The organism is Ideonella sp. BN130291 (genome assembly GCF_036231905.1).
GTDB lineage: Bacteria > Pseudomonadota > Gammaproteobacteria > Burkholderiales > Burkholderiaceae_C > CAMLIZ01.
Window position 1 is genome coordinate 1 of the sequence record NZ_JAZARE010000001.1, and the last position, 111978, is coordinate 111978.

Annotated in this window: 110 protein-coding genes, 1 tRNA gene and 1 pseudogene (1 of these 112 only partly in view); 65 read left to right on the plus strand and 47 right to left on the minus strand. The window is 68.5% G+C overall.

Annotation, left to right across the window (positions count from 1 at the left end; translation table 11 throughout):
- Positions 1 to 168 precede the first annotated feature (168 nt).
- From VPH43_RS00005 to VPH43_RS00030, 6 genes are all read left to right on the plus strand, one after another.
- Positions 169 to 567, plus strand: coding sequence for a hypothetical protein (locus VPH43_RS00005; RefSeq protein WP_328575583.1), 399 nt, complete (start codon positions 169 to 171; stop codon positions 565 to 567).
- A 142-nt stretch (positions 568 to 709) separates the two neighbouring features.
- Positions 710 to 1216, plus strand: a complete 507-nt coding sequence (locus VPH43_RS00010) for an SHOCT domain-containing protein (RefSeq protein ID WP_328575584.1) — start codon at positions 710 to 712, stop codon at positions 1214 to 1216.
- 103 nt (positions 1217 to 1319) lie between these two features.
- On the plus strand, positions 1320 to 1844 hold the full coding sequence (locus VPH43_RS00015; protein WP_328575585.1) for a GNAT family N-acetyltransferase: 525 nt from the start codon (positions 1320 to 1322) through the stop codon (positions 1842 to 1844).
- 366 nt (positions 1845 to 2210) lie between these two features.
- Positions 2211 to 2453, plus strand: coding sequence for a hypothetical protein (locus tag VPH43_RS00020; RefSeq protein WP_328575586.1), 243 nt, complete (start codon positions 2211 to 2213; stop codon positions 2451 to 2453).
- A 550-nt stretch (positions 2454 to 3003) separates the two neighbouring features.
- Complete coding sequence (locus VPH43_RS00025) at positions 3004 to 3612, plus strand: DMP19 family protein (protein ID WP_328575587.1); 609 nt, start codon at positions 3004 to 3006, stop codon at positions 3610 to 3612.
- Between the two features lie 766 nt (positions 3613 to 4378).
- Positions 4379 to 4885, plus strand: coding sequence for a methyltransferase family protein (locus VPH43_RS00030; protein ID WP_328575588.1), 507 nt, complete (start codon positions 4379 to 4381; stop codon positions 4883 to 4885).
- A gap of 165 nt (positions 4886 to 5050) precedes the next feature.
- Here the strand turns inward: VPH43_RS00030 and VPH43_RS00035 are convergent, their stop codons facing one another.
- Positions 5051 to 5383: a hypothetical protein gene (locus tag VPH43_RS00035; protein WP_328575589.1), complete on the minus strand. Its 333-nt coding sequence runs from the start codon at positions 5381 to 5383 to the stop codon at positions 5051 to 5053.
- Between the two features lie 153 nt (positions 5384 to 5536).
- Between VPH43_RS00035 and VPH43_RS00040 the strand changes: the two genes are divergently transcribed.
- The 28 genes and pseudogenes from VPH43_RS00040 to rbsD all read left to right on the plus strand — a co-directional run bounded on the left by VPH43_RS00040 (position 5537) and on the right by rbsD (position 30151).
- Positions 5537 to 6184, plus strand: a complete 648-nt coding sequence (locus VPH43_RS00040) for a hypothetical protein (RefSeq protein WP_328575590.1) — start codon at positions 5537 to 5539, stop codon at positions 6182 to 6184.
- Between the two features lie 2953 nt (positions 6185 to 9137).
- Positions 9138 to 9629, plus strand: coding sequence for a hypothetical protein (locus VPH43_RS00045; RefSeq protein WP_328575591.1), 492 nt, complete (start codon positions 9138 to 9140; stop codon positions 9627 to 9629).
- Between the two features lie 115 nt (positions 9630 to 9744).
- Complete coding sequence (locus VPH43_RS00050; protein WP_328575592.1) at positions 9745 to 10602, plus strand: hypothetical protein; 858 nt, start codon at positions 9745 to 9747, stop codon at positions 10600 to 10602.
- A 130-nt stretch (positions 10603 to 10732) separates the two neighbouring features.
- A complete protein-coding gene (locus tag VPH43_RS00055; RefSeq protein WP_328575593.1) occupies positions 10733 to 11458 on the plus strand; it encodes a hypothetical protein in 726 nt (241 codons plus the stop codon).
- Between the two features lie 102 nt (positions 11459 to 11560).
- Positions 11561 to 12690, plus strand: a pseudogene (locus VPH43_RS00065) (IS110 family transposase).
- A 2014-nt stretch (positions 12691 to 14704) separates the two neighbouring features.
- Positions 14705 to 15049 (plus strand): hypothetical protein, encoded by a 345-nt coding sequence (locus VPH43_RS00070; protein WP_328575596.1) that lies wholly within the window; start codon positions 14705 to 14707, stop codon positions 15047 to 15049.
- Positions 15050 to 15128: 79 nt separating this feature from the next.
- A complete protein-coding gene (locus tag VPH43_RS00075) occupies positions 15129 to 15752 on the plus strand; it encodes a hypothetical protein (protein ID WP_328575597.1) in 624 nt (207 codons plus the stop codon).
- 75 nt (positions 15753 to 15827) lie between these two features.
- Entirely contained in the window at positions 15828 to 16301 is a 474-nt protein-coding gene (locus VPH43_RS00080; RefSeq protein ID WP_328575598.1) for a DUF4259 domain-containing protein, read from the plus strand.
- A gap of 68 nt (positions 16302 to 16369) precedes the next feature.
- On the plus strand, positions 16370 to 16969 hold the full coding sequence (locus VPH43_RS00085; protein ID WP_328575599.1) for a hypothetical protein: 600 nt from the start codon (positions 16370 to 16372) through the stop codon (positions 16967 to 16969).
- A 54-nt stretch (positions 16970 to 17023) separates the two neighbouring features.
- Positions 17024 to 17524: a hypothetical protein gene (locus tag VPH43_RS00090; protein ID WP_328575600.1), complete on the plus strand. Its 501-nt coding sequence runs from the start codon at positions 17024 to 17026 to the stop codon at positions 17522 to 17524.
- A gap of 323 nt (positions 17525 to 17847) precedes the next feature.
- Positions 17848 to 18234 (plus strand): VOC family protein, encoded by a 387-nt coding sequence (locus VPH43_RS00095; protein ID WP_328575601.1) that lies wholly within the window; start codon positions 17848 to 17850, stop codon positions 18232 to 18234.
- Positions 18235 to 18361: 127 nt separating this feature from the next.
- Entirely contained in the window at positions 18362 to 18796 is a 435-nt protein-coding gene (gene yiaA / locus VPH43_RS00100; protein WP_328575602.1) for an inner membrane protein YiaA, read from the plus strand.
- A 68-nt stretch (positions 18797 to 18864) separates the two neighbouring features.
- Positions 18865 to 19083 carry a hypothetical protein gene (locus tag VPH43_RS00105; protein WP_328575603.1) on the plus strand — a complete coding sequence of 73 codons (219 nt, stop codon included), beginning with the start codon at positions 18865 to 18867 and terminating at the stop codon, positions 19081 to 19083.
- A gap of 66 nt (positions 19084 to 19149) precedes the next feature.
- Entirely contained in the window at positions 19150 to 19788 is a 639-nt protein-coding gene (locus VPH43_RS00110) for a LysE family translocator (RefSeq protein WP_328575604.1), read from the plus strand.
- A gap of 11 nt (positions 19789 to 19799) precedes the next feature.
- A complete protein-coding gene (locus tag VPH43_RS00115; protein WP_328575605.1) occupies positions 19800 to 20192 on the plus strand; it encodes a GFA family protein in 393 nt (130 codons plus the stop codon).
- 73 nt (positions 20193 to 20265) lie between these two features.
- Positions 20266 to 20733 (plus strand): membrane protein insertion efficiency factor YidD, encoded by a 468-nt coding sequence (yidD, locus tag VPH43_RS24615; RefSeq protein ID WP_442909173.1) that lies wholly within the window; start codon positions 20266 to 20268, stop codon positions 20731 to 20733.
- Positions 20734 to 20838: 105 nt separating this feature from the next.
- A complete protein-coding gene (locus VPH43_RS00120; protein WP_328575606.1) occupies positions 20839 to 21072 on the plus strand; it encodes a hypothetical protein in 234 nt (77 codons plus the stop codon).
- Positions 21073 to 21129: 57 nt separating this feature from the next.
- Positions 21130 to 21462, plus strand: coding sequence for an antibiotic biosynthesis monooxygenase family protein (locus VPH43_RS00125; protein WP_328575607.1), 333 nt, complete (start codon positions 21130 to 21132; stop codon positions 21460 to 21462).
- A 122-nt stretch (positions 21463 to 21584) separates the two neighbouring features.
- Positions 21585 to 22073 (plus strand): hypothetical protein, encoded by a 489-nt coding sequence (locus tag VPH43_RS00130; RefSeq protein ID WP_328575608.1) that lies wholly within the window; start codon positions 21585 to 21587, stop codon positions 22071 to 22073.
- Between the two features lie 58 nt (positions 22074 to 22131).
- Complete coding sequence (locus VPH43_RS00135; RefSeq protein ID WP_328575609.1) at positions 22132 to 22542, plus strand: DUF4259 domain-containing protein; 411 nt, start codon at positions 22132 to 22134, stop codon at positions 22540 to 22542.
- 200 nt (positions 22543 to 22742) lie between these two features.
- Entirely contained in the window at positions 22743 to 23330 is a 588-nt protein-coding gene (locus tag VPH43_RS00140) for a DUF6151 family protein (protein ID WP_328575610.1), read from the plus strand.
- Positions 23331 to 23426: 96 nt separating this feature from the next.
- Complete coding sequence (locus tag VPH43_RS00145) at positions 23427 to 24113, plus strand: response regulator (protein WP_328575611.1); 687 nt, start codon at positions 23427 to 23429, stop codon at positions 24111 to 24113.
- A gap of 208 nt (positions 24114 to 24321) precedes the next feature.
- Complete coding sequence (locus tag VPH43_RS00150; RefSeq protein WP_328575612.1) at positions 24322 to 25275, plus strand: sugar ABC transporter substrate-binding protein; 954 nt, start codon at positions 24322 to 24324, stop codon at positions 25273 to 25275.
- 21 nt (positions 25276 to 25296) lie between these two features.
- Positions 25297 to 26844, plus strand: a complete 1548-nt coding sequence (locus VPH43_RS00155; RefSeq protein WP_328575613.1) for a sugar ABC transporter ATP-binding protein — start codon at positions 25297 to 25299, stop codon at positions 26842 to 26844.
- The gene (locus VPH43_RS00160) at positions 26828 to 27838 is read left to right on the plus strand and encodes an ABC transporter permease (RefSeq protein WP_328575614.1); all 1011 of its coding nucleotides are present in this window, start codon (positions 26828 to 26830) and stop codon (positions 27836 to 27838) included. The genes VPH43_RS00155 and VPH43_RS00160 overlap by 17 nt, the downstream gene beginning before the upstream one ends.
- Positions 27835 to 28839 (plus strand): LacI family DNA-binding transcriptional regulator, encoded by a 1005-nt coding sequence (locus VPH43_RS00165; RefSeq protein ID WP_328575615.1) that lies wholly within the window; start codon positions 27835 to 27837, stop codon positions 28837 to 28839. The genes VPH43_RS00160 and VPH43_RS00165 overlap by 4 nt, the downstream gene beginning before the upstream one ends.
- Entirely contained in the window at positions 28836 to 29759 is a 924-nt protein-coding gene (gene rbsK, locus VPH43_RS00170) for a ribokinase (protein WP_328575616.1), read from the plus strand. Before VPH43_RS00165 ends, rbsK begins: the two co-directional genes overlap by 4 nt.
- Positions 29756 to 30151 carry a D-ribose pyranase gene (gene rbsD / locus VPH43_RS00175; protein WP_328575617.1) on the plus strand — a complete coding sequence of 132 codons (396 nt, stop codon included), beginning with the start codon at positions 29756 to 29758 and terminating at the stop codon, positions 30149 to 30151. Before rbsK ends, rbsD begins: the two co-directional genes overlap by 4 nt.
- A 17-nt stretch (positions 30152 to 30168) precedes the next feature.
- On the opposite strand, the gene VPH43_RS00180 is transcribed toward rbsD, so the two are convergent.
- Entirely contained in the window at positions 30169 to 30753 is a 585-nt protein-coding gene (locus VPH43_RS00180) for a hypothetical protein (protein WP_328575618.1), read from the minus strand.
- 246 nt (positions 30754 to 30999) lie between these two features.
- On the opposite strand from VPH43_RS00180, the gene VPH43_RS00185 reads away from it, so the two are divergent.
- The 3 genes from VPH43_RS00185 (at position 31000) to VPH43_RS00195 (ending at position 33032) form a co-directional block, all read left to right on the plus strand.
- The gene (locus VPH43_RS00185) at positions 31000 to 31392 is read left to right on the plus strand and encodes a hypothetical protein (protein WP_328575619.1); all 393 of its coding nucleotides are present in this window, start codon (positions 31000 to 31002) and stop codon (positions 31390 to 31392) included.
- Between the two features lie 180 nt (positions 31393 to 31572).
- Positions 31573 to 32130 carry a GAF domain-containing protein gene (locus VPH43_RS00190; RefSeq protein WP_328575620.1) on the plus strand — a complete coding sequence of 186 codons (558 nt, stop codon included), beginning with the start codon at positions 31573 to 31575 and terminating at the stop codon, positions 32128 to 32130.
- A gap of 176 nt (positions 32131 to 32306) precedes the next feature.
- Positions 32307 to 33032, plus strand: coding sequence for an SGNH/GDSL hydrolase family protein (locus VPH43_RS00195; RefSeq protein ID WP_328575621.1), 726 nt, complete (start codon positions 32307 to 32309; stop codon positions 33030 to 33032).
- Between the two features lie 9 nt (positions 33033 to 33041).
- Here the strand turns inward: VPH43_RS00195 and VPH43_RS00200 are convergent, their stop codons facing one another.
- Positions 33042 to 34700 carry a GAF domain-containing sensor histidine kinase gene (locus tag VPH43_RS00200; RefSeq protein WP_328575622.1) on the minus strand — a complete coding sequence of 553 codons (1659 nt, stop codon included), beginning with the start codon at positions 34698 to 34700 and terminating at the stop codon, positions 33042 to 33044.
- A 196-nt stretch (positions 34701 to 34896) separates the two neighbouring features.
- Between VPH43_RS00200 and VPH43_RS00205 the strand changes: the two genes are divergently transcribed.
- The 7 genes from VPH43_RS00205 to VPH43_RS00235 all read left to right on the plus strand — a co-directional run bounded on the left by VPH43_RS00205 (position 34897) and on the right by VPH43_RS00235 (position 38076).
- A complete protein-coding gene (locus tag VPH43_RS00205) occupies positions 34897 to 35649 on the plus strand; it encodes a class I SAM-dependent methyltransferase (protein ID WP_328575623.1) in 753 nt (250 codons plus the stop codon).
- The gene (locus tag VPH43_RS00210) at positions 35646 to 35963 is read left to right on the plus strand and encodes a hypothetical protein (RefSeq protein ID WP_328575624.1); all 318 of its coding nucleotides are present in this window, start codon (positions 35646 to 35648) and stop codon (positions 35961 to 35963) included. Before VPH43_RS00205 ends, VPH43_RS00210 begins: the two co-directional genes overlap by 4 nt.
- Positions 35964 to 36138: 175 nt before the next feature.
- On the plus strand, positions 36139 to 36675 hold the full coding sequence (locus tag VPH43_RS00215; RefSeq protein WP_328575625.1) for a hypothetical protein: 537 nt from the start codon (positions 36139 to 36141) through the stop codon (positions 36673 to 36675).
- 98 nt (positions 36676 to 36773) lie between these two features.
- Positions 36774 to 36932, plus strand: a complete 159-nt coding sequence (locus VPH43_RS00220) for a hypothetical protein (protein ID WP_328575626.1) — start codon at positions 36774 to 36776, stop codon at positions 36930 to 36932.
- Entirely contained in the window at positions 36929 to 37423 is a 495-nt protein-coding gene (locus VPH43_RS00225; protein ID WP_328575627.1) for a DUF2243 domain-containing protein, read from the plus strand. Before VPH43_RS00220 ends, VPH43_RS00225 begins: the two co-directional genes overlap by 4 nt.
- 7 nt (positions 37424 to 37430) lie before the next feature.
- The gene (locus VPH43_RS00230; RefSeq protein ID WP_328575628.1) at positions 37431 to 37901 is read left to right on the plus strand and encodes a hypothetical protein; all 471 of its coding nucleotides are present in this window, start codon (positions 37431 to 37433) and stop codon (positions 37899 to 37901) included.
- A gap of 34 nt (positions 37902 to 37935) precedes the next feature.
- Positions 37936 to 38076 carry a hypothetical protein gene (locus VPH43_RS00235; protein WP_328575629.1) on the plus strand — a complete coding sequence of 47 codons (141 nt, stop codon included), beginning with the start codon at positions 37936 to 37938 and terminating at the stop codon, positions 38074 to 38076.
- A 21-nt stretch (positions 38077 to 38097) separates the two neighbouring features.
- On the opposite strand, the gene VPH43_RS00240 is transcribed toward VPH43_RS00235, so the two are convergent.
- Both VPH43_RS00240 and cphA read right to left on the minus strand, forming a co-directional pair.
- On the minus strand, positions 38098 to 39051 hold the full coding sequence (locus tag VPH43_RS00240) for an isoaspartyl peptidase/L-asparaginase (protein WP_328575630.1): 954 nt from the start codon (positions 39049 to 39051) through the stop codon (positions 38098 to 38100).
- On the minus strand, positions 39048 to 41789 hold the full coding sequence (cphA, locus tag VPH43_RS00245; RefSeq protein WP_328575631.1) for a cyanophycin synthetase: 2742 nt from the start codon (positions 41787 to 41789) through the stop codon (positions 39048 to 39050). Before cphA ends, VPH43_RS00240 begins: the two co-directional genes overlap by 4 nt.
- A gap of 115 nt (positions 41790 to 41904) precedes the next feature.
- Between cphA and VPH43_RS00250 the strand changes: the two genes are divergently transcribed.
- From VPH43_RS00250 to VPH43_RS00265, 4 genes are all read left to right on the plus strand, one after another.
- Positions 41905 to 42789: an MBL fold metallo-hydrolase gene (locus VPH43_RS00250; RefSeq protein ID WP_328575632.1), complete on the plus strand. Its 885-nt coding sequence runs from the start codon at positions 41905 to 41907 to the stop codon at positions 42787 to 42789.
- A gap of 91 nt (positions 42790 to 42880) precedes the next feature.
- Positions 42881 to 44464 carry a hybrid sensor histidine kinase/response regulator gene (locus VPH43_RS00255; protein WP_328575633.1) on the plus strand — a complete coding sequence of 528 codons (1584 nt, stop codon included), beginning with the start codon at positions 42881 to 42883 and terminating at the stop codon, positions 44462 to 44464.
- 63 nt (positions 44465 to 44527) lie between these two features.
- Complete coding sequence (locus tag VPH43_RS00260) at positions 44528 to 46159, plus strand: PAS domain S-box protein (protein ID WP_328575634.1); 1632 nt, start codon at positions 44528 to 44530, stop codon at positions 46157 to 46159.
- A 1-nt stretch (position 46160) separates the two neighbouring features.
- Positions 46161 to 46850, plus strand: coding sequence for a response regulator transcription factor (locus VPH43_RS00265; RefSeq protein ID WP_328575635.1), 690 nt, complete (start codon positions 46161 to 46163; stop codon positions 46848 to 46850).
- Between the two features lie 9 nt (positions 46851 to 46859).
- On the opposite strand, the gene VPH43_RS00270 is transcribed toward VPH43_RS00265, so the two are convergent.
- From VPH43_RS00270 to VPH43_RS00280, 3 genes are all read right to left on the minus strand, one after another.
- Positions 46860 to 48005: a sensor histidine kinase gene (locus tag VPH43_RS00270; protein ID WP_328575636.1), complete on the minus strand. Its 1146-nt coding sequence runs from the start codon at positions 48003 to 48005 to the stop codon at positions 46860 to 46862.
- Positions 48006 to 48085: 80 nt separating this feature from the next.
- Positions 48086 to 49882, minus strand: a complete 1797-nt coding sequence (locus tag VPH43_RS00275) for a hypothetical protein (protein ID WP_328575637.1) — start codon at positions 49880 to 49882, stop codon at positions 48086 to 48088.
- A 139-nt stretch (positions 49883 to 50021) separates the two neighbouring features.
- Positions 50022 to 50711 (minus strand): type 1 glutamine amidotransferase domain-containing protein, encoded by a 690-nt coding sequence (locus VPH43_RS00280; RefSeq protein WP_328575638.1) that lies wholly within the window; start codon positions 50709 to 50711, stop codon positions 50022 to 50024.
- A gap of 114 nt (positions 50712 to 50825) precedes the next feature.
- Between VPH43_RS00280 and VPH43_RS00285 the strand changes: the two genes are divergently transcribed.
- Both VPH43_RS00285 and VPH43_RS00290 read left to right on the plus strand, forming a co-directional pair.
- Entirely contained in the window at positions 50826 to 51761 is a 936-nt protein-coding gene (locus tag VPH43_RS00285; protein ID WP_328575639.1) for a LysR family transcriptional regulator, read from the plus strand.
- A 46-nt stretch (positions 51762 to 51807) separates the two neighbouring features.
- Complete coding sequence (locus tag VPH43_RS00290; RefSeq protein WP_328575640.1) at positions 51808 to 53103, plus strand: MFS transporter; 1296 nt, start codon at positions 51808 to 51810, stop codon at positions 53101 to 53103.
- An 8-nt stretch (positions 53104 to 53111) separates the two neighbouring features.
- Here the strand turns inward: VPH43_RS00290 and gloA2 are convergent, their stop codons facing one another.
- From gloA2 to VPH43_RS00320, 6 genes are all read right to left on the minus strand, one after another.
- Positions 53112 to 53513: an SMU1112c/YaeR family gloxylase I-like metalloprotein gene (gene gloA2 / locus VPH43_RS00295; protein ID WP_328575641.1), complete on the minus strand. Its 402-nt coding sequence runs from the start codon at positions 53511 to 53513 to the stop codon at positions 53112 to 53114.
- 5 nt (positions 53514 to 53518) lie between these two features.
- A complete protein-coding gene (locus VPH43_RS00300) occupies positions 53519 to 53941 on the minus strand; it encodes a hypothetical protein (protein ID WP_328575642.1) in 423 nt (140 codons plus the stop codon).
- Positions 53928 to 54485: a metal-dependent hydrolase gene (locus VPH43_RS00305; RefSeq protein WP_328575643.1), complete on the minus strand. Its 558-nt coding sequence runs from the start codon at positions 54483 to 54485 to the stop codon at positions 53928 to 53930. The genes VPH43_RS00300 and VPH43_RS00305 overlap by 14 nt, the downstream gene beginning before the upstream one ends.
- 6 nt (positions 54486 to 54491) lie before the next feature.
- A complete protein-coding gene (locus VPH43_RS00310) occupies positions 54492 to 54935 on the minus strand; it encodes a TIGR02594 family protein (protein ID WP_328575644.1) in 444 nt (147 codons plus the stop codon).
- Positions 54936 to 54941: 6 nt separating this feature from the next.
- Complete coding sequence (locus VPH43_RS00315; protein WP_328575645.1) at positions 54942 to 55337, minus strand: YciI family protein; 396 nt, start codon at positions 55335 to 55337, stop codon at positions 54942 to 54944.
- 90 nt (positions 55338 to 55427) lie between these two features.
- On the minus strand, positions 55428 to 57530 hold the full coding sequence (locus tag VPH43_RS00320) for an FUSC family protein (protein ID WP_328575646.1): 2103 nt from the start codon (positions 57528 to 57530) through the stop codon (positions 55428 to 55430).
- Between the two features lie 98 nt (positions 57531 to 57628).
- Here VPH43_RS00320 and VPH43_RS00325 point away from each other — a divergent pair, with 98 nt between their 5' ends.
- The 4 genes from VPH43_RS00325 (at position 57629) to VPH43_RS00340 (ending at position 62400) form a co-directional block, all read left to right on the plus strand.
- Entirely contained in the window at positions 57629 to 59086 is a 1458-nt protein-coding gene (locus VPH43_RS00325) for an RNB domain-containing ribonuclease (RefSeq protein WP_328575647.1), read from the plus strand.
- Positions 59087 to 59172: 86 nt separating this feature from the next.
- Positions 59173 to 59442, plus strand: coding sequence for a YkvA family protein (locus tag VPH43_RS00330; RefSeq protein WP_328575648.1), 270 nt, complete (start codon positions 59173 to 59175; stop codon positions 59440 to 59442).
- Between the two features lie 130 nt (positions 59443 to 59572).
- Positions 59573 to 61714, plus strand: a complete 2142-nt coding sequence (locus tag VPH43_RS00335) for a GAF domain-containing hybrid sensor histidine kinase/response regulator (RefSeq protein ID WP_328575649.1) — start codon at positions 59573 to 59575, stop codon at positions 61712 to 61714.
- An 80-nt stretch (positions 61715 to 61794) separates the two neighbouring features.
- A complete protein-coding gene (locus VPH43_RS00340; RefSeq protein ID WP_328575650.1) occupies positions 61795 to 62400 on the plus strand; it encodes an OmpA family protein in 606 nt (201 codons plus the stop codon).
- Here VPH43_RS00340 and VPH43_RS00345 read toward each other — a convergent pair.
- From VPH43_RS00345 to VPH43_RS00360, 4 genes are read right to left on the minus strand one after another with little or no spacing between them, the layout of a single operon-like run.
- A complete protein-coding gene (locus VPH43_RS00345) occupies positions 62391 to 63605 on the minus strand; it encodes a 6-phosphofructokinase (RefSeq protein WP_328575651.1) in 1215 nt (404 codons plus the stop codon). The two genes, VPH43_RS00340 and VPH43_RS00345, sit on opposite strands and share 10 nt — an antisense overlap.
- A gap of 15 nt (positions 63606 to 63620) precedes the next feature.
- Entirely contained in the window at positions 63621 to 64025 is a 405-nt protein-coding gene (locus VPH43_RS00350) for a VOC family protein (protein ID WP_328575652.1), read from the minus strand.
- Positions 64026 to 64077: 52 nt separating this feature from the next.
- On the minus strand, positions 64078 to 64743 hold the full coding sequence (locus VPH43_RS00355) for a glutathione S-transferase family protein (protein WP_328575653.1): 666 nt from the start codon (positions 64741 to 64743) through the stop codon (positions 64078 to 64080).
- A 50-nt stretch (positions 64744 to 64793) separates the two neighbouring features.
- Positions 64794 to 65192 (minus strand): hypothetical protein, encoded by a 399-nt coding sequence (locus VPH43_RS00360; protein ID WP_328575654.1) that lies wholly within the window; start codon positions 65190 to 65192, stop codon positions 64794 to 64796.
- Positions 65193 to 65305: 113 nt separating this feature from the next.
- On the opposite strand from VPH43_RS00360, the gene VPH43_RS00365 reads away from it, so the two are divergent.
- Both VPH43_RS00365 and VPH43_RS00370 read left to right on the plus strand, forming a co-directional pair.
- Positions 65306 to 66139, plus strand: a complete 834-nt coding sequence (locus VPH43_RS00365) for a helix-turn-helix domain-containing protein (RefSeq protein ID WP_328575655.1) — start codon at positions 65306 to 65308, stop codon at positions 66137 to 66139.
- Positions 66140 to 66167: 28 nt separating this feature from the next.
- Positions 66168 to 68390 carry a molybdopterin-dependent oxidoreductase gene (locus tag VPH43_RS00370; RefSeq protein WP_328575656.1) on the plus strand — a complete coding sequence of 741 codons (2223 nt, stop codon included), beginning with the start codon at positions 66168 to 66170 and terminating at the stop codon, positions 68388 to 68390.
- A gap of 15 nt (positions 68391 to 68405) precedes the next feature.
- Here the strand turns inward: VPH43_RS00370 and VPH43_RS00375 are convergent, their stop codons facing one another.
- Together VPH43_RS00375 and VPH43_RS00380 are read right to left on the minus strand one after the other, a co-directional pair.
- A complete protein-coding gene (locus tag VPH43_RS00375) occupies positions 68406 to 69239 on the minus strand; it encodes an alpha/beta fold hydrolase (protein ID WP_328575657.1) in 834 nt (277 codons plus the stop codon).
- A 92-nt stretch (positions 69240 to 69331) separates the two neighbouring features.
- Complete coding sequence (locus tag VPH43_RS00380) at positions 69332 to 70216, minus strand: N-acyl homoserine lactonase family protein (protein WP_328575658.1); 885 nt, start codon at positions 70214 to 70216, stop codon at positions 69332 to 69334.
- A gap of 104 nt (positions 70217 to 70320) precedes the next feature.
- Between VPH43_RS00380 and VPH43_RS00385 the strand changes: the two genes are divergently transcribed.
- A complete protein-coding gene (locus VPH43_RS00385; RefSeq protein WP_328575659.1) occupies positions 70321 to 71211 on the plus strand; it encodes a LysR substrate-binding domain-containing protein in 891 nt (296 codons plus the stop codon).
- Between the two features lie 39 nt (positions 71212 to 71250).
- Here VPH43_RS00385 and VPH43_RS00390 read toward each other — a convergent pair whose 3' ends face one another.
- The 10 genes from VPH43_RS00390 to VPH43_RS00435 all read right to left on the minus strand — a co-directional run bounded on the left by VPH43_RS00390 (position 71251) and on the right by VPH43_RS00435 (position 84265).
- Positions 71251 to 71943: a phospholipase D-like domain-containing protein gene (locus tag VPH43_RS00390; protein ID WP_328575660.1), complete on the minus strand. Its 693-nt coding sequence runs from the start codon at positions 71941 to 71943 to the stop codon at positions 71251 to 71253.
- Entirely contained in the window at positions 71940 to 77135 is a 5196-nt protein-coding gene (locus tag VPH43_RS00395; RefSeq protein ID WP_328575661.1) for a DNA repair ATPase, read from the minus strand. The genes VPH43_RS00390 and VPH43_RS00395 overlap by 4 nt, the downstream gene beginning before the upstream one ends.
- Before the next feature lie 25 nt (positions 77136 to 77160).
- The gene (locus VPH43_RS00400) at positions 77161 to 77709 is read right to left on the minus strand and encodes a zf-TFIIB domain-containing protein (RefSeq protein WP_328575662.1); all 549 of its coding nucleotides are present in this window, start codon (positions 77707 to 77709) and stop codon (positions 77161 to 77163) included.
- Between the two features lie 23 nt (positions 77710 to 77732).
- On the minus strand, positions 77733 to 79868 hold the full coding sequence (locus tag VPH43_RS00405) for a flotillin family protein (protein ID WP_328575663.1): 2136 nt from the start codon (positions 79866 to 79868) through the stop codon (positions 77733 to 77735).
- Positions 79869 to 79931: 63 nt separating this feature from the next.
- Positions 79932 to 80567 carry a ubiquinone biosynthesis protein gene (locus VPH43_RS00410; RefSeq protein WP_328575664.1) on the minus strand — a complete coding sequence of 212 codons (636 nt, stop codon included), beginning with the start codon at positions 80565 to 80567 and terminating at the stop codon, positions 79932 to 79934.
- A gap of 17 nt (positions 80568 to 80584) precedes the next feature.
- Positions 80585 to 80935: a hypothetical protein gene (locus VPH43_RS00415; RefSeq protein ID WP_328575665.1), complete on the minus strand. Its 351-nt coding sequence runs from the start codon at positions 80933 to 80935 to the stop codon at positions 80585 to 80587.
- 2 nt (positions 80936 to 80937) lie between these two features.
- On the minus strand, positions 80938 to 81651 hold the full coding sequence (locus VPH43_RS00420; RefSeq protein WP_328575666.1) for a PspA/IM30 family protein: 714 nt from the start codon (positions 81649 to 81651) through the stop codon (positions 80938 to 80940).
- A gap of 13 nt (positions 81652 to 81664) precedes the next feature.
- On the minus strand, positions 81665 to 82081 hold the full coding sequence (locus VPH43_RS00425) for a YjfI family protein (RefSeq protein ID WP_328575667.1): 417 nt from the start codon (positions 82079 to 82081) through the stop codon (positions 81665 to 81667).
- A 177-nt stretch (positions 82082 to 82258) separates the two neighbouring features.
- Positions 82259 to 82528, minus strand: coding sequence for a GlsB/YeaQ/YmgE family stress response membrane protein (locus VPH43_RS00430; protein WP_328575668.1), 270 nt, complete (start codon positions 82526 to 82528; stop codon positions 82259 to 82261).
- Positions 82529 to 82711: 183 nt separating this feature from the next.
- Positions 82712 to 84265, minus strand: a complete 1554-nt coding sequence (locus tag VPH43_RS00435) for an ATP-dependent DNA ligase (protein ID WP_328575669.1) — start codon at positions 84263 to 84265, stop codon at positions 82712 to 82714.
- A 58-nt stretch (positions 84266 to 84323) separates the two neighbouring features.
- Here VPH43_RS00435 and VPH43_RS00440 point away from each other — a divergent pair, with 58 nt between their 5' ends.
- Both VPH43_RS00440 and VPH43_RS00445 read left to right on the plus strand, forming a co-directional pair.
- A complete protein-coding gene (locus tag VPH43_RS00440) occupies positions 84324 to 85655 on the plus strand; it encodes a hemolysin family protein (RefSeq protein WP_328575670.1) in 1332 nt (443 codons plus the stop codon).
- A 14-nt stretch (positions 85656 to 85669) separates the two neighbouring features.
- Complete coding sequence (locus tag VPH43_RS00445) at positions 85670 to 86746, plus strand: ATP-dependent DNA ligase (protein ID WP_328575671.1); 1077 nt, start codon at positions 85670 to 85672, stop codon at positions 86744 to 86746.
- 3 nt (positions 86747 to 86749) lie between these two features.
- On the opposite strand, the gene ligD is transcribed toward VPH43_RS00445, so the two are convergent.
- Positions 86750 to 87976 carry a non-homologous end-joining DNA ligase gene (ligD, locus tag VPH43_RS00450; protein WP_328575672.1) on the minus strand — a complete coding sequence of 409 codons (1227 nt, stop codon included), beginning with the start codon at positions 87974 to 87976 and terminating at the stop codon, positions 86750 to 86752.
- 201 nt (positions 87977 to 88177) lie between these two features.
- Here ligD and VPH43_RS00455 point away from each other — a divergent pair, with 201 nt between their 5' ends.
- Positions 88178 to 88471: a hypothetical protein gene (locus VPH43_RS00455; protein ID WP_328575673.1), complete on the plus strand. Its 294-nt coding sequence runs from the start codon at positions 88178 to 88180 to the stop codon at positions 88469 to 88471.
- An 81-nt stretch (positions 88472 to 88552) separates the two neighbouring features.
- Here the strand turns inward: VPH43_RS00455 and VPH43_RS00460 are convergent, their stop codons facing one another.
- Positions 88553 to 89311 (minus strand): SDR family oxidoreductase, encoded by a 759-nt coding sequence (locus VPH43_RS00460; protein WP_328575674.1) that lies wholly within the window; start codon positions 89309 to 89311, stop codon positions 88553 to 88555.
- Positions 89312 to 89411: 100 nt separating this feature from the next.
- On the opposite strand from VPH43_RS00460, the gene VPH43_RS00465 reads away from it, so the two are divergent.
- Positions 89412 to 89828, plus strand: a complete 417-nt coding sequence (locus VPH43_RS00465) for a winged helix-turn-helix transcriptional regulator (RefSeq protein WP_328575675.1) — start codon at positions 89412 to 89414, stop codon at positions 89826 to 89828.
- A 53-nt stretch (positions 89829 to 89881) separates the two neighbouring features.
- On the opposite strand, the gene VPH43_RS00470 is transcribed toward VPH43_RS00465, so the two are convergent.
- The 10 genes from VPH43_RS00470 to hemC form a co-directional block, all read right to left on the minus strand.
- Positions 89882 to 90334, minus strand: a complete 453-nt coding sequence (locus VPH43_RS00470; protein ID WP_328575676.1) for an EVE domain-containing protein — start codon at positions 90332 to 90334, stop codon at positions 89882 to 89884.
- Positions 90331 to 90699 (minus strand): VOC family protein, encoded by a 369-nt coding sequence (locus VPH43_RS00475; RefSeq protein ID WP_328575677.1) that lies wholly within the window; start codon positions 90697 to 90699, stop codon positions 90331 to 90333. The genes VPH43_RS00470 and VPH43_RS00475 overlap by 4 nt, the downstream gene beginning before the upstream one ends.
- A 76-nt stretch (positions 90700 to 90775) precedes the next feature.
- Positions 90776 to 91465, minus strand: a complete 690-nt coding sequence (locus tag VPH43_RS00480) for a helix-turn-helix transcriptional regulator (RefSeq protein WP_328575678.1) — start codon at positions 91463 to 91465, stop codon at positions 90776 to 90778.
- A gap of 188 nt (positions 91466 to 91653) precedes the next feature.
- A complete protein-coding gene (locus VPH43_RS00485; RefSeq protein ID WP_328575679.1) occupies positions 91654 to 94059 on the minus strand; it encodes a hybrid sensor histidine kinase/response regulator in 2406 nt (801 codons plus the stop codon).
- A gap of 24 nt (positions 94060 to 94083) precedes the next feature.
- Positions 94084 to 94977, minus strand: a complete 894-nt coding sequence (locus tag VPH43_RS00490) for a substrate-binding domain-containing protein (RefSeq protein WP_328575680.1) — start codon at positions 94975 to 94977, stop codon at positions 94084 to 94086.
- Between the two features lie 392 nt (positions 94978 to 95369).
- Positions 95370 to 95446, minus strand: a tRNA-Arg gene (locus VPH43_RS00495).
- Between the two features lie 50 nt (positions 95447 to 95496).
- A complete protein-coding gene (locus VPH43_RS00500) occupies positions 95497 to 96744 on the minus strand; it encodes a heme biosynthesis HemY N-terminal domain-containing protein (RefSeq protein WP_328575681.1) in 1248 nt (415 codons plus the stop codon).
- 9 nt (positions 96745 to 96753) lie between these two features.
- Positions 96754 to 97911 carry a uroporphyrinogen-III C-methyltransferase gene (locus VPH43_RS00505; protein WP_328575682.1) on the minus strand — a complete coding sequence of 386 codons (1158 nt, stop codon included), beginning with the start codon at positions 97909 to 97911 and terminating at the stop codon, positions 96754 to 96756.
- A 24-nt stretch (positions 97912 to 97935) separates the two neighbouring features.
- Complete coding sequence (locus VPH43_RS00510) at positions 97936 to 98688, minus strand: uroporphyrinogen-III synthase (protein WP_328575683.1); 753 nt, start codon at positions 98686 to 98688, stop codon at positions 97936 to 97938.
- 22 nt (positions 98689 to 98710) lie between these two features.
- The gene (gene hemC / locus VPH43_RS00515) at positions 98711 to 99643 is read right to left on the minus strand and encodes a hydroxymethylbilane synthase (RefSeq protein ID WP_328575684.1); all 933 of its coding nucleotides are present in this window, start codon (positions 99641 to 99643) and stop codon (positions 98711 to 98713) included.
- 6 nt (positions 99644 to 99649) lie between these two features.
- Between hemC and ppc the strand changes: the two genes are divergently transcribed.
- On the plus strand, positions 99650 to 102589 hold the full coding sequence (gene ppc / locus VPH43_RS00520; RefSeq protein ID WP_328575685.1) for a phosphoenolpyruvate carboxylase: 2940 nt from the start codon (positions 99650 to 99652) through the stop codon (positions 102587 to 102589).
- Between the two features lie 90 nt (positions 102590 to 102679).
- Positions 102680 to 103837: a serine hydrolase domain-containing protein gene (locus tag VPH43_RS00525; RefSeq protein ID WP_328575686.1), complete on the plus strand. Its 1158-nt coding sequence runs from the start codon at positions 102680 to 102682 to the stop codon at positions 103835 to 103837.
- A gap of 54 nt (positions 103838 to 103891) precedes the next feature.
- On the opposite strand, the gene VPH43_RS00530 is transcribed toward VPH43_RS00525, so the two are convergent.
- Together VPH43_RS00530 and VPH43_RS00535 are read right to left on the minus strand one after the other, a co-directional pair.
- Positions 103892 to 104677 carry a LytR/AlgR family response regulator transcription factor gene (locus tag VPH43_RS00530; protein ID WP_328575687.1) on the minus strand — a complete coding sequence of 262 codons (786 nt, stop codon included), beginning with the start codon at positions 104675 to 104677 and terminating at the stop codon, positions 103892 to 103894.
- Positions 104674 to 105789, minus strand: coding sequence for a sensor histidine kinase (locus VPH43_RS00535; RefSeq protein WP_328575688.1), 1116 nt, complete (start codon positions 105787 to 105789; stop codon positions 104674 to 104676). Before VPH43_RS00535 ends, VPH43_RS00530 begins: the two co-directional genes overlap by 4 nt.
- 74 nt (positions 105790 to 105863) lie before the next feature.
- Between VPH43_RS00535 and argH the strand changes: the two genes are divergently transcribed.
- Both argH and VPH43_RS00545 read left to right on the plus strand, forming a co-directional pair.
- Positions 105864 to 107279 (plus strand): argininosuccinate lyase, encoded by a 1416-nt coding sequence (gene argH, locus VPH43_RS00540; protein ID WP_328575689.1) that lies wholly within the window; start codon positions 105864 to 105866, stop codon positions 107277 to 107279.
- A 120-nt stretch (positions 107280 to 107399) separates the two neighbouring features.
- Complete coding sequence (locus VPH43_RS00545; protein WP_328575690.1) at positions 107400 to 108053, plus strand: PEP-CTERM sorting domain-containing protein; 654 nt, start codon at positions 107400 to 107402, stop codon at positions 108051 to 108053.
- Between the two features lie 12 nt (positions 108054 to 108065).
- Here the strand turns inward: VPH43_RS00545 and recJ are convergent, their stop codons facing one another.
- The 3 genes from recJ to VPH43_RS00560 all read right to left on the minus strand — a co-directional run.
- Positions 108066 to 109787, minus strand: coding sequence for a single-stranded-DNA-specific exonuclease RecJ (gene recJ / locus VPH43_RS00550; protein ID WP_328575691.1), 1722 nt, complete (start codon positions 109785 to 109787; stop codon positions 108066 to 108068).
- On the minus strand, positions 109787 to 110701 hold the full coding sequence (locus VPH43_RS00555) for a hypothetical protein (protein ID WP_328575692.1): 915 nt from the start codon (positions 110699 to 110701) through the stop codon (positions 109787 to 109789). Before VPH43_RS00555 ends, recJ begins: the two co-directional genes overlap by 1 nt.
- A 340-nt stretch (positions 110702 to 111041) precedes the next feature.
- Positions 111042 to 111978, minus strand: partial view of an isocitrate/isopropylmalate dehydrogenase family protein gene (locus VPH43_RS00560; RefSeq protein ID WP_328575693.1) — the 3' portion only. It continues 95 nt past the right edge of the window; the window shows 937 of its 1032 coding nt (coding positions 96-1032); the start codon falls outside the window, past its right edge — the gene reads right to left on this strand; the stop codon is at positions 111042 to 111044.

A 111978-nucleotide genomic window follows, 5' to 3' on the forward strand; every position in this document is an offset into this window, starting at 1 on the left:
GGAGGGCAGCATTGAGTAGGGCGCGCGTTCTTGCTCCGTGAGGTGTTCCAATGGTGCCTAACCCCTCCATCGAGCGGACATGCCCCGGCAAGCCGGGTCATGCCGCTCATGTCGAACGTTAGGTCCCAAGTGGATACACCGTCTTCCGTCGCCCATGCGTCCCCGATCGTGCCGCAGCGCTATGTGCCGTTCGGTCTTGGCGCCATCGTCATGGCAAGCCTTTTCGGAGGCCCACTTGCGGCTGCGTATCTCGTCATTCGCAACGCAACGGCCCTGGGCCGCGAGCGCACATTTGTCCTGGCAATTGGCTTCTATGTTGGCGCGTCCATTGCTTGGCTCTGGGCGCTCTACAACGTGCCTGGTGACGTCCTTTCGGAATTGGCAGTTCACCTCCCGCAAGTGGTAGTCTGGTGCCTGTTCTCCTACTTGCTATTGCGGCGCTCTCTTTCGGCTCACAAAGCTTCCGGCGGCTCGTTTAGGTCAGCTTGGGTGGGCTTTGTCTTGGGGGTCGCGGTGTCAATCGCTCTGCGCGTGGTCCTGCGCTTTGTCGTGCCAGTCTTCGGCTGAGGCAACATGCGCGTGCGACCTAACCCCTCCATCGAGCGGACATGCCCCGGCAAGCCGGGTCATGCCGCTCATGTCGAACGTTAGGCCCCGCATTCCGTCGCCACCTCGAGCACCGCCAAGATTCCTTGTACTCACACCTACCATGAAGCATCACCTGCCCTTGGCTCTAGCAGTCTGTCTGACGCTGAATGCCTGCGCGACAGCAGACATTGTCCCAATGGGCACGGACGTTTACATGATCTCCCAGACATCCGCTGGCGGTGTCTTCACGAACATGGGAACGCTCAAGGCGGAGGTCATTCAAAGAGCCAACTCGTTTGCAGAATCGAAGGGCAAGGTCGCGGTTCCGGTAGCCGCACGAGAAACCCCTCCCGCCCCTGGTCGCATGCCGAACTACGAGTACCAGTTCCGCCTCGTCGATCGGAATGACCCACGGGCTTCTGGAGGCGGCCTAATAAAGACACCTGACATGGTCATCGAGAACAGAAATCAGGCGCCTGCAGTGATTGTCAATCCGCCTCCCAAGGAAGTTGCCCAACCGAAGGATGTCTACACAGAGCTGCTGAAGCTAGACGACCTGCGGAAGCGCGGGATCATTACGGATGCAGAGTTCGAGGCCCAGAAGCGCAAGTTGCTTCAAGGCCAATGACAGGAGTCGAGGTGTATGTGTGCGGCGTGGCCTAACCCCTCCATCGAGCGGACAGCTGTCGGCAAGCCGCCAGCTGCCGCTCATGTCGAACGTTAGGAGACCAGTGCCACCCGAGAGCATCAAGTTCCGCCAGGCTGTTGGAGCCGATGCCGAGGCGATGTATGCGTTACACAAGGCTTCTGTGTTCCAGTTATGTCGCCACGCGTATTCGGAAATTGAGCTCAATGCTTGGTTCTTCGGGCGCTCGCCAGACATCTATCAATCCGGCCTTTCCAGCGGCGAGATTGAGGTAGCCTGCATCGCCGGGCAAGTAGTCGGCTTTGTTGGCGCAATCCCTGGTGAGGTCACCTTGCTCTTCGTTGATCCCGTGCACTCCGGGCGCGGCTTCGGTCGCGCGTTGTTCGAGCGAGGCCTTTCCAAAGCAAGCCAGGGGTTCGTTGGTCAACTTTTGGTCGTTGCCACACGAAACTCCGCTCCGCTCTATCGGCGGTACGGGTTCCGCCCGGTTGAGCGCGTGGCGCTTGTGCGCGGCGATCCCGCTGTGAACATTGAGGTAATTCGTATGGAGCGTCCGTCCAACGGGTCTCCTAACCCCTCCATCGAGCGGACGTCTTCAAGCTGCGCTTGAAGCCGCCGCTCATGTCGAACGTTAGGCGTCTACGATGACAGACTTCATCTGCTGCCCCAGATGCAAGGCAAAGCTCCGACCGACCGAGCGGAGTGAGAGCTGTCCATATTGCGCGGACCAGCCTGTCGAGTTAGCTGTGGGGAGGTCCACGAGCGAGCTGAGGGCGGCTATTCCACCGAGGAAAGAGCGGCGGGGATGTTCATGCTCCTATTGGTCACGTCTCCCATATGGCTTGTCCTCTTGGCCATCGCTGCAATGGTCTTCATGGCCTGGGCCGGATCTTGGGCCAAGTAGGCAAAGGCAGGCAGATCTGTCGGAAGAGGTGCAAGCGTCAGAATGCCGCTATACCAGCGTCAATTTTCATCTATGCAGGTAGTCGACGCGCTTCTTGAACTCCTGGTCTGGGCGTTCAGTTCACTGTGGGTCTTGGCTGGCCTAGTACTCGGCATGTTCGCGTCGTACTTCGTATGGCAAGCGATGTCTGGAATGGAAGATCGGGCGGTTGTTGCAGCCTTTGTGTTGGTCACGTTCGTGGTTGCAGGGTTCATTGGTGAATGGCTGAACGAAGATCTTCAACGCCGTAAAAGCGGTGGACAGGAGCCGCCATGAGAGAGCGCCCCCACCAGACGCCTAACCCCTCCATCGAGCGGACATGCCCCGGCAAGCCGGGTCATGCCGCTCATGTCGAACGTTAGGCGCCATGGAAACCGACCGTCCTGTCCTCACTAGCAGCCTCGCTGCTCGAGTCGTCGCCGGTGTTTGGTTAGCCTTATGTTCAGCCGTTTTGGCGCTAGCACTCTGGGCATATGCACCTGGCCCGTCCAGCGACATCATGGTCGTCTTCTTGTGGGCAATGCTCGCGCTTACGTTTCCATCAGGACTCTTAGTCTCAGCTCTCGGTGTTGGAGTCGCCCTGGTTGCCGAAGGAAATGCCACCATCAATGAGTTTCCGCATTGGCTAGGAATCGTCGCCTTGTGGCTCTGTTTCTGCAGCGTGGGCTACTTCCAATGGTTCAAGGCGCTGCCGCTGGCTTGGTCCCGGTTTGCGTGCCGGCAGAGGGGCGGAGAGCAATGACGCCTAACCCCTCCATCCAGCGGACATGCCACGGAAGGCTTCGCCTGCCGCTCATGCCGCTCATGTCGAACGTTAGCCGTCGCAATGACCACCCGCCTCCCATGTCGCACGTGCGGTGATCTGATCCACCAAGACACTGCCGCCAAGAACAACGGGCTCTGCATGCCATGCAAAGGCGGATATCGCGCACGCATCGAGGAGAGCAAACGCCAGCGTGAGCTTGAGCGCGCCTACGAGAAGAGCGCCGAACGGCGTCACTGGCTTACGTTGGTCGAACGAGTACACCAGTCGAATGAGGGGTTCCAAGCCCTATCGCCAGACGAGCAGACCTACTTCGCGCTTCGATGCCTCATCGGTGAGGTCTTCAATGGTGGCTTTCATCAGTTCTTCTCGAATCACTCTGGCGCTTACTACGGTGTTGCCGTGAACGGACTCTTCGAACTTGAAGCCATGCGCTCGCACCAGTTGCTGACTCAGGCGAAGGAAGCCCTTTTCGGAGATCAAGCCGTCCCTGTCGACTTCGAGGAACGGAACCAGCTGCTTCGTGTGGTTGAGGAGAACGACATTGCATACTCCCGAATCGGTAAGCAGTTGGACGAGCTGGACAAGCTGTTCTGGGCCGAGCCTGACGAACTTTCGAATCATTGCTCGCGCTTCGCAATCGATCGCGGCCTGTATGCACGCGACGCCTAACCCTTCCATCGAGCGGACGTCCTCCAGCGGGCTTCGCCCGCTTCCGCACGCCGCTCATGTCGAACGTTAGCCACCACTCAGCTGTCATGCGCGTCGCAATCTCTGTCCTTGCACTCATCGGGCTTACGGCCTGTGCTCCCGCGCCTTTCAATAAGTACGGTACCTTCCTCGTTCCGGAACATTCCGAGGCCCTCCGCGCAGCGTCGGTCTGCTGCAACTCACTCCGAGACTTCCCATACCTGAAGCTGCATGCCGGAAGCAAAGCCGAAGCGACGGTCACTCCCAAATCTCCAGCATTTGAGTTTGAAACGGGAAAGAGTTTTTTCGCGGCGTTTGAGTTCGCCGGTCCGCGAGTCAAGTCCCTGTTGGTTCAGGTACACGCGGTGAACGTCGAGTGGAACAACGCAACTGCTCATGCGCTGATACCCGGGCTTCTGTTCCTGGACAGCGAGTTCCGCTCGCTATCGCTAGTGAACCCAGTCCTCCGCTCAAAGGGCTTTCCGTTCCTCGGAACTTGGGGTGAATCTGAAGTTGACGTACCACCAGACGCAAGATTCGTGGTTGTCCTTGACAGTGGGCGCAACGAGAATTTGGCGCTGAGGGATTCCGATCAACGCTCGGGCTATTTGTATGTCCGGCGCGGACCCACGGGGCGTGTGGTTCTCGAGGCCCGTGGTGGCTAACCCCTCCATCGAGCGGACAGCCTACAGCCGGCTTCGCCGTCTGAAGTCTGCCGCTCATGTCGAACGTTATGCCCCTCAGATCCGTGAGCGCGCTTGAGCTGAAGGTCCCGCCGCCGGTGGTAGCGCTGGTGCTCGCGCTGCTCATGTGGGTTGTTGCGGCAGTCACGCCCAATCTCGCGTTGCCTGCCGTCTATCGCGTTGCCGGAGCCCTTGCCCTTTTTGTCGCTGGCTTTGCGGTGCGAGCCATTGCGCAGCTGTCGCTCGTTCGCGCGCGAACCACCATCAATCCCCTTAATCCCTCTGGCTCATCCGCGCTGGTGAGCGGAGGAATCTATCGCTACACCCGAAACCCCATGTACCTGGGTCGCCTCTTGCAGTTGGCAGGGTGGGCGGTCTTTTTGTCCAATGCGTTGGCTGCCTTGCTTGTGCCCGTCTATTGCTTTACATCAATCGCTTCCAGGTTCGGCCTGAGGAGCGTGCGCTGCTGGAGCGCTTTGGCAGTCAGTACGCTGCGTATCAACAGAAGGTTCCGCGGTGGCTGTGAGTGGCATAACCCCTCCATCGAGCGGACGTCTTCAAGCTGCGCTTGAAGCCGCCGCTCATGTCAAACGTTAGCACCCATGAAAGCCGTCGTAGCCCTCGCCCTGGTTCTGTTTGGCGCTGCAAGCGCGGGGGAGGAAGCCCCAATATCGACGTTCACGCGCGCTGATCCGGCTCTTCGCCTTGTCGAGCGCTCAGACTCGTACGCCAGGGGTTCATACGCAGTATGGTCTGGCCGCCTCAGGCTTACTGGGAAGCTGATCATTGAGTTCGATCGGGCGCCGCAGACGGAAGGGGAAACTGACAACGTAGGCGTAGCCTTTTTCGAGCCAGATCGTCAGTCCCGCGAGAGGCTCCCGCATGCCATTGGAAACTACTACCCGCTTCCTGCAACCGTGCTCTGGCTTGGTGGCGCGCCGGAAGAGGTGTTGCAGCCGCTGGTCGGAAAGGCCGAAACGCACCGTGTGCTCTTTGGCAAGGCGCCGCGATTCGAGCTTCCGGTCCAGGTGGTTCTGCGGTCTATGCGCACTGACGTTGAGTGTGATCACCGGAGCTATTCGATCGAAGTCGAATCAATCACGGCGCGCAACGAATCAGTGCTCGCCATTGGAGAGGCGCAGAACATTGGGTGCTAACCCCTCCATCGAGCGGACATGCCCCGGCAAGCCGGGTCATGCCGCTCATGTCGAACGTTAGGTTCCATGAGCCACGCCCGCTTTCCGCTACCTCCGCACTTGTGTGACGCGCATCTCGCGCCGGGATTCTCGGAGTTCAGCGGCGTTGTGCTGGAGGATCTATCCGCTGTGCATCCTGAACAACGGCACTGGCTGTTCAACTATGTTCTGAACCAGCTGACTCACAGCGTTAAGCCGAAGTATCGTGAACTGGCGTTCAACCACTTGAGGAGGGCGCAGGGGGCGCTCGACGCATATCACCAGCTCCGGCGGCTACTTGGCGAGTACGGCGCGCCAGGCAAGCGAGCTCGAAGCTATTTCCCGGCCCTAGATCAAGCCGAAATCTGCGTTTCGTTCGCTGCGCAAGCGTTTGAGCTGTCCAACAAGCTACTACTGCTCTCTGGTGACACACCGGTCTACCAACATGCCTCGGAGCAGGAGCTAACGACCCTCCGCAGCTTCTATATCGCCTGCAAGCACGTCGCGAACATGTTGGATGGCTCACAATTTGAGGCACCCGACACGGTAGTGTTCTGGTTCACCCAAGAAGGCCTCCAGTCTCGCAAGAGAGGGGTTCTCACGTATCAGTCCCTTGCCAATGTGCTTCGTGAGCTTGCCTATGACGCATCCGTTCTTGCCAGCTACATTTCCCCCGTCCCCGAGAGTGGAACCTAACCCCTCCATCGAGCGGACAGCCTTCGGCTGCCGCTCATGTCGAACGTTAGATGCCATGTTCACGAAGCGCGGTGCCATGGCCAGAGCGCAACGGTGCGGTTGTCGGCGAGAGCGCACTAAATCACGTGTTCAGTTCGGCCAAGGTTTGAGAGAGCGCACTTCGTTGCGACATATCGGTTCGGAAGAGGAGCGCTACGGCGAGGTCAGTTCGCCGTTGTCGCACCGAGGCTTTAGCGGCAAGGACAGGCGCGGTATCGTGTCGCCTTCAGTACTTCGGGAGGTTGCTGTGCCGTTGTTCACCAAGCATCTAACCACTCCATCGAGCGGACAGCCTTCGGCTGCCGCTCATGTCGAACGTTAGGCACCAAGCCGCATGAAATCCCAACGCACGATCTCAGCGCTTGTCCAGCGCTCTGGCAAAAGGGCAGTAGCGCGTGGTCTGCGCTCTGGCAGCCTGGCGGTGAGGTGCGTTGAGTCGAGCGCATGTGCTGCGCTGCATTCTTTGTCTGGCAAGGCTGCTGTGGTGCGCGCTTGGCAGCCACACGCGAGAACCAGGTGCACCGCGCAGCGTTCTTCGTGGTCCGGCACGAGCCGGGCGCTTTCTCGTATGCTGCCCTCTTTGTCTGGTCAGGCCGCTGAGCTATGCGTTTGATGGTCTTGTTCGGTGGCGAAGGTATTTGCCCTCTGGTGCGCCAAGGCTCCGCTTCACGCTTTAGCCTGACCAGTCCATCGAGCGGACAGCCTTCGGCTGCCGCTCATGTCCGACGTTAGACGCCTCCGCCTTCGAGCACCGAGCCATGCCGAGGTTGTTCATGTTGGCGTTGCGAGGTCTCGGTCCATGCCCGAGCAAATAGCACTTCACGCAGGGTCTGTTGCGCCTGCTCATCTCCGGTCGGTCGGGCAAGAGTTCGAGGCCAGGCTCGCACGGGCCGTCCGTCCGCTGGCGGCCGGCTCACCACTTGTGCACTGCATTCATCCTCGCGCAGCGTCCCGAGCGGGCAGCAACCTGGCGTTGTCTGGCAAGAAGTCGCGGCTCCCTCGCGTGCTGGCTTGTCTCGCAGTCCGCTGAGGCGGCAAACTCGTCGGCCATGAGGCGCAACGGTTTTGGTCCCGAGCTCATCGACGGTTGGCGCGGTAAGCCACCATCGCTCCATGGTGCTCAACCGCTGCGTCTAACCCCTCCATCGAGCGGACAGCCTTCGGCTGCCGCTCATGTCCGACGTTAGATCTCTCGCATGATGACTCGCCGCGCCATTTTCCTTACCTTCCTTCTTGGGCTAGCTGCGAGGTCCGGCCTTGCCCAGACCCTTGTCGATCTCCCACTGCGTCCGTTCAAAGCGTCCGTCCAGCAGTTGCCTTCAAAGGTGTCAAGCACCCGTTGGTCCATCGGGCCGTTGACACTTCGCTTGCCGGACTCTTGGGAACTACAACCAGACGGTGGCTTCGTTCGTATTAAGTTCCCAGCTGGCAATGCGGCATTGGGCATTTCCAAAGTGACACCTGATGCACGCGCATACGGCTACTCAGTACTCACCGACCCTGATAGAGGGCCGCGCTCTTACCTTGGCCGAGTCAGGGCAGAGGCATCTGTCTGCAGCAGCGAGCCAGTAACTCGAGAGATTGACGCGCTCAGTGAAGTCCGAGTCTTTGCTATGTCATGCCGCGTAGGGCAAGGCTGGAGAGGATCGTTTTTTCTCCAGTACACAATGTACTCACCAAATTTCCTGATCCACATTAGCGCGGGAGGGGAAGGTCAAGGTCTGTCCGTCACCGCTGCATTTGATTCGGCAGTCCGGACTATGGAATGGAACGACGAGATCTAACCCCTCCATCGAGCGGACAGCCTTCGGCTGCCGCTCATGTCGAACGTTAGACGCCAGACCTCTATGACCAGCCCTCGCACAATCGGCGCGTTTTTAGTCGTTCTCTCATTGTTCTCGTCCGCTAGCCGGGCCGCTGATGAGCCTTTCAACGTTGCCTTTCCTGCTGCAGCGGGCGCATTTCGGTTTGTCGAACGGCGGGCGCTTTCGGGAGGTGCGCTGGGCACACAGTACAACTACGTGGTTCCGGGCAGCGCACGGGCGGCTGTATATGTCTATCGTGCTGGGCTGACCTCGATTCCGAGCGACCTCAACTCTCCGGTTGTTCGGAAGCAATTCGACAATCTTATGGAGGCGATGGGCAGAGCTCCTGGATCGCTGCAGCCTCAACCCCTACCTTCTCTCGAGACGGACTTCTCCGGCTGCGGACCACAGTTTTTGCAAGCGCGACACAACGGAAAGAGCGGAAACTTTGGCGTGTTTACCTACACGTACTTGACCGCGGTGGACAACCGCTTCGTCAGGCTTGTTGTCACTCACACGACCTCTGGGAACATAGGTGCGAAAGATGCCGAGTTGTTCATTCGGTCTGTGCGCGCCGCTTTAGGGCGCTGTCGGCAGGGTGCCTGACATGGCGTCTAACCCCTCCATCGAGCGGACATGCCCCGGCAAGCCGGGTCATGCCGCTCATGTCGAACGTTAGGCCCCGAGGTCCACACCCATCATGCTGGCGGTCACCACATCAGACCTTCTACTGCTTCTCGCAGTGGTGATCGGAGTTCCAGTCGCTCTGGTCTCGGCGGTCATACTGAAAGTGGCCCCCAAAGACCCCAGCATAGAGGTAAGAAGAAGAGCCCGGGCAACAGAAGCGGCGGATACTGCTGTTTCTGGATACTTCAGAGGCGAAGAAGGCCAAGTCCACTGTCCCTGTTGTCAGGGTGAAATAGAGATTCGCTTGACAGACCAATTCGCGAGTGAAGGAACTGGCTTTCTGGATACTCAATGTGCCTGCGGGCGCAGCAACGGCCGCTACCGGGTCCCCCAAAGAGTGCGGCCTAACCCCTCCATCGAGGGGGCGTCTTCCGGCAAGCCGGAAGACGCAACTCATGTCGAACGTTAGGCCCCGAAAGCCAATGCCCCACCGCATTCGCAAACAGGTATACGAGCTTGGTGCTTCAGATTTCGAGGAGCATGCGTGCTGGGAGTACGCCTCGGATGAGGAGGGTCGAGAAGACCAAGACGAGTGCACGGTTCGTCCATTTCCCTTAGCTGAGCTTGGGGGCGCAACGCATCAAGCATTCGTCCAGGCGGCGTTCTTCTTCCCCAATGGCAGCGTTCGGTTAGGCATGGTCACGCTCAACGCGGGGAACGATCCATCGGGTCATCAGCCAGCACTCTTCACTTCCAAAGGGCTACTTGGCTTCTATGAAGGTGCTACCCAGCCGAAGCCGTCCGCAGTCAAGCGTTTTATCGCCTCGCTGAAGAAGATCAGCCCGGTGCCGTTGCCGGTTCGCTATGTCTCAGCACTGTGCGCAGGTAGCGGTCAGCCGCTCGCAGCGGGCACACTGGAAGGCCTGTACTGGCTGGTCAACTGGCAAACTGGGGAGCTTTGTGCCGAGGCCTAACCCCTCCATCGAGCGGACAGCTTCAAGCCGGCTGCGCCGTCTTGAAGCCGCCGCTCATGTCGAACGTTAGGCGTCAGATGAATCGGTTGAGCGCGTCAACGCCCAGGAGCGATAGTTGATGCTCGTTTATGTTCTCAGCCTGCGACTTGCGGCCGTGGTTTGGCTTCTCTGTCTCGTTTGGGCAGCGTTCCTGCTCGCACGCAGACTCCTAGCTATTCTTCGTTCGCACCCCGCGGGCAAGGTCGGAGCATTGGCCGGACCGGGTGTCGTTCTCATCCTAGGCACGGCGCCACTTTGGGTCCCGGGCGCTTACCTCGACCTCAAGTGCCAAAGAGCCAGAAACTCAACCTTCAACAAGGTAGAAGCTGCAGGCGAGGGTCTGTACTGGCGGTCGCGCCCGACTGACCCCAACTACGGCTTTGGTGGGTTCTATCTACAACGCGGGAACGCCATTCACAACTCGTTTGCATCCGCTGCCGTTCGCGCTATGGCTGAGGGCCGGCTTGGCTATCTCGTCATGCCATTCACGGTCGATGCGGACCAGAAGCTGTTCGTGGCGCCCGTATCGTCGCCGCATACCTGCTTGAGTGGCGAAGTTCGTAATGCTTGGGGACATCTTCCCCCGCACCTCTGCATTGCCTGGGAGCGCGCTCCCAACTTTCCCGCGCGCTATGAAGTCACTGGATTGCTCAACGAGCGGTTCGCGTCCGACGAGGTATCAATTCGAGATCGCACCTTGGCGGTCGATATTGCTCGGGTGTCATACGTAGCCAATACACACGCATCTGAAACACTACTTGTCCTGTTCGGGGCGCGTTCATATCAGCCGGTCTCTTGCACTTCCGATCTGACAGATGGCTCCACACTTGCAAGCCTACCGCTCCTGACCTTCACTGTGCCTGACGATCCTCTGGCTCGCGGCACTAGTCTATCGACGTATCTCGCTTTACCGTGGCGGATCAAGCCGTTCTGAGATGGGCTGTTTATGCAAACATTTCGCATGCGGTGCACCGCACTGACGCCTAACCCTTCCATCGAGGGGACGTCCACAATCAGGCTTCGCCTGCTTGCGGCCGCCCCTCATGTCAAACGTTAGGTGCCAAATGAAGCTTGTCTCGCGCGTTAACTCACTTGAGCTGCCATATCAAGTGCATCTGCTTGCCCTCTCTGCTCTCGCCGTGTGCCTACTTCTCTCCTGGGCATTCCCTACATCGAACGCCACACAGCAAGCATTGCTGTTGTTTGCGTCACTGGGATTTGGCATCGGGTTTGTACTCTGGTGCAGGCCAACGGTCATACGTGCATGGGCACATCCCCTGGGTAGGGTAGCAATCTCCATTGCGCATGTCTTTGTACTTCTGTTGGCTGTTGTCTTCGCGCGCTTCATCGTCGCGTCAGCACTTGAGCTTCCGCCCCAAGACTTCGACCTAACAGTAAGCCTTTTGAGCTTGATACTGTATGTCCCGGCTTGGTCCTTAATCGTGACCCTCGTATTGGGCGTTGTCGCGATTGTTCTTGAGCTCGTTGGTCTTCTAGGCGGGTTTCTTGGTCGCCCAGCAAGCGAAAGCGCAAAGATGTTTGTCCACATGGCGGGCGCCCTTTCTGTTTGCTTCTTGGTCGGCAGCATTTTCGATGTCGTCGCAAAGAACGAGAGAACACTGCACCCCATGGTGAGGTGGATTGCATTCGTTAGTGACTTTCAGGCGTCACCAAAGTACCCCGGTGTCGGAGCAAACGAGAGAATTCGTTTGCATGAAAACGGAGTGATCTCTTTCGCACGGGTGCAAGATGGAGAAGTCGTCATCGACGTTCGAAGACATGAGCAGTGAGCTGGCACCTAACCCCTCCATCGAGATGCTATGAAGGACTGCCCAAGCGAGGCCCGTTGATCTACAACGGTGATTTCCGTTTTCTGAAGAAGGAGCACGGAAATGGACAAGACCCAGGCAATCCTTCAACGCCAGCATACGCCGCACAGTGGGTGCTTGTGCGCGTCACTCGAACTGGGAGCCGAGCAGTGGAAGCTCAGCTGCGGAGACGGCCGCCACAACCCCAGCCGGTACGTGGTCAAAGCGGGTGAGACCGAAGCGCTGATGAGCGCGCTGCGCCAGGCAAAGAAGCGCTTCGGACTGCCAGAGGATGCACCGGTGCACAGCTGCTACGAGGCTGGCCGGGACGGCTGGTGGCTGCACCGCTGGCTGGTTGAGCATGGCGTGCACAACATCGTCGTGGAGTCCTCGAGCATCGAGGTCAGCCGCCGGTCACGGCGAGCCAAGACGATCGGCTGGACGCGGACAAGCTGCTGAGCATGCTGCTGCGCTACGTCGGTGGCGAGCGCGGACTGTGGACGGTGCTCAAAGTGCCCAGTGCACAGCAAGAGGACGAGCGGCGGCTGGACCGCGAGATCGACCAACTCACGCAAGAGCGCACGCGCCACGTCAACCGGATCGGCTCGCTGCTGGTGCTGCACAACCTCAAAACGGGCAACGTGGCGGCCAAGGCCTGGGCAGGCTGGTGGTCGCAGCACTGCGATCAAGTGCCGGCGATGCTGCGCGCGGAGATCGAGCGGCAGTTGCAGAGGCTGAGCTTGGTGCAGCGACAGCTCAAAGAGCTGGTGGGGCAACGCCATGAGCAAGTGCAAAGCAAGGCATCGGCAGCGGGGCAGTTGCTGCGGCTGCGCGCCATCGGCGAGACCTCGGCGCTCAAGCTCGACAAGGAACTGTTCGGCTGGAGGCAGTTCGACAACCGGCGCCAGGTTGCCAGCAGCATCGGATTGACACCTACGCCGTATGACAGCGGCGGCAGCGAAGTCGAGCAAGGCATCAGCAAGGCTGGCAACAAGCGCGTGAGGGCGCTGTTGATCGAGCTCGCGTGGGGGTGGCTGAGACTGCAGCCACAAAGCGAGCTCAGCGGCTGGTATCAGAGGCGCTTCGCGAACGCGGGCAAGCGCATGAGGCGCGTGGGCATCGTGGCAGTCGCCAGGAAGCTGGCGATCGCACTGTGGCGGTACCTGAAGTACGGGGAGATCCCGGCAGGTGCGCAGCTCAAGCCCATCGCGTAAGCAGTAGCAATGGCGACCAGGCGGCGAAGATGATCGAAGGTCAACGTGCCCGTGACGTCCGTGGGTTGACCGCCGGCGGCGACCGTCAATTGAGATGGGGCACGTCGGTAACAGGGATCGAGCCAGGCGCTGTGCGCGCATGTGGCATGTGGTGCGGGCCCCGGAGGTCCGTCACGGATAGAAGTTCGTGCGGGCGCTGGCCCGTACGCCGGAACGGTCCCGACCTTGGATCAATACGCTCGTTGGTGGGATATCCAACGCCGCCGCCGTCGGGCATAGTCGTGGCCATCTGAAACGAAGGGGCTTGACATACAAGTCCTCATAGAAGCGGACGTCTTCCGGCAAGCCGGAAGCCGCCGCTCATGTCGAACGTTAGACGCCTCCGCCTTCGAGCACCGAGCCATGCCGAGGTTGTTCATGTTGGCGTTGCGAGGTTTCGGTCCATGCCCGAGCAAATAGCACTTCACGCAGGGTCTGTTGCGCCTGCTCATCTCCGGTCGGTCGGGCAAGAGTTCGAGGCCAGGCTCGCACGGGCCGTCCGTCCGCTGGCGGCCGGCTCACCACTTGTGCACTGCATTCATCCTCGCGCAGCGTCCCGAGCGGGCAGCAACCTGGCGTTGTCTGGCAAGAAGTCGCGGCTCCCTCGCGTGCTGGCTTGTCTCGCAGTCCGCTGAGGCGGCAAACTCGTCGGCCATGAGGCGCAACGGTTTTGGTCCCGAGCTCATCGACGGTTGGCGCGGTAAGCCACCATCGCTCCATGGTGCTCAACCGCTGCGTCTAACCCCTCCATCGAGCGGACAGCCTTCGGCTGCCGCTCATGTCGAACGTTAGACGCCTCCGCCTTCGAGCACCGAGCCATGCCGAGGTTGTTCATGTTGGCGTTGCGAGGTTTCGGTCCATGCCCGAGCAAATAGCAATTCACGCAAGGTCTGTTGCACTTGCTCGTCCCCGGTCGGTCGGGCAAGAGTTCGAGGCCAGGCTCGCACGGGCCGTCCGTCCGCTGGCGGCCGGCTCACCACTTGTGCACCGCATTCGTCCTCGCGCAGCGTCCCGAGCGCGCAGCAACCTGGCGTTGTCTGGCAAGAAGTCGCGGCTCCCTCGCGTGCTGGCTTGTCTCGCAGTCCGCTGAGGCGGCAAACTCGTCGGCCATGAGGCGCAACGGTTTTGGTTCCGAGCTCATCGATGGTCGGCGCGGCAAGCCACCATCGCTCCATGGTGCTCAACCGCTGCGTCTAACCCCTCCATCGAGCGGACAGCCTTCGGCTGCCGCTCATGTCGAACGTTAGGCGCCCGGCCGCATGAATACCCCACGCACGATCACAGTGCTTGATCGCCGCTCTGGCAAAAGGGCAGCAGCGCCTGTTCAATGCTCTGGCAGCTGAGGGTGAGGTGCGTTGAACCGAGCGCATGTGATGCTCCGCCTTCTTTGTTGGGCAAGGCTGCTGTGGTCCGCGCTTGGCAGCCGCGTGCGAGAGCAATGTGCACCGCGAGGCGTTCTTCATGGTCGGCCACGAGCCACGCTCTCTCGTATGCTGCCTTGTTTGTCTGGTCCGGCTGCTGAGCTATGCGTTTGACGTTTCTGTTCGGTTTCGCAAGCGTGTGCCCTCTGGTGCGCCGAAGCTCCGTTGCACGCCTCGGCCTAACCAGTCCATCGAGCGGACAGCCTTCGGCTGCCGCTCATGTCCGACGTTAGATGCCATGTGCACGAGAGGGCGGAGCGGTGGCGAGAGTGTGTTTGTCGCGTTGGGCGCATGGCCGGTGCGCCAAAGCACAACTGCGCACTGGCGAAGGTTGAACGAGCGCTTGGCGTTGCGACATATCTGTTCGAAAGTGGATCGCTGCGGTTAGGTCGGTTCGTCGTTGTGGCACCGAGGCTTTAGCGGCAAGAGCCGGCGCGGTATCGTGTGGTCTTCAGCAATTCGAAAGGCTGCTGTGCCGTTGTTCACCAAGCATCTAACCCCTCCATCGAGCGGACAGCCTTCGGCTGCCGCTCATGTCGAACGTTAGGTGCCTCATGGAACTCACGTCCTCGGAAGACGCGTTTCTTTCCGCACTGGTCGTTGCCAAAGAATCGTGGCTTCGATATGCAGTGGAAGCAGTGGCCAACCCGTCAAGTGCCAAGTGGTCCGATGCACATGCAGCGTGGGTCAGTCTTTCCGAGTGCGCGCAAAGGGAAGACGACCGGGCGGCGTTTAGGGCAATCGTCAATCATTTGTTGTCCGGCTTGGTTCACTCCATGCTGGTAACTCTCGACGGCGGTTCCGTCCTTTCGGAAACGACCACTCTCACCATTCAAGATGCAGAGGGGGTCACGCTAAAGTCGTTTTTGCACGAGTACTGGCCCGACTACAGTGACTGAGCCGGCACCCAACCTCTCCATCGAGCGGACATGCCCCGGCAAGCCGGGTCATGCCGCTCATGTCAAACGTTAGGCGTCAATGGTCACCGTCACACTGACACTCCACGACTCTGAGGGAACGCTCGCCGCCTCCGTCACGGGTGAGTTCGATGACGACGACGTGGATCGTCTACGTGACTTTGCGACTCAAATGACCAGGGTCAAAGAGACTGCGCTGCTCGCGCGAGGGTTCTCCGGCATTACCAACATGAAGTGGGAAGCCGGATCAGGCATGGTCTTTACGTGCGCGCCATACAGCAACGCCGAACTCTATGAGCTGCTTCACGTTCTCCGTCCTGTGATCTTGGAGGAGGAACGAACATCCTTCCAGAAGATCATTGCGTTGCTGGGAAGGCGATTCAAAGACAAGACGTTCGCTCACCACGCACGATCGCTTCGCCACATCTTCGAAGAGGGGGAGCTCAGCTCGTACATGCAGGTGCAAGTAGGTGGCCAGAAGCTCTTGCACAATTCCATCCTGAAGCTGTGGCTCAACGGCACGCAGTACCACACCGATCAGGAGAAGGCAGAGTCATGGAAGAAGCTGGAAGACTCGCTCACCGAGAACAACGCTCGTGCGCTCGCCATCGAGCTGGTACACAGCCGCGTCAAAGCGCTTCTTTTGCTCGATCATGTCGTACAACTGGTGCTCTCAAAGGCGTGACGCCTAACCCCTCCATCGAGCGGACATGCCCCGGCAAGCCGGGTCATGCCGCTCATGTCGAACGTTAGGCCCCCTATGCAGATGCGTCGTCGAGTCCTGAGCGGCATTTCAATGCCGCTTGTTCTGCCGTCGGTTTCGCGCGCTGGCGCGTGGTCGCACGAGAGCTTCGAGAACAATAGCGCGCTCGATTGGGTCGCTGAGTTTCAGGGGGCTCCTACTGGACAGTTTCTTCGTCGCACCCTGGCGCTCGGTACCTCAAGCGAGTACATCGAAAGCTTCGTCGGTGAGTCAGTGGTCGCAGCAGCTGAGGTGGTTGCAGCGAGTCTCGGTCGTCCATGTAAAGGGTTTCCCGAGGAACTGCGAGCCATAGTCGCCGAGTCCGGCGCGCAGTTTCGGCCGCTAGCATCGTTTGCTCGGCTTGCCCTCACCGGCGTGCTCGGTCCCAAGTCCGAACTTCGCCAGAACTGGAGCGTTCATGCGGAGAAGCTGTCAAGGTGGGAGGGGAGTGTCAATGAACTGCTCAAACGTTTGTCTCCGCCGGTGGCCTAACCCCTCCATCGAGCGGACGGCTGTCGGCAAGCCGCCAGCCGCCGCTCATGTCGAACGTTAGGCGCCTCATGTCACGCCTCCTTCAGTCGATCTTCCGGTTCCTGAATCGCGACCTCACAGGCAAGATCTGGCAGAGCCGCAAGACCCATCCTTACTCCGGCGAGATGACCTACTTCGGTAGCAAAGATCCGGCGCCTTGCTACTGGGAAGCCGAGTTGTCCGTGCCGGGTCAAACCAAGAAGATCGGCGTAACCATGCAGGGCACGCCAGCTGGTCCCGAACCGTCGGAGGAAGCCTTCTGCCGGGCCATCCTCTCAGACCTGGATGCATTGTTCAAGCAGTGCCAGGCGGCGTTCGCGCCGATCTTTGCCCAGTGGGCGCGGCAACCAGTCCCTCAGGTTGCCTGGCGAGAAGCGTTCGTCTTGGATGGGTTCGAAATACCAACACAAGGCAATCCGGCAGCGTCATGGGAGGTTTGCTACTTCGTCGAGCCGGCAAACCACCACCTTCACGGCGCAATTCGAAGGTGGCAAGGTCGTGAACATCCGAGTCGATGGCTAGCCGGGCGCCTAACCCCTCCATCGAGCGGACATGCCCCGGCAGGCCGGGTCATGCCGCTCATGTCGAACGTTAGGCGCCACAGTCACCTTCCTCTTGCCTGCGAGTAAGCCTTGCCGCCGCCGCCGACCGACATCGCAACGAGCATCGTTCAGACGCTCGTCATGTACTCGTTGGCCGAGCATCAGCTGGGTCACGCAAAGACCATTCGAGTAACTACGACAGCGCACTCGTTCAGGGTTGAAGACGATGGGCGAGGGCACGCCATAGGTCGGTCCGTTGAAGGCTCACCCTACCTCGACTTCATCTACTGTCACCTCGATTTCCCATACAAGGAACGCAAAGCCAAGCCGATTCAACTTCAAGGCCTTGGCATGTCGCTTCTAAATCGGCTCTGCGCCGAACTCGTCGTGACGGTCAGGAAGGCCGAAGCCACGCTGAGTCTCAGATTCGAGGGCGGACGCCTGGTGAACCACGAACTGACTGAAGCAACGAATACGGCCACGGGCAATACGGTTTCGGGCATCGTCCGCCCAGACCTTGTAGTTGCGCAACCCGGGCAGCGAGCTCTAGAACGTTGGCTTGAGGCGGTGTTGGCCGCAAGTCCCTCTTTGCAGTTGTTCTTCAATGGACAGAAGGTTGAGCCGCTCGAGAGTGGCGCCTAACCGCTCCATCGGGCGGAAAGCCTCCGGCTGCCACTCATGTCCCGAACGTTAGGCGTCCCACCATCGGGGGCCTCAGCACGCGTCCGCCCCAGACCCTTGAGAGGCCGGCGCTGCTCGAAAAACCTGCAGCACACATCGCGCAAATAGCAGCGCCAATGAATGCGTTGCACTCGACGCGTCCATCGGCCAATCTCACAAGCCATGATCAGCTTCCTCACCGGCCCGACTCGTTTTCGCTTTCGGGCGGCAGCCGTCGCATGAGTCTGGCACCCCAACCCTGTAAAGCGCTACCCTTGGGCCGCTCAACCACATAGGAGGTCCGAATGCGAAGAGTCACAGGCATCGGCGGCATCTTCATGAGCGCCAAGGATCCGAAGGCGCTGTGCGCCTGGTACAAGAAGCACCTTGGCATCGACGTTCAGGACTGGGGCGGCACCGCCTTCACCTGGACCGATGCGCAAGGCCATCCGACCAGGGGCACCACGATCTGGTCAGTGAGCGCAGCGGACGGCACCCACTTCGCACCCAGCCGGTCCACCTTCATGGTGAACTACCGCGTCGAGGATCTCGACGGCCTGCTCAAGGCGCTGCGCGAGGAGGGGTGTGAGGTGCTGGACAAGACCGACGGCTCGGAGTTCGGAAAGTTCGGCTGGGTGATGGACCCGGAGGGCAACAAGGTGGAGCTCTGGCAGCCACCGCCAGGGCAATAGCGCCGCCACGGCCGGTGCACACCGCCGCACGCGCAGCAGCAACCCCCTGCGAACGGGTGCTCAAGTCCTTTTCCCGACGAGTGCGCATTCGGTACATTTGCGGCTCGTCCATTACAAGGGGAGGACCATGAAACCACCAATGCAGCGCCCCACTGGCGCCTTCATCGCCGCGTCCTGGCTCGCGTTGTTCATCGGGGCGCTGACGTACCTGATCGGCCTGTGGAACGCCAAGATGCTGCTCAACGAAAAGGGCTACTACTTCACCATCCTGATGTACGGGCTGTTTTCCGCGGTCTCGCTGCAAAAGAGCGTGCGCGACAAGCTCGAAGGGACACCGGTGACAGGCATCTACTTTTCGCTGTGCTGGTTTTCAGTGGGCCTGTCCCTGACATTGCTGGCCGTGGGCCTGTGGAACGCCGAACTGGCGCCCAGCGAGAAGGGCTTCTACGCCATGTCGTTCGTGCTGAGCCTGTTCGCAGCGGTGGCGGTCCAGAAGAACGTGCGAGACCTCGCTCTGCTGGGTGACCGGTCACCGGAAGCTGACACGCGGCCCGGCGGCTGACCCCGATCGGCCCGGGCGGCATTCGGTTGTCGCTCGTGTCGTACGCTGGCCCACCGAAGGACACCAAGATGAACATTTCCAGAATCGCCGCCATCGTTCTGATCGTTGGTGGGGTGCTTGCCCTGCTCTACGGCGGCTTCAGCTACACCAAGGACACCACCGCTGTGAAGCTGGGCCCGATCGAGCTGTCGGTGAAGGAAAAACAGACGGTCAATATCCCCATCTGGGCCGGTGTGGCCGCCATCGTCGCGGGCGGGCTGCTGATCGTGCTGGGCAAGAAAGGCTGAAAGGGCCTGCAGACCCCTCGCGCTGAACACCCGCTCAACCTCAGGCACCGCCAAGGAATCAGCCCCATGTCCATCCAGCTCTGGCTCATCTACCTTTCGGTCGTGCTGGCCGTCATCGCGACGCCGGGCCCCTCCGCGCTGCTGTGCATGACGCACGGCGCGCATCACGGAAGCCGACGCACCCTCGCGACGGTCCTTGGCGGGATCGTCGCCTCCCTCACGCTCATGGCTATGTCGGCGCTGGGGCTCGGCGCCGTGCTTGCTGCCTCCGACACCGCGTTCCAGGTGGTCAAGTTTGCCGGTGCTGCGTACCTCGTGCTGCTTGGCATCGCCGCGTGGCGTGCTTCACCTCCGTCAGCGAGCGAGGCGGCGCCCGCCGTCAGCGCCGGTGAAGGCGAACGAACACCGCTGCACAAGCTGTTTGCCAGGGGCCTCTTGGTCGGCATCGGCAATCCCAAGGATCTACTGTTCTTCAGCGCCCTGTTTCCGCAGTTTCTGGACCCGTCGGCTCCGGTCCTGTCCCAGTTGGGCCTGCTGGCACTCACCTGGGTTGGGGTCGATGGCATCGTGATGTTCGGGTATGCGGCCTTCGGCAAGAAGTTCGCCTTGGCGCTTGGTCGCATGGGCGCTGGCAGGGTCTTCAATCGGGTCGCCGGGGGTGCCTTCATCGCGGCAGGTGGCGTCCTTGCCGCCGTGCGCCCATGAGGAGCCAGTCCATGCACGAAGGCACATGCCACTGCGGGGCGGTCAGGATGACGCTGCCGGCTACACCCGAGGTCGCGACCGACTGCAATTGTTCGCTCTGCCGCCGCATCGGCGGCCCTTGGGTCTACTTCGAGTTCGGCACGGTGAAGATCGACGGGCATCCCGAAGCAACGGCCGAGTACGTCTGGGGCGACAAGACCCTGCGGACAATTCATTGCCGAACCTGCGGCTGCGTCACACACTGGGAGCCGCTGGCTCCCGCCCCGGGCGCCAAACACGGCATCAACCTGGGCAACTTCGATCCGGCGCTGATCGCGTCGGTCCGGGTGCGGAAGTTCGACGGAGCCAACACCTGGAAGTTCTTTGATCAGATTGACGCCCTGCCGTCCACCGGTGACGCCTGAGCGTGCCATCGCGCCGGCACGCTCTGGCGCGCCCGGTCACGCGCCGCGGGCCGCAGCTTGAGGCGCCGACAACATGCGTCGCGCCGCCCTGCTCCTGATTCGTGCCTATCAACGGTACGTGTCGCCGTACAAGGGCTTCTGCTGCGCCTATCGGGGCCATACCGGCAGGGCCAGTTGCTCCGCACTGGGGTACCGCGCCATCCGCCGGCATGGCATCTTTGGCGGCCTTTTTTTGCTGCAGCAGCGAACCCACAAGTGCGGCGTGGTGCACCGGCGCCACAAGGGCACACCCATGCCCCGCCTGCATGCACAGCGCGGCCTCTGCGACATCGGCTGCGACCTGCCAGGGGGCTGCGACCTGCCGTCCTGCCACGGATGCGACTTGCCCGGCAGCAACAAGCTGTCGGGCGTGTGCGACTGCTTGAGCTGCTGCGATTGCGGCGGCTGCGACTGGCCGGATCGCAGGCGAAGGAAACGAGGCGATGAGAAGTACGTCTACATTCCTCCTCGGACAACAAGCCGATCCGTGCCGAGGACATGAACCGCATCGTTTGCTGCGCCTGCCCTTCGGCCGCGTGGGCGCACTCACGGCTCACTGCCGCCGTTGAGCGCCATCTCCAACCGTCTCTCAAGGAGAGGACAAGACATGCAGGTGCACATCTTCAAGGGTCCCGGTCGGGTCTTCGGCTTCACGACGCAACCCACCGGCGACAACCTTCCGCAGAAGTTCGCGCCGTGGGTCGCCTTCAAGACCGTCGAGCTGCGGCGTGGCGAGCCAACGCCGGGTGTCGACGTGGGCGAATGCCTGGCGGACATAGAGGCCCATGGCGTGCACATCACCGATGCGCACGCTCGGATCACGGAAGAAGCGATTCGCTGAAACGCCGGCGGACCGTGCACCGGGCACGTCGAATACCATCGCGCCTTTTTGCGCGGCATGTACTCGTCCACCTTCATCTTCGCCAAGGGCGACTACGACGATGAGTTCCATCGTCTCGACCAGGCCATCGCCGAAGCGGCGCAGTCCATCCCGGGCTACCTGGGTGAGGAGGCCTGGGAGAACCCGGCCACCGGCCAGCTGTGCAACGTCTACTACTGGGACTCGCTGGAGGCGCTTGGCGCGTTGATGCAGCACCCGCGGCACCTGCAGGCCAAGGCGCAGCAGCATCGGTGGCTGGATGGCTACCAGGTGGTCGTGTCCCAGGTGCTCAAGACCTACGGCGACGGCAAGCTGGCGCACCCGCTGGCGGACAAGGCTGCTCCCCGATGACCGCGCGGTTCACATGCCGATCGTGGATGCCGGGTCTGGCGAGCCGGCAGGGGCAGGCGCTGGTGCGCTCCGCTGCTCCTTCGCGGGCACCCGCCGCAGGCTGCCGGGGCCTTTACAGGCTGATGACGTGGTTGTGCCTGGCCCTGGGCGCGCCATCGGCCGTGGCGGCCGAACCGCTGACCGTGTTCAACGTCGTGCTGCTTCAGTCCAGCACCGTGCTGGAGGAACGCGTCGCCAGCGTGGACGCGATGGCGGAGTACGTGAAGGCGGTGGAGGCGGCGGCGCGCGAGGCCGTCAGCGCGAGCAGCGCCCGGCAATCGGTGGGTGGTTTCATCGTGGTGGCGGTGCGGCCCGGCCAGCAGTCCAAGGTGTGGCTGGATTTCGATGCCCTGCTCGATCTGGCACTGAAGCAACAGATTGCCGCCAAGGTGGCCAGCGTGCAGCCGTTCGAGGCGCGCCAGGGCCCGGTGGTGTTCGCGCTCAAGGTGGCCTTGTGGGACGGCAAGGCCACCAGGCGGACCGTTCCCTTGCCAGCAGAATGGAAGAACGCCCGGCGCGACGGTGCGCCGATGGAAGTGGGCGAGCTGGTCGACAGCCTCTGGGATCAGTGACACGCCACCCCGCCCGCCCCCTGGCCCTGCCACACCAACCCTTGCAACGGAGCGCCCCTTGGGAACCTGGTCCACCCTTCCTTTCGGCAACGACGATGCCGCTGACTGGGCGTACGCGCTCGACGACACCGACGACCTGCAGGCCATCGAGCAGGCGCTGGCCGCCGTGCTGTCCGTGGGCAGCGACTACCTGGAGTCGCCCGAAGCCACCGAGGCCATTGCCGCCATCGAGCTGCTGGCCTGCGTGGCCGGCAGGCCCGGGGACACCGAGACCTACACCGAAGCGGCCGACGCCTGGCTGCAGCGGGTGAAGGCCAAGCCGACACCGGAGCTGCTGAGCCGGGCGCAGCATGTGCTCGACCGCATCCTCGGCGACGATTCCGAGCTGAAGGCGCTCTGGCAGGAAAGCGACGAATACGACCAGTGGCTGGCGTCCATGGCCGACCTGCGCACCAGGCTGGCGTCGTAGGTCCGCCGGAGCACCATGCCGGTGGACTACCGCAGCTTCACCGAGCCCGCGCCGCATGCGTGACCAGGCGCCGGGCAGCGGGCTGTTCGGCAAGCCGTATCTGTGGGCTTTGCTTGCGCGCAGGCGATAGCGCCTTACGCTTGGTGCCATGCGCGGGGGCGCGATGTCGCACCACCCGTGCCTGCCAGGGGGTTCACACGATGAAGCATGCATTGGCCTGCCGCTGCGGCAGGGTTCGTGGCCATGTGATCTTGCCGACGATCGCCGCGCGGGCGGTCTGCTACTGCAAGGATTGCCAGGCCTACGCCCGGTTCCTGGGCCAGGAGGCCGCGGTGCTGGACGCCCAGGGCGGCAGCGACATCGTGGCCACCATGCCGTCGCACCTGCGCTTCGAACAAGGGCTGGACGCCCTCGCCTGCCTCTCGCTCACGCCCAAGGGCATCCTGCGCTGGTATGCCAGCTGCTGCGCCACGCCGATCGGCAACACGCCGCCGGACCGCAAGGTGCATTACGTGGGGCTGGTGCACAGTTGCCTGGCCAAGCCGCTGGAGCCCGCGTTCGGCCCCGCGCGGGTGCGGCTCAACACCGCGTCGGCCACCGGCCCGGTGCAGGGCACGCCGGTGGCCATGGGCCTGGCGATCCTGAAGCTGATGCGCTTCATGCTGCCGGCGCGGTTCACCGCCCGCCATCGCGACAACCCCTTCTTCGAAGCGGACAGCGGCCGCCCGATCGTGGCGCGCCGGGTGCTCACCCCGGCCGAGCTGGCGGCGGTGAAAACCGTGGCCTGAGCTGCCCCGTTCTGCGCTGCAAAGGCGCACACTGGACGCGACACACGATGACAGGGTGGCGTGCCGCTGAGCGGGCTAACACCCCAAGGAGGCAGCATGGCCGTGGATGACGTCGTCAAGCTGGTGCAGGCATTCGCCAACCTGCTGTCCGTGCTGGTCTGGCCCGCGCTGTTGACCTTTGTGCTCATCCGCTTCGGCCCGTCGCTGAAGGATTTTTTCTCCTCGCTCGGCGAGTTCAGCTTCAAGGGCGCGGGCTTCGAAGCGACCGCCAGGCGCAAGCAGGAAGCCGCCGCCGCGCTGATGGCGGCCGCGGTCGCACGGCCCGACGCCGCCGCCACGCCCGAAAGCACCGCACGCGACGCCAAGGAGGCCGCCTCCATCGTGGGCCAGGTCGACAAGCGCACCCTGCGGCGCGCCAGCGGCGCCTGGGCCTTGTGGGTGGACGACCGGCCGGACAACAACGTCTACGAGCGCCAGTCGCTGGAAGCGCTGGGCGTGCGCTTCGTGATCGCCAAATCCACCGACGAAGCCCTGGCCAAGATGGCGCAGCAGCGCTTCGACGTGGTGATCTCCGACATGGCCCGTCCGCCCGATGCGCAGGCGGGCTACACGCTGCTGGAGACGCTGCGCGCGGCGGGCAACCACGTGCCCTTCATCATCTACGCCGGTTCCAGCGCGGCGGCCCACAAGGCCGAGGCCCAGCGGCGCGGCGCCCTGGGCAGCACCAACCGCGCCAGCGAACTCTTCGCCTACGTGCTGTCGGCGCTCAAGCGCGAGGGCTGAGTGCGGCGACAGGGCGGTCCGGGCAACGGCACCCGCCCCCTCCGCCACCAACTCCGAGCCGCGCAGCAAACTACTCGTTTTCCCTCAGTGACGCCAAAAGCCCCAGCGCGTTAAATCGCGCAAACGTTTGCGCAAACGTTAGCGCGACGTTCCTCACACCGCGGCCGCGATGAACCGCGGCTTTAGACATCGTCAGGAGACTCACCCCATGACCTCGCACGTTTCGCGCCGCACCGCCCTCGCCGCCGCTGCCTTGCTGGCCGGCGCCACCGCCTTCTCACCCCTCGCCCTTGCGCAGGAAAAGCCGCGTGTCGGCCTGGTGATGAAGTCGCTGGCCAACGAGTTCTTCAAGAACATGACCGAAGGCGCGATCGCCCACGAGAAGAAGCGCGGCGACTTCACGCTCAAGGCCGTGGGCATGCAGTCGGAGACCGACTTCGACGCCCAGACCGCGGCGGTGGAGAACTTCATCACCCAGAAGTACGACGTGATCGTGATCGCGCCGGCCGATTCGCGCGCCATGGTGGCGCCGGTGTCGCGCGCGCTCAAGGCCGGCATCACGGTGGTCAACTTCGACGTCGCGCTGGACCCGGCCGCGATGAAGAAGGCCGGCATCGACCTCGCCTTCGTGGGCCCGGACAACCGCGCCGGCGCCAAGATGGCGGGTGACGAACTCGCGCGCACCCTGGGCCCCGGCGCCAAGGTGGTCATCATCGAAGGCAACCCCGGCGCCGACAACGCGCTGCAGCGCAAGCTCGGCTTCGAAGACGCCGCCAAGGCCGGCAAGCTGAACGTCGTGGCCTCGCAGACGGCCCATTGGGAGACCGAGGAAGCCAACGCGGTGTTCACCAACATCCTCACCGCCAACCCCGACATCAAGGGCGTGATGGCCGCCAACGACTCCATGGCGCTCGGTGTGGTGAAGGCCATCGACGCGGCCGGCAAGACGGGCCAGATCAAGGTGGTGGGCTTTGACAACATCCCGGCCATCCGCCCGCTGGTCAAGCAGGGCAAGGTGCTGGCCACGGTGGACCAGTTCGGCAGCGACATGGCCGCCAACGCCATCGACTACGGCATCAAGGCGCGCAAGGAAGGCAAGCCGCTCAAGGGCTGGATCAAGACCCCGATCGAGCTGGTGACGGCCAAGAACCTGAAGTCCTGATCCTTCGCCCAGCTGCACACCATGGACACCACGCCCGCATTGGAGCTGCAAGGCCTGAGCCGCCAGTACCCCGGCGTGCTCGCGCTCGACGCGGTGGACCTGGTGCTGCAGCCCGGCGAGGTGCATGCGCTGGCGGGCGAAAACGGCGCCGGCAAGAGCACCTTGATCAAGCTGCTGTGCGGCGCCGAGCGCCCCGATGGCGGCCGCATGCTGCTGTTCGGCCAGCCCTATGCGCCCCACACGCCGCTGGACGCCATGCGCGCCGGCATCCGCGTGGTGCACCAGGAGCTGCACATGCTGGACGAGCTGTCGGTGGCCGAGAACCTGCTGTTCGACCACCTGCCGCGCAAGCGCTTCGGCCTGCTGGACCGCGGGGCCATGGACCGGCGCGCCCGTGAGCTGCTGGCGCGTGTGGGGCTGGTGGACCTGAACCCGGCCACGCGGGTGGCCGGCCTGGGCATGGCGCACCGCCAGCTGATCGAGATCGCCCGCGCGCTGTCGGGCCGCAGCCGCATCGTCATCATGGACGAGCCCACCGCCACCCTCACCCCGCGCGAGACCGACCAGCTGCTGGCCATCATCCGGCAGCTGCGAAGCGAGGGCGTGACGGTGGTGTTCGTCTCGCACCACCTGGACGAGCTGTTCGACATCTGCGACCGCGTCACCGTGCTGCGCAATGGCCGCCGGATCGCCACCCAACCGATGGCCGAGACGACCAGCGACCAGTTGGTGCGCCTGATGGTGGGCCGCAGCGTGGACGCGCCCAGCAAACGCGATGCGGCCCAGCGAACCGCCTCCGCCGTGCCCGCGCTGCGGGTCCAGGGCCTGCGCTACCGCGGCCAGCGCGGATCGCAAGGCATCGATTTCCAGCTGCACTACGGCGAGATCGTGGGCCTGGCCGGCCTGGTGGGCTCTGGCCGCACGGAGACCGTGCGCGCCCTCTTTGGTGCCGACCCCCTGGTGGCCGGTCAGGTGCAACGCGACGGCCAGCCGGTGCGACTGCGCAGCCCACGCGAGGCGCTGCAACACGGCGTGTGCCTGCTCACCGAGAACCGCAAGGACGAAGGCCTGGTGTTGGACATGCCGATCCGCAGCAACATCAGCCTCGCCCGGCTGAAGGCGGTGTCACGCGCCGGGCTGCTGAGGCCCGATGCGGAAACACGCATTGCGCAACAGGCCGCCACTGACCTCGGCATCCGGCTCGCCTCCGTGCACCAGCAGGTGCGGCAACTGTCCGGCGGCAACCAGCAGAAGGTGGTGCTCGCCAAGTGGCTGCTGCGCCAGCCCAAGGTGCTGATCCTCGACGAGCCCACCCGCGGCGTGGACGTGGGCGCCAAGGCCGAGATCCACGCGCTGCTGCAGCGCATGGCGGCCGACGGCCTGGCCGTGCTGGTGGTGTCCTCCGACCTGCGCGAGCTGATGGGCCTGTGCGACCGCCTGCTGGTGCTGAGCAAGGGCACCCTGGCCGGCGAGGTGGCCCGACCCGATTTCAACGAAGAAGCCATCCTCGCGATGGCCTACCAGGAGTACCTGCGTGCATCCCACACCGACGATGCCCAAGCCGCTTGATCCCGCCGCAGCGCCGGCCACCCGGCGGATGCGCCAGCATGCGGCGCTGGTGCTGCGCGAGGCCGGCATCGGCGTGGCGCTGGTGCTGCTGGTGGCCGTGTTCGCCAGCCTGTCGCCGATCTTCTTCACCTCCAACAACATCACCAACATCTTCACGCAGATCGCGATCAACGTGATCCTGGCGGTGGGCATGACCTTCGTCATCCTCGTCGGCGGCATCGACCTGTCGGTGGGCTCGGTGATGGCCTTCTGCGCGGTGGTGGCCGGCACGGTGCTCAAGGCCGAAGGCCTGGCCGAAAGCACGGCGATCCCGCTGGCGCTGGCGGCCAGCGTGGCGGTGGGCGCGGTCTGCGGGCTGGCCAACGGCGCCATCTCCGCCTACTGGGGCATCCCCTCCTTCATCGTCACGCTCGGCATGCTCAATGTGGCGCGCGGCGCGGCGCTGCAGTGGACCCAGGCGCGCACGATCTACGAGTTTCCTGATGCCTTCAACAACTTCGGCAGCGCCACGGTGCTGGGCGTGCCGGCCATCTTCCTGGTCGCGCTGGCGCTGGTGCTGCTCGGCTGGTTCGTGCTCAACCGCACCGTGTTCGGCCGCCTGGTCTATGCGATCGGCAACAACGAGGAAGCCGTGCGCCTGGCGGGCCACAACACACGGCTGATCAAGATCGCGGCCTTCGTGATCGCCGGCGTGGCGGTGGGCATCGGCGCGGTGGTGTACATGACGCGCCTGACCATCGCCAGCCCTATCCTCGGCATCGGCTTCGAGCTGAACGCCATCGCGGCGGTGATCATCGGCGGCACCAGCCTGTCCGGCGGGCGCGGCTCCATCATCGGCACCCTGCTGGGCGCCTGCATCATCGGCGTGCTGGCCAACGGCCTCATTCTCATCGGCATGAGCGACTTCCTGCGCCAGATGGTCACCGGCGCGGTGATCATCCTGGCGGTCATCCTCGACGTGTACCGCGCGCGGCTGACGAGGCGCGCCGCATGATCACGATCAAGGACGTGGCCCAGCACGCGCAGGTGTCGGTGACCACCGTGTCGCATGTGATCAACGGCACCCGCTTCGTGAGCGAGGCCGCACGCGTGCGCGTGCAGCAGGCGATCGACGCGCTGAACTACGTGCCCAGTGCCCTGGCGCGCAGCTTGAAGAGCAGCCGCACGCACACCGTGGGCATGATGATCCCGAACAGCTCCAACCCGTACTTCGCCGAGATCATCCGCGGCATCGAGGACACCTGCTTCGACGCCGGCTTCAACGTCATCCTCTGCAACTCGGACGATGACCCGCAGAAGCAGGCCACCTATGTGCGCGTGCTCACCGAAAAGCAGATCGACGGCCTGATCGTGCTGTCCTCCGGAGGCGACCTGGAGCTGCTGGACACCTTGCGCTCCACCCACATGCCGCAGGTGGTGGTGGACCGCGAGATCGACGACCTGGCGGCCGACCTGGTGGAGGTGAACCACGAGGCCGGCGGCTACCTCGCCACCCAGCACCTGCTGCAGCTCGGCCACACCCGCATCGCCTGCATCTCGGGGCCGCAGTCGCTGTCGTCCTCGCGCCAGCGGGTGGAAGGCTACCAGCGGGCATTGCGCGAAGCCGGCATCGCGGCGGACCCCCAGCTGCTGCGCGCCGCGGACTTCACCAGCGCGGGCGGCCACCAGGCCATGGGCTCGCTGCTGGCACGCAAGCACCAGCCCAGCGCCGTGTTCGCCTCCAACGACCTCATGGCCATCGGCGCGGTGTGCGCGGCGGCATCGGCCGGCTTCAGCATTCCGGAGGACATCTCCATCGTGGGCTTCGACGACATTGCGCTGGCGGCCTACAGCAACCCGCCGCTCACCACCGTGGTCCAGCCCAAGCACCAGACTGGCGAGCTGGCCGCGCAGCTGCTGCTGCAGCGCATCGCCGACCCGGCGCGGCCGCTGCAGCGCGAGATCCTGCAGCCCTCGCTGTGCGTGCGGCAGTCCAGCGGGCCGTGTCAGCGATGAGGGCGCCCACGAACCGGCCCATCGTGGTGCTCGGCAGCGTCAACATGGACCTGGTGTTGCGCTGCGAGCGCCTGCCCGCCCCGGGTGAAACGGTGCACGGCAGCGGCTTCCAGCGCTGGCCCGGCGGCAAGGGTGCCAACCAGGCGGTGGCCGCCGCGCGCCTGGGCGGCAGGGTCGCCTTTCTCGGCTGCGTGGGCGATGACGAATTCGGCCGCGAGGCCACCGCCGCGCTGCAGGCGGAAGGCGTGGACGTGACGGGCCTGCGCAGCGTGGCGGGCACATCCACCGGCGTGGCCATGATCACGGTGGATGCCGCCGGCCGCAATGCGATCGCGCTGTCGGGCGGGGCCAACCACGCGGTTTCGCCCGCGCAGGTGGAGGCAGCCGCCGATACCCTGCGCGGTGCCGCGCTGCTGGTGTGCCAGCTGGAGGTGCCGCTGGCCGCGGTGGAGCGGGCCGTGGCGCTGGCCCACGCGGCCGGCGTGCCGGTGCTGCTGAATCCCGCGCCCGCGGCCGCGCTGCCGGCGTCCTTGCTCCAACAGGTGAGCCTGCTGGTGCCCAACGAAAGCGAAGCCGCGCTGCTGCATCCGCGCTGCGCCGGCGCGCCGGACGCGGCAGCGCTGTTGCGCACCCTGGGCCCGGCCACCGTGGTGGTGACCCTGGGTGAACGGGGTGTGCAGGTGGCCGACGCCACCGGCAGCTGGAGCGCCGCCGCGCCGCAGGTGGTGGCGCACGACACCACCGGCGCCGGCGACACCTTCGTCGGCGCGCTCGCCGTCGCGCTCACCGAGGGCCAACCCCTGCGCGACGCAGTGTGCTTCGCCCAGCAGGCGGCAGCGATCAGCGTCACCCGCGCCGGCGCCATGCCGTCCATGCCGCGGCGCGGCGAGCTCAGCGTCCTGCCGGAGGCCGCCGCATGAAAAAGACCGCGCTGCTGCATGCGGGCCTGTCCCAGCTGGTCGCGACCCTGGGCCACGGCGACGCGGTGGTGGTGGCCGATGCCGGCCTGCCCGTGCCCGCGGGCACACCCTGCATCGACCTGGCCGTCACCCGCGGCGTGCCCAGCTTCTGGCAGGTGCTGGACGCGCTGCTGAGCGAGATGCAGGTGGAACATGCGCTGCATGCCGAGGAGTGGCTGCAGCACGGCCCGCAGCTCGTGCAGCAGGTGCGCGACCGGCTCGCACCGGCGCCGCTGGCCCAGCTGCCGCACGCCGAGTTCAAGGCGCGCTGCCGCGGCGTGCGCACCATCGTGCGCACCGGCGAATGCACGCCCTACGCCAACCTGATGCTGTTCTCGGGCGTGGTGTTCTGACCGGCGTATGTGCTGCCCTACTGCCCCGTCACCTTGAACCACAGCTGGTCGTAGTAGACGATGCCGCCCACGCCGGCGGTCGGCGGGCCGAAGCCCACGAACACCCGGTCGGTGTAGCTGCCGGTCCAGTGCTTGAACCGCCCGGTGCCACCGGCGATCACGCCGTCGCCGCCGCCTGCGATGACGACCTGCGCACCCAGCTCGGTGTGCAGCGGCGGCTTCAGCGCCGGGTCGATCGGCGCGCCGCACGTGCCGTTGGGGCCCGAGACGACCTGCAGCTGACCTTCGTTGAGTGAAAACGCGATGAACTCGCTGAAGCACAAGGACCCGCCGGTGCCGAAGGCGAAGGACTTGCCCCACACGGAGGCCGTGCCCCGCTTGTTCCCTGTGGACACGTCGTACACCGGGAAGGTGGTGGTCGGAAAGCAGGCGCCGCCGCACCAGCCGGCAAACGCGGCGGTGGCCGGTGGCGCATCGGTGTTCGCGGTCGGCACGCCGTCGAACACCAGGTCCACGACCTGTGCGGCCGAGGCGATGCCGGGCAACACGGCTGCCAGCGCCAGCATGGATGCGGCCAGCACGCGAGGAGAAAGCTTGTTCATGGCTGAGGGGTCCTCTCGAGGGTGGAACAACACGGACATGAACCCGGCGGGGCGTGGCGTTCAGGAAACGGGCATGTCCTCCCTCTCCCTCATCAGGTTGTAGGCGCGCCCGGGCGCCGCGCCATGCTCCTGTGCCCTTGCATGGCCCGGCCACCGACCCGCGATGCCCCCTGCGCGGACCTTGGCTCGCTGGCCGCGCCGGCCACCCTGGCCTACAGTGGCCCTTCCGCCACCCAGGAGCCCGCCATGCCGATCCGCACCGCATCCGTCACCCGGCAGCTGAGGGACAACGGCCAGGCGCTGCACCGCGCGATGGCCAGCCGCATCGAGTCGCAGGGCGCGGACCAGGCGCCCTCCGAAGCGGAACGGGCGCTGCTGGAAGAGCGGCGCCAGGTCAAGGCCGAGCGCGCCAGCCGGCAGGCCCAGGCGCGTGTGCACGCCAGCGCCGTCGACAAGCTGGTGCGCACCCATCGCGCCCAGCCCAAGGACAAGCCCGACGCGCCCAAACAGGCCGGCGAGCCCAAGGCCACCAAGGCAGCGGCCAAGGGCCACAAGCCCTCGCGCGCCGAAAAACACGCCACCAAGGCCGCCGCGCTGGACGCCGCACGCCGCGCACCCAAGAAGCCCGCCAAGGGCTGAGCCCACCGCGGCGGGGCGCCCGCCACCATCAGGCCACCAGGGGCCGTGTGTCACCCCTGGGGCAAGCGCAGCATTTCTCACGTTTTGCAGCATCGCCTGGGGATGGCTGCGGCGGCCAAGGCGGCACACTGAGGCTTTTGCCCCCGGGGGCTTCCGGTCCGCCCGCCGGTGCCTTCTGCGATGGACGACACCACCTTCAATGCCGCACTCAAGCACCTGGGCGCCAGCCTGGCCGCCGGCGTGATCGACCGCCAGCGCTACCGCCGCGACCTGGCCGAGCTGCTGCAGCAGCAGTTCGGCTGCTCGCGGGTGGGCCTGTGGCAGATCTTCGGTGAGCGTGGCGGCCGCGTGATGCGCTGCCTGGCGCGCCACGACGAAGGTGAAGGCGCCAGCGACGGCGGCGAGGAGATCCGCGAGGACGACTACCGCGACTACTTCGCCGTGCTCGTGAGCCAGGGCGTGTATGTGGCGCCCGACGCCTGGAACGACCCGGTGCTGGCGCCGATGCGCGACAGCTACCTGGTGCCCGCCAACACCCGCTCGATGATGGACGCCGCGTTCACGCTCAACGGCCGCACCTTCGGCGTGGTGTGCTGCGAGCAGACCGGCCGGCTGCGCGACTGGAGCACCGCGGAGGTCACGCAGCTCAAGCGGGCCGCCGCCATGATCACGCTGCACACCGCCCGCCACGAACGCGGCGAGAGCGGCTGGTGGGACACCGGCCAGCTCGACGCCTGACCCACCCGCCCGGCATGCGATGTGCCGGTATCGCCCAAGCGCAGCCGCTGCGCGCCACCGGATGGGGCCATGGCAGGTTTTTTCGACGGGCTGATGCGCGGGGACGTGCCGCAGCATGGCGTGAGGTGGCCGCTGTTCCAGCGGTGCCATCGCCACCCACGCGCAGGTGGGACGCAATGACTGAACCGCCGCCCTCCCTGGCCCGCCGGCGCTGGATGGGCGCCGCCTCCGGCGCCCTGCTGGCCGCGGTGGGCGAGCGTGCCACGGCCGCGGCCCGGCCGGCCGACGTGCTGACCGTGCACACCTTCGGCGACTCGGTGCTCGATTGCGGCCACTACAACGCCCACGGCGTGCACCCGGGGCAGCTGCTGGTGCGCAACGAGGACACGCTGTTCCCCGAGTTCAAGGGCCGCGACCTCGGCACACGCGGCCCGGCACAGCTGGACCACCGGGCGGTGGACGGCGCCACCGTGGCCGGGCTGCCCGCGCAGGCCGCCGGCCTGGCGCGGCCCCATGGCCGCGCGATCGCCCTGCTCACCGTGGGTGGCAACGACCTGCTGCGCGGCCTGGCCGCCGACACCGGCCCCGGCGTGCGCAGCTTCGAAGCCGCGCTGGAGCGCTTTCTCAAGGGCCTGCCGATCCGACCGGTACTGCTCGGTACGGTTTACGACCCCACCTTCGGCGACGACAGCCGCAATTTCCTCGGCATCGATGCACGCATCGCCCGCGCCAACCACCGGCGCGTCAACGAGGTCATAGCCAGCCTGGCCGCGCGCCATGGCACCCTGGTGGACCTGCACGCGCACTTCCTGCGCGGCGACCCCAGCTGGTACGTGCACACCATCGAGCCCAGCCTCACCGGCGCGTCGGAAGTGCGGCGCGCCTTCCTGGCGGCGCTGTAGCGGCCGCGCTCAGGGGCCGGCAGCAGGAACACCGGCCTCCACCAAGGCAGCCGGTGCGGCACACCCGGGCAGCCGTATCGTGACCACCGTGCCTTCCCCGGGACACGACTTCACATCGATCTGGCCCTTCATGGACAGCAGCAGCGCCTGGCAGATCACCAGCCCCAGCCCGGTGCCGGGGGTGCCGCCCTTGCCCGCGCCCAGCCGATTGAAGGGTTGGAACAGCTGGCCCAGCTCCGCCTCCGTCAAGCCCATGCCGGTGTCCTGCACCGCGATGGCGACGTGCCCATCCACGCGGCGGGCGTGGATGGTGAGGCGGCCGCCGTCCACGTTGTACTTCACGCCGTTGGACAGCAGGTTGAGCAGCACCTGGTCCAGCGCGCGCGGGTCCGCCTGCACGCACAGGCCGTCCGGCGCGTCCACCGTGACCGCGATGTTCCGCCCGGCCGCGGCGGTTTCCACCAAGGCGAGGGCGGACTTCAGTGCGGAGGCGACCGCCACGTCCCGGGTGCCCAGGACCAGGCGGCCCTCCTGTGCCCGGCCGAGATCCAGCATGTCGTTGATTAGCGACAGCAGGCGCGACGCCGCATCGTGCACATGGTTCATGCGCTCGATCTGGCGCGGTGCCATGCCGCTTTCATGGTCCACCACCATCAGCTGCGTGAAGCCGAGGATCGCGTTCAGCGGCGTGCGCAGCTCATGGCTCACCTGCGACATGAAGCGGTTGCTGGCCCGGGTGGTCTGCTCTGCCACCTCGCGCAGCTGGTTGGCCAGCGCGAGCTGCCGGTTGAGCTCGATCTGTGCCGTCACATCGCGCGAGGACCCGCGGTAACCCAGGAACCGGCCATCCGCGCCATGGTGCGGCTCGCCCGCGCGCGCCACGATGAGCCGATGCCCGCTCACATCCACCTGGACCAGCAGTGCGCTGAACGTCTCCTGCCGATGCAGCACGGCCTCGAAGGTGTCGGGCGGCTCCACCGGAGCGCCGAGCCAGTCCACGATCGGGCCGCCCAGCACCGGCTGCCCCTCCAGGCGCTCGGGCGCCAGGCCGGTCTTGCGCTCGAAGCTGGCGCCCCACAGCCACTCGTAGTGCCCTTGGGCGTCGGTCTCCCACAGCCAGTCGCCCGAGATCCTGGCAAATTCCATCGACCGCTGCGCCTCCTGCTGGCGCAGCCACTGCGCGATGCGCGCATTGAGCAGGCCCTTCACCACGGTGGCCAGGCGCAGCAGCGACGGCTCATCCTGCCTGCAGAACACACCGACAGCAGGGCTCATCACGCTCAGCGCACCCACCGTCGCCCCGGCAAATTCGATGGGCACCCCCGCATAGGCGCGGATCCAGGGATGCGACTGCACCAGGTGGCTGCCGCTCCAGGGCGACTCGCGGCTCACATCGTCCACCCACAGGGCCTGTCCGGAGCGCACGACGAACTGGCAGAACGAGCCGTCGGCGCCGTAGGAGCGCTCGTCGTCCCAGCCGACGCAGGCCTTCACCCACACCGTTTCGGCATCGAGGAACGACAGCAGTGCGGTCGGCGCACCCAGTGCGTGGGCCGCCATGGCGACCAGTGATTCGAAGCAGGCTTCGGCACTTGCATTCCGCACGCCCAACGCTTCGAGCAACCCTTGACGATCGGTCGGGGGCCTGGCTGAGCGGTAGGCCGTCATGGGCGCTCCCTGGAACGGGGATTCAGCCCAGGCAAACCCCGGGCCTGCCTGCACTGTACCCGGGCGTCCCCGCCACCAGCCTCGATCCCCACAGCGCCAGGCCGGTCAGGCCGCCACATCGAGTTGCATTGACACCGCGCATCGGGCACTGCAGTTGCACCCGTCACCGTTCGTTCCCCTGACCGAGCCACCGCCCATGCACAGCGCACACCAGCCGCCCCCCGCCCGCACCGCCCCCTTCGACGCAGCCGCCGCACCCGCGGCCACCGGCCCTACCGCACAGGCGGTGGTGCGAACCTACGGCCGGTTTGCGCCGCTGTACGACCGCGTGTTCGGCGCGGTGCTGGAGCCGGGCCGCCGCGCCATGACGCAGGCTGCCTGCAGCGTGCGGCCCCAGTCCGTGCTGGAGGTGGGCGTGGGCACCGGCCTCACCCTGGCCGGCTATCCGCGCGACGCCCGCGTCACCGGCATCGACCTGTCTCCCGCGATGCTGGAGCGCGCGATGCAGCGCGCCGCGGCCATGCCCGAGCGCGACATCACGCTGGCGCTGATGAATGCCGAGCGCATGAGCTTCGCCGACCACAGCTTCGACTGCGTCACCGTGCCCTATGTGCTCTCGGTCACGCCCGACCCCAGCCGGCTGGTGCAGGAGATCCGGCGCGTGTGCAAGCCCGGCGGCCACATCCTGATCGTCAACCACTTCAGCGGCAGCCGCTTCTGGTGGCTGATGGAGCGGGCGGTGCGGCGCCTCGCCGACCGCATCGGTTTCCGCTCGGACTTCAGCTTCGAAGATCACATCCTCGGGCACGACTGGCAGGTGGAATCGGTGCGCCCGGTGAACCTGTTCAAGCTCTCGCGCCTGGTGGTGCTGCGCAACAGCCCTGCCCGCCCGGCACCCCGCTTGCCGCTCCAGCAAGGCCATCAACCCCTTGAACAGGAGCCGTCATGAACGAGCAGCGCAACCCACAACAGCCACAGCAGCAACGCGATCAGCAACAGCAGCAGGGCGGCGATCAGGGCCAGCAACAGGGGCAGCCCGCCCGCAACACGCCGTCCGAGCAGCGCGGCCAGATGAGCCAGGGCTCGCGCGCGGGCAGCAGCACCGGCTCGCAGAGCGAACGCACCGGCATGGCCGACGGCCGTGCCCAGGGCTCGTCGCAAGGCATTGCGGGTGCGCAAGGCAGCGGCGGCGGCGCCGAGCGCGGCATGCAGCAGAACCCGACGGGCCGGCCCGGCCCCGACAGCCAGGACCGCAACGACTGAAGCGCCAGCCGCAGGCCATGCCGAATCGGGCCTTAGCAGGTAGACCCGGGGAAAGTCCTGGCATTCGCATTGCCGGCATGAGGTTCCGGACGAGGCCCGGCGCAGCAGCCTTCGCGGCGTGCGGCGCCGGGCCCGGCCACTTAAGCCCACCTTGTTCCCCCACCAGGAGTTCCACATGAGCACAGCACACAAGAAGTTGAAGATCGCCGCAGCGGCGGTTTCCCTGTTCGCCAGCATCGGCATCGCCGTCGCCCAATCGGGCGGCTCGGGTGGCAGCACCGGCGGCAGCACCGGCACCGGCGCCACGGGCGGCTCCACCGGCGGCTCCAGCACGGGCACCTCCGGCTCCACCGGCGGCTCGGGCACCAGCACGGGCGCCGCGGGCACCAGCGCCGGCAGCACCGGCACGGGCAGCAGCGGCAGCATGGGCGGCACGAACACCGGCACGTCCGGCACCGGCACCACGGGCACCGCGGGTTCGACCACCGGGACCTCCGGCGCCACCGGCACCTCGGGTTCCACCGGCTCGTCCATGGGAACCGGCACATCGGGCTCGACCAGCGGCTCCGCCGGCTCCAGCACCATGGGCTCCGGCAGCACCAGCGGCTCCAGCACGATGGGCACCACCGGCACCGGCTCTGACACCAGCACGACCAGCGGCACCAGCGGCAGCTCGCGCTCCAGCCGTGCTGCACGTGCGGACCGCGGCTGATCGCGGCTTGCCGCAGCACCGAAGGCCGGCGCCGCGCGCCGGCCTTTTTTGATGGCCGAACACACCTTGTCGGGCGCTACCCGCGAACCCCCCTCACCATGACCCTGGCCCTGCTCTGCGCCCCATGCGCACCGGCGGTGGATGCGCGCATCCACGCCCCGGACTTCTGGTTCAACCTGGGCGTGCTGCTGTTGCCGGTGGCGCTGCTGGTGGCGGTGGCGCTGCTGCTGTACCGCTGCGGCGGAGGTGGCCGATGAACCCGCGGCCGCTGCTGGCCGCCGGCCTGCTGATGGGCGCGGGCCTGGGCGGCTTCGTGGACGGCATCGTGTTCCACCAGATCCTGCAGTGGCACAACATGCTGTCGGCCCGCCTGCCGCCCACCAACCTGGTGGACGCCAAGGTCAACATGTTCTGGGACGGCGTGTTCCATGCCGCCGTGTGGGTGATGACCGCGCTCGGCATCGGCCTGCTGTTCCGCTGCGGCCGGCGCAGCGACGTGCCGTGGAGCGGCCCGCTGCTGCTGGGCGGCATGCTGCTCGGCTGGGGCCTGTTCAACCTGATCGAAGGGCTGATCGACCACCAATGGCTCGGGCTGCACCATGTGGTGGACAACGTCCAGGCCAACCCGCTGCCGGCCGACCTGGGCTTCCTGGCCTCGGGCGTGCTGCTGATCCTGGCCGGCGGCGCCATGGCGCGCATCGGCACAACAGGCCCCACCCGCCGCGCTGGCAGCGGCGGCGCCCGATAATCGCGCCATGCCCAACCAGCTCGACGCCATCGCCTTCATGCGCAGGGTGCACATGCGCCTGTCCGCCCTGGCCGAGGTGGTGGCCACCCGATCGGAAACACCGGACGCCGACCATGCGTTCGACGAATGGGCCAAGTGCCTGGGCGGGCACCTGCGCGCGATGGAATCCATCGTGCTGCCGGCCTTGACCGGCCTGGGCTGGGTCGATACCGGCAACGAGGTGCGGGCCGCCCACGTCTGCGCGCAGGCCATGATGGCGGAGCTGCTCTCGACGCCGCCCCTGCACCCGCAGTACGAGGCCACCCGCACGCTGGCGCTGTCGGCCATGGGGGAGGTGATCCGGGTCGACCAACACCTGGTCATCCCGCAGCTGCAGGAGCGCATGCGCCACAGCGCACGCCTGCTGCTGGCGGCCGAGATGCAGCTCATCGAAACCCTGATCCCGGAAGATCCGGCCGAGCCCGAGCCGCTCGCGTGACCGCGCCCGCGCTGGCCGGCATGGGGAACGCAGCTTGACAGCCGCTGCCATGGGCGGGCGCATCCCCAAGGACGGCCAGAAGCTGGCCTTCGAGGCCGGCTTCGACAGCCACTTTCCCAACCCGCTGGAGCTGCACCAGCTGCTCGCCCTGATCGACACGCTGCCGGCCGACTGACCGCCGCCCGCGCCTGCGGGGTCAGCGGGCCAGGCCCCCGGCCAGCGCATGCGCCATCGGCTTGCGTGCCACCACCTCGGCTTCGTCGCGGGTGATGCCGATCAGGCCGATCTCCACACCCTCGGGCAGCAGTTCCACGCCGCGCTCCATCGCCTCGCGCAGCGCCATGCCGCCCTCGATCCACAGGTAGATCCGCAGCGCCAGGTTGTGGCGCAGGATGTGTTCGCCGATGCCGGTGCAGGCGATTGCACCAGCCCTGCCGGCATAGAAGCCGCAGCCGATCAGCGGCGAGTCGGCCACCCGGCCCAGCAGGGCCGGCATGGAGCCGCCGGTCGACACCGCGGCGGCGAAGTGGCCGTCTGCGTCGCGCGCCACCGCGCCCACGGTGCAGTGGCCGGAGCGGTCGCGCGCCTCCTGCCAGCTGCCGCTGAAGTTCCAGAACCGCTTGATCGCCGCCTTGCCGTCGTCGGAGTCGGTGTCCTGCGCATCGCTGGAGCTCTGGTCTGGAGCCCGCTCGATCGCCTGCACTTCCTCCTTGTACTGGTCGATCGCCTTTTGCGTAGCCTCGAAGGTATGGTGCAGGCCGATCTTCTTGGCGAACTGCAGCGCACCCTCGCCGACGATCAGGTGGTGCGGGGTGTCGGCCACGCGGCGCGCCACCTGCACCGGGTGCATCACCTCCAGCAGGTTGGCCACCGCGCCTAGCTTGCCGCGGCTGTCCATCACCGAGGCGTCGCAGGAGATGGTCTTGCCGTCCATGCCCAGCAGCGCGCCGCGGCCGGCGTTGTAGCGGCCGTCCGCTTCCAGCACGCTCACCGCCGCCACCACCGCGGCCAGCGCATCGGCGCCTTGCAGTGCCCGCAGGCCCGCACGGGCCCCGGCTTCGCAGCCGTCGCGTTCGGTGTCCGGATCACTGCTGCTGCCGCCATGGGTCACCACCATGGGCTGGGGACGGATCGAGATGGGCTTGGTCATTGCGGGGTTTCCGTGGCTTCGGGGGTGAGGTGCTGGCCATCGGCCTGGCCGTTCAGCGCATGGCCTTCGGCGGGCCACGGCTCGCTTTCATGCAGGTCGTCGGCCGAAGGCACCGGCGGGATCTCGTGGTACGGCTGCGCCGCGCCGGTCACCGCGAACAGGTCCTCCAGGTCGCTGGCATTGCCAAACACCAGCGTGTCGCCCGGCTGGCAGCGGCGCAGGCCTTCGCGCAGCGCCTCCCGCGTGTCCAGGATGGCCACCGGCGCGGCACCGCGCGCGGCCACCATCTGCGCGCCGCGCAGCAGCGGCGGGACGGTGTCGCCCCTGGCGCGGCCGCGGTCCTCGTCCATCTCGTACACGATGACCTCGTCGAAGCCCTCCGCACACACGCGCCCCACCTCCTGCAGCTCCGCATCGCGGCGGTCGCCAGGCGCGGACACCACGCCCACCACCTTGCCCTGGCTCACGCCCCGCACCGATTGCGCCAGCGCGCGGTAGGCCGCCACGTTGTGGGCGTAGTCCACGATCACCTGCACGCCGCGCACGTTGAACACGTTGAAGCGCAGGGGGTTGGCCTGTGCGGTGCTGTGGAAGGCCTGCAGCCCCACCGCGATGTCGGTCGGGCTTTCGTCCAGCGCCACCAGCGCACCCACCGCGGCCAGCGCGTTCTGCACGTTGTGGCGCGCCCGGCCGTGCAGGGTGAAGGGGAGGCTGCGCACGTCCACGATCGGCATGGCCCAGCGCAGGCGCTGCACCACGATCATGTCGCCGTCGAGCACGATCGCCTTGCCGCCGGCCTGCAGGTGGCGCTGCACCGCCGGGTGCTGCGGGTCCTCGGCAAAGTAGATCACCTCCACATGGCTGCGTAGGCGCGGGGCCATCGCCACGCAGCGCCGGTCCTCGGCATTGAGCACCACGGCGCGGCTGGCGGTATCGGCCACCACCGCCTTCACACGCGCCAGGTCATCCACCGTCTCGATGCCGTCCTGCCCGATGTGGTCGTCGCTCACGTTGAGCACGATGGCCACGTCGCATTCGTCGAAGGCCAGGCCGCGCTTCAAGATGCCGCCGCGCGCGCTTTCCAGCACCGCGGCTTCCACCTGCGGGTTGCACAGCACCGAGCGCGCCGACCAGTAGCCAGTGCAGTCGCCTTCCATGGTGCGCCGGCCGCCAAAGTACACGCCCTCGGTGGTGGTGTAGCCCACCTTCACGCCGCGCGTCATCAGCGCGGTGGCCACCACCAGCGTGGTGGTCGTCTTGCCGTTGGTGCCGGTCACGGCCACCACCGGGATGCGGCCGTTGCGCCGGTCGGGGAACAGCGACTCCACGATCGCCCGCCCGGCCGGCTGCGGCAGCCCGCGCGAGGGGCTTTCATGCATGCGGATGCCGGGCGCCGCGTTCACCTCGATCACCGCGCCGCTCTGCTCTTCCAGCGGGCGCGAGATGTCGGTGCACACCAGGTCGATGCCGGCCACGTCCAGCCCGATCTGCAGCGCCGCGCGCACGCACAGCTCGGCGGTCCAGGGATGCACGCGTTCGGTCACGTCTTCGGCGGTGCCGCCGGTGGAGAGGTTGGAGTTGGTGCGCAGCGGCACCACCTCGCCGGGCGGCACCACGCTGTGGGCGTCGCGGCCGGCCTCGGCCAGCACGGCCAGCGCATGCTCGTCCAGCGTGATCTGCGTGAGCGCGCTCTCATGGCCTTCGCCGCGCAGCGGGTCGGCGTTCTCGCGCTCCACCAGTTGCGCGATGGTGCTCACCCCGTCGCCCACCACCGTGGGCGGCGCGCGGCGAGAGGCGGCCACCATGCGGCCGTTGACCACCAGCACGCGGTGGTCGTCGCCCTCGATCGTCTGCTCCACGATCACCAGGTCGCCGTAGTCCTGCGCCAGCTTGAAGGCGCGGGCGATGTCCTCGTCGCTGCGCAGGTGGGTGGACACGCCTTTGCCCTGGTTGCCGTCCAGCGGCTTGATCGCCACCGCACCGCCGATGCGGCGCGCAGCGGAGAGCGCCTGCTCCAGCGTGGAGACCACGTCGCCCTTTGGCACCGGCACACCCACCGCGGCCAGCAGCTCCTTGGTGAGCTCCTTGTCGCTGGCCACCTCCACCGCGATGTGGCTGGTCTGGTCGGTGATGGTGGCCTGCACCCGGTGCTGTGCCTTGCCCCAGCCGAGCTGGAACAGGCTGGCGTTGTCGCTCAGGCGCATGACCGGTATGCCACGCCGGTGCGCCGCTCCCACGATGGCCGCGGTGCTGGGCCCGGTGCCGTGGCGCGCCTGCAGGCGCCGCAATTCCTTCAGTGCGGCCGGCATGTCCAACCGGTCTTCTCCGGCGGCGCAACGCAGCACCCGCCCGGCCAGCTCCACCGCCGCTTCGGCCACCGGCTCGCTGGCATAGGCCACCGCGATGCGGTGGCGGCCGGGCGCGCCGGGCAGCGGCTGGCTGCGGCAGAAGCGCAGCTCGGCGCCGGCCAGGCACTGCAGCTCGAGCAGCACATGGGCCAGCGCGAAGGGCAGGTCGCCCTGCTCGCGCAGGCCGGCGATGAGGCCGCCTTCGCGGTGGTTAAGGCCGCGATGCTCCTTCAGGCTGGGCAGCAGCGCGAGCAGTGCGTCGGCAAACGTGTCGCGGTGGGTCTCTTCAAGAAACCCTCCGCCTTCGGTTTGCGCCAGCAGTTGAAGGCAGGGTTGGCGTGAGTGCAGGTTGGGACCGCGGAGGAAGCGGTGTTCTATGACATGGATCATGGGTGTGTCCCTTGCTGAGGATCTGCAACCCACTCGGCAACCGGCGGGCCGGCCCGGGGAAAGCCCCGGGGCTTGTCAGCCGCGGCTCGCCGCATTCCGGCCACAAGGACACCCCATGCGCATCCACCACCTCAACTGCATTTCCTCCTGCCCGCTGGGTGGCCGGCTGATGGACGGGCGCACGCCCTCGGTGCTGCAGCGCGGTCAGTTGTGCTGCCACTGCCTGCTGCTGGAGACCGACCAGGGCCTGGTGCTGGTTGACACCGGCTTCGGCCTGAAGGACGTGCGCAATCCGCGCCAGCGCCTGAGCGCCTTTTTCCTCGCGCTGCTGAGCCCGGACTTCCGCGAGGAGATGACCGCGGTGCGGCAGATCGAGCGGCTCGGTTTTCGCGCCTGCGACGTGCGGCACATCGTGCTCACCCACCTGGACTTCGACCACGCCGGCGGGCTGGACGACTTTCCGCTCGCCCGAGTGCACCTGATGCAGCACGAGCGCGACGAGGCCACCGCGCAGCGCACGTGGCTGGACCGGCAGCGCTACCGGCCGCAGCAGTGGGGCGGCCGCATGCACTGGCAGGCGTACCGTGCCGGCTCGGGGGAGCCGTGGTTCGGTTTCCAGGCGGTGCGCGAGCTCGCCGGCCTGCCGCCGGAGGTGCTGCTGGTGCCGCTGCCAGGCCACACGCACGGCCATGCCGGCGTCGCCATCCGAAGCGGCGGACGCTGGCTGCTGCAGACCGGCGATGCCTACTTCCACCACGGCGAGATGGATGTGGAGCGGCCATGGTGCACGCCCGGCCTGCGCCTGTACCAGACGCTGATGGAAAAGGACCGGACCCTGCGCCTGGCCAACCAGGAACGCCTGCGCTACCTCAAGCGCGACCACGGCGGCGAGGTGCAGTTGCTGTGCGCGCACGATCCGGTGGAGTTCGAGGCGCTGGCCGGCCGGCGCAGCGGGCAGCCGGCCGCGCACCCTCGCGAACCGGCGCGCGGCATGGCGTGATGCCACACAGCACCCGGGCTTCACCCGGGTGCACCAAGGCCCGAACCCGCCAGGGTCAGCGCGCACAATCGCGGTTCATCTGCCGCCACGTATGAACAACAAGATCGCAACCTCCGCCGAGCGGACGCTCCGGCGCACGGCCGAGGAGGGCATGCGCCTGCTGGCCGAGAGCACGCGCGACTTCGCGATCATGACGATGGACGCCGAAGGCCGCATCAGCACCTGGAACCAGGGCGCGGCGCACATCTTCGGGTACTCGGAGACCGAAGCCCTCGGCCAGTACTTCGGCATGCTCTTCACGCCGGAAGACCAGGCCGCCGGCGCACCGCAGCAGGAGCTGGAGCGCGCCCGCCGCGACGGCCGCGCGGAAGACGACCGGTGGCATGTGCGCCGGGACGGCAGCCGGGTGTTCTGCAGCGGCATCACCAACCCGTTGCATGAGGGGGGCCCGCTGTGCGGCTTCGGCAAGATCGCGCGCGACCAGACCGCCGCCCAGCGGGCGCGGGCCGAAAGCGAGGCTGCGCTGCGCGAGGAGGTAATGCGCCGCGCCGAGGCCCAGGCCACCAGCGAGCTGAAGGACGAGTTCCTCGCCGTGATGTCGCACGAGCTCAAGAACCCGCTCAACCTGATCCAGCTGAACGCCGAGCTGCTGTCGCGCATGCCCGAAGCGCGCAACGTGCCGGCGGTGGCAAAGGCCGCCGCCACCATCCGCAAGACGGTGCTGAGCCAGGCCCAGATCATCGACGACCTGCTGGACCTGTCGCGCGTGAACACCGGAAAGATGGCGCTCAACCGCAGCAGCGTGGACGCCGCGGCGGTGGTACGCACCATCGCCACCGCCTTGCGCGAGGACGCAGAGCACAAGGGCCTGGCCCTGGCGCTGGAGGTGACCGAGGAGCCGGTGCTGCTGGACGCCGACCCCGTGCGGTTGGAGCAAGTCGTGTGGAACCTGCTGAACAACGCGCTGAAGTTCACGCCGCGCGGCGGCCGGGTCGACCTGACGCTGGCCATCGAGCAGGGGCGCGTGGTGCTGCGCGTGCAGGACACCGGCCGCGGCATCGCGCCCGAGGTGCTGCCCCATGTGTTCGACATGTTCAAGCAGGCGGACCCAGGCACCACCCGCCGGCATGGCGGCCTGGGCATCGGCCTGGCGCTGGTGCGCAGCCTGGTGCTGGCCCATGACGGGCAGGTGGAAGTCACCTCCGAAGGGCTGGACCACGGCAGCTGCTTCACCGTGTGGCTGCCCTTGCAACGCTCGGCAACCGCCGTGGCGGAGACGCCACCGGCCAGCCCGGCGGCCACGCTGACCGGTCACCGCGCCCTGGTGGTGGACGACGATCAACAGGCGGTGCAGACGCTGCGCGAGCTGCTGGCGCTGGAGGGCGCTGAAGTGGTCAGCGCTCACAGCGCGGCCGATGCGCTGGCAGAGGCGGGCCGCCAGGGCTTCAGCTTCATCCTGAGCGACATCGCCATGCCCGACATGGACGGCTACCAGTTGATCCGCGCGCTGAAGGCCGAGGCCATGACCGCCGGCACGCCGGTGATCGCGGTCACCGGGCTGGGCCGTCCCGTGGACGCCAAGCGGGCGATCGCGGCCGGCTTTGTGGCGCACCTGAAGAAACCGGTGACGGTGGACAAACTGTTGCAAACGCTGAGCCACGTGCTGAAGGGCTGAAGGCGCGCACAGGAGCGCGGCGGGCACAGCACGTGCCCGGTGAGAGCGCGATCGCGATCCGCCATGCCCGACACACGTTTGCCGCTCCCGCTCGATGCGCTCGACCCGAACCCGAGGCCAGCGCAGCACGGACATTCCGCTCTCCCATCCTGCGACGTCGAGCAGCACTACCGAACGCTGTTCGAGGTGTGCGGTGTCGGCCTGAGCGAGGCCGATCCGGCCGACGGCACCATCGTGCGCGCCAATCGCCACCTGGCGCAGATGCTGGGCTGCGAGCCGGCCGCGCTGGTGGGGCGGCGCTTCGTGGACATCACCCATCCGGCCGACCGCGACGCCAACTGGGACGCCTTCGTGCGCCTGGTGAAGGGCGAAGTGCCCAGCCTGCGGTATGAAAAGCGCCTGCTGCGCCACGACGGCGAGCCGCTGTGGGTGCTGATCTCGGTGAACGTCATCCGCTCGGCGCAACCCGTGCCACGCGTGGTGGCGGCCGTCATCGACATCGGCGCCCAGAAGCGAGCGCAGGCCCGCCTGGCCGAGAGCGAGCAGCGGCTGCAGCTCGCGCTGGCCGCATCCAGCCTCGGTCTCTGGGAATGGGACCTGGCGAGCGGCCGGCTCTGGTACTCCGACCGGGTGCTGGAGATCACCGGCCTCACGCAAGCGCAGCTGGTGGCCGATCCCGGCGCGGCGCGGCGCCTGGTGCACCCCGACGATGTCCATGTGATCCGCGCCTCCGACGAAGCGGCCCGCACCGGCCGGGCTTTTCATGCGGAATACCGCATCCTGCGCCACGATGGCACGCTGCGCTGGGTGGCCAACCACGCGCGCACGGAATGCGACGAGCATGGCGTGCCGCAGCGCATGGTGGGCACGCTCACCGACATCACCGACCGCAAGCAAGGCGAGGAGGCACTGCGTCAGGCGCACGACGAATTGGAGGCCCGCGTGCACGAGCGCACCGAGGCGCTCGCGCGGGCCAACACCACGCTGGCGAATGAGGTCGCAGCGCGCCGCGCCACCGAGGCGCATGTGCGCGAGCTGCTCGGCCAGCTGGTCAATGCCGAGGAGGAAGAGCGCCGCCGCATCGCGCGCGAGCTGCACGACACCGTGGGCCAGCACTTGACCGCCCTCACCCTCGGCCTGAAGGCGGTGGAGGAGGAGCCCGCGCTGCCGGCGCGGCTGCGCAGCCGCATGGCCCAGCTGCGGCATGCCACCCGCGCGCTGGATGACGACATCGACCGGCTGTCGCACGAGCTGCGACCTGCTGCGCTGGACGACCTCGGCCTGGACGACGCATTGCGCCAGCATGCCAGCGGCTGGGCCGGGGACAGCGGCATCGTGGTGGACCTTCACACCCACGGCCTGCGTGGCAGGCGCTTCGCGCAGGCGGTGGAAAGCACGGTGTACCGCGTGGTGCAGGAGGCCTTGACCAACGTGCGCAAGCATGCCGGCGCCTCGCGCGTGAGCCTGATCGCGGAGGTGCGCGATCAAGCGCTGCGTGTGATCGTGGAAGACGACGGCAGTGGCCTGGCCAGCGCACCCGCCGCTTCGCCCGGCTCGGGTGTGATGCGGCGCCGCCTCGGCCTGCGCGGCATGAGTGAACGCGCCATGCTGGCCGGCGGGCGGCTGGACGTGGAAAGCGAACCGGGGCGCGGCACCACGCTGTACCTGACCATTCCCCTGTCCGAGGAAGACTGAGATGGCTGCACTCCCCATGGGCGAACGTTGGAAGGTGCTGCTGGCCGACGACCACGCGGTGCTGCGCGAAGGCCTGGCGCTGCTGGTGAGCGCGCAGCCGGACATGGAAGTGGTGGCGCAGGCGCGCGGCGGACGGGAGGCGGTGCAGCTGGCGCAGCAGCACCGGCCTCATGTAGCGGTGCTGGACGTGTCCATGCCCGACATGGGCGGCGCGGAGGCGGCCGAGCAGATTCATGCCGCCTGCCCCGAGGTGCGCCTGCTGGCGCTGACCCGTCATGCCGACCAAGGCTACCTGCGGCGCATGCTGCGCGCGGGCGCGTCGGGCTATGTGGTCAAGCGCGCCGCCGCGGAGGCGCTGATCGGCGCCATTCGCACCGTGGCCGGCGGCGGCACCTACGTCGACCCGAGCATGGCCGGCGCGTTGCTGGCACGCGTGGTCCGCCAGCCCGGCGACCCCAGCTCGCCGCCGCGCACGCGGCCCGCGCTGAGCGAGCGCGAGGAACAGGTGCTGCGGCTGATCGCCTGGGGCAAGAGCAACAAGGAAGTGGCGGCCCAGCTGGGCATCAGCGTGAAGACGGCGGAGTTCTACAAGGCCAGCGCGCTGGAGAAGCTGCAGCTGCGCAGCCGCACCGACATCCTGCGCCACGCGCTGGCCGAGGGCTGGCTGCGCGAGGACGACGACCCGGAGTGAAACGACTGATCAGCCGCCCGGCCTCGCCGCGCTCCCGTGCCTGGGCAGGCTGATCGTGAAGATGCAACCCGTGCCCGGGACGTCGCGCACGGTCAACGATCCTCCATCCGCTTCGACGTAACGCCTGGCGATCGACAGCCCCAGCCCGAGGCCGCTGCGGTCCGTGCCGTTCTGGGTGAACGGCAGGAACATCACTTCCGCACTGCCAGGCGGCAGGCCACCGCAGTGGTCGCCCACATGGATGTGGACATGGCCCTCGCTGGAACCCACGCTGAGGGACACCTGCGAGCCTGCACGGGTGAACTTGAACGCGTTGTGCAGCAGGTTCACCAGCGCCGCCATCAGCAGCTCCCGGTTGCCCAGCACCTGCAGCACGGGATCGACCACCGACACGTCCAGGGAGCAGCCCCTGGCTGTCGCGTGCAGGGAAGCCATCTGTTGCGCGTCCGTGACGAACCCCGCCACCGGAAACGGCTCCCGCTGCGGCGAGACTTGGGAAGTGACTCGCACCTCGTCGAGCGTCGTGCGAAGCAGGTTGGCCATCGCCAGCAGGCTGCGCTTCAGGACGGCACCCGTGGAGCCACCGATGGGAAGCTTCCCCGACTCCAGCGCGGCCAGCGCCAGGGACGCCGAGTTCAGCGAATTCCTCAGCTCATGGACGAGCAGTCCGAGACGCTGGTTCGATTCCTGGGCCTGGTGTTGCGCGACCGTCACGTCCCGCTGCACGCTGAATGCGGTGACCGCATCGGCGATCGCGTTGTCGAGGCACCGGTTCAAGGTCCTGAACTCGTCCACGGCAAACGGCGCGTCGCGTTCGAAGGCGAGGTCGGTGATCGCCTGGCACAGGTCGCCGTAGTCATGCACCACCTGGTCCACGGTGAATCCAAGGGCCAGGAGCTGCTTGCCGTGGGCCGTGGCGCTCACCCCGATCTCGCTCAGGGCGGTTGCGTCGCCACCCGCGGCGCCGGAGATCCGCAGGCTCGCGGCCAGCTCGCCGTCCTCCTCCGCCTGGAGGGTCCGCGTGAGCTGATCCAGAAACAGCGGCACCCCGTTCGCCAGCTGTTCTGTCGTGGCGGATCGCATGGGGCGTTGAGCGACCTTCGCCTTGCACCGCGCGATCAACTCGTCGCGGTTGTTGGTCAGGAATTGATGCATGGCGCCTCCGAGGGGGTGCGGGGGGCGCACCCTCTTCGGAGTATGGGCCGCGGGATGACCCTTCTCGGCGCTTATTTATGTCACGGAATGATCTGCAGCGGCTCGTTGTTCAGCGCCTGGGCCCGGCTGCCGAAGACGGCGCGGGGGTCGTTGAACATCTGGCCGTCGCGCTGGTAGTCGGCGAACAGCTGGTAGATGTAACCCATGCGCTGCGGGTAGGACTCCCAGTGGTCGGTCCCGCTGTTGGCCGGGTTGGTCTCGTCCTCGTTGGTGAGGTTGCCGTCCAGGCCGTTGAGCCGGTCCTTCAGCACCTGGTCGAGTTGCACCGTCTGCCCGTCCACCGTGGTGAAGCTGCCTCCGGGGTTCACGCGATAGGGCGTGTTGGGCAGGTCGTTGTCCGTGTCCAGCTTGCGCGGGCTGGACGTGTTGGCGTCGGGCAGGTGGAAGTCGATGCCCCAGGCGCCCAGCCCGCCGGGGTTCGTCATGCCCAGCACCTTGAGGCCGTTTTCGATCTCGGGCTGCACGATGTCCTGCTCCTGCAGGCCCACCAGGGTGTTGCCGTAGAGCATGAGCTGCGCGCGCTGGTCGGCCAACTGCTGGCGCTGGGCCGCGCTGGCGGGGTTGGTGGCGGAAAGCTGGTTCTCCCGGTCCTGCAGCTTCATCGCGTCGTAGTAGGCCTTGAACGCGTTTTTCATGTCGTGCTGCGGATCGTTGTTGCCGTCCAGGTAGCTGATGCCGCGCCCGCCCCACTTGGCTTCGAAGCCCTTCCAGAAATCGTCGAAGCTCATGTCGCGGTTGCGGCCGTCGCCGAAGGTGTCCACAAATTGGCGGAAGCCGGGGCCGATGTCGGAGATGAGCTTGGAGTTGCCCACGCTGAGCCAGTAGCGCGGGTCGCTCCCGGCCGTTTCGGCCATCGCGATGCCGGCGGTGCCGTCGAGGTTGCGGCCGATCTCGTCGGAGGCCGACACCGCGAAGGTGGCCCAGTTGGCGTTGTCCTTGCCGACGATGCCGGCCATGCCGGTGGAGAGCTCGTAGTACTGGCGCGTGACCTGCTCGTTGCGCTCCAGCCGGTCGGGGTAGGCCAGCAGCAGCTCGCCGTTGGTCATCAGGCCGTCATGCGAGCCGAACGCCGTGCGCATGCCGGCCAGCTGCTCCTTGGAGAAGCTCACCGGGGCGTCGTGCGTCACGGGAAAAGCGGGGCCGAACATGCCGCCGCCGCCGGTGACCATGAGGTCCACGGTCTGGTTCTCGTACCAGTCCTGGTGCTGCTGCACTGCCAACGTCAAGTCGCGCATGAGGCTGGCGTTGGACAGGCTGCTGGCAAAACTGTCCATCTCGGTGGCGTTCACGCCGCTGAAGGCCTGCAGCGCGCGTTCGAAGCCGCCGCGGTCGTTCAGGTCCTGCGCCCGCATGTAGGTGGCGATCAGGCGGCTGTCGTGCGTGTCCTTCACAAAGCCCGCCGGCACCTGATCGGGCTTGACCAGGCCGCCCATGATGGCGCCCTGGAAGCCGTCGACCACCGCATCGCGCTCGCTCTGCAGGATGTGGCCCGAGCTCAGCCGGTCGTTGAGGCGGCCGGCGGTAAGCCAGGAGTCGAAGGCGCCGTCGTCGCGTTCGATGATCTCGGCCACGAGCTGCGAACGGAACGCCAGGTTGCCCTGGGCCATCTCCTGCGCCAGCACGTCGGTGCGCTTTTCGTAGTCATCCTTCCAGAAGGTGCGCTGGCCGGCGTCCATCACCCGGTCGGCCGCGGCATGCACGTCGCGGTCGGGCGGCTGCGGTGCCGGCGGCCCGTACACCGGCGCGCTGGGCGGCGGCGGCGCAGGGGCGCGTGCGGGCGCGACGGTGGTGCTGCGGATGCCGTCGGGTGGCAACATGGTGCGTGCTCCGGGAAGTTCTCTGCATGCACTCTAGGAACGCACCGGCCCCGCCGGCTACTGGGAACGTTCCCAGCGTTTGCAACGGCGTGTACCACCTGCCCTGCGCACCCGGCACAGGGCGCACTGCCCATGCCGCTCAGCCCAGCGCGGCCAGCAGCAGGTCGGCCACCGCCGCGGAGGACTGCGGGTTCTGCCCGGTGATCAGCCGGCCGTCGCACAGCGCGAATGGCTGCCAGTTCGGCGCGCCTTCAAAGTGCGCGCCGAGTTCGCGCAGGCGCGACTCCAGCAGGAAGGGCACGGCATCGGCCAGACCGGCCTGGGCTTCCTCGGCATCGGTGAAGCTGTTGACCCGCTTGCCGGCCACCAGCGGCCGGCCGTCCGGCCCCTTGGCGCTCACCAGGCCGGCCACACCATGGCACACCGCTGCGATCAGCTTGTGCTGGCGCGCCGCGGCTTCCACCAGCCGGGTGACGGAGTCGCTGGTGGGCAGGTCCCACATCGTGCCGTGGCCGCCGGGGAAGAAGACCGCATCGAAGTCCTCCATGCGCACATCGGCCACCGGCCGGGTGGCTTCCACCTGCGCCATCAACGCGGCATCGGCCAGCAGCCGTTCCACCGCCGGATCGTTCTGTCCCTTCTCTTTCAAGCTGCCCGGATCGATGGGCGCACGGCCACCGCGCGGCGAGGCCAAGGTGACCTGCGCACCCGCTCCGGTGAGCGCGTAGTACGGCACGGCCAGTTCCTCGGCCCACAGGCCGGTGGGCTTGCCGGTGGCGCCCATGCGGTCGTTGGAGGTGAGCACCATGAGGATGCGCTTGTGGTTCATGGGAGGTCCTTTGTGTTGGCGCCGGCGGGCTGCCGGCATGAGGCGCACTGTATTTGCGCCAGCTCTGGCCATAAAGTCACGCCCCATCACTTCATTCATTACGCTGAGGAACAGATGGCCCGCACCTTCGACCCCGTGCAGCTGGGCAGCATCGAGCTGTTCTGCAAGGCCGCCGACTGCGGCAGCTTCACCGCCGCGGCCGAAGCGCTGGGCCTCACGCCGGCGGCGGTGAGCCGGTCCATCGCCCGGCTGGAGGCGCGCCTGGGCGTGCGGCTGTTTGCGCGCACCACGCGCAGCATCCGCCTCACCAGCGACGGCGCGCTCTACAAGGCCGAGTGCCAGCAGGCGCTGGAGCAGATCGCCCAGGCGGAGCAGGCCATCACCGGCCAGCAGCAACGCCCCAGCGGCCTGCTGCGCGTGAGCGCGCCCAGCACCTATGCGCACCACCGGCTGCTGCCGCTGCTGCCGCGGTTCCAGAAGGCGTATCCCGAGGTGCAGATCGAGCTCAACATCAGCAACCGCAACATCGACTTCGTGGACGACGGCTACGACATCGCCATCCGGCGCGGCCAGCCGCCCGATTCACGCCTGATCGCCCGGCTGCTGGAAGACGCCACCGTCGGCGTGTTCGCATCGCCCTCGTACCTGCGCCGCCGCGGCACGCCCAAGACCACCGCCGAGCTGCTGGCGCGCGACTGCATCCAGTTCATCCTGCCCAGCACCGGCCGGCCCGTGCCCTGGGTGTTCAGGGGCAGCGACGGGCGCGACATCGACCTGCAGTTCGCCAGCCCCTGGCGCGTGGAGGACGACGTGCTGGGCTGCCTGACATGGGCGCAGGCCGGCGGCGGGCTGTGCCAGATCTACCACTTCGCCGCGCAGGCGGCGGTGGCGCGCGGCGAGCTGGTGGAGGTGATGAAGAAGATGGGCGGCCGCGCCTGGCCCTTCTGGGTGCTGTATCCGCAGAACCGGCACCTGTCAGCCCGGGTGCGGGTGTTCGTTGACTTCCTCACGTCCGCGGTGACGGGCCGCGCCTCACGAGGCCGGCGCTGAAGGCGGCGGGGCCCGCCTGGCCCCGCTCAGCCTCTAGGATGCGCCGATGCCCCAGATGCTCCCTGCCCGTTTCACTGAACTCGGCCTGCCCTTCCAACGCCTGCTGTGGAGCGACGCACTGATGCTGCTCGCACTGATGGTGGGGCAGGTGGCGGTGCCGTGGTGGATTGCGCAGGCCGGCGGCGCGGCGGACCTGGCGGTGTACGGCGTGGTGCTGTCGGCGGTCTCCTTCATCACGATGCCCTTGCTGTCACCGCTGGGCGACCGCTATCCCAAGCGCTGGCTGATCGCGGGGGCGCTCGCCGCGTATGCGCTGGCTGCCTGCGGCACCGCGGCGTTGGCGAGCTGGGGCCACTACGCGCTGGCCGCGTTGATCGCATTGCAGTCGGTGCCCATGCTGGCGATGGCGGTGCTGTCGCCAGCCGCCGCCAGCATGGTGGCCGAGCTGGTGCCGGCCCAGCAACTCACGCGCGCGATCGGTGTGCAGCAGAGCGCACAGTCCATGGGCCGGCTGATCGGCCCGGCCATCGGCGGTGCGGTGTTGGCCGCCGCCGGCACCGCGGCGGCGCTGTGGTTGAACGGCGGGCTGCTGATCGCGGCCGCCTTGCTCGCCACCCGGTTGCCATCACAAGCCATCCACGCACCCGCATCCTGTCGCTGGTGGGCCGACCTGCGCGCGGGCCTGAAGGCCAACTGGGCGATCCCGCTGGAGCGGGGCTGGATCACGGTGAACTTCCTGAGCTGGATCTTCCTGTACCCCGCGCTGGCGATGCTGGTGCCGCTGAAGGTGCAGTCGCTCGGCCTGTCCGCCGCCTGGCTGGGCGCCTGCGAGGCCGCGCTGTCGCTCGGCATGCTGGTGGGCTCACTGGGCGCATCGGAGTGGTGGATACGGCGCCAGGGCCGCTATGCCACGCGCATCGGCTCCGCCGTCATCCAGGGCCTGGCGCTCGCCGTGGCCGGCTGGACCACCTGGCCGTGGCTGCTGGTGCCCGCATTCGCGGTGGCGGGGCTCACCAACTCCGCGGCCACGCTGGTGGGCCTCACCCACCGCATGCTGGCCCGGCCGCTGGCGTTCCGCGCGCGCATGTCGGCCGGCTCGATGATGACCTCCCAGGTGGCCGGCACCCTGGGGCCCGCGCTGGCCGGTGTGGCGCTGGCCCATTGGCCGGTGAGCACGGTCTATGGCGTGTTCGCCTTGCTCGGCGGCTTTGGTGCGCTCGGGCTCGCGTTGATCCCCGGCTTCCGCGCCTTCATGGCACTGGACAACGATGCGGTGAACGGCTGGTACCAGCGCGCGCACCCGGAGGCCTTTGTGGAGACGCCGCCGCGGCGTTCGGCCTGAAGCCGGGCTCAGCGACCGTCCACGGGCGCGGCCTCGTACAGCTCCAGCGGCAGGCCGTCCGGATCGGCGAAGAAGACAAAACGCCGGTTCGTGGTCTCGTCCACGCGCACGGCCTCCACCGCCACACCCCTGGCTTCCAGCACGCGCTTGCACTCGGCCACGTCATCCACCTCGAAGGCCAGGTGGCGCAGGCCCCTGGCCTCGGGATAGGACGGCCGCGGCGGCGGATTGGGAAACGAGAACAGCTCGATCTGCCCGCCATCGGGCAGGCGCAGGTCCAGCTTGTAGGAATCACGCTCCGCGCGGTAGTGCTCGGCCAGCACGGCCAGCCCCAGCACCTCGGTGTAGAAGCGCCTGGACACGGCGTAGTCGGCGCAAATGATGGCGGCGTGGTGGATGCGTCGCAGCATGCTTGTTACCTCCAGCGGGCCAGGATTTCGGTCACCCGGCCAAGCTCGTCCGCATGCACGTCTGCCACCGTCACCTGCAATGAGCCGAATGCGTCAACGAGAGCCGGGTGCCACACGGTCCAGGCCAGCATGGGCAGCGAATCCTTGTGCAGGTCGTAGGCCGCGACGACGGCTCCGCCGGCCAAGCTCGCGAGCCGCTGGATGGTGGCCTGTCTGCCGCTGCCGTCCGTTTGGCACACGGCCACGCCCCCATCCGCGCGCAGGGCCAGCAGCGCGCGTGCACCCAGCGCGGTGGACGCGGGGACCACCACATCGCAGTCCGCCATCTCCCGCAGGATGAGCCGGTGCACGCGGCGGCCCCGGATGCTGGTCATGCCCTCGACGAATGCCGTGGCCACCTGGGCCAGCCTTTGTTTATCGATCGCCATCGTGCGTGCTGCTCCCGTTGCCGCGCCTGCGCCGCACCAGCCGCAGCGTGAGCATCACCGCCACGGCAGCCGCCCAGACCCAGAGCAGTTCCGACACCAGCACCTGCAGCCCCCGGCCACCGGCCAGGCGGCGCAGGCTCAGCGGCGAGGCTTCGATCACCTGCCAGGGGAAGAACAGGCGCTCGCTGGACAGCGGCCACCACAAGGCGACGCCCTGGCCGCCGTTGGTCAGCATGTCCAGCAGCCCGTGCGATGCGGTTGCGATGGCGATGAAGAGGAACGCGGTCCGCGGCGTGGCCTGCAGCGCCCGCGCGCCCAACCACGCGACCGCACCCAGCAGCAGCGCAAAGGCCAGCGAATGCGACGCGCCCCGGTGCCCCCAGGCATCGGCATAGGGAACACCGAACCGAAACGCCAGCACGTCGAGGTCCGGTACCGCCGACGCCATCACCCCGGCGATCAGCAGGCGCCGTGGCACCACGCCGCGGCCCAGCCCCAGGCCCAGCGCCAGCGGCACGGCAGCATGGGCCAGGATGGTCGGCATCGCTGTTCAGGCCCGCGCCGTGGCGGCAGGCCACCGGTGGCCCAGCACCATGTCCAGCGGATAGACATGCTCGCGCACCTCCCCCAGCTGGTTGCCGCCCAGCAGGTGCACCTGTTGCGCATCGGCCCGCAGGAAAAAGCCCACATGCCCTTTCCAGCTCGTGGGGTCGTCGCGGTACAGCACGGTGATGCAGCCGGGCACCGGCGCCTGCAGCGGCTGGCCCCAATCGAGCCAGGAGCGCGCCAGCGCCGAGCCGGTGCCCGCGATGCCCACCTGCGCCAGGCACCAGTGGACGAAGGACGAGCACCACGAGGCCTTGTCGTCGTAGCCCTCGATGTTGGTGCCGGCGTGGTACTGCACGATGCGCGGGTTGCTGCAGCCCGCGGGCCATGCGGCGACGCCGCGTTCGGCCCAGGCGATCGGCATCCACGGTGGTGCTGCAGCGTTCATGCCGGGCTACGGCGCGGTGCGCGGCGTTTCGTTGCTGTGGCGGAAGGCGCTGGCGCGTTCATGCTCGATCGGCCGGATCTCGTAGCTCAGGCCGCAGGCCAGGCAGGGGTTGTCGGCCGCGATGCGGGCCGCTTCGTCCAGGCTGCCGGCCCGCACGAACCAGTAACCACCGATCACCTCCTTGGCCTCCGCAAACGGGCCGTCGGTGATGCCGCCGCGGCTCACGAGCTTGGCCCCGGTGGCCAGGCGTTGGCCGCGCTTGAACCTGCCTTCGGCCACCAGGCGGTCGTACCAGGCATAAAAACGATCGATCGCGTCCTGGATCTCCTGCGGGGACTTCTGCGGATCCCATTGGCCGCGAGACAGCAGCAGGTATTCGTGGATGGAGGGTTCGCTGGACATGGTGGTGGTCGGCTGGGCAACGCGTGCACCTTACCAAAGACAAACGGGCCGCGCACCCGCAGCGCTGGCGCACCCAACGGCATGGCGCTCTCACCGTCGGCCCAGCCGCTCCAGCGCGTGGCGGGCGCATTGGCCCACCGCATGGGCATCGTGCACTGCCAGCTGCAGGCGCCGCAGCAGCCAGGGCATAGGCTCGTCGGCCGGCGGCAGCACCGGCAGCGCGTCCAGGCGCAACGCCGGCGGCTCGGGCGGCAGCTGGGCCTCGCCGGGCGGCTGCAGGCGCGCCTGCAGTTCGGCATGGGCGGCAGCCAGGGCCGACCGCGAGGCCTCGGCTTCCAGCGTCTGTGCCCGCCGCAGCCGTGTCATGCGGATGGCCGACAGGTGCGCCATCAGCCGGTGCGCATGATCCAGCAGCCGGGTGAGCTCGTCGATCGGCACGCGCACGCTGCGCGGTTCGGCCGCGCTGCGCTGCAGGGCGGCCGCGATGGAGGTGAGCGCGTCGTAGGCCTGCAGGCGGGCCAGGCGCTGCGCCACGCCGGCTTGTGCGGCGCCCTGCACGGCCTGCTCCGCATAGGCGCGCAGGGCACCCAGCGCCTGGGCCACCGCCCGCGGCAGGCTGCGCCGCTCCCACGCCGGCAGCACGTAGCTGAAGGCCCAGGCCAGCGCCGCGCCGAGCAGGGTGTCGGCCAGCCGCTCGCCGATCGCAAAACCGCCGGCCGGGTCCACCAGGTGCGACTGCAGCAGCGCCATCACGGTGGCCGCGACCGCGGTGATCAGGTAGCGCACGGTGATGAAGGCATGCGCCACGCCCACGGCCACCAGGAAGGCCAGCGGCTGCAGCGCCGGCACGCGAGCCAGCAGCAGCACCAGCAGGCAGCCCAGCATGGTGCCGGTGACCCGCGCATTGCGGCGCGCGAGCGTCTGCTCCAGGTTGCCGCGCAGCACCACGCCCACGCTGAGCACCAGCCAGTGCGGATGCGAGGCCCAGGGCAGCATCAGGCCGATGAAGTAGGCGCAGCTCAGCGCCAGGGCGGCACGCACCGCATGGCGCAGCACCGGCGAGCCGCCGCGCAGGTGGCCGCGCAGCGCCGCCAGCGGCCAGGTCTCCGGCCCGACGAAGCGCTGCAGTTCGTCGGCCGACAGCGAAAGCGGCTGCGGCTCCACGTCGCGCCGCACCAGCGCCAGCACGCGGCGCGCATCCGCGGCCAGCATGTCCACCCGCGAGCCCAGCACCGGCAGCAGGCGCTGGCGCGCGTCGTCGGGCGCGAGCGGGCTGCCGGCCAGGGCATCGGCCCCCGCCTCGCCATGTGGCAGCGGGATGGTGCCGGTGCGCAGGCCGGATTCGGCAGCGTCCAGCACCGCAGCCACCTCGGTGAGGGCCACCGCCACCCGCGCCCGCACCCAGCGGCCGGCAAGGTCGTCGCCCAGCAGGTCCAGGTCGAGCCGGCTGGCGAGCAGCACATCGCGCAGGTCGATGGTGCGCAGCAGGATGGCAGTTTCACGGCGCGCGCGCTCGGTGGCCGGCGCCGCGAAGAGCAGGTCGCGCGCGGCCTGCAGCGCCTCGGCCAGCGTGGCTTCGTCGCCCACCCAGTTGCGCAGCTCGCCACTGGCGGCGGCCTGCGGCGTGGCCAGCACCTCGGCGCGCGAGCGCAGCAGCCGCGCCATGGCCGCCACCGCGCCGGCCAGCGCCAGCGTGCGGTAGCGCCGCTGCAGCAGCCGGTTGGCCAGCGCCGACCAGCCGATGTAGGCCAGCGCGCCACCCGCATGCCAGCCCACCAAGGTGAGCACGGGCACCTGCGGGGGCGCGGCCAGCGTAAACACCAGCGACAGCACCGGCGCAAACGACACCGGCCCGGCGCGCGGCCCCCAGGCCAGCGTCATCATCGCCAGCCAGGTGAGGACCGCCAACCCCAGGCCCAGCCCGAGCGGCCAGGGGCGCAGCAGCGCCACCACCAGCGCCGCCAGGGTGGCCAGCACTGCGGCGCCCACCACCCGCTGCACGTTGCGCCGGCCGGTGCCCGGCAGGTCGGCCAGGCTGGTGCACACCGCGCCCGCCACCGCGAGCTGGGCCGCCAGGGCCTCGCCCACCCACACGCCCAGCCGGCTGCACAGCAGCTGCACCGCCGCGATGCCCAGCGCCACCGCCACACCGTTGATCACATGGGCGGGCGGGGCGGGGGCTAGGCGCGGCATGGCGGCAAGCATAGACGGACGCCCCGCGCCGGGATGCGCGGTGCGCACGTCCCGTTTTGCGTTGCCCTACAGTCGGCGGCGTGACTTCAGCGCCCACCATGACCCCAGACGATCTGTACCGTGTGGCCGTGCAGGCCATGCAGGCCCGCGGCCTGCTGCCCGAGTTCAGCCCCGCCGCACTGCAGGAGGCGCAGGCCCTGCGCCACACCGGCCCGCGGCGCGACGGCGACATCCGCGACCTGCGCCAGCTGACCTGGTTCTCGATCGACAACGACGACACGCGCGACCTGGACCAGCTGAGCGTGGCCGAGCCGCTGGCCGGCGGCGCCGCGCGCCTGAAGGTCGCGGTGGCCGATGTGGACGTGATGGTGCGCCCGGGCGGCGCGATCGACGGCCATGCCGCCACCAACACCACTTCGGTGTACACCGCCGCCGGCGTGTTCCCGATGCTGCCGGAGGCCCTGTCCACCGACTTGAGCTCGCTGCACGAGGGCCAGGAGCGCCTGGCGGTGGTGGTGGACATGCAGGTGCAGCCCGACGGCACGGTGGGCAGCGTCGAGATCTACCGCGCGGTGGTGCTCAACCATGCCAAGCTCACCTACGGCGGCGTGTCCGCCTGGCTGGACGACCCGGCCGCTGCGCCGCTGCCGCAGCTGCACCAGGTGCCCGGGCTGGAACAGCAGCTGCGCCTGCACGACACGGTGGCGCGCCAGCTGCAGCAATGGCGGCAGCGCCGTGGCGCCCTCGAGGTGAACACCGCCTCCGCCCGCCCGGTGTTCCAGGATGGCCAGCTGGTCGACCTGCGTGCCGACACCAGGAACCGCGCCAAGGACCTGATCGCCGACCTGATGATCGCCACCAACGGCGCCACCGCCCGCTTCCTGGCCGGGCAGGGCTTCCCGTCGTTGCGCCGCTTCCTGCAGGCGCCGCGCCGCTGGGACCGCATCGAGGCCCTTGCCGGCTTGCACGGCGTGCAGTTGCCGGCCGAACCGGATGCCCTGGCACTGGACCGCTTCCTGCGCGCCCGCCGCACGGCGGACCCGGCCGGCTTTGCCGACCTGTCGCTGGCGGTGGTGAAGCTGCTCGGCTCCGGCGAATACATGGCCGCGCCCGCCGGGCGCGCGGGCGTCAGCCACTTCGGCTTGGCGGTGAACGACTACGCCCACTCCACCGCCCCCAACCGGCGCTTCCCCGACCTGGTGACCCAGCGCCTGGTGAAGGCGGCGCTCGCGCGCGAGGCCCCGCCCTACACCGTGGAGCAGCTCGCGGAGATCGCGCGCCACTGCACGCTGCAGGAGGACAACGCCAGCAAGGTGGAGCGCCAGGTGCTCAAGGCGGCCGCAGCCTACCTGCTGCACGAACGCATCGGCGAACGCTTCGATGCCGTCGTGACCGGCGCGGCGCCCAAGGGCACCTTCGTGCGCATTGCCCGCCCGCTGGTGGAAGGCCGGGTGGTGCGCGGCTTCGAAGGGCTGGACGTGGGCGACGCTGCGCGGGTGCGCCTGGTGGCGGTGGACTTCGCGCAAGGCCACATCGACTTCGAACGCGTCGCCTGATGTAACGCCCTGCGGCGCCCCCTTGTGGCGGGCACGGACGATGCCACCTTCGCTGCTGGAGGCCGATGCCGGCCGAGGAGCCCGCGATGTGGAAACGCCTGACCTTGCTCTGGACTGTGCTGCGCGGTGACGCGCGCGCGTTGTGGTTCGCGCTGCGCCACCCGGCAGCGCCCGGCTGGCTGAAGCTGGGCACGGCGCTGATCGCGCTGTATGTGCTGTCGCCGATCGACCTGATCCCCGACGTGCTGCCCGTGATCGGCGTGGTGGACGACCTGGTGCTGGTGCCGCTGGCCATCCGCTGGCTGCTCAAGCGCCTGCCGCCGGAGCTGGCACGCGCCGCAGCCGCGCGGCGTTGACCGGCAGGGCGATGCGCCGGCGGGATCGCATCGCAGGCGGACGCGCGCCAAAGTTCACGGCGCGCGCCGCCAGCCCGGGCGGGGGCTGCATCATGATGCGGTGGCCAGGCCGGCGTGCCGCTGCGCAGCCATGAACATCCCGCCACCCGCCCCCGCCGCACCCCTGGTGCCGGACGCCCAGGCGCTGTACCGCGCGCTGGTGACGGACGCACCACGGCCGGTCGCGCTGCTGGACCTGGACACCAACCGCCTGGTGGACGCCAACGTCCACGCCGCCGCCCTGCTCGGCCGCCCCGTGCAGGCCCTGCTGGCCGCCCACCTGCCGGACCTCAGCCCCACCTGCCAGCCCGGCGGCCGGGCCTCGGTGGCGGCACTGCGCGAGCATGTGGCCGCCGCGCTCGCCGGGCACAGCGAGCCCTTCGAATGGACATGCCGCCACGCCAGCGGCCACGACATCGCCTGCGAGCTGCGGCTGGCGCCGCTGCAGGCGCCCGGCCGCCGCCTGGTGCGGGTGGTGATCGAGGACATCCGCGAGCGCAAGCGCGCCGAGCAGCTGCGCATCGGCGAAAGCCGGCTGCTGGAAATGATGGCGCGCGACGCACCGCTGGAGGACACGCTGTCGGAGCTGGCGCTGCTGATGGAATCGCAGTCGCCGGGCCTGCACTGCACCGTGGTGCTGCTGGCCGAGGACGGCCTGCACATCGAGCGCTCCATCGGGCCCAGCATGCCAGCGGCCTACAACGACTCGCTCGCCGGTTTTGCCATCGGGCCGGCGGCCGGCTCCTGCGGCACCGCGATGTACCGGCGTGAGCCGGTGATCGTGGCCGACCTCACCACCGACCCGCTGTGGGCTCCCTACCGCGGGCTGATCGCACCGTATGGGTACCACGCCTGCTGGTCCACGCCCATCCTGCACGGGCCGACGGTGCTCGGCACTTTTGCGGTCTACCACCACGAGGTGCGCCGCCCCGGCCCGGCGGAGTTCAAGCTCATCAGCATGGCCACCCACATGGCCGGCATCGCGATCGAGCGCAAGCGCCACCAGCGCGAGCTGGCGCGCCACCGCGAACACCTGGAGGAGCTGGTGCGCGAGCGCACCGCCGAGCTGCAGGTGGCCAAGGAGCGCGCCGAGGTAGCCAACCAGGCCAAGAGCGCCTTCCTGGCCGCCATGAGCCACGAGCTGCGCACGCCGCTCAACGGCATCCTCGGTTTTGCGCAGCTGCTGCAATGGGACAAGGACACCAACGAGCGCCAACGCCAGGCCCTCGCGCTCATCCACAGCAGTGGCGAGCACCTGCTCAACCTGATCAACGACGTGCTGGACCTGTCGCGCATCGAAGCCGGCAAGCTCGAGCTGCAGCCGGTGCGCTTCAGCGTGCCGGAGCTGCTGCACGGGGTGGTCGCGCTGATGCGCGTGAAGGCCGAGGAAAAGGGCTTGCAGTTCGTGTGCGAGGTGCCACACCCGCTGCCGCCCACCGCGGAAGGCGACGCCAAGCGGCTGCGCCAGGTGCTGCTCAACCTGGTGGGCAATGCGGTGAAGTTCACCGACGCCGGCGAGGTGCGGCTCACGCTGCGCCTGCTGGAACATGAACACAACCGTGCCCGCCTGCGCTTCGAGGTGCGCGACACCGGCGTCGGCATGCCGACGGGCGAGCTGGAACGCATCTTCCAGCCCTTTGAGCAAGCTGGCGAGCGCGGCCGCCAGGCGGGTGGCAGCGGCCTGGGCCTGACCATCAGCCGACAGCTGGTGCGGCTGATGGGCGGGGACATCGCGGTGGAGAGCACGCCCGGCGTGGGCAGCTGCTTCAGCTTCGAGCTGGCATTGCCGGTGAGCGGCGAGCCGCTGCCGGCGCTGCCGGCGCCCGCGCGCATCACCGGCTATGAAGGCCCGCGCTACACCGTGCTGGTGGTGGACGACGTGCCGGTCAACCGCGCCATGCTGGCCGAGCTGCTGGGCCGGCTTGGTTTTGAAGTGGTGGAAGCCGCCAACGGCCAGGAGGCGCTGGAGCGCGCGCAGGCCGAAACGCCCGACCTGATCGTGATGGACAACGTGATGCCGGTGATGGACGGGCTGACCGCCACCCGCCGGCTGCGCGCCCTGCCGCAACTGCAGGCAGTGCCCATCATCGCCGCCTCCGCCAGCCCCTCGCTGGAGAACCACAGCGCCAGCCTGGAAGCGGGCGCCAACGTGTTCCTGCCCAAGCCGATCCGCCCCCAGCAGCTGCTGCACCACCTGGGCACCTTGCTGCCGCTGCGCTGGCAGCACGACTAGGGCGACGCCGAACGAGCCGGCACGCCGATTGCTCCCGGTCTTGCGCCATACAACACATCGCGACGACCGAGGAGACCGGCATGCCCACGATGCCACGCCGCCCCTGCCCCACCGTGTTCTCTGCGCTGGGCCTCAGCCTGACGGTGTTGCTGGCCGCGTGCGGCTCCAGCCCGAAGCCCCCGCTGCTGAACAGCCCGAAAACGTCCGCCAGCGCGGAGCCGAAAAAAGCACCGGTGGCCGTGGCCACGCCGGTGCCGGTGCCGTCCGCACAAGGCCCCGCCACAGCGGCCGCCAGCGGCACCAGCACCAGCACGGGCGCAAGCACCAACGGCAGCCCCGCCAGTGCCATCGCCGCGGCCGACGACAACGACCCGGCGGTCATCTATTTCGACTCCGACGTCTACACCGTCAAGGACGAATACCAGCCCCTGCTGGAAGCCCACGCCAAGCGCCTGATCGCCAACCCCAAGCTGCGCCTGCGCATCGACGCCCACACCGACAACAACGGCCCGGCCGACTACAACCTGGAGCTGGCGCGCATGCGCGCGCAGTCGGTGATGAAACAGCTGGTGGCGCTGGGCGTGCCGCCGCAGCAGCTGCAGATCGTGGGCCACGGCAAGGGGCGGGCGGCCAAGGGCGGCAAGGCGCAGGCGGCGAACCGGCGGGTGGAGTTGACTTACCGCTGAAGGATCTTCTGCACCGGCGCCGGCCGCAGCCGGTTCGCGTCCGGCATGCCTGAGCCGAGCAGCGGCCGCAGGTACAGCCGGAACGCATCCGTCACATCGGTGCCGCTGTCGCTGATGAATTCATCCTCCATCACCCGCGTCTTGCCGGCCACCGTCTCCAGCGGAACCAGCTCGTAGTCCGCCGAATAAAAACCGGTGCGCTTGATCGCGACGGAGCCGTCGCGGTCGCCCCACATCGCGTACTGCACCGCCTTTTCGCCCACCTCGCGCGCTTCGCGCTGGTCCACGTCGGACACGCAGCCGAGGAAGCTGCGCTGCAGGTAGCCGAAGGTGTCGCCGCGCACGCGCTTGATCTTCAGCTTGTTCTTGATCTCCTCGCACAGCAGGTCGGCCAGCGCGCCGGTGCCGGAGAGCTGCACGTTGCCGTGGGCATCGTGTTCCACGCTCTTGGCGAGCTGGGCGGCGATGGGGGTGCCCGCCGCGTCGTGGATGCCTTCGGACACCGCGATCACGCAGCGGCCGTGGCGTTCGTAGGTGGCCTTCACGTCGGCCAGGAACTTGTCGAGCACGAAGGTGCGCTCGGGCAGGTAGATCAGGTGGGGGCCGTCGTCGGGGAACTTCTTGCCGAGGGCCGATGCGGCGGTGAGAAAGCCCGCATGCCGGCCCATCACCACGCCGACGTACACCCCCGGCAGCGCTGCGTTGTCCAGGTTGGCGCCGGCAAAGGCCTGGGCCACGAAACGCGCGGCGGACGGAAAGCCCGGCGTGTGGTCGTTGCCCACCAGGTCGTTGTCGATCGTCTTCGGGATGTGCACGCTGCGCAGCGGGTAGCCGGCCTTGCGCGCCTCCTCGCTCACGATGCGCACGGTGTCCGACGAATCGTTGCCGCCGATGTAGAAGAAGTGCCCGATCTCGTGCGCCTTGAGCACCTTGAAGATCTCCTGGCAGTACTTGAGGTCGGGCTTGTCGCGCGTGGAGCCCAGGGCGGACGCCGGCGTGCCGGCCACCAGCTCCAGGTTGTGGCTGGTCTCTTGCGTGAGGTCCCAGAAATCCTCGTTCACGATGCCGCGCACGCCGTGGCGCGCACCGTAGATGCGGTCCACGCCGGCGAAGCGGCGCGCTTCCAGCACCACGCCGGCCAGCGACTGGTTGATCACCGCGGTGGGGCCGCCGCCCTGGGCGACGAGGATCTTGCTGGGCTTCATGCGCGCGCTCCGTTCTCAGTGGTTGACGTTGACCATCCAGGACACGCCGAACTTGTCGGTCAGCATGCCGAAGCCCGAAGTCCAGAAAGTGGGTGCAAACGGCATGGTCACCTGGCCGCCCTGGCCCAGCGCATTGAACACGCGCTGGCCTTCGTCGGCGCTGGCCACGGCCACGGACAGCGAGAAGCCGCTCATCTTGTGCGCCGGGTCGGTGATGCCGTCGGACGCAAAGAGCTCGGTGTCGCCGATGCGCATGCTGGCATGCATGATCTGGTTCTCCCCACCGGGCGGGATGATGTCCTTCTGCGGCGATTCGGAGAACTTCATCATCGACACGATTTCGCCGCCCAGCACCTGGCGGTAGAAGTTCAGCGCCGCTTCGCAGCGGCCATTGAAGTGCACATAAGGTTGGACCTGCATGGAGCCTCCGTTGCGGTGGAAGAAAGAGCGCCGAGTCTAGGACGGCGCGGGCTCAGCCGAGCGTGAACGGCCCACCCTGCGCCAGGGCCTTTTGATAGGCCGGCCGGGCATGGATGCGCTGCAAAAAGGCGCTGAGCTTGGGGTAGCTGGCGTCCAGCCCGGCACGCGCGGCCGAGGCCTCCAGCGGAAAGCTCATCTGGATGTCGGCGGCGCTCAGCTCCTCGCCGGCAAACCAGGTGCTCTTGCCCAGCTCGGCCTCCATGAAGGCCAGGTGGCGCTTCAGGTTGGGGTTGACGATCATCGCCTTGGCCTTGCCCGCGATCGCGCCGGCGATCGGCCGCACCAGCAGCGGTGCCTTCTTCTCGATGGTGTCGAACACCAGCTTCATCAGCAGCGGCGGCATGGCCGTGCCTTCGGCGAAGTGCATCCAGTAGGTGTAGCGCAGTGCTTCCGGCGTGCCGGCCGCGGGCTTCAGCCGCCCCTTGCCGTAGCGGTCCACCAGGTATTCCAGGATGGCGCCGGACTCGGCCAGCGTCACGTCGCCGTCGGTGATCACCGGCGACTTGCCCAGCGGATGCACCTTCAGCAGCTCAGGCGGCGCCAGCATGGTCTTGGCATCACGCTGGTAGTGCTGGATCTTGTAGGGCAGGCCCAGCTCTTCGAGCAGCCACAGCACGCGCTGCGAACGGGAGTTGTTGAGGTGATGGAGGGTGATCATGAGGCTGGCAGGCGGCGACGAAGCGCACAGCATGCCAGCCTTTGCCCTCCTCAGGCAGGTTGCATCGTCATCCGCGCGCTGCGGCGCAACCCCATGAACTGCAACTCCGCCAGCACCGCCACGAGCAGCGCCTGGGCGATCACGTAGGCCAGGCCCAACGTGCTGGGGCTCGTGGTGAACAGCAGCTCCACGCTGCCCAGCGCCCAGGCCACGTTGCCCGCCACCACTGCCCAGACGGCCGGCCGCCAGAGCGCGTCACGTGTGCCCAGCCAGGCCACCAGCACCGCATAGGCCAGCGACACGATGCCGGCCGTCTGCAACAGGCTGGCCGGCAGGCCGAACCAGGCGCCCAGCGGCGCGGCGTCGAAACTCAGCAGGGCACCGCTGGCGCCACTGGCCAGCGCATCGGCCAGCAGGGCACGGCGCAAGAGGGAAGAGGGTTTGAACATGGCAGGCTCCTTGGTGAGTGAATGCGGCGCCATGGTCGGGCGCGCAGCCGCGGCATGTCGATGACGCGGCAGGTAATGGCGACGGCGCGCGGGCTTCCGCTATCGTGCGCCGCATGAGCCTGCCCGCCTCCCACCTCGCCACCACCCGCCCCGTGGGCGAACTGCTGCGCGACTGGCGCCAGCGCCGCCGCATGAGCCAGCTCGACCTGGCCTGCGAGGCGGACATCTCCACCCGCCACCTGAGCTTCGTGGAAACCGGCCGCGCCCAGCCCAGCCGCGAGATGCTGCTGCACCTGGCCGAGCGCCTGAACGTGCCGCTGCGCGAACGCAATGCGCTGCTGATCGCCGCCGGCTTTGCGCCCATGTTCGCGGAGCGCTCGCTGGACGATCCGGCGCTCAAGGCCGCGCGGGCAGCGCTGGACCTGGTGCTGCGGGGCCATGAGCCCTACCCCGCCCTGGCGGTGGACCGGCACTGGAACCTGGTGGCCATGAATCGCGCGGTCGGCGCCTTCATGGACGGCATCGCGCCCGAGCTGCTGCAGCCACCGGTGAACGTGCTGCGGCTGGCGCTGCACCCGGGCGGGCTGGCGCCTCGCATCGTGAACCTGGTGGAGTGGCGCGCCCACCTGATCGCGCGGCTGCACCAGCAGATCGCCGCCAGTGCCGACCCGGGGCTGGATGCCCTGATGCGGGAGCTGTGCGACTACCCGGTGCCGGGTGACGGAGCGCCCCACCTGCACACCGACTACGCCGGTGTCATCGTGCCGCTGAAGCTGAAAACGCCCGGCGGCGTGCTGAGCTTCTTCAGCACCATCACGGTCTTCGGCACGCCAGTGGACATCACCTTGTCCGAGCTGGCGCTGGAAGCGTTTTTCCCGGCCGACGCCGCCACGGCCGCCGCCCTGCGTCGCCTGGGTGACGGACAAACCGCCGCCGCCAGCGCATAAGGTGCACTGACTCACCGAGGATGCAGCCATGAGCAACGACGTCATCACCGCCCACCGCATCTGCCCGCTGTGCGAAGCCTGTTGCGGCCTGGAGCTCAAGCTGCAGGGCGGCAAGGTGATCGCCGTCCGCGGCGACGAGGCCGACCCCTTCAGCCGCGGCTACCTTTGCCCCAAGGGCGTGGCGCTGAAGGACCTGCACGAGGACCCGGACCGCCTGCGCATGCCGCTGGTCAAGCGCGATGGCCAGTTCGTGCCGGCCAGCTGGGAGGAGGCCTTCGCCGAGATCGAACGGCGCCTGCCGCCGCTGCAGGCCGGCCTGGGCCGCGACGCGGTGGCCGTGTCGCTGGGGAACCCGATCGTGCACAAGTTCGGCCTCGGCCTGGCCGTGCCTCGGCTGCTCAAGGCCCTGGGCACACACAACGTGTTTTCCGCATCCACGCTGGACCAGATGCCCAAGCAGCTGTCCAGCGGGCTGATGTTCGGCCACTGGCTCACCGTGGCGGTGCCGGACATCGAACGCACGCAGTACCTGCTGGTGCTGGGCGCCAACCCGCTGGCCTCCAACGGCAGCATGTGGACGGTGCCGGATTTCCGTGGCCAGGCCAAGGCCCTGCAGGCGCGCGGCGGCAAGCTGGTGGTGGTGGACCCGCGCCGCACCGAAACCGCCGCGGTGGCCGACCAGCACCTGCCCATCCGCCCAGGTGGCGACGTGTTCCTGCTGCTGGGGCTGGTGCACACCCTGTTCGACGAAGGCCTGGTGCGCACCGGCCAGCTGGCGGAGCACCTGAATGGCCTGGGCGAACTGCAATCCGCGGTGGCCGGCTTTGCGCCCGAAGCCATGGCAGACCGTTGCGCCATTCCCGCCGCCGCCATCCGCACGCTGGCGCGCGAGCTGGCCGCCGCACCGCAGGCCGCGGTGTACGGCCGCATCGGCACCTGCACCCAGCCCTACGGCACGCTGTGCAGCTGGCTGATCGATGTGCTCAACGTGCTCACCGGCCAGCTCGACGCGCCGGGTGGCGTGATGTTCCCCAAGGCCCCGGCCTTTGCCCATAACACGGCGGGTGCACCGGGCCGCGGCCGTGGCATCGTCACCGGGCGCCACCGCAGCCGGGTGTCGGGGGCGCCCGAGGTGTTTGGCGAAATCCCGATGGGCTGCCTGGCCGAGGAGATCGAGACCCGGGGTGCCGGCCAGGTGAAGGCGCTGATCACCGTGGCAAGCAACCCGGCGCTCTCCGCGCCCAATGGCCCGCGCCTGGCCGCCGCGCTGGAGCAGCTGGACTTCATGGTCAGCGTGGACATCTACCTGAACGAAACCACGCGTCATGCCGACGTGATCCTGCCGGGGCTGTCGGCCCTGGAGGACATGCACTACGACATCGCGTTCGCGCAGCTGTCCTACCGCAACCAGGCGCGCTACAGCGCGCCGGTGCTGCCCACTCCGCAGGACCGGCCGACCGAATGGCAGATCATGCTGCGCCTGGCCGCCATCGCGGCCGGCCGCGGGGCCGATGCCGACGTCGATGCGATCGACCAGGCCGCGCTGGAGCAGGACGTGCGGCGCGCGGCCGGTGACCAGGCCGACGCAGTGCTTCACGCCCTGGCTGCCCTGCCCGCCGGGCCCGAGCGCTGGTTGGACCTGGCGCTGCGCAGTGGCCCCTATGGCGACCGTTTCGGTGCCGCACCCACCGGGCTGAACCTGCAGCGCCTGAAGGAGGCATCGCACGGTATCGACCTGGGCCCGCTGCAACCGCGCATTCCGGAAGTGCTGCGCACACCGTCGGGCCGCATCGAGCTGGCGCCCCCCATGTTGCTGGACGACCTGCAGCGGGTGCGCGACGACCTGCGCACGCCGGCCCCTGCGCTGGTGGTGATCGGCAGGCGCCAGGTACGCAGCAACAACAGCTGGATGCACAACCTGCCGCTGCTAGCCAAGGGGCCGTACCGCTGTACCGCGCTGGTGCATCCACAGGACGCGCAGCGCCTGGGCCTGGTGGACGGCGGCCGCGCCAGCATTGCCAACGGCGAGCGCCGCATCGAGGCGCAGGTGGAGCTGAGCGACGAGATGATGCCTGGCGTGCTGAGCCTGCCACACGGCTGGGGCCATGACCTGCCCGGCGCGCGGCTGAGCCTGGCGGCCGAACGGCCGGGCGTCAACCTCAATGCCCTGCTGGACGAGACGCTGCGCGACCCCTTGTCCGGCAATGCGGTGCTGGCGGGCGTGGCGGTGGAGGTGAGCCCGGTGGTTTGACGGTGGGCGGCCCGGTTAGGCTGGGGTGCCGTGCCGCAGCAGAAAGGGTGCCAGCGCCTGGACAAAGCGCTCCGGCTGCTCCAGCTGCGGCAGGTGGCCGGCGTCGTCGATCACCGTGAACGCGGACCCGGGCAACTGTTCATGCACACGCTGCCCCGCCACCACATCGGACTGCGGCAGGCGGTCCTGCGCGCCCCAGAGCACGAGGGCCGGCTGGCGCGGCGGCGCGGCCAGTGCGGTGCTGCGAATGAACAGCCGCACCAGGTGCTGCACCAGGTCGAGGTCGGGCGTCTGCAAAGAGCGCCGCACTTCGATCGGCGCACGCGCCGGGTCACTGAACCCGGTGGCCAGTGCACTGCGGAACACTCGCTCGCGCACCTGCGTTGCAGCCACACGATGCAGCGGCGTGTTCACCAGCAGCCAGCGCATCCAGCCCGGCAGCGGCGGTGGCGGCCCGCCGTCCACCAGCACCAGCGCATGGCAACGGTCGGGGTAGAGCGCCGCCACATGCCAGGCGATGCAGGCGCCGAACGAGTTGCCGATCACCGTGGCCGGCCGGCCCACCACCACGTCGATCACTTCCGACACCCAGTCGGCGTATTCGGCGTAGCGGCTCTTGCTCTCGCCACTGCCGGGAAAGAACCCAGGCAGCTCGGGCGCGATCACGGTGTGCGTGCGCGCCAGCTCGTCCCACACCGGCGACCAGTGGGCGCGCGCGCCGGCCCACGCACCATGCAGCAGCACCAGCGGCGGGCCCTCTCCGCCCACCCACACCTGCGCGGTGAGGCCACGCTCGCGGTGGCCCAGGGTGACGGTCTTGCGTTGCATCGGGCTGGGGTTGGCGGTCATGAGCGAGAGGGCAGCAGGCAAAGCCCGCAGTATCGCGTCTGGTGGGCCCCCCACCGCTCAGCCCGGGACGGCCAGGCCGGCCCTGCGGCCGGCTACTCCAGCCACGCCGGGGGCTTGGGCAGGCGGTCGAACTCAGCCGGGTCGTGCTGAACAATGACCCGGGCTTGCAGGCGCTGCGCGATCGCTTCCACGCGCTGCATGGACGCCAGCGTGTCGGCGCGATCCGCATTCACCGCAGGCACATGCCGGTGTGCCCGCCCTTCCAAGCTGAGGTACAGATCACCCGACAGCAGCACGGCGCCCGCTTTGGGAAGCTGCAGCAGCAGCACGCTGCTGCCCGGCGTGTGGCCGGGCGCGTGGAGGATGCGCACGCTGCCATCACCGAAGACGTCGTGGTCCCCATCGATCATCAGCGTGCGGGCTGTTCGATGGCCGCTGATCAGCGCCTTGTCCATGCTCACATGGGCCGGGCTGGCCAGTGCCCAGGCGAGCTCGCGTCGATCGAGGATCCAGGTCGCTCGCATGAACAGGTTGGCGTTGCCCACATGGTCGAAATGCAGGTGCGAAAACGCCAGGTGGGTGATGTCGCCGGGCGTCAAACCGAGCGCCTGCAACTGCGGCACCAGCGGCCGCTCCACCCAGGTGCGAAAGCCCAGCCGGCGCAAGGTGTCCTCGTGCGCCACACCGCCGGTCACGCTGGACGGCAGGCGTTCCGGCAGGCCGGCATCCCACAACAGCCAGCCCTTCGGATGGCGCACCAGGAAACACGGGTCGGCCAGCGTGGCCGGCTTGCCGTCGAGCTCGCCGGTGTCCGACCCAGCACGGAAGTCGGTGAACTCCGCATGCCCGCAATCCAGCACGTACAGGCGCAGCGGCGGTTCCGGCGCCGCGGCCCGCACAGCGGGCGAGGCCAGCGACAACAGCAGCGGCAGCGTGCATGCCAGTGCCCGCAGAGTGAGAAGGTGTTGGGCGAACATGAGCGAGGCCTGAAGGCAATGCGGTGCGCGCACTGTGCCCAGCGCTCGCTCGCGGATAAAGCCTGCTAAGGTGTTTTCATTCACCACTCACAGTAGGGAATCCTGTGGACCGCCTCACCAGCATGAGCGTGTTCGTGCGTGTCGCCGAGGCCGGCGGTTTTGCGGCTGCGGCCAAGGAACTGGGCATGTCGCCCGCGATGGTGGCCAAGCACATCCAGGCCATCGAGGCCCGCCTGGGCGCACGCCTGCTCCACCGCACCACCCGGCGCCAGAGCCTGACGGACGTGGGCCAGCTCTACCTGGCGCGCGCCCGCACCGTGCTGGCCGACTTCGACGCCGCCGAGGCCGCCGGCAGCGAGCTGCAGAGCACGCCGCGCGGCACCTTGCGCGTGACCGCACCCGTGGTACTGGGCGCGCACGGCCTGGCGCCCCTGCTCGCCAGCTTTCGCGCCGCATGCCCCGACGTGCAGGTCGAGCTGATGCTGCACGACCGTGTGGTCGACCTGATGGACGAGGGCTTCGATGTGGCGCTGCGCTCCGGCGCGATCAGCGACCCTGGCGTGGTGGCCCGGCCGCTGCGCCCGCTTCGCATGCTGCTGTGCGCGGCGCCGGACTATCTGCGCCAGCGCGGCGTGCCCCGGCGCCCGGCCGACCTGTCGCGGCATGAATGCCTGGGCTTCGCCCACTGGGTGCACAAGGACCGCTGGCGCCTGATCGGCCCGAAAGGCGAGGAGGTGGTGCGGCTGAAGAGCGCCATCACCATCAACAACGGCGAAGCGCTGCGCCAGGCCGCGCTGGCGGGCGCCGGCATCGTGATGCAGTCCGAACTGCTGCTGCAGGCGGACCTGGACGCGGGGCGGCTGGTGCGCGTGCTGCCGCGCCATGCGCCACCGGAGCGGCCCGCACACCTGCTCTATCTGCCGGACCGGCGGCCATCACCCAAGCTGCAGCGCTTCGTGGCGCATGTGCTGGCGCATCTGGGGCCGGGCTGTTGAAAGGCAGGCTCATTCGGCCGGCCGGTGCTCGAATAGGAATCAGGCTTGCAGCGCCTGCCAGAGTCGATCGAACTGCGCGCTGAACGCACGCACCAGCGCCGGGTCGTTGCACAGCACGAGGTTCTCCTCGTTCACCAGGCTGGCGCTGCGGGTCCAGTTGTAGCTGCCGTTGAGCAGCCAGGTCGCGTCGAAGAGCGCGAACTTGTGGTGCATGTGGGCGGCAGTGCGGTCCACCACCACCGGCACGCCCGCGCGGCGCAGGCGCTCGATGTCGCTGCCGGCGTCGAACTCCTTTTCGTTGTCGGTGATCAGGCGCACGGCCACGCCTCGGCCGTGCGCACCCAGCACCTCCTGCGCGATGCGGTCGTCCGACAGCGTGAAGACGCAGATGTCCACCTGGTGCCGCACCGCACGCAGCTGCTCGATCACTGCGTTCAGGCAACCGTTGCCCGGGCTGAAGTGCACCAGGCTGCGCACGCTGCCCACCGGCGCACGCCCCACGTCGAGTGCGCGCACCACGCCTTCCAGCCACTTCAGCAGGCCGGCCTGTGCCCCGTCAGCAAGGCGGGCGCGCATCAGCTCGAAGGCGCGGTTGCGCAGCTGGCGCAGGCCTTCTTCGGGCGGCGCGGCCTCGCGCAGGGCCAGGGTGAGGTCGCGCCGCTCCTCGTCGCTCAGCCGCTCGTCCTGCAGGCTGGCTTCCAGCTGCGCCAGCAGCGTGGCGGGCAGGCTCATGCCCCGCCCTCGGGTTTTTTCGCCGGCTCCTTGTGGCGGCCGCGGCCTGCCTGTTCATCAAGGCGGCGGCCGACACGCTCCACTTCATCACGGATGGACCGGTCCAGGTCCAGCCGGCGCTCGGTGGCGGCGATCAGCGGCATGAGGATCTTGCGGTAGGTCACCGCGATCTCCAGCACCGCTTCGGCCAGGCGCTGCGCTTCGTTGGCGGTCTCCTTGGGCTTGAGTTCGTCCACCGCACGCGCCACGTCGAGCAGCGAGGCGGCGATGCGGGTGCTGCCGTCGGCTCCGTCGCCGCCCAGCTTGCGCCGGCGCGCGAACTCGTCGCAGATGGCGCCCCAGCGGGCCGCCTCCTCCGCGCTGGGCCTCCCCAGCAGCTGGGCCAGCTTGAGCAGGTTTTCCTCCGCGCCGGTGGTCAGCGTCTGCGCCTCGCCGCGGTAGTGGTCGCGCAGCAGCGCATCGATCTCGTCGTCGCGCATCAGGGGCGTCATGCGGGCCGCCAGCTTGCTCATGTTGCGGTAGCTGCCCTGAAGCTTGAACGGCGGCTCGCTGCGATAGGCCTCCTGCTGCGCGGCCGAGTCGATGTACGCGAGGTTCACCTTCAGCAGCAGGTCGCGCACCTTGAACAGGCGCTGCATCAGCGCGGTGAGTTCCTCCAGTTCCACGCCGCTGTAGGCGTGGACGAAGTCGGTGCTCGGCACCTCGGCCCCCTGGGCCAGCTGCACCAGCTTGTGCACGTCCCCGGGCTCGCGCGAGGCCAGCGGGAGCAGCACCGGATTGGCGGTGAGGCTGTTCTCGATGTAGGACAAGGCGAACAGGTCCTCCCGGCCCGACAGCACATCGCCCAGGTTGTGGATGTCGGCCCGGTTGGCCAGCATGTCGGGGATCTTGAAGACCTCGCCGGACTCGGTGTACGGGTTGCCCGCCATCACCACGGCAAAACGCTTGCCGCGCAGGTCATGGCTCCTGGGCTCGCCGTTCCACACGCCTTCGATGCGGCGCGTGCCGTCGGCGAGCGCGATGAACTTCTGCAGGAACTCGGGGTTCGTGTGCTGAATGTCGTCCAGGTACAGCATCACGTTGTTGCCCATGGCGAGCCCGAGATTCAGTTTCTCGAGCTCCTGGCGCGCTGCGCTGTTGGGCGCGGTGGCCGGATCGATGGCCGTGACGGCGTGGCCCAACGCAGGACAGTTGATGCGCACGAAGATCAGGCCAAGGCGGTCGGCCACGTACTCCATCAAGGTGGTCTTGCCGTAACCCGGCGGGGAGATGAGCAGCAGCAGGCCGGTGCGATCGGTGCGCCCGCCCTCGCCCGCGGCGCCGATCTGCTTGGCCAGGTTGTCGCCGATCAGCGGCAGGTACACCTCGTCGATCAAGCGGTTGCGCACGAAGGTGGACAGCGGCTTGGCCTGGAACTGGCCCAGCCGCAGCCGCGCCTTCTCGCGCGCCAGCAGTTGCGCCTTCAGCTGCTGCAGCGCCTCGAACCCCGGCACCTCGTGCGCCAGGTGATGCGCGTGGCGGCTCCAGAAGTTGTTGAGGTTCAGCGCCATGCATCCGCCAGCCACCCGGGCGTGTTCGCCGAGCAGGCCTTCGACCTGCGTGTCCAGCGTGGCGTGCACACGTTCGCGCGGCACGTCCAGCGCCAGCACGGTGGCCGCGTCGTCGGCCCAGGCAAGCGCCTGCGGCGCATGCACGCGGGCAAAGGCCTGCACCCAGCCGCGGGCCAGGCGCCAGCGTTCGGCCGGCAACGCCGCGTCCATGTCGCGCTGCCAGTCGGTGCGCCGGCCGCAGCGCTCGATCTCGCGCAGCAGCTGCTCGGCCAGGTCCGCACCGACGCCCGACACCACCCAGCGGTCGCCCCCGCGTTCGGCGGCCAGCTCGCGCACCAGGTAGGCCGCTGCTTCGGCGGCCAGCGTGGCCATGCGCGCCGGCGCTTCGTCGGCACTTGGACCACCAGCGAGTTCAGGCGCGAACTGGTGCGCGAAGGCGGCCAGCGCGTCGGCCGCATCGGCCTGCACCTGTTGCAGGCCGTCGCGGCTGTCGAACAGCTGCACCATCTGCAAGGCAGCACGCGCGCGGCGCAGCCAGGCATCGCGCGCGGCCACCAGGCAGCCGTGCTGCCAGTAGAGCAGCGCCAGCGCTCGCGCCGCCGGCCCCCAGGCGAGCAGCCCGGCGGCCTGCTGCATGGGCACCAGCGCCACAAGCAGGCGCAGCGCGTCTTCGTCGTGCACGCCTTTCTGGTAGCCCTCCTGATAGCGCGGCGCGGCAAACCGCCGCACCCAGTCGAGCAGCACGCCGTGCGCCTGCGGGCCTTCGGCCACACGGGCACACAGCGCGGCCCAGTCGAGCTCGGCCTCGCCGTCGAGCACCGCACGCAGGAGGCGGCCCGCCAGGTACTCGGCGCGAGAGAGGTCGGCGGTTTCGGACACCAGCGGTTGTGCCCAGAAGCGCGCCAGCGCGTCCAGGCGCGGGTCGGAGACCGGCGCGAAGTAGTCGGTGCCGGTGAGGTGGAACGCCACGCCGCCGTCCTGGGCCACCAGGGTCAGGTCCAGCGGCTGGCGGTTCACCGTGAAGGCATGGCGCCCGAACTTCAGCGTGCTGCCGTCCTCGGCCAGCAGCTCACGCTTGTCCCGCACGGCACGCAGGGCCTGGTCGCGCGAGGTCTTGAGGCGGGTGTCGAGGTCGTCGGCCGCCACTGCCGCACCCAGGCCGCGCAGGTCGGCGATCAGCGCCCTAAGCTTGCCCACCAGCGCGTCGGCGGCGAAGTAGCCATGCACCTGCGACACATCGTTGAACTGCGCCACCCGGCGCGGCACGCCGTCGAGGATGCGGGCAGCTGCATCACCCAGGGCCTGCGCCCGGCGCTGCCGTGCGTCCAGCAGCACCTGGCGCCGCGCCGAGAGGGCCTCGTAGACGGTTTCGCGCTGGGTGGCGATGTCCGCCAGGAAGGTGTCGTGCTCGGCGAACCGGCCCTCGATTTCTTCCAGCTGGGCCAGCAACCGCGTCAGCGCGTCGTCGCACTTCTCCGGTGTGTCGGCGAACTCCAGCGCGTTTTCCACCGCCTGGCCGAAGAGCTTGAACTGGGCACCGAACTCGGCCGCCGCCTCGCTGGCGCCCAGCGCCTTGCGGCGCTGGCGCGCATCGGCGCGCAGCCGGTTGATGTCGGCGTACAGGCCCGAGATGCGGTCCATGATGGCGGTGCGAGCCACCGCGTCCCCACCCGGCAGGCTGCCGATCTGTTCGGTGAGCAGGTCCAGCCCCGCCGCCTGCGTATCCAGGGTCTCCAGTACCCGGCCCAGCGCGGGGCTGGTCGCGGCTTCCGGCAGCTGGGCTGCCAGCGTGTCGAGCTCCTGCCGTTGCACCGCAAACGCGTTGTCCGCGGACAGGAAGTTCAGCGCGCGTTCGCCCACCCGCTGCTGCTCGGCCTGCAGCGCGGCGTCCATCGCGTCGATGGACGGTACGTCGGCATACCGCAGCTCCTTGAGTGTCTGCAGCCGGCCGCGCCGTTCCCGCAAACGGCCCAGCGCCTCCACGAAGTCATCGGGCTTGCGCCAGAGCTTGCTGGCCAGGTCGACAAGCAGGGCCTTCTGTTCGCCCTGCGCCTGCGTGAGCGCGCGCTGCGTATCGCGGCGGATGCTGTCCACCTTTTCGAACTCGGCCAGGGTGGCACGCGCCGCCTCACCGATGGCACGCAGCTCGGCCGCCAGCCCGTGGGCCTCGTCGTCATCAAGCCAGAAGTGGTGGTCGGCCACGCGCGCACACTGGCGGATCAGGTCCTCGTAGGCGTTGCGCGTGGGCACCTGCTCGCTCACGGCGCGCGCAATGCCGATCAGGTCGGAGATGCCGCGCACCAGCTCCGCATTGCCCACGCGACCGAAGAAGCCGCTGCCCGCCGGCTGCGCACGGGCATGTTCCTCGCTGGCAAAGGGCGTTTGCCACAGCTGCATGGGATGCACCCGTGCGGGTTCCCCGCGGTCCAGCTGGGACACCAGGATGCGGCCGTCCGGGAAACGTGCGTAGCCGTTGGCCAGGATGGGCGCGGCCAGCGTCTTGTCGATCAGGTTGTAGGTGAACAGGGCATAACAGCCGGTGCCGGGCTGGTAGAACACGTAGAGCACGTCTTCGCCGTTGGGCGAACGCAGCATGCGCTTGAAACGCAGCCCCGCCGACACCTCGGGCGGCAGGTCGAACAGCTTGTATTCGCCGGACTGCAGGTAGCACCCGCCCGGGAAGATGATGCCGTGGTCCTCCGGCAGCTGCACGCACGACGCACCGATGGCGTCGATGCGCTCCACCTTTTGCGTGCGGGTGTTGAAGACCAGGTAGCGCACGCCGGTTTCACGGTAAGGCCGCACCTTCAGCAGCACCAGCAGCCCCAGCCTGGCGTAGGCGATCTCCGCGTCGGCCAGCGACTGGTTCCTATCCTCCACCGGCTCGCTGTACACGCCCAGGCCGGTCTCGGTGTTGTTCTCCACCTTGACCGTGAGGTCGCCGTGCACCGTCTCCACGAACACGGTGTCCAGGATGTTGACGTGCGGATGGCGGCCGCCCACGTGGTGTTCGCGGCCGGTGGGCGTCCACTCGAAATCGTGGCTGGCCGGCAACGCGATGTCGCGCTCGCCGCGATTGTCCACGTAGCGCACGCTGCCATCGCGCTCGATGTGCCAGCGGAACACCCGCAGGTCATGCGCCTGCTGGCCGATCTGGAACGCCGCCAGCAGCTTGTCCTGCGTCACCCGCAGCTGGCTCAGCGTGGCCTGCTTGTAGTAGGCGTAGAGCTCGCGGAAGTCGGACTGGAAGCGCGGGTCGTCAAGGAAGCTGCCCGCCAGCGGCACGGGCTGCAGATCCGCGTCGCCCACCCCGCCCAGCCGGTACAGGCCGAAGACATCGGCCACCGCGGTTTCCTTGCGCAGGCCGATGAAGACGTTGTAGCCGAACAGCAGCTGCTCGCCGATGCGCACGATGTCGCGCGCCACGCAGTTGTTGTCGGTGCGGGCCCGCGTGCGCAGCACCAGGGCCTGCTCCGAACGGCCGAATTCCGCCAGGCGCGCTTCGTTGAGCGCCTGGGCCTTGCGCTGCAGTGCGGCGCCCTGCTGGGCCAGGCGCTGCTTGAGCAGCTCGTAGCTGCCGCTTTCGGCCACCATGCGCTCGGTCTGCGCGGCTGCCTCCAGCGCTTGTTGCGTCTCTTCCATGCCAGCGTCCGGCTCCGTGGTCCGGCTACCAGCCGGCGCTGAGCAGGCCCAGCAGCTCTTCCCGATGCGGCTGCATCTCCAGCCAGGCCCGGATGCGGGCCAGCTCGTTCATGCAGGCTTCGCCATGGCGGCTGCGCAGTGCCCCTTCACGGCCGGCGCGCAGTTCGTCGAGCTGCAGTTGCCGCTGCCAGCCATCGGCCAGCAGCTCCACCAGGCGCTCGCGCAGGCCGGCACGCACCAGCGCCTCCCACTCGCCGGCGTCGAACCACACAAGCTGGCAGGCCACGCAGCGGTCGATGCGGAAGTCCGGGTCGGTGCCCGAGCGGTGCCGCTGCATCAGGCGCGCGCAGGAAGGGCAGGCACGCGCCGAGGCGGTTTCGAACAGCGCCAGCGGCATGCTGTGATCGGCCACCGGCGCGGCCGGCGCGCTGGCCTGCCATTCGCGGTAGGCGTCCAGGTTCAGCAGGCTGCCGGCACAGGCCTGGCAATGGTGGGCGGGCAGGCCGGGCGCGAGCTCGGCGACGGCCAGCGCAGGCTGCTGCGGGCAATCGCAGCGCAGGTTGATGTTGCTCATTCGGTCCTCCTCCTGGATGCGGCTTACTTGCGAAGCCCTTGCATCAGCGTGTCCAGCGCGGCCTTCTGCTGCTCGTTGCCCTCGCGGGCCACCTTGGCTACCAGGCCGGCCAGCGTCAGCTGCTGCAACTCGCCCGACGACGAACCCAGTGCGCCGATCAGGTCGCGCACGTCGCTCACCATGTCGCGCTCACCCTTGAGGTGGTCCTTCAGCCCCACCTGCAGGGTGTTGCTCTTGGCGATGACGCCGTCGATGCCCTTGCCGATGGAAAGTGCATTGACGAAGCGGTCGAAGTAGTCCCCCTGGCCGCCCACGATGTCGATCTTGGCGTTGCCCAGCGCGGTGCCCAGCACCTCGGCCTGCTGACGCGCGATGGAGGTCTGGGCATCGATGCCCTTCATGGTCTCGGTGTGCGACTTCTCCAACTGCATGCGGAACTCCTCATGCTCGCGGGTGTCGTTGCTCATCGCCTTCATCGCGTCGAACTTCTCGCGCAGGCCCTTGGCCTCGGCCTGGAAGCGCGCTTCGATCTTGCGTGCTTCCGCTTCGCCGACCTTGACGATGGTGTCGGCTTCGGCCGCGCGCACATGCACATCCGCCAGGCCCAGCTTCTCCTTGCCTTCGGCTTCGGCTTCCAGGCGTGCCTGGATGACCTGCGCCTCGGCCTGGCCCGCCTTGAGCGTGGCCTCGGCGTCGGCCGTCTTCACCTGCACGTCGGCCAGCCCGAGCTTCTGCTTGCCGGCGGCCTCCGCCTCGAAGACCGCCAGCTTGGCATCGGCCGAGGCCTTCTGCACCTTGGCCTCGGCAAAACCGGGCGCGGCGCTGATCGCCTCCAGGCCTTCGGCTTCGCGCTTCTTGGCTTCGGCCTCGCGTTCGGCCACTTTCAGGCGGGCGTCGGCCAGGGTCAACTCCTCGTTCGCCTTGTGGCGCGCACGGCGCTCCTGCGCTTCGGCCGCCTTGACCTCCAGCACCAGCTTCTCCTCGGCCTGGCCCTCGGCCATGATGACCGTGGACTTGCGCGTGCGGTCGGCTTCGGCCACGGTGCGCAGCTCCTTGATGGCCTCTTCCTGCTCGGCGACGGTGCGCTCCACCACGATGCGCTCACGGATCACGTCGGCGATCGCCTTGCGCTGCACCTCCACCGCACGATCCTTGTCGATGCGCTGCAGGGTGACTTCCTTCTCGCGATCCACGATCTCCAGTTCGCGCGCACGGGTGACCTTCTCTTCCTCGATCGCGACCGCGCGCTTACGGTTGTTCTCGGCCACCTCCTTCTCACGCAGCGCGTTTTCCTGCTGCACCGACAACAGTTGCTCGGTCTGCAGGCGAGCGAGCTCGGACTTGGCGCGCTCCTCGGCCTGGATCTTCTGGGTTTCGGCTTCCTCGCGGGCCTTCACGGTGGCCACTTCACGGGCCTGGCGGGCGCGCGCGTCGGCTTCCTGGCGCTCCAGCTCCAGCAGCGCCTCCTGCGTCTCCACGTTCTTTTTCTTGATTTGCATTTCCTCGTTGCGCCGCAGCTCGTTGGTGCGCACATGCTCGCCGGCGGTCAGCTCGGTGATCTTCTTGATGCCCTGCGCATCGAGGATGTTGTTGGTGTCCAGCTTGGACAGCGGCGTCTGCTCCAGGTAGTCGATCGCCGCGTCTTCCAGCACGTAGCCGGACAGGTCGTCGCCGATCTGGCGCACGATTTCGTCGCGGAAGCGGTCGCGCGCCTGGTACAGGTCCACGAAGTCCATGGACTTGCCCACCGTCTTCAGCGCTTCGGAGAACTTGGCGGAGAACAGGCCTTCCAGCGTGTCCTGGTTGGACGCGCGCTCGCAGCCGATGGCCTGGGCGACCTTCAGCACGTCCTCGGCGGTCTTGTTCACCCGCACGAAGAACTTCACCTTGATGTCGGCTCGGATGTTGTCCTTGCAGATCAGGCCTTCATGGCCGGAGCGGTCGATCTCGATCGTCTTGACCGAGATCTCCATCAACTCGGCCTTGTGGATGATGGGATAGACCATGCGGCCGGTGAAGGTGACTTCGGGCTCCGCACGCAGCGTGTTGACGATCAAGGCATGGCCTTGTTCTATCTTGCGATAGAACTTGGCGAACATCGCGAACAGGCCGAGTATGAAAACGGCCAGCACGCCCGCGGCGATGAAAATCGGCTCCATGGGCTTCCCCCTCCTAGATGCAATCGGTCAGTCAGTCGGTGAACAAAGGCCGGCGCACGCGGTTCAGGCGTCAGCCGCAATCTGGTAGCGCCCGGTGGCCGGGTCGTAGTCGACGATGCGGGCCGGCGTGCCGCGCACCAGGGTGTTGGGGCTGCTGGCCCACACACGGATGTTGATCGGCGCTCCACGCTGCGCCACTTCCGCGCGGCCGACCTTCTCGTCCACGCTCTGGGTGATCACCAGGCAGGGCTGGCCCACGAGTGCGGCATTCGACAGCGCGGCGTGGGTGACGAAGAGGCCGCGCAGCGGCCGCACGACGCGAGCCACCACCGGAATCGAGAACACGAAGCTGCCCAGCAGCACCGCCGTGCCGGCCACGGCCTTGAGCACTGCGGTGGGGACCAGCGGCAGCAGCCACATGCCGGACAGGCAGCTGAAGGTCCACGACACCAGCAGCAGCAGGCTGATGACCACCGAGAACGGCACGCCATTGAGGCCGAAGGCAACAGCGTAGCTGGCCAGCGTGCCGAGGTCAGCCACGGCGGCATCCGCATGCACGTCCACGTCGAGGTCGATGCCGCCCGCTTCGAAGTCCACCATGCCCAGCATGGCCAGCACCCAGTACACCAGCACCACGCCGAGCAGGGCGGTATAGACAGCCGTTGGATAGCCCACGACCGCGTCGACAAAATTTCCCATACCCCTCCCTCGCCGGGTCAGCGTTTCTTGGCCGCGGATTGTCTGCCGTGCAGTGATTCCTGGGCGAAACGGATCAGGTCCGCCGTGACCTTTTCCTTGATTGCCAGCCGTTCGTCAGGCGCCACGCCATAACGCGCCGCCAGCAGCTCGTAGTCGGCATTGCTCAGCGACACCGTCAACCGCGGCCGCTTGGGCCGGGTGGCGGTGGGCAGGTCAAGCAGCCGGCGGATCTGGTCGGACGACGACAGGTTGTTTTCATACGCCGCACTGCGCACGGCTTCAAGCACCGCCTCTTCCACATCGAAGGCGACCTGGACTGCGCGTATCGCCTCGTCCGACCCCTCCCAGCGCGCCGGCCTGCGCACCATGGCTATTCGATCGCCTTTGGCTGTGCCGCGAGCTGGCGGGCCCGGATGCGCGCCATCACCTCGCGGGTGCGGTCGGCGTGGTCGCCGATGCCGGCGGCCGCGAGCTTGCGCTCCAGCGCCTGGTGTCCGAACTCATGGTCCAGTTGCTCGGCCGCGCTCATGCGGTCGGCGAGGTCCTCATGCCGCTGCTTGATGCGCTCCAGCGACTCGCGTGCATTCACCAGCCGCGAGCCGCCGCTGCCCAGGCTCTCGGAAATCGAACGGGTCGCTCGGTACACGCTCTCGGTGGTCCGGGCCATGGCGACCGCGCGTTCATGCTCGCGGATGCGGGCTTCCGCCGACTTCACCAGGTCCTTCAGCTTGGCCACCTGCACCGCATAAGTGGCGTGTGCCTTGGCCTGTTCGGTGAGCTCAAGCTCCATGGCGCTGACCTGGGCCGCCACCTCTTCCGCCAGGCCCTCCTGCGACTTGTTGAGCGCTGCCACCGCCAGGCCCTCGTATCGCGCAATCTCGGCCTTGAGTTGCTCGATGCGCCGCGCGGTCTGCATCTCCTTGGCCATCACACCGGCCAGGTCGCCACGCGCCTGCTGGATGCTGGCCTTGGCGTCGAGGATCTCCTGCTCGTAGATGGAGGTGGCATTGGCATCCACCACGCTTTCACCGAGCTCTCGGGTGCTGCTGCGCAGCAGCGTCATCATTTTGCGGATCACTGACATGTTCGGCCTCCGTTCACTTGAGGAATTCGGACAGGGCGTCCAGCGCATCGAGTGCGTTGTCGCTCAGCACCGCCACCTCGGTGGCGACGTCGTCCACACGGGCGTCGCGGCTGAGTGCGCCGAAAAGCACGAAACGGTCGCCGATGCGGCCGAACGAGGACAGCGGCACCGCGGGATTGAGGTCGAGCATGGTCTCCAGCAGCTCGGTGCGCCGCGCAGGCAGCAGCTCGGTGTCGGACCAGAGGTAGCACATGCACAGCAGCTGCGAATCCGAGCCTGTCACGAAGATCGGCAGTTCCTCACGGCCCTCGATGCTCACCTGCAGCACCGGCACGTCACCGGGAATCGGCTGCAGGTTCACCGACAGCCCGCCCATGGCGGAGCCGATCAGCACGTCCAGGCCGTCCAGCTGTTCATGAAGTGATTTCATGGCCCCCTTCCCTTGTGTCGTTGCGGCTCCCAGTGGACGCAAGAATAGGAGTGGCGACATAACATGTCAACCACTCCAAAGGGGGATACGCACAATGGCGCCGCACAAAAGAAAGCGGCCGGGTTGCCCCGGCCGCCTGCCTTCTTCCCTCGGTGCGTCGAGGTGGGTCAGAAGGACTTACCGCACTCGTCCGCGGCGGACGAGGTTGACGATCGCCAGCAGGATCACCGCGCCCAGCAGGGACACGAGCAGGCCTGGCAGGCTGAAGTCGCCGCTGTTGACCGTGCCGGCGCCGAACATCGGTGCGAGCAGCCAGCCGCCGAGCATGGAGCCGATGATGCCGACCACCACGTTGAGGATGATGCCTTGTTGGCCGTCGGTGCGCATGATCATGCTGGCCACCCAGCCCACCAAACCACCGACAACAAGCCAAATAATCAGGTTCATGGTCACTCCTTCAAAGGTTGCTAACGAGGGCGGCCGGGCTGGCTTGGGTTCGAGTTCTTCCAGCGCCAATGCCGATGAGCTGAAGGATGCGCCTGCCGGCGGGTGTTTGCAGTCGGCGCGGCCCCCGACCTCGTGTGGGGGGCGCCTGACGTGGCGCTGGTGCCACGCAGCGCCACCATGCCGTTATTCGCCCGCCCCGCGCGCCAGCTGCGCCTCGTACAGGGCCCGCACGGTGGTGATGGTGTCGGCCTCTTCGACCCGCTTGTCCGGCCGATAGCCCTTGACGCGGGCGAAGCGCAAGGCCAGGCCGCCGGGGTACTGGGGGCTGGCCTGCAGGTCGTTGAACGCGATCTCCACCACCAGCTCGGGCCGCACGTGCACGGTGTAGGCGCTGCGGCTTTCCTCGCGCGCCAGCAGCTCGTGGGTCTGCCATTCGAGCAGCGCGTCGGTCATGCCCTTGAAGGTCTTGCCCAGCATCACCCAGCCGCCGGCCGGATCGCGCGCGCCCAGGTGCAGGTTGGACAGCCAGCCCTTGCGGCGACCATTGCCCCATTCGGCCGCCAGCACCACCAGGTCCAGCGTGTGCACCCGCTTGACCTTCAGCCAGCTGGCGCCGCGGCCGCCCGCTTCGTAGGGCGCGTCCAGCGCCTTGGCCATCACGCCTTCATGACCGCGCGCCAGGGCGTCGGCATAGAAGGTTTCCGCGGCGGCCAGGTCGCCGGTGATCATGCGGGGGATCACCAGCGAGGCCGGCAGCGCCTGCGTGAGCGCATCGAAGCGCTCGCGCGCCGGGCGGTCGAGCAGCGCCGTGCCGTCGTGGTGCAGGCAGTCGAAGAAGAACACCGACAGCGGCAGCTCGGTGCGCAGGCGCGCCACGTCGAGCTTGCGGCCGAAGCGCCGCATCGTCACCTGGAACGGCAGCGGCGCACCGCCGGCGGCCAGCGCCACCGCCTCGCCGTCGAGGATGAGCTCCTGTGCCGGCAGGCCCTGCAACGCCTCCACCACCTCGGGCACCGACGCGGTCACGTCATTGAGGTTGCGGGTGTACACGGTGATGCGTTCGCCCGCCTTGTGCACCTGCACCCGGGCCCCATCGACCTTCCACTCCAAGGCCGCGGTGCCCAGCCGCGCCATCGCATCGGCCATGTCCTCGGCCGGCTGCGCCAGCATGGGCTGCACCGGCCGGTGCAGCGCGACCGCAAACCGTGCGAGCCCGGCCGAGCCCTCGGTGATGGCCACGCGGGCCACCTGGCCCAGGTCGGCCAGCAGCATCGCGGCTCGGCGCACCTCGGGCGCGGGCACGTGGGCCGCCGCGGCGATGGCATCGATCATCACGCCCTCCAGCGCACCCTGGCGCAGCTCACCCACCAGCAGGCGGATCAGGAAATCCTGCTCCGCCGCCGTGGCGCGCGCGAACAGCGCGCGCAACAAGGCGCTGCGCTCCGCGGCCGAGCCCTTGCCGCCGGTGGTGGCGATGCGCTGGAGCGTGCTGTCCACATCGCTCAGCGTCAGCGTGGCGGCCTGCGCCGGGGCGCCGCGCTGCGCCGCCAGGCTGGCGTAGCCGATGCCAATGCGGCCTTGCCGCGTTTCACCGGACAGGTAGGCGACCGCGATGTCCACCTCCTGCGCCTGGGCGCCTGCCAGGCAGGCCGCGATGGCATCGCGCTTGGCGAGCCGGCCGGAGGTCTCGGCCACACGCCGCGAGGCGTCGACCAGGGTGGCAAGCAAGGTCGTCATGGCGGCATTGTGATGGCTGGTTCCAAAGCCTGCGCAAGCCCTCACTACACTCGCCCGCATGGGACTCACCGGCAGCTTCCTCGTCATTGCGCTGCTCATCGGCTGCAGCGCCTTCTTCTCCATCGCCGAGATCTCCATGGCGGCCGCGCGCCGCCTGCGCCTGCGCCAGATGGCCGAGGACGGCGACCTGCGCGCGGCCCGGGTGGCCGACATCCAGCGCCAGCCGGGCGACTACTTCACCGTGGTGCAGATCGGGCAGAACATGGTCGCCATCCTGGGCGGCATCGTCGGCGAAGGCACGCTGGCGCCACTGCTGGTGCCGCTGCTGGAGCGGGTGGGCGCGCCGCATGCGCCGACCATCGGCTTCCTGTTGTCGTTCCTGGCCGTGACCTCGCTGTTCGTGCTGTTCGCCGACCTGTTTCCCAAACGCCTGGGCATGGTGGACCCGGAGCGCCTGGCCATCGGCGTGGTGGCGCCCATGCGCTGGTGGATGGTGCTGCTGCGGCCGGTGGTGTGGGTGTTCAACGGCCTGGCCGATGGGTTGTTCAAGCTGTTCCGGCTGCCGATGGGCCGCGACGACCGCATCACGTCGGCCGACATCCTGGCCCTCACCGCCGCTGGTGCGGAAGCCGGCGTGCTGCAGGCGCGCGAGCAGCAGGTGATCGAGAACGTGTTCGAGCTGGAGACCCGCACGGTGGAAAGTGCGATGACCACACGCGAACAGATCGTCTACTTCCTCCAGGACGAGGACGAAGAAGCCATCCGCACCCGCATTGCGGCCGAGCCGCATTCCACCTACCTGGTGTGCGACAAGCAGATCGACCAGGTGGCCGGCTATGTGGACGCGGCCGACCTGTTTGCCCGTGTGCTGCGGCAGGAGCCGCTCACCTTGCGTGGCGATGCGGCCAAGGGCCTGCTGCACAAGGCGCTGATCGTGCCCGACCGCCTCACGCTGTCGGAGATGCTCACGCAGTTTCGGCAGGCGCATGAGGACTTCGCCGTCATCGTCAACGAATACAGCCTCGTCGTGGGCGTGATCACGCTCAACGACGTGATGAGCACGGTGATGGGCAGCCTGGTGTCGCCCGGCGACGAGGAACAGATCGTGCGGCGCGACGACGGCTCCTGGCTGATGGACGGGCTGACGCCGATGGTGGACGTGCTGCGCGCCATCGATGCCGATGCCGACGAGCTGCCCCAGCGCGGCCAGTACGACACCCTGGCGGGCTTTTTGATGGTGATGCTTCGGCGCATTCCCCGACGCACCGATTGCGCCACCTGGCACGGCTTCCGCTTCGAGGTGCTGGACGTGGACGCCTACCGCATCGACCAGGTGCTGGTGACGCCGATCGCCGCGGCCACCGGCCTGCCGTCCCCGGCCGCCGCCTGAGGTTAAATCGCCGCATGGTCTCCACTGCACTGCCCTCCTCCCCCATCGAACCCATGCTGGCCAAGGTGGCCGAGGCCTTGCCCACCGAACCGGGCTTCCTGTTCGAGCCCAAGTGGGACGGCTTTCGTGCCATCGTGTTCAACACCGGCGAGCAGACGCTGCTGCAAAGCCGTGACCTGAAGCCGCTGAACCGCTACTTCCCCGAGCTCGAAGCGGCCTTGCGCGATGCACTGCCCAAGGGCTGCATCCTCGATGGCGAGATCGTGGTCGCCTCGCGCGGCGGGCTGGACTTCGACGCCCTGCAGCAGCGCATCCACCCGGCCCCGTCGCGCATTGCCAGGCTCGCCAAGGAGACGCCCGCCCGCTTTGTCGCTTTCGACCTGCTGGCCGCGGGCGGCAAATCGACCATCGCCCTGCCGCAGGGCGAACGCCGCACGCGCCTGGAGCGCCTGCTGGGCAGTGTCAGGCCGCCGCTGCACCTGACACCCATGACGCGCGACCGGGCCGAGGCCGAACGCTGGCTGCAGCAGTTCGAAGGCGCCGGGCTGGACGGCGTGGTGGCCAAGCTGGAATCGGCCGTGTACCAGCCCGGCAAGCGCGCCATGCTGAAGATCAAGCATGTGCGCAGCGCGGATTGCGTGGTGGCCGGTTTCCGCTGGTACAAGGACCGCACCGACGCGGTGGGCTCGCTGCTGCTGGGCCTGTACGACGACGCCGGCGTGCTGCACCACGTGGGCGTCGCGTCCTCCTTCACCATGGCGATGCGCCAGCAGCTGCTGCAGGAGCTCGCGCCCTTGCGCGAAGGTGCGGCCGAGTCGCACCCCTGGGCCCACTGGGGCGGCGCCTCGGCGGGAGACGCGCAGCGCATGCCCGGCGCCCAAAGCCGCTGGAGCGGCGGCAAGGACCTGAGCTGGCAGCCGCTGCGCCCTGAACGTGTGTGCGAGGTGCGCTACGACCACCTGCAGGGCAACCGCTTCCGCCACGCCACGGTGTTCATGCGCTGGCGCCCCGATAAACCGGCCGAGGACTGCCGCTACGACCAGCTGGAAGTGACCACGCCCTACGAGCTGGCCAAGGTGTTCGGCGCTTGAGCCCTACGGCGCCTTCGGGCTGCGGGGCCGCAACGCCGGCGGCACGTGGGTGAGGTTGATGCGCACCCGGTACCACAGCGACGAGCTGCCGCGCATGCGGTCGATCAGCACATCGGCCGGCTCCAGGTGGGCCGCGGCCTTGGGATGCTGGGCCTTCCAGGCTTCCGCCGCCGCCGAAGCCTCGGCCTCACGATCGGCGCGTGCCACCTCGATCAAGGGCACATCGCGCCGGGCCTTGGACGGCGCCGCGCGCTTGGGTTCGCCGGCCGCCTTGCGGTAGTGGGGCGGCCAGGGTGCATCGCCCTGGCCTTCCGCCTCCTGGCGCGCGGAGAGCTCCAGCAGCCGCTCCAGCGACTGCGGCTGCGCATCGATGGCCGCATGCGGATCGCCGATCGCCTGGAAGCGCCGCGGCATGGTCCACAGCGTGAAGTCGGCCGGATCGCAGGCGTCCAGCTCTTCCCAGCTCACCGGCGCAGAGACTCGCGCATCCGGCTTGGCGCGCACTGAATACGCCGAGCTCACCGTGCGGTCCTTCGCGTTCTGGTTGTAGTCCACGAACACCCCATGGCGCTCCTCCTTCCACCAGGCGCTGGTGGCGAGCTCCGGCGCCCGGCGCTCCACCTCGCGGGCCAGGGCCAGGGCGGCACGCCGCACCTCGTCGAAGGTCCAGCGCCGCTGGATGCGCACCAGCACATGGATGCCGCGCGAGCCCGAGGTCTTGGGCCAGCCGGTGAGGCCCACGTCGGCCAGCACTTCGCGCACCACGCGCGCCACCTGCCGGATCTGCGGCCAGGCCACGCCGGGCACCGGGTCCAGGTCCACCCGCAGTTCGTCGGGATGGTCGAGGTCGTCCGCCCGCACCGGGTGCGGATGCAGCTCCAGGCAGGCCAGGTTGGCCATCCACGCCAGGTCGGCCGGATGGCGCGGCACCACCTCTTCGGCGCTGCGGCCGGACGGGAAGCGGATGGTGCTCACCTCCACCCCATCGGGCCGCTTCGCCGGCGCCCGTTTCTGGAAGAAGAACTCGCCGCCGATGCCGTCGGGGTAGCGGACCATCACGCACGGCCGTCCACCGGCACCGCGCAAGGCGCCCTCCGCGACCGCCACGTAGTAGTTCACCAGGTCGAGCTTGGTGACCTTGGCCTCGGGAATCAGCAGCTTGGCCGGGTGCGTGATGAGCACCTCGCGGCCGCCGATCTGCAGCAGGGTGTCGTCATTCAAGGTGGCCATGCCTTCCGTGGGCAGGATTCGGGCCTGCCGCCACCGAAACGGGCGCTCTCGCTGCGGCGTGCGATGCGTCACGAACGGCGGCACGCGGCGAAACGTCTGGACACGGCTCGTACAAAGCCAGCGCACTTCCCCGCTCAACGGCATGAGCGGTCCGCCGAAACTTTCAACGTGCCTGCCTGCTTCCCCCTCCGTGCCCTCGCCGTGTCGCTCGTCGTCTGCAGCGCCGCGGCCAGCGCCGAGCCGGTGGCGGGCGGTGACTTCCGCCGCAACGGCGGCGTGTCGCACCGCCTCTATGTGCCCTCGGCCACCGACGGCATCGCCGGCCCCTCGGTGTCGGCCGGCCTGGCGCTCGGCCTGCGCGGCGTGGTGCGCCAGCAGCTCGGGCGGCGGCTTGCGCCGACCCTCACCATGGGCGTGAACGACAGCACCAGCGTGTCGCTGCTGGCCGCGCCCGGCAAGGGCGCGATGGTGGTGCTGCAGTCCACCGGCTGGTAACCGACCACCCGCGCGGGGCCGGCCCGCAGACACGCCAAGCGGCCCTCACGTGGCGGGTATGGCGCGGCCACTGCCGCGGTCTCAACGCGGGCCGGCCACGGTGGAGAGCCCACCGTCCACCGCCAGCTCCACCCCCGTGGTGAAGGTGGCGTCGAAGCCGAGGAACAGCGCCGCACGTGCCACCTCCTCCATCGTGCCGTGCCGCTGCATCGGCGTGACCGCGTCGCCGATCGCCGCCACTTCGGCCCGCTGCCCGGGCGTGAGGCCGGCCAACCCGAGCGTGGGCGTGTCGATGAAGCCCGGTGCGAGTGCGTTCACGCGGATGCGCCGTGGCAGCAGCTCGACCGCGAACCCACGCACGAATGCGCCCACGGCCGCCTTGGTGCCCAGGTAGACCGACATCCCCGGCATCGCGTTCGCAGGCGTCACGGTGGTCAGCGTGATCGACCCCTCGTCGGCGATGCACGGCGCGAGCCGCTGCACCGTGAAGAACGCGCCCTTGGTGTTGATCGCGAAGTGGCGGTCGTAGCTGCCTTCGCTCACCTCGCCGAAGGGCTGGAACTCGGCGATCGCCGCGAACACGAACAGCGCATGAACCGGCGCCATCGTTTCGCGCAGCGCATGTGCCAGTGCGTCGATCTCGTGCACCTCGGCCACGTTGGACTGCAACACGGTGGCGCGCGGGCCGAGCTCGGCCCGTGCCTTGTCGACGTTGCGGGCATCGCGCCCCGTCAGCAGCACACGCGCGCCGGCCTCGATCAACTTCTCGGCCGTCGCCCGGCCCATGCCGTGGGTGCCACCGATCACGACGGCGTTCTTTCCTGCACAGTGTTTCGTCATTCAGGTACTCCGGTTGGAGCAGGCATGATGCTCAGCGCCACCGGCTGCCTCAAGTGCTTACGCCGAGGTAAGCATCCCTTTCCCCTCCCCACAGGACCCCATGGAACAAGCAGCGCAAGAAGCCCCGGTGTGCGGACTCGGGCGGGCCCTCGAGGTCATCAAGGGCAAGTGGAAACCCACCCTCATCTGGGAACTCCACGAGCGCCCGCTTCGCTTTGGCGAGCTGAAGCGGCGCGTGGCTGGCATCACCGAAAAAGTGCTGTTCGAACACCTCCGGCAGTTGGAAGCCGACGGCATCGTGCAACGCACGGTGCACGATGCACAGGTGGTGCATGTGGAGTACGCGTTGACACCTGAGGGGGCTGGCCTCAACGCCGCGGTGCACGCGCTGTCCGAATGGGGCAACCGGCTGCGCCCGCCCGCGCCCACGGATGCACCGGCCGGGTTGCCGCCTGGGGTGGTGCGGGTGCGCGACGGCCGGCGCCTGCGGCCGGCTTCCCGGGTGCCAGGGCGTTGATCCGCTGCACAAGGCGCTTTCGGTGCCAGCGGCCCAGCACGGCCGAAGGCCGGTCAAGCAGCGAAGCGAAGCTGGGCCGGTGGCGCTGAGGCTGTCGCCTCGAAGATCAGGTCCATGTCCTCGGCGCTGACATCGAACAAGCCGAACCGCAGCTTGTAGCCCCAGGAGCCGGGGCCGGCGGCAAAGGCCAACCGCGGCAGCAGGGGCGCGATCGGTGCGACGCGCTGGCTGAACCACTGCACGTTGCGCCGGAAGGGCATGAAACCCTCGCCCATGTCGAAGGCATACGGCTCACCCGGTTGCACGATGCCGGCCGCGGTGAAGGCCTGCAGCCGATCGGTGCCGCGGAAGCGCTCGCTGGGCGAGTAGTACGCCACGCGGTCGCCCGGCTGCACGCGCTTCAGCGGCGCGCACTTGCCGTGGCACACCTGCATGAAACCCTCGGCACGCCCGCGCCGCACATGCTCGGCACTGGCCACCGCGATCCAGCAGCGCGGCGCGCTCATTGCGCCCCCGGGGCAAACACGCGCAGGCGATGGCCGTCGGGGTCGGCAGCCACGAAGGTGAAGCCGAAGTCCAGGCGCGTGGGCGCCTGCAGGGTGGGCAGGCCCAGCGCCGTCCAGGCCTGGTGGCGCGTCAGCACCTGTGTGTCATCAGCCACCGCAAAGGCGAGTTCGCTGCCGCCCACCGGCGTGGCCGCCGGCAGCACGCCGTCGCGCCCCCACAGCCCGAGCATCACGCCGGACTCGAGCGCAAACATCGCGAAGGTGGGTGAGGCTTCCACCGGCGCACGGCCGAGCAGGCGCTGGTAGAACGCGGCGCTCTCGGTGGCGTTGCTCACGTACAGAAGGATGAAGTTCGGGTCGGTCATGAAGGTCTCTCCGTTGCGATGGAAGAGAGCTTAGGAGCCGACCGTGTCAGTTCCTGTCAGCAGCGTGCAGGCTGCTTTACCGCGCCGGAATGCCTTGTTCCGCCTGCCAGCGCTTCAGCAGCGCCTGGCGCCGCTGCGGATAGCGCTCGTCCAGCGGCTGCACCCGCTCGATCCGGTCGGTGCGGAAGTGGCGCACCGACTGCCGCAGCTCGCACCAGGCCACCAGCACCTGGCAGCGGTCGAAAAAGCCGAGGGCAAACGGCCACACCGTGCGCTCGCTGCACTGGCCGCCCTTGTCGCGGTAGCCGATGGCCATCTTGCGCTCGCCCCGGATGGCGCGGCGCAGCGCCGACATCGCCTCGCCATCGGGTCCGATGCGCGCACCCGGGCCGACGAGCAGTGACGAGCCTTCGAGGTCATGCCGCAGCTCGCCGGGCAGCACGGCGGCGATCTTTGCCAGAGCGTCCTGCGCCGCAGCGGCCAGGTGGGCGTCGCCCCGGTCAGCCACCCAGCGCGTGCCCAGCACCAGCGCCTCGATCTCCTCGCTGGTGAACATCAATGGCGGCAAGGTGAAACCGGGCCGCAGCACATAACCCAGGCCGGGTGCGCCGTCGATGTGCGCACCATGCGACTGCAGGGTGGCGATGTCGCGGTAGAGCGTGCGCAGGGAGATGCCCAGCTCGGCCGCGAGGTCCGCGCCACTCACCGGCTGGCGGTGGCGGCGCAGCGCCTGCATCAGCTCCAGCAGCCGGCCCGAGCGTGCCATCGCGTCAGGCCTTCCTGATGCCAAGCGGCAGGAGGCTGGTCCATGCGGCAGGCTGTTCGATCCGTGGTGGCGGGGCGATCTGAGGATGGGTGGAACGTTTCATGGCCGAAGGAATCGCCCTGCCGCAGGCTGTGGGGCCTTCGATTGTCGGCCAATGGCCGGCGCCACCGGCCATGGTGGCCAGGGCGTCATTGCCACTGCAGGTCCAGGTGCAGCAACTGCCCGATGGCCGAGGCCAGTTCGGGCAGCCGCACCGGCTTGCTCAGGTACAGGTCAGCGCCCGCCGCAAGGCATTTCCGACGGTGATCTTCGCTGACATTGGCCGAGACAGCGATGATGGGCAGGCCGTTGAACGCCGGATCCTGTCGCAGCCGCCGCGTGGCCTCCAGCCCCGACATCACCGGCATGACGCTGTCCATCACCACGAGGTCCGGGCGGAAGGTGCGCGCCTTCTCGATGCCCTGCTGTCCGTCCTCTGCGCTCAGGCTTTCGAAACCGGCAATGGCCAGAAAGTCCGACAGCAATGACCGGTTCTGGGCCACGTCGTCAACGATCAGCACGCGGCGGCGCCGCCCTTCATACCGCGCAGCGCCGTTGCGCTCCGCAGCCCGCGGCGCGATCGGGTCTGCATGTTGCAGGCGCAGGGTGACCGAGAACCGGCTGCCGCGGCCCAGCTCGCTGGTCACCCGGATGTCCCCACCCATCGCGCGGACCAGCGCGCGGGTGATCGTCAAGCCCAGCCCGGTGCCCGCTTCGCGCCGCCGGACATCGCCCACTTGCTCAAAGGGCTTGAAGATGGCGGGAACATCCTCCGGTTTGATGCCCACGCCGGTGTCGCTGACGTCGATGTGCAGCAGCGAGAAGCCGTCCTCTGTGCCACCTTCGCTGCGCGCGACCAGCGAAACCGTGCCGCTGTCCGTGAACTTCACCGCGTTGCCCAGGAGGTTCAGCAGCACCTGGCGCAGGCGCCGCAGATCCACGAGCACCATGGCAGGCAGATCGGCAGCCACGTCGAAGGCGACGATCAGGTCCTTCTGGTCCGCCTTGACTCGCACGATTTCCACCACCGAGCGAAGCAGCGCAACAAGATCCACGGGGGTGGGACACAGCTCGATGCGGCCGGCCTCGATGCGCGACAGGTCCAGAATGTCGTTGATCAGGGAGAGCAGGTGCTCGCCGCTCTCGCGGATCGTGTTGATGCCGCGACACTGCCGCTCGCTCAATGCGCTGTCCATGCCGAGCAGTTGCGCGTAGCCGAGGATCCCGTTGAGCGGGGTGCGCAGTTCATGGCTCATGGTGGCCAGGAACTGGCTCTTGGCCCGGTTGGCCAACTCGGCCGCGCGGCGCGCCTCGCGCTCCGCCTCGGCCTGCCGGCGCTCTGTCAGGTCCAGCGCAAAACCGACGGTGGACTGCACCGCGGGATCCAGCAGTGCGCCGCCCGCCAGCACAGGAACGCGGCTGCCATCGCGACGGACGTACTCCTTTTCGAACGGACGATAACGTCCGATCGTTTCCAGCTCCTTCAGGGCCTGCGCTTCCGCCGCCCCGTATTCCGGCGGCGTGAGTTCGTTGGTATTGAGCCGGCCGGCGGCCACGTCCTCGTGGGAATATCCCAGCATGTCGAGGTAGGCAGCGTTGGCCTCCGTGATGCGGCCGTCAGCATCGGCGATGCGGATGCCGATGATGTTGGCATCGACCAACCTTCGGATGCGCGCGTCCCGTTCGCGCAGCGACTCGTTCAGGGCCGCGAACTTCGCGTGCAGCACGTCCTTCTCTTCCAGGTGGCGCCGAAGCTCGATCACCGAATGCTCCAGCCGCGCGAGTTCACCGGCCTGCGCAGGGGCGGCCGCCACCCGGGGCGACCCCGCCGAGGTGGCATCCGCAAGCGACGAGGACTTGGCTGCCGCATCCTCCGCCAGCTGATACAGCGCCTCCGTCGCGCGGGCCACCGGTTCGGCCATGCGGCGCCCCAGCCACCAGCTGAGGGGAAGCAACGCCGCCACGAAGCCAATGCTGATCGTCGCCACCGTCGCCAGCGTTTGCGCATAGTGCGTGGCGAGCAATGAATGCGGATAGCTCATCAGCAGCGTGCCGATCGGCTCGTGGTCGCTCGACACCAGCGCCAGCCGAATCACCGAGTACGACCGGGAATCGATGCTCACGTCGCGCACTACTGGCCTGCCGGGCGGACCCGCCAGCGCCGAGGCCTGGCGCAAGGGCTCGTTGAGCGCGGCCACCGGGGACTGCACCCGGAAACGCCTCGGGTCCGAGGACACGAACACCTGGCCGTTGCGGCCGAGCACCACGACGTCGGCGCGATGCTTGCCGCCTTCGTCCCGGGCCACGGCGCTCACCGCCCCGAACGCCTCCCAGACGTCGTCGCGCACCAGATGAGCGGCGATGCTGCGGGCGAGGGACTGCGCCTCGGTGGACGCATGGTCGCGCAGACCCTCCTGCAGCCACTGCCGCGCCGACAGCCCCACTGCCAGCGAGATGGCCACAGCGGTGGCGAGCGAGGCGCCGATCATCAGCGCCGGGATCTGCACGCGAAAGCTCCACGTGCGCGGCGACAAGCGGGCGGTGCGGCGGGTCATGGCGGCTGGGTGCCCAACGCAAGGCTACCGGGAAATGCCGCGGGCGTTCAGCGCCACCAGCTCCGCAATGCCATCGAAGGCCCGGGGCTGGAAAGGCCCGAAGCCGCTGAGGTTGAGCTGGCCCAGCAATTCCCGTCCGGCCTCGTTGCCGCTCATCCCGAACAGTGCCTGGCGCAGCTGCCGCTCCCCTTCCGCCGACAGGCCCGAGCGCACCACCACGGGCGGAAAACCGTAGCGATCGCTGCGCCACGCCACCCGCGTCTGCTGCACCAGCGAGGGCACGATCAACTTCAGCGTGTCCCAGACGTAGCCGTCTACGGACCCGCCGTCCGCAAGGCCCTCGGCGACCGCATTCACCACATTGCGGTGGCCCCACGTGAAGAAACTGCGCGAGAAGTGGCGATCCGGATGGAGCCCGTCGCGGATCAGGGTCGTACGGGGAACGAGGTGCCCGGAGTTGGAATCCGGGTCCGAGAACGCGTAGACGCGTCCGCGCAGATCGCGCACGTGGCGGGTTGTGGTGTCGGATGCGGGCACGATCAGGTAGGAGCGATACCACGGCGGGTCTTCGTAGATGGGAATGGACAGGCCGCGAAGGTGCGACTGGTTCACCACCCACGGGTAGCCGCAGATCCATGCGGCGTCCACCTCCTGCGACAGCAGCAACCCCATGATGTCGCGGTAGGCACGGCGCTGGACGAACCGCACGGGAACACCGACCGCCCCGGAGAGATAGGCACTCCAGCGGGACAGGAATCCCGCCTGGTCGTCGAGAAACACCGCCGTCGTGCCAAACGTCAGCTCGCGCGCGCCCTGACGGCGATCGGTCGGCTGGGCCCAAGCGAAGCGGGACAGCGCCCCGCAACCCACCACGCCGGCCTGAAGGCCGGCGCCCGCCAGCAGTTGTCTGCGTTTCATCGTAGATCCTCCAGATCCAGGGCAAGGCCCACCGCTGCACGCGGGGCCGGCGAGCGCACGCAAACCGTGTCCCGGGGAGGTGGCTTGGGGAGGTGAGTGCCCCGCACGTTGGAGGATGAGCAGCAGGCACGTTACACCTGCGCGGCCCCTTTCACCGTCTGGAGCGATACGGCTGCATGGTTTCGAACGGGCGGACCCTGAGTGCCAGAGCCGGCGCCGCACGCTCGGGGCGAGGGGCACGACGCCCGCCTGCTCCGGGAAGCCCCGCGCAATGTCGTGGAGCAGCTGGCCGATGAATTGCGCGCCGCCGCATTCGGGCGCCGGAAAAGTCGCCCAGCAAAGGAAAACGGGTTAGCCCTTGCGGTGCTAACCCGTTGATCTCTTCTTGTTTTTGGCGCGGCTGGCAGGATTCGAACCCACGACCCCTTGGTTCGTAGCCAAGTACTCTATCCAACTGAGCTACAGCCGCGAAGCCACGCAGTATAGCAGCAAAATTTCGTGTCTGGAAAGCCTTGGGCGTCAGTCGATCTGGGCGGCGGCGTGGTCGCATTCGGCCGCGCGATCGGTGTCGCCGTCCTGGCGCGCCAGGCGGGCCAGGTGGCGCCAGGCCTTGCGGCGTGCGCGGGCATCCAGCGCCGGCGAGCGCGCCGCCTCTTCCAGCAGGCGCCTGGCCTTGCCCCACAGCTGGCGTTCGGCAAAGGCCGCGCCGACTGCGGCAGCCACCCCCGGCTCACCTGGGAAGCGCGTGAGTGCGGCCTCCAGGCGCGGCAGCCAGTCGGCGCCCACGCCATGCAGCGTTTCCAGCAGGGCCAGCGCCACCTGGTCGCGCTCTTCCTGCGACAGCTCGCCCATGCGGTCCCAGAACGGGCGCAGCCAGGCCCGCGCCTCATCGGGTGCACCCAGCACGCCGGCGCGGCGTGCGGCGCGTGCGGCCACCCAGCTGTCACGGCGGTCGTTGGCGTCCAGTTGCTGCCAGACCCGGCGCAGCTGGTCCGCGTCGTGTGCGGCGTCCAGTGCCTCGCAGGCCAGTGAACGCAGCAGGCCTTGGGCCGCGGTGCGCGAGAAGCCCTGGTGCTTGGCCAGCAGGCGCGCGGTGCGCAGCGCCTCCAGCGGCTGCCGGTTCAGGCGGCTGGCCTGCAGCTTCAGGCGCAGCGCCTGGGTGCGGCGCGCGGCGCCTGCCGGCAGCTCCGCCAGTTGCTCCAGCGCACGCGGCGCATCGCGCTCTTCCAGTGCCCACTCGGCGGCGAGCAGGCGCGCGCCGTCGTCGGCCGCCCGCGCCAGCGCGCCCCGTCGCGAGAGCTGGAACACTCGGCGCAGCTGTTCGTCGCGGTGCGGCCGGTCCTGCAGCCGATGCAGGCTGGCAGCGGCCAGCAGGTGGCCCAGCATGCGCAGCTCATGATCGCCTTCGAGCTCGGGTGTGCTGTCCTGGATGCTCAAGGCCCGCAGCGCCGCCTTCTGGGCCCGGCTGTAGCGGGCGGCGAACAACTCCGCCAGCGCCTCGCGCAGCGCGGCCTGGGCAGCGCGCTCGCGCTTGAGGACACGCCATTCGCGCGCCCGTGCCGGCAGCGACACCAGTGCATTCACGCCCTGGATCACCGACACCAGCACGAAGCAGCTGAGCACCAGCCCCAGCAGGAACAGGTTGAGCGACACGTCCAGGCGCCAGTGGCCCCAGTAGAAGCTCACCAGCCCGTCGTTGCGGCCCAGCGTGGACGCCGCCACCACTGCGCCCACGAACAACAGGATGATCCAGACGACGCCGCGCATCGCGTACCGTCAGCGCCCGGCGCCGGCGGCCGTCAGCGCGGCCAGGGTTTCATCGGGCCGCGGCACGCTCACCAGGCGCGCCTGGCCGGCCACCTGGCGCACCAGCTCGCTGGTGGCCTGCACGCGGCGCGAGCTGCGATCGAAGTAGCGCTCCAGCGCATTCTGCGCATCGCGCAGGTCCGACTGGGCGGTGTCGAACTGCCGGCTCAGCAGCGCCAGCCGGGCGTTGAGCAGACGCAGCTTGAGGTTCTCGCGCAGGAAGAAGGCCTGCTCGGGCGCGAGCAGGGCCGCCTCCGGCACGTCCACGCGCGTCACCCGCACCAGCGTGCGCGCTTCCTCCCAGACGCGGCTGCTCACGCCTTGCCACAGCGCGTCCATGCGCTTGGCCCAGGGCCAGGGCTCCGAGGCGGGCAGCGCAACCGCTGGCGCCGACGCCGCGCCACTCACCGAGCGCTTGGGCAGCGGCCGGCTGGCATCCGCGGCCGCCGTGGTGGGCGCGGCCGGCTTGCGCTGCTCGGCGGAGGACAGCAGCGGCAACTCGTCGATCTGGCGCACGGCTTCGTCCAGCCGCAGGGTGAGGGACGAGATGTCGGTCACGCCCACCGCCTTCACACGATCGAGGTCGTGCGCGATCGCCCGGCGCACGCGCTCCAGGCGCGGCTGGTTGTAGCGCGCCAGCCGGTCCTCCGACTGCTTGAGCGTGGCCACCAGCGGCTCGGCGCTGCCGGTGATTGCGGTCTGCTGCAGCGCCACGCGCAGGGACGTCTCCACGTCGGACACGATGTTCTCGTCGCGCGAGCGGGACAGGGACTGGATCAGCTCCTCCAGCTGGCTGCGCTGCAGCGCAGCCTCGCTCACCCTCGCGTCGAGCAGGGCCACCTTGGCGGCGGCGTCACGCGCGGTGTCCTGCGCCTGGCGCGACAGCATGCGCGCCTCGGCGGCCTCGCCGTTCGATTCCTGCTGGCGCTTGACCAGCTCGCGCTCCAGCAAACGCACCCGTTGCTGGGTGGTGATGGCCAGTGTCAGCGCGGCCGCGGTCAGCACCGCCAGCAGGCCGGCCCCCAGCGCCAGCCAGCGCGCCGCGGAGGAGGCGGCGGGCGGGCGGGCCGGCACGGGCAAAGCCTCGATCGGCACAGGAGCGGGCGACGGCGACAACGGCTGGTTCACGGTGCGGGCGATTGTATTGAGGCTTCAGCCCAGCGCCTGCAGCACCGCCTCCATCGTGGGCCGCACCTGCCGTACGCGCCCAAAACCCGCTGCCCGCGCGCGCGCCGCGATGCGCGGATGGGAGGCCAGGGCCCGTGCCTGCTGCCACGTTGTGCCCGCCGGCGCCAGCGCGAGCAGGTGGCCGATGGCTTCCGAGCTGCTGAACAACCACAGGTGACCGGCTGGGTCGGCCAAAGCCCGGGCCAGCACCGCCTGCTGCGCCGCATCCAGCTGCGGTGCGGCGCGCCGGTAGGCCTGTACGCAGCTGACCTGCGCGCCCTGCCCCGCCAGGGTCTGCGCCAGCCAGTCGCGACCGCCTTCACCGCGCACGATCAGCACCCGCGCGCCCTGCCACGACCGCAGCGCGGCCAGCCGGGCCCACAGCGCTTCGGAATCGAACTGCGCGGCCGACGCATCGGGCTGCACCACACACTCCGGCGGCACACCGGCGGCCAACAAGGCGGCCGAGGTGCCGGGCCCGGTGCTGCCGGCCCACAGCTGCGCCGGCCAGGTGGCCGCGGCCGGCCGGCAGGCGAAGAAGCGGCCCACTGCGTTGGGGCTGACGAACATCGCCAGCGCCATGGTCGACAGCTGCACCCATGCTTGGTGCACTGGCGCTTCGTCGGCCGCCGGGCCGATGTCGATGAGCGGCAGCGCTTCGGCCTGCACGCCGCGTGCATGCAAGGCGGCCACCCATTCGTCAGCCTGGGGCTGCGGCCGGGTGACGATCAGGCGCATGGCGGGAGCGGCTGCCAGCAGGTCAGGTGGATGCAGGCAGGTAGCCGTCGCCGCCCTGGGCGCGCAGCTGGGCCGCGGCCTCATCGCCGAGCGCGCGCGCAGCGGCATCGTCGGCCACCGCGGCCCGCAGGCGCACCCGCAGCAGCGGCCGCTCGGGCCGCTCGCCATCACCCAGCGCCGCGCTCAATTGCAGCTCGCCGCCCTCGAAGCGGGCATGCGCCGCCAGCGGCATGCTGCAGCTTCCCCCCAGGGCCCGCGACACCGCACGTTCGGCCTGCACCGCCAGCCAGGTCGGCCGGTGGATCAGCGTGGCCAGCCGGGCGCGCAGCTCGGCAGCATCCTCGCGCGTCTCGATGCCGAGCGCGCCCTGCCCTGCCGCGGGGATCATCTCTTCCTCGGTGAACACGCTGCGGATCCGTTCGGCCAGGCCCAGGCGCTTCAAGCCCGCGGCAGCCAGCACGATGGCGTCGTACTGCCCGTCGTCCAGTTTGCGCAGGCGCGTGTCCAGGTTGCCGCGCAGTGGCTCGATGCGCAGGTCCGGCCTCAGCGCCTTGAGCAGCACCACACGGCGCAGGCTGGACGTGCCCACACAGGCGCCTTGCGGCAATGCGGCCAGAGACTCGTAGCGCGGCGAGACCAAGGCGTCGCGCGGGTCTTCACGCTCCAGCACCGCCGCCAGCGCAAAGCCGGCCGGCAGCTCCATCGGCACGTCCTTGAGCGAATGCACCGCCAGGTGTGCTTCGCCGCTTTCCAGCGCGTTCTCCAGCTCCTTCACGAACAGGCCTTTGCCACCCACCTTGGACAGGGTGCGGTCCAGGATCTGGTCGCCGCGGGTGGTCATGCCCAGCAGCTGCACGGTGGCGCCGAAGCGGGTGTGCAGCAGCTCGCGCACATGTTCTGCCTGCCACAGCGCAAGGCGGCTCTCGCGGGTGGCAATGATCAGGGGCTGGCTCATCGGGCGATGCTAGCAGGCGGCACTTCGCGCCTGCGCCGGGCACATGCCCTCAGCCGCTTTTCAGCCGGCTTTGGTAGCATGTGGATTGGTAACCAAGTTACACATAGCCAAAGGATCGCCATGCCGCGCACGCCCGCCGCCCAGCCCGCTCCCCGCGCCCGCCGAGCCACCCCCCGGCCGGTGGAAGACGCTGCGGCCAAGAACCGGCCGCTGATGGAGGACATCCGCCTGCTGGGCCGAATCCTCGGCGACGTGATCCGCGAACAGGAGGGCAAGGAGGCCTTCGAGCTGGTGGAGCGGGTGCGCCAGCTGTCGGTGGCCTACCGGCTGAAACGCGACGCCAGCGCCGGCCGCGTGCTGGACCGCATGCTCAAGAACCTTTCGGGCGACCAGACCGTGAGCGTGATCCGCGCGTTCAGCTACTTCTCGCACCTGGCCAACATCGCGGAGGACCGCCACCACGTGCGCCGGCGCGAGCACCACAGCGCGCAGGGCCACCTGCAGGAGGGCTCGCTGGCGATGACCTTCGAACGCCTGGCGCAGGCCGACGTGCGGGCCGCGGACGTGGCGCAAATGCTGGAACAAGCTTACATCTCGCCGGTGCTCACCGCCCATCCCACCGAGGTGCAGCGCAAGAGCATCCTGGACGCCGAACGCGCCATTGCCCAGCTGGTGGAGCAGCGCGACGAGCTGCACACCGAAGCGGACCTGCGCGAGAACGAGGCGATGATCCGCGCCCGCATCACGCAGCTGTGGCAGACGCGCATGCTGCGCTATGCCAAGCTCACCGTGGCCGACGAGATCGAGACCGCGCTCAGCTACTACCACGCCACCTTCCTGCGCCAGATACCGCGCATGTACCGCGAGCTGGAGAACGCCCTGCCCGGCCATGCGGTGGCGTCCTTCTTCCGCATGGGCAACTGGATCGGCGGCGACCGCGACGGCAACCCGAACGTCAGCGCCGACACCTTGAAGCGCGCGCTCTCGCGCCAGAGCGAAACCGCGCTGCGCTTCTACCTGACCGAGATGCACGAGCTGGGCGCCGAGCTGTCGGTGTCGGCCATGCTGGCGCCGGTGACGCCTGAGATGCGGGCACTGGCCGAGCGCTCGCCGGACCGCAACCCGCATCGCGAGGACGAACCCTACCGGCGCGCACTGATCGGCATGTATGCGCGGCTGGCCGCCACCTTGCAGCAGCTCACCGGCACCGAGGCGCTGCGCCATGCGGTGGCGCCGCAGAACCCCTACACCAGCGCGGAGGAGCTGCTGGCCGACCTGCGGGTGATCGAAGCCTCGCTCAAATCCCACCATGCCGAGGCGCTGGTGGGCCCGCGCCTGGCGCCGCTGATGCGCGCGGTGCAGGTGTTCGGCTTCCACCTGGCCACGGTGGACCTGCGCCAGAGCTCCGACAAGCATGAGGCCGTGGTGGCCGAGCTGCTGAAGGTGGCCCGCGTGGAGGCCGACTACAGCGCACTGGACGAAGGCGCGCGCCGCGAGCTGCTGCTGCGCCTGCTCAACGACGCGCGCCCGCTGCGGGTGCGCGGGCACCAGTACTCCGAGCTCGCCGAAAGCGAGATCGCCATCTTCGACACCGCGGTGGAGATGCTGCGCCGCTACGGCCGCGCCGCGCTGCGCCACTACATCATCTCGCACACCGAGGACGTGAGCGACCTGATGGAGGTGCTGCTGCTGCAGAAGGAAGTGGGCCTGCTGCGCGGCACGCTGGACGACCACGCGGTGGCCGACCTGATCGTGGTGCCACTGTTCGAGACCATCGGCGACCTGCGCAACGCGGCGGCCATCATGCAGGCCTTCTACGCCCTGCCCGGCGTGCTGGGCCTGGTGCAGCGCTCGGGCGCCGAGCAGGACATCATGCTGGGCTACAGCGACAGCAACAAGGACGGCGGCTTCTTCACCAGCAACTGGGAGCTCTACCGCGCCGAGACCGCGCTGGTCACCTTGTTCGGCCCCTTGCGCGAGCAGCACGGCATCACCTTGCGCCTGTTCCACGGGCGGGGCGGCACCGTGGGACGCGGCGGCGGCCCGAGCTACCAGGCCATCCTGGCGCAACCGCCCGGCACCGTGAACGGCCAGATCCGCCTCACCGAGCAGGGCGAGGTGATCGCCTCCAAGTACGCCCACCCCGACATCGGCCGGCGCAACCTGGAGACGCTGGTCGCGGCCACCCTGGAGGCCACCCTGCTGCACCCGACCAAGAGCGCCAGCAAGGCCTTTCTGGAAGCGGCCGATGCCCTGTCCAGCGCCAGCATGGCGGCCTACCGCGAGCTGGTGTACGACACCCCCGGCTTCACCGATTACTTCTTTGCCGCCACGCCGATCCGCGAGATCGCGGAGCTCAACATCGGCTCGCGCCCGGCCTCGCGCAAGGCCAGCCGGGCGATCGAGGACCTGCGCGCGATCCCCTGGGGCTTCAGCTGGGGCCAGTGCCGGGTGGCACTGCCGGGCTGGTTTGGCTTTGGCTCTGCGGTGAAGCACTACCTGGGCCCGGAGCCGAAGGCTCGCAAGGAGCGCCTGGCACTGCTGCAGCGCATGCACAAGCAGTGGCCCTTCTTCCGCACCCTGCTGTCCAACCTGGACATGGTGCTCGCCAAGAGCGACCTGCGTGTGGCCGCCCGCTACGTGGAGCTGGTGGAGGACAAGCGGCTAGGCAAGAAAATCTTCGCCGCCATCCAGGCCGAATGGGAGGCAACGTCCGAAGCACTGTCGCTGATCACCGGGGAAGCGCAACGCCTGGCGTCCAACCCCTCGCTGGCGCGCTCGATAGAACACCGCTTCCCCTACCTGGACCCGCTGAACCACCTGCAGGTGGAGCTGATCCGGCGCTATCGCCACCGCCGCACCGACGATCCCTCGATGGAGCGGGTGCAGCGCGGCATCCACATCTCGATCAACGGTGTGGCGGCGGGCTTGCGTAACACAGGCTGAGGCCGCGCGCAGTAACCCTCGAACGCCACCGGGCGCACGGGTCGCCCTATTGTCCGCCGCACTTCACGGCCACGGACAAGGAGCGCTTGCATGCAACCATCGTCTTGGGACATGGCGGTCGGGCCGGTCATCACGCAGGCCATCGCCGAACAGCGCCTGGTGGGCGCGGTGGTGTTGGTGGTGCATCGCGGCCAGCTCGTGCTGCGCCATGTGGCCGGCCTGGCCGACCGCGAGGCGGCCCAGCCCATGACGGAGGACACGATCTTCCGGCTCGCTTCCCTGACCAAGCCGGTAGTAACCGCCGCAGCGCTGGCGCTGGTGGACGGCGGCCGGCTGTCGCTGGACGATGCGGTCACACGCTGGCTGCCGGGCTTCCGCCCGCGCCTGGCCGATGGGGAGGTGCCGGAGATCCGGCTGCGCCACCTGCTGAACCACACCGCCGGCCTGAGCTACGGCTTCATGGAGCCGCCGGGCAGCGCCTTCCACGAAGCGCGTGTGTCGGACGGTCTGGACCAGCCCGGCCTGTCGCTGCAGGAAAACCTGCGCCGCCTGGCCCGGGTGCCGCTGGCGTTCCGGCCGGGCGAGGCCTGGCGCTATTCGCTCTCGCTCGACGTACTGGGCGGCGTGCTGGAAGCCGCCACCGGGCAGACGCTGCCGGACGTCGTGAGGCAGCTGGTCGGCGAGCCGCTGGGCTGGCGCGACACCGGTTTCACCGTGCGGGACACCGGCCGGCTGGCCACCCCGTATGCCGACGACACACCGGTGCCGCGCCGCATGCGCGAGCTGGAGGTGCTGGCGGATGCGGCCGCTCCCGAGATGGCCACGCGCTTCGCACCCTCGCGGGTGTTCGACCCGGGCTCCTATCCCTCAGGTGGTGCCGGCATGGTGGGCACCGCGCACGAGATGCTGGCGTTCTTCGAAGCGCTGCGCAGCGACAGCGGCACCCTGCTGCCGCCCACCTGGAGCCGCGCCATGCGGCAGAACCAGACCGGCGAACTGCCGATCGACCTGCAAGGCCCGGGCTGGGGTTTTGGCTTCGGCGGCGCGGTGCTGCTCGATCCGGCGGCTGCGCAAGTGCCGCACTCGCCGGGCGCCTGGCAGTGGGGCGGCGTGTACGGCCACTGCTGGCTGGTGGACGCCGCGCAGGAGCTCACGATGGTGACGCTGACCAACACCACCATCGCCGGGATGATGGGGCGTTTTCCCGACGACCTGCGGGCGGCGATCTATCGCCACCTGCGCGGCTGATCACAGCGACGCCCTGGGCTGCGGGCTTGTCGCGCCGGCCTGCGCAGCGGGGCTTTAGCGCGCCCCCGCCTCCAGCGCCTCGCGCACCGCGCTCACCTGGCGCCGCGACACCGCCAGCCACTCGCCCAGCGGAGCCACCTGCACCGCCCAGCCGACCTCGTTGCCTTCCTCCTCGCCGCCAGCCACCGCGCGCCGCTCCAGCGCCCGCACCGCGCTGCGTGACACCAGCGCGTTGCGGTGCACGCGGATGAAACGCTCGCTCAGGCGCTGCTCCAGCTCGCTCAGGGTTTCGTCCAGCACATAGCTGCGGTTGGCGGTGCGCAAGGTCACGTACTTGAGCTCGGCCTTGAGGTACAGCACCTCGTCCAGCGGCAGGCGCAACACGCGGCCGCGTTCGCTGATCACCAGCACCTGGCTGTCGTCCAGCGGCTGCGGCGGCGGGCGTGACTGCAGGCGCTGGCTCACGCGCTGCAGCGCGGCCTGCAGGCGCTCGCGTCGCACCGGCTTGGTGAGGTAGTCCACCGCGTCCAGCTCGAAGGCGGTGAGCGCATGTTCGGCGTGCGCGGTCACGAACACCACGGCCGGCGGGCGCGGGCGCTGGCGCACCTGTGCGGCCATCTGCGTGCCGTCGATGCCGGGCATGTGCACGTCCAGCAGCACCAGGTCGCAGTCGTGCACCTGCAGCCAGGCCAGCGCCTGGGGGGCATCGCCGGCTTCGCCCAGCACCTCGGTGGCCGGCGCCGGGCATTCGCCGAGCAAGGTGCGCAGGCGCAAACGCGCCAGCGGTTCGTCGTCGACGAGCAGCACGCGCAGCGGCGGCGTGTCGGTGGGCTGGGTCACAGGGGCACCTCGATCTTCACGCGGTAACGATCGGCGTCGCGCCGGACTTCGAACTGCCCGGCCACGTCGTGCAGCAGCTGCAGGCGCTCGCGCACATTGCGCAGCGCCATGCCGTGGCCGGGCCGGGACGGCTGGGGCGACAGCGTGTTGGTGATGTCCACCACCGCGTGACCGCGCCGCACGCGGGTGCGCACCACCACCTCGCCGCCATCGGGCGAGGGCTCGATGCCATGGCGCACCGCGTTTTCCACCAGCGGCTGCAGCAGCAGTGGCGGCACGCGCGCCGCGCCGGCGGCGGGGTCGATCTCCCAACGCACGCGCAGGCGGTCACCGAAGCGCACCTGCTCGATCGCGAGATATCGCTGCGCGAGTTCCACTTCCTCGGCCAGCGTCACGGCCTGGCCGTGGTCTTCGAGCGCGACGCGGAACAGCTGGGCCAGGTCTTCCAGCACCTCCTCGGCGCGTGTGGGGTCCACCCGCACCAGGGCGACCGCGGTGTTGAGCGCATTGAACAGGAAGTGCGGCCGGATGCGCGACTGCAGTTCGGCCAGGCGGGCGGCGGCTTCCGCCGGCAGGCGCGAGCGCACGCGCAGCACCAGCCAGGTCCACACGGTGCCCGCGATCAGCGCGCCGGCCAGCCCCACGGCCAGCCAGCGCAAGCCCGGCGTGGGCACCAGCTGGAAGGGCAGCAGGCTGGCGTGCCCGGCCACCGCACACAGCGCGCCCAGGCCCAGCACGAACACGGTGCGCGGCACGGTGGACGAGCGGGCCAGTGCATGGCGCGCGGCGCACACCAGCAGCAGCCAGGCCAGGGTGCCCAACAGCCCGGCAAACACCGCCGGGCCCAGTGTGGTAAGGGCCTGCAGCCAGCTGTCCGACCACAACAAGGCGGTGATGCCCAGCACGGCCTGTACATACAGCACAGCGCGCAAGGCCAGCCCGGCGTGGCAGACGTCGAAGGTGCCGCTGGCGGCCACGGGCGACTGCACGCGTGCAGCGGCCTGCACCGTGTCGGCAAAGCTGGGATAGGTGGAGCCGCCGCCTGTGAAACTGCTGGGCGGGGTGGTGGCGGGCCGGGTGGCGCGGGCGGGGGGTGGTGCGGCGGGCTTCAAAGGGGGCGGCCGATAGAATCGATGCTCCTCGCGCCGCGATTGTGGATCATGGCGCCGCCTCTGCAGCCCCCGCCATGTCCGCATCGAACAACCAACTCGACAAGAAGTCGCAAGCCTGGTCCGCCCTGTTCTCCGAACCGATGAGCGAGCTGGTCAAGCGCTACACCGCCAGCGTGTTCTTCGACCAGCGCATGTGGCGCGCGGACATCCAGGGCTCGCTGGCACATGCCGACATGCTGGCGGCGCAAGGCATCATCGGCGCCGACGACCTGGCGGCCATCCAGCGTGGCATGGCGCAGATCACCGAAGAGATCGAATCCGGCCGCTTCGAATGGAAGCTGGACCTGGAGGACGTGCACCTGAACATCGAGGCCCGCCTCACCCAGCTGGTGGGCGACGCCGGAAAAAGGCTGCACACCGGCCGCTCGCGCAACGACCAGGTGGCCAGCGACGTGCGGCTGTGGCTGCGGAGTGAGATCGACAACCTCGCGCCACTGCTGGCCGACATGCAGCGCGCGCTGGTGGCGGTGGCTGAGAAGCACACCGAAACGGTGATGCCCGGTTTCACCCACATGCAGGTGGCGCAGCCGGTGAGCTTTGCGCACCACCTGCTGGCCTATGTGGAGATGTTCGCGCGCGATACCGAACGGCTGGCCGACGTGCGCAAGCGGGTGAACCGCCTGCCCCTGGGCGCGGCCGCGCTGGCCGGCACCAGCTACCCGCTGGACCGCGAGCGCGTGGCCAAGGCGTTGGGCTTCGACGGCGTGTGCTTCAACAGCCTCGACGCGGTGAGCGACCGCGACTTCGCGCTCGAGTTCAGCAGCTTCGCGGCCATCACCATGGTGCACGTGTCGCGCCTGGCCGAGGAGATCGTGCTGTGGATGAGCCAGAACTTCGGCTTCATCGACCTGGCCGACCGCTACTGCACCGGCTCGTCGATCATGCCGCAGAAGCGCAACCCCGACGTGGCCGAGCTGGCGCGTGGCAAGAGCGGCCGCGTGGTGGGCCACCTGATGGGCCTGATCACGCTGATGAAAGGCCAGCCGCTCACCTACAACAAGGACAACCAGGAAGACAAGGAGCCCTTGTTCGACACCGTGGACACGCTGCGCGACACCTTGCGCATCATGGCCGAGATGGTGGGCGGCATCGTGGTCAAGCCCGACGCCATGGAGCAAGCGGCGCTCAAGGGTTATGCCACTGCCACCGACCTGGCCGACTACCTGGTGAAGAAGGGCCTGCCCTTCCGCGACGCCCATGAAGTGGTGGCCCACGCCGTCAAGCAGGCACTGCAGCAGGGCGTGGACCTGAGCGCACTGCCGCTGGACGTGCTGAAGGGCTTTCATGCCGCCATCGGCGAGGACGTGTACGAGGTGCTCACCCTGCGCGGCTCGCTCAACGCGCGCAACGTGCTGGGCGGCACGGCCCCGGCGCAGGTGCGGGCGCAGATCGCACGGCACCTGGCCCGGCTGGCGCAGACCACCACCTGAATCGGCGGGTAGCGCAAGGGCGCCGCCCCCCGGACCCGGGGGCCCACAAAACCGGCCCGACTGTTAGATTTGCCTCGCTCCATACCAGCCCGGCCCACCGGGCGTTGACGAGGGAACCCCATGCAGCCAGTCCAGCGCGCCATCTGCCGAGCCGCCGCCATCGCGGTCGCCAGCCTTGCCCTTGCCTCGGGCGCCGGGGCGGCCACCGTCGCGGTGAACCACACGCTGGACCTCACGCTGGCGGGCCTGTCCCCCGTGGGCTTCACCGGCGTGCAGGGCCCGCCGGCCTTCGACGAGGTGGCGCCGGTGGCACTGGGCGTGGGCGACACGCTGCACCTCACCATCGACTTCAAGGGCAGCCAGAGCCTGACCCTCACCAACACCTCGATGCTCTGGGCTTTTGCCTATGCGGACGTCGGATCGCGCGTGGTGGGCACCGGCCAGCTGTCGCTGCTGGACAGCCAGGGCGTGGCCTTCCTCACGTCCAATTGGAAGACCGACTCCGAAGGCGACTTCCACTTCGGCCAGTCCTTCAACGCGACCGACTTTGGGGGCGGCCTGCCCGGCACGCTCACCTTCTCGGGCCTGCGCTATGTGGGCACCGTGGACGCCTATGAAGCGCCCGGCGTCACCAGCCGCAACTACTCGATGCCGGCGTTCTACTACGCCGCCAATACCACCGTGCTCGCCGTGCCGGAGCCTGGCACCGTGGCGCTGATGCTGGCAGGCCTGGCAGGGCTGGCGGCAGGCACTCGGCGCAAGACGCGCCACTGAAGCGGCGAGCGCTCAGCCGAGCGCCTCCACCACCATCTGCACCCGCAGCTGGCCCTGGTATTCGTCCAGGCTGAGGCGGTAAGCCAGGCGCACCCGCTCGGCCACCGGCTCCACGCGGCCGAACCAGATCGCGTCGCGCAGGGCGCCGCAATGGCGCACCCGCAGCTTCAGGTGCTTTTCGCCCACCAGGCGCTGGGCCACCACCTCCACCTCGTCGCAGAACAACGGCGGCTCGAAGGCCTGGCCCCACACCTGGCTGTCCAGCACCTGCACCGTCTGCGCATCGAAGTACTCCGCGGGCAGGCCACCGTCGGTGCGCAGGCGGCGCTGCAGGGTGGCGGCATCCAGCCATTCGGCGGCCACCTGCTGCAAGGCCTCGTCGAAGGTGTCGAAGTGCTCTTCGTCCAGGGTGCAGCCGGCCGCCATCGCATGGCCGCCAAACTTCTTCAGCACGCCGGGATGGCGCTTGCTCACCAGGTCCAGCGCATCACGCAGATGAAAGCCCGGGATGGAGCGGCCGGAGCCCTTCAGCAGGCCGTCCTGCCCGAGCGCAAACACAAAGGTCGGCCGGTGCAGCCGGTCCTTCAGCCGGCCGGCCACGATGCCGACCACGCCTTCATGGAACTCGGGGTCGAACAGCACCACCGCGCTGGGCGCATCGCCTTCGGGCATCAGCGATTCCAGCAGCGCCTCGGCCTGCTCGCGCATGCCGGCTTCCACCTCCCGGCGCTCGCGGTTGATGCTGTCCAGCTGCTGCGCCAGCGCGGCCGCGCGCGCGGGGTCGTCGGTCAGCAGGCATTCGATGCCCAGCGTCATGTCGGACAGGCGGCCGGCCGCATTGATGCGCGGCCCGATCGCAAAGCCGAAATCGAAGGCACTGGCCCGGCGCGGGTCGCGTGCCGCGGCACTGAACAAGGCCGCCAGGCCCGGCTGCATGCGGCCCGCGCGCACGCGCTTGAGGCCCTGCGCCACCAGGCGGCGGTTGTTGGCGTCCAGCCGCACCACGTCGGCCACGGTGCCCAGCGCCACCAGGTCCAGCAGCGCGTCCAGCTTGGGCTGCGTCTGCGCGTCGAACACGCCGCGTGAGCGCAACTCCGCCCGCAGCGCGAGCAGCACGTAGAACATGACGCCCACGCCCGCGAGGTGCTTGCTCTCGAAGCCGCAGGCCGGCTGGTTGGGGTTGACGATGCAGGTGGCGTCCGGCAGCGGCGTGGCCCCGTCGATCAGCGCCGGCAGGTGATGGTCGGTGATCACCACGCCCAGGCCCTTGGCGCGGGCATGCGCCACGCCGGCGTGGCTGGCAATGCCGTTGTCCACCGTGAGCAGCAGCTGCGGCTCCTTGCGCAAGGACAGGTCCACGATCGCCGGCGTGAGGCCATACCCATGCACCGCGCGGTCGGGCACCACGTAGTGCAAAGTGCCCGGCTTGGCGCCCAGCATCTTCAGGCCGCGCAAGGCGACCGCACAGGCGGTGGCGCCGTCGCAGTCGTAATCGGCGATCACGCAGATGCGCTGCGCCTGCTGCAGCGCATCGGCCAGCACACACGCGGCTTCGGCGGCGCCGTGCAGCGCGCCGGGCGGCAGCAGCTGGCCCAGGCTGTCGTCCAGCTCCTGCGGCGCCCGCACGCCGCGCGCGGCGAACAGGCGCGCGAGCAGCGGATGCACACCCGCCTGCTCCAGCGCAAAGGCCACCCGGGGCGGGCAGTCGCGGGTTTCGATCAGGGGCGTGTTCATCACAGGGTTTCCAGCAGCGCGATGGCCGAAGCGCCGCGCAGTGTGCCTTGCAGGCGTTGCCACAACGACCGCTCGCGCGTGTCGAACTGCACGGCCGTGCGTTCACCGCACAGCACCAGGCTGGCCGGCCGTGTGCTTTGCACGGCGAGGCTCGCATCCAGCTGGCGCCAGGCCTCGGCCCAGCGCGCCCAGTCCTCCGACAGCGCCGGCGTGCGCAGGCGATCGTCCACCTGCAGGGCAACGCCCTGCTTCACCGGCTGGTGCAGCCCGCAGCCGCTCAACCAGAAGGAATTGACCGGCAACTCACCGCGCGCTTCACGCTGCTCGTTGAGCTCATGCGTGTACAGCAGCATCTGCACCTCGTTCTGCAGCCGGCGCATCAGCCGCGCGTTCGGGCCGGAAGGCAACCAGTTGTCCAGGTGGCGCCCGATCACCCGGTCCAGCGAGGCCGTGGCCAGCTCGGTGAGCGACTCGTGCGCCACATACCAACGCAAGGGCGCGCCGTACACGAGCAGCAGGCCCTCCGATTCGAACAGCGGCTGCACCGCCTCGAAAAAGCTGCGCGAGCCGGCATCGTCCAGCGCCAGTGCATCGGGGTCGGTGAGGCGCACATGGTCGCTGCCCACTTCCCAGTGCACGGGGGTCAGCAGGCCCCAGGCGAGGCCATCGGTGTCCACACCGTCCTGCGTGGCGCGCAGCGCGCCCCAGGGCAGTTCACCATCGGCACCAGCCAGCCCGAGCGCGCGCGCCTCGGCACGTTCATGCGGCGGGCTGAAGGACAGCGCATCGCCATCGTCGCGCCATGCCATCGTCATGCGGGTGAGCAGCGCGTCCAGGTGCGGCAGCTTCAGGGTCTGCAGCGCATGGCGGCCGGCCTCGGACAACGGCGCAGCAAAGGGGACGATGAGATGCATGGGGCGCGATTATCCCGTCCCGCTTTGCGAGGTGTTGGATGGCTGGAGCGCGGCAAGGCTGGGGCGTGGCCCCACTCCGCTCATGTCCCCCGGCCACGGCCTGCGGCCGCGGCCTCCTCCTTTACTTCGCTACGGGGGCCACACCCCAACCTTGCCTCACCACCGCTCGTGGTTTCGAACCGTTGAACACCCCGGCGGTGGAGGATCGGGACGGCGGGGCGTTCTGCGTAGCGAAGTAAAGGAGGAGGGGCTGGCCGGAGGTCAGCCCCGGGGGACATGAGCGAAGCAGAGCGCCCCGGCGGCCCGATCGAGCGCTCAAGAGGTCGCAAGAACGAGCAAATTACCCATTCGAAATACGAGCCACCAGCGCCTTTGCGTACTCCGACGTGCTCGCCTTGCCACCCAGGTCGCCGGTGCGCACGTTGTCGAGGTTCAGCGTGTCGCTGATGGCTCTGCGCAAGCGCGTCGCCAACTCCGGCAGACGGCAATGGTCCAGCATCAACGCTGCGGCCAACATCAGCGCCGTGGGATTGGCCTTCCCCTGGCCCGCGATGTCCGGCGCCGAGCCGTGCACGGCTTCGAAGATGGCTGCATCCGCACCGATGTTGGCGCCCGGTGCCATGCCCAGGCCGCCCACCAGCCCGGCGGCCAGGTCGGAGAGGATGTCGCCGAACAGGTTGGTCGTCACCAGCACGTCGAACTGCCAGGGGTTGAGCACCAGCTTCATCGCGCAGGCGTCGATGATCACCGCGTCGAGTGCGATGCGGCCCTTGTACTTCTCGGCGTGCAGCTGTTCGGCCGTCTCCAGGAAGATGCCGGTCAGCGCCTTCATGATGTTCGCCTTGTGCACCACGGTCACCTTCTTGCGGCCGGTGGCGATGGCGTGCTCGAAGGCGAACTCCAGCAGGCGGCGGCTGCCCTTGCGGGTGTTGATGCCGGTCGCCATGGCCACTGCATGCGGGTCGTCGTCGATCGGGATGTAGGCCTCGTGGCCGATGTACAGGCCCTCGAGGTTTTCGCGCACGACCACGAGGTCGATGTTGTCGAAGCGGCCGCCCGGGATGATGGTGAGCGCCGGCCGCAGGTTGGCGTAGAGCTTGAATTCCTCACGCAGCCGCACGTTGGACGAGCGGTAGCCGCCGCCGGAGGGCGTTTCCAGCGGGCCCTTGAGCGCGAGGCGCGTGCGGCGGATGCTGTCCAGCGTGGCGGCCGGCAGTGGGTCGCCCGCCGCCTTCACGCCGCCCAGGCCGGCGACCTGGTGGTCCCAGTCGAAGGGC

Bases quoted from the DNA above. Each gene is read 5' to 3' on its own strand.
- VPH43_RS00190 (WP_328575620.1), top strand. From the start codon at position 31,573: ATGGACGACACCACCTTCAATGCCGCACTCAAGCACCTGGGCGCCAGC.
- VPH43_RS00055 (WP_328575593.1), top strand. From the start codon at position 10,733: ATGAAGCTTGTCTCGCGCGTTAACTCACTTGAGCTGCCATATCAAGTG.
- VPH43_RS00205 (WP_328575623.1), top strand. From the start codon at position 34,897: ATGCACAGCGCACACCAGCCGCCCCCCGCCCGCACCGCCCCCTTCGAC.
- VPH43_RS00045 (WP_328575591.1), top strand. From the start codon at position 9,138: ATGCCCCACCGCATTCGCAAACAGGTATACGAGCTTGGTGCTTCAGAT.
- VPH43_RS00240 (WP_328575630.1), bottom strand. From the start codon at position 39,051: ATGACCAAGCCCATCTCGATCCGTCCCCAGCCCATGGTGGTGACCCAT.
- VPH43_RS00460 (WP_328575674.1), bottom strand. From the start codon at position 89,311: ATGACGAAACACTGTGCAGGAAAGAACGCCGTCGTGATCGGTGGCACC.
- rbsK (WP_328575616.1), top strand. From the start codon at position 28,836: ATGAGGGCGCCCACGAACCGGCCCATCGTGGTGCTCGGCAGCGTCAAC.
- VPH43_RS00485 (WP_328575679.1), bottom strand. From the start codon at position 94,059: ATGACCCGCCGCACCGCCCGCTTGTCGCCGCGCACGTGGAGCTTTCGC.
- VPH43_RS00020 (WP_328575586.1), top strand. From the start codon at position 2,211: ATGCAGGTAGTCGACGCGCTTCTTGAACTCCTGGTCTGGGCGTTCAGT.
- VPH43_RS00325 (WP_328575647.1), top strand. From the start codon at position 57,629: ATGACCCCAGACGATCTGTACCGTGTGGCCGTGCAGGCCATGCAGGCC.
- VPH43_RS00380 (WP_328575658.1), bottom strand. From the start codon at position 70,216: ATGTTCGCCCAACACCTTCTCACTCTGCGGGCACTGGCATGCACGCTG.
- VPH43_RS00545 (WP_328575690.1), top strand. From the start codon at position 107,400: ATGCAGCCAGTCCAGCGCGCCATCTGCCGAGCCGCCGCCATCGCGGTC.
- gloA2 (WP_328575641.1), bottom strand. From the start codon at position 53,513: ATGCTGCGACGCATCCACCACGCCGCCATCATTTGCGCCGACTACGCC.
- VPH43_RS00125 (WP_328575607.1), top strand. From the start codon at position 21,130: ATGTACTCGTCCACCTTCATCTTCGCCAAGGGCGACTACGACGATGAG.
- VPH43_RS00355 (WP_328575653.1), bottom strand. From the start codon at position 64,743: ATGATCACCCTCCATCACCTCAACAACTCCCGTTCGCAGCGCGTGCTG.
- VPH43_RS00265 (WP_328575635.1), top strand. From the start codon at position 46,161: ATGGCTGCACTCCCCATGGGCGAACGTTGGAAGGTGCTGCTGGCCGAC.
- VPH43_RS00350 (WP_328575652.1), bottom strand. From the start codon at position 64,025: ATGCAGGTCCAACCTTATGTGCACTTCAATGGCCGCTGCGAAGCGGCG.
- yidD (WP_442909173.1), top strand. From the start codon at position 20,266: ATGCGTCGCGCCGCCCTGCTCCTGATTCGTGCCTATCAACGGTACGTG.
- VPH43_RS00040 (WP_328575590.1), top strand. From the start codon at position 5,537: ATGAGCCACGCCCGCTTTCCGCTACCTCCGCACTTGTGTGACGCGCAT.
- cphA (WP_328575631.1), bottom strand. From the start codon at position 41,789: ATGATCCATGTCATAGAACACCGCTTCCTCCGCGGTCCCAACCTGCAC.
- VPH43_RS00430 (WP_328575668.1), bottom strand. From the start codon at position 82,528: ATGAACCTGATTATTTGGCTTGTTGTCGGTGGTTTGGTGGGCTGGGTG.
- VPH43_RS00370 (WP_328575656.1), top strand. From the start codon at position 66,168: ATGAGCAACGACGTCATCACCGCCCACCGCATCTGCCCGCTGTGCGAA.
- VPH43_RS00425 (WP_328575667.1), bottom strand. From the start codon at position 82,081: ATGAAATCACTTCATGAACAGCTGGACGGCCTGGACGTGCTGATCGGC.
- yiaA (WP_328575602.1), top strand. From the start codon at position 18,362: ATGAAACCACCAATGCAGCGCCCCACTGGCGCCTTCATCGCCGCGTCC.
- hemC (WP_328575684.1), bottom strand. From the start codon at position 99,643: ATGAGCCAGCCCCTGATCATTGCCACCCGCGAGAGCCGCCTTGCGCTG.
- VPH43_RS00215 (WP_328575625.1), top strand. From the start codon at position 36,139: ATGAGCACAGCACACAAGAAGTTGAAGATCGCCGCAGCGGCGGTTTCC.
- VPH43_RS00465 (WP_328575675.1), top strand. From the start codon at position 89,412: ATGGAACAAGCAGCGCAAGAAGCCCCGGTGTGCGGACTCGGGCGGGCC.
- VPH43_RS00275 (WP_328575637.1), bottom strand. From the start codon at position 49,882: ATGTTGCCACCCGACGGCATCCGCAGCACCACCGTCGCGCCCGCACGC.
- VPH43_RS00250 (WP_328575632.1), top strand. From the start codon at position 41,905: ATGCGCATCCACCACCTCAACTGCATTTCCTCCTGCCCGCTGGGTGGC.
- VPH43_RS00155 (WP_328575613.1), top strand. From the start codon at position 25,297: ATGGACACCACGCCCGCATTGGAGCTGCAAGGCCTGAGCCGCCAGTAC.
- VPH43_RS00280 (WP_328575638.1), bottom strand. From the start codon at position 50,711: ATGAACCACAAGCGCATCCTCATGGTGCTCACCTCCAACGACCGCATG.
- VPH43_RS00375 (WP_328575657.1), bottom strand. From the start codon at position 69,239: ATGACCGCCAACCCCAGCCCGATGCAACGCAAGACCGTCACCCTGGGC.
- rbsD (WP_328575617.1), top strand. From the start codon at position 29,756: ATGAAAAAGACCGCGCTGCTGCATGCGGGCCTGTCCCAGCTGGTCGCG.
- VPH43_RS00255 (WP_328575633.1), top strand. From the start codon at position 42,881: ATGAACAACAAGATCGCAACCTCCGCCGAGCGGACGCTCCGGCGCACG.
- VPH43_RS00210 (WP_328575624.1), top strand. From the start codon at position 35,646: ATGAACGAGCAGCGCAACCCACAACAGCCACAGCAGCAACGCGATCAG.
- VPH43_RS00410 (WP_328575664.1), bottom strand. From the start codon at position 80,567: ATGGGAAATTTTGTCGACGCGGTCGTGGGCTATCCAACGGCTGTCTAT.
- VPH43_RS00225 (WP_328575627.1), top strand. From the start codon at position 36,929: ATGAACCCGCGGCCGCTGCTGGCCGCCGGCCTGCTGATGGGCGCGGGC.
- VPH43_RS00330 (WP_328575648.1), top strand. From the start codon at position 59,173: ATGTGGAAACGCCTGACCTTGCTCTGGACTGTGCTGCGCGGTGACGCG.
- VPH43_RS00160 (WP_328575614.1), top strand. From the start codon at position 26,828: ATGCCCAAGCCGCTTGATCCCGCCGCAGCGCCGGCCACCCGGCGGATG.
- VPH43_RS00220 (WP_328575626.1), top strand. From the start codon at position 36,774: ATGACCCTGGCCCTGCTCTGCGCCCCATGCGCACCGGCGGTGGATGCG.
- recJ (WP_328575691.1), bottom strand. From the start codon at position 109,787: ATGAACACGCCCCTGATCGAAACCCGCGACTGCCCGCCCCGGGTGGCC.
- VPH43_RS00440 (WP_328575670.1), top strand. From the start codon at position 84,324: ATGGGACTCACCGGCAGCTTCCTCGTCATTGCGCTGCTCATCGGCTGC.
- VPH43_RS00445 (WP_328575671.1), top strand. From the start codon at position 85,670: ATGGTCTCCACTGCACTGCCCTCCTCCCCCATCGAACCCATGCTGGCC.
- VPH43_RS00110 (WP_328575604.1), top strand. From the start codon at position 19,150: ATGTCCATCCAGCTCTGGCTCATCTACCTTTCGGTCGTGCTGGCCGTC.
- VPH43_RS00335 (WP_328575649.1), top strand. From the start codon at position 59,573: ATGAACATCCCGCCACCCGCCCCCGCCGCACCCCTGGTGCCGGACGCC.
- ligD (WP_328575672.1), bottom strand. From the start codon at position 87,976: ATGGCCACCTTGAATGACGACACCCTGCTGCAGATCGGCGGCCGCGAG.
- VPH43_RS00095 (WP_328575601.1), top strand. From the start codon at position 17,848: ATGCGAAGAGTCACAGGCATCGGCGGCATCTTCATGAGCGCCAAGGAT.
- VPH43_RS00080 (WP_328575598.1), top strand. From the start codon at position 15,828: ATGCAGATGCGTCGTCGAGTCCTGAGCGGCATTTCAATGCCGCTTGTT.
- VPH43_RS00105 (WP_328575603.1), top strand. From the start codon at position 18,865: ATGAACATTTCCAGAATCGCCGCCATCGTTCTGATCGTTGGTGGGGTG.
- VPH43_RS00320 (WP_328575646.1), bottom strand. From the start codon at position 57,530: ATGCCGCGCCTAGCCCCCGCCCCGCCCGCCCATGTGATCAACGGTGTG.
- VPH43_RS00420 (WP_328575666.1), bottom strand. From the start codon at position 81,651: ATGTCAGTGATCCGCAAAATGATGACGCTGCTGCGCAGCAGCACCCGA.
- VPH43_RS00435 (WP_328575669.1), bottom strand. From the start codon at position 84,265: ATGACGACCTTGCTTGCCACCCTGGTCGACGCCTCGCGGCGTGTGGCC.
- VPH43_RS00130 (WP_328575608.1), top strand. From the start codon at position 21,585: ATGACGTGGTTGTGCCTGGCCCTGGGCGCGCCATCGGCCGTGGCGGCC.
- VPH43_RS00195 (WP_328575621.1), top strand. From the start codon at position 32,307: ATGACTGAACCGCCGCCCTCCCTGGCCCGCCGGCGCTGGATGGGCGCC.
- VPH43_RS00405 (WP_328575663.1), bottom strand. From the start codon at position 79,868: ATGGAGCCGATTTTCATCGCCGCGGGCGTGCTGGCCGTTTTCATACTC.
- VPH43_RS00180 (WP_328575618.1), bottom strand. From the start codon at position 30,753: ATGAACAAGCTTTCTCCTCGCGTGCTGGCCGCATCCATGCTGGCGCTG.
- VPH43_RS00270 (WP_328575636.1), bottom strand. From the start codon at position 48,005: ATGCATCAATTCCTGACCAACAACCGCGACGAGTTGATCGCGCGGTGC.
- VPH43_RS00300 (WP_328575642.1), bottom strand. From the start codon at position 53,941: ATGGCGATCGATAAACAAAGGCTGGCCCAGGTGGCCACGGCATTCGTC.
- VPH43_RS00140 (WP_328575610.1), top strand. From the start codon at position 22,743: ATGAAGCATGCATTGGCCTGCCGCTGCGGCAGGGTTCGTGGCCATGTG.
- VPH43_RS00070 (WP_328575596.1), top strand. From the start codon at position 14,705: ATGGAACTCACGTCCTCGGAAGACGCGTTTCTTTCCGCACTGGTCGTT.
- VPH43_RS00090 (WP_328575600.1), top strand. From the start codon at position 17,024: ATGTACTCGTTGGCCGAGCATCAGCTGGGTCACGCAAAGACCATTCGA.
- VPH43_RS00025 (WP_328575587.1), top strand. From the start codon at position 3,004: ATGACCACCCGCCTCCCATGTCGCACGTGCGGTGATCTGATCCACCAA.
- VPH43_RS00340 (WP_328575650.1), top strand. From the start codon at position 61,795: ATGCCCACGATGCCACGCCGCCCCTGCCCCACCGTGTTCTCTGCGCTG.
- VPH43_RS00365 (WP_328575655.1), top strand. From the start codon at position 65,306: ATGAGCCTGCCCGCCTCCCACCTCGCCACCACCCGCCCCGTGGGCGAA.
- VPH43_RS00145 (WP_328575611.1), top strand. From the start codon at position 23,427: ATGGCCGTGGATGACGTCGTCAAGCTGGTGCAGGCATTCGCCAACCTG.
- VPH43_RS00120 (WP_328575606.1), top strand. From the start codon at position 20,839: ATGCAGGTGCACATCTTCAAGGGTCCCGGTCGGGTCTTCGGCTTCACG.
- VPH43_RS00285 (WP_328575639.1), top strand. From the start codon at position 50,826: ATGGCCCGCACCTTCGACCCCGTGCAGCTGGGCAGCATCGAGCTGTTC.
- VPH43_RS00480 (WP_328575678.1), bottom strand. From the start codon at position 91,465: ATGGCACGCTCGGGCCGGCTGCTGGAGCTGATGCAGGCGCTGCGCCGC.
- ppc (WP_328575685.1), top strand. From the start codon at position 99,650: ATGCTAGCAGGCGGCACTTCGCGCCTGCGCCGGGCACATGCCCTCAGC.
- VPH43_RS00475 (WP_328575677.1), bottom strand. From the start codon at position 90,699: ATGACCGACCCGAACTTCATCCTTCTGTACGTGAGCAACGCCACCGAG.
- VPH43_RS00470 (WP_328575676.1), bottom strand. From the start codon at position 90,334: ATGAGCGCGCCGCGCTGCTGGATCGCGGTGGCCAGTGCCGAGCATGTG.
- VPH43_RS00395 (WP_328575661.1), bottom strand. From the start codon at position 77,135: ATGGAAGAGACGCAACAAGCGCTGGAGGCAGCCGCGCAGACCGAGCGC.
- VPH43_RS00260 (WP_328575634.1), top strand. From the start codon at position 44,528: ATGCCCGACACACGTTTGCCGCTCCCGCTCGATGCGCTCGACCCGAAC.
- VPH43_RS00085 (WP_328575599.1), top strand. From the start codon at position 16,370: ATGTCACGCCTCCTTCAGTCGATCTTCCGGTTCCTGAATCGCGACCTC.
- VPH43_RS00305 (WP_328575643.1), bottom strand. From the start codon at position 54,485: ATGCCGACCATCCTGGCCCATGCTGCCGTGCCGCTGGCGCTGGGCCTG.
- VPH43_RS00115 (WP_328575605.1), top strand. From the start codon at position 19,800: ATGCACGAAGGCACATGCCACTGCGGGGCGGTCAGGATGACGCTGCCG.
- VPH43_RS00165 (WP_328575615.1), top strand. From the start codon at position 27,835: ATGATCACGATCAAGGACGTGGCCCAGCACGCGCAGGTGTCGGTGACC.
- VPH43_RS00345 (WP_328575651.1), bottom strand. From the start codon at position 63,605: ATGAAGCCCAGCAAGATCCTCGTCGCCCAGGGCGGCGGCCCCACCGCG.
- VPH43_RS00500 (WP_328575681.1), bottom strand. From the start codon at position 96,744: ATGCGCGGCGTCGTCTGGATCATCCTGTTGTTCGTGGGCGCAGTGGTG.
- VPH43_RS00510 (WP_328575683.1), bottom strand. From the start codon at position 98,688: ATGCGCCTGATCGTCACCCGGCCGCAGCCCCAGGCTGACGAATGGGTG.
- VPH43_RS00010 (WP_328575584.1), top strand. From the start codon at position 710: ATGAAGCATCACCTGCCCTTGGCTCTAGCAGTCTGTCTGACGCTGAAT.
- VPH43_RS00075 (WP_328575597.1), top strand. From the start codon at position 15,129: ATGGTCACCGTCACACTGACACTCCACGACTCTGAGGGAACGCTCGCC.
- VPH43_RS00555 (WP_328575692.1), bottom strand. From the start codon at position 110,701: ATGCATCTCATCGTCCCCTTTGCTGCGCCGTTGTCCGAGGCCGGCCGC.
- VPH43_RS00400 (WP_328575662.1), bottom strand. From the start codon at position 77,709: ATGAGCAACATCAACCTGCGCTGCGATTGCCCGCAGCAGCCTGCGCTG.
- VPH43_RS00415 (WP_328575665.1), bottom strand. From the start codon at position 80,935: ATGGTGCGCAGGCCGGCGCGCTGGGAGGGGTCGGACGAGGCGATACGC.
- VPH43_RS00185 (WP_328575619.1), top strand. From the start codon at position 31,000: ATGCCGATCCGCACCGCATCCGTCACCCGGCAGCTGAGGGACAACGGC.
- VPH43_RS00525 (WP_328575686.1), top strand. From the start codon at position 102,680: ATGCAACCATCGTCTTGGGACATGGCGGTCGGGCCGGTCATCACGCAG.
- VPH43_RS00310 (WP_328575644.1), bottom strand. From the start codon at position 54,935: ATGAACGCTGCAGCACCACCGTGGATGCCGATCGCCTGGGCCGAACGC.
- VPH43_RS00360 (WP_328575654.1), bottom strand. From the start codon at position 65,192: ATGTTCAAACCCTCTTCCCTCTTGCGCCGTGCCCTGCTGGCCGATGCG.
- VPH43_RS00490 (WP_328575680.1), bottom strand. From the start codon at position 94,977: ATGAAACGCAGACAACTGCTGGCGGGCGCCGGCCTTCAGGCCGGCGTG.
- VPH43_RS00230 (WP_328575628.1), top strand. From the start codon at position 37,431: ATGCCCAACCAGCTCGACGCCATCGCCTTCATGCGCAGGGTGCACATG.
- VPH43_RS00200 (WP_328575622.1), bottom strand. From the start codon at position 34,700: ATGACGGCCTACCGCTCAGCCAGGCCCCCGACCGATCGTCAAGGGTTG.
- argH (WP_328575689.1), top strand. From the start codon at position 105,864: ATGTCCGCATCGAACAACCAACTCGACAAGAAGTCGCAAGCCTGGTCC.
- VPH43_RS00290 (WP_328575640.1), top strand. From the start codon at position 51,808: ATGCCCCAGATGCTCCCTGCCCGTTTCACTGAACTCGGCCTGCCCTTC.
- VPH43_RS00390 (WP_328575660.1), bottom strand. From the start codon at position 71,943: ATGAGCCTGCCCGCCACGCTGCTGGCGCAGCTGGAAGCCAGCCTGCAG.
- VPH43_RS00150 (WP_328575612.1), top strand. From the start codon at position 24,322: ATGACCTCGCACGTTTCGCGCCGCACCGCCCTCGCCGCCGCTGCCTTG.
- VPH43_RS00315 (WP_328575645.1), bottom strand. From the start codon at position 55,337: ATGTCCAGCGAACCCTCCATCCACGAATACCTGCTGCTGTCTCGCGGC.